Below are 115,343 nucleotides of genomic sequence, written 5' to 3'. Positions count from 1 at the left end.
ATCGTCGAGGCCGACGCGGCGACCACACCGGTACGACCCCGGCGGACCGGCCGGACCGCCCTCGCCGCGCTCGCCGTACTCGCCTCCCTGCTGCTGCCGGCCGAACTGCCACCGTCGGTGTCCTCGACGGTCCTGCCCTGCGCCGACGGACTGACCGCCATCGGCGACGGCCGCATGCGCAGATGTGTCGGACTACTCGCCCCCGCCGCGTCGCCCGCGCTGCTGCGCCGTTCCTCGAGCCGGCTCGTCGCACCGGTGCTGGAGCGGATCGCCGCCGAGAACCGCCGGGTCCAGGCGGCCGCGGCCACACCGGGCGGGCGCCCCCAGGTGGCGATGGTGTATCTAACGCCCATCACCGAGGAGTTCGACGGCAGGGCCGGGATGGAGGCGGTGCGGCGCGATCTGGAAGGCGCCCACTTCGCCCAGCTCAGGATCAACCGGAAGGCGGCCGGCCCGGACGGCGGCGCCGCGGTCCGGCTGCTGTTCGGCCAGACCGGGGGCACCGCCGACCAGCGCAACCACACCGTCGGACAGGTGCTCGGCGCCCGGCGCGCCCAGCGGGTGGTGGCGGCGCTCGGCCTCGGCGGCTCCACCGCCGCCAGCCAGGACATGGTCGAGGAGCTGACGGCCGGCGGCCTGCCCGCGTTCGGTTCCGTCCTGACCGCCGACTCCTGGGCCGCCGTTCCCGGCCTGGCCCGGGTCGCACCCGCCAACGCCGACCAGGCGGCGGCCGCCGTACGCCATCTGTCGACCGGCGCGCAGGCCCGCGCCCGGATCCTCTTCGTGCAGGACATCGCCCCCGGGGACCAGTACACCAGCACCCTCGCCCAGCAGTTCCGCGACCGCATGCCCGCTCGTCGCCTCGTCCACGGCGAACCCACCCTGTTCGACTCCTCACGGCCCGGCCCGATCGACTTCCGCGCCGAACTCGCGGACGTGTGCCGGGTGAAGCCGGACGTCGTCTACTTCGCGGGCCGGGGCACCACGCTGCCGCACCTCCTGACCGCCCTCGCCGCACGCGACTGCCGCGGCCACCGGATCACGGTGATGTCCGGCGACGACACCATGATGGTCCGGCACACGAACGGCTTCGACGCCCGCGAACTGGCCCGCGCCCTCGGCAAGGGCGGGATCGACCTGCTCTACACCGGCCTCGCCCACCCCGGAGCGTGGCAGGTGACACCGGAGGCCTTCGACCCCGACCTCGTCGCGCCCTTCCGGGACGGCACGTTCGACGACACCTTCCCGCACGGCGACCTGGAGGACGGCCGGGCGATCATGATGCACGACGCGCTGCTCACCGCCGCGCAGGCGGTACGCGCCACCCCCGCCGTCCCGAACCCCACCGTCACCGACGTCTACCGCACCCTGTCCCGCCTGCGGAACCTGGGGCCACTGCCGGGCGCGAGCGGCTGGATCGCCCTCGGAAACGACGGCGCCCCCGCGGACAAGGCGATCCCGGTCCTCCGGATCACTCCCGACGGCCGTACCACCGCCGTCACGGTCACGTCGGCCGACGGCTCACCACAGGCGAAGGGCGACGGCGGCGGCGATTAGGCTCCCGCCCATGAGTGAGGCAGACAGAGGCGCCGGACGACGAGTCGTCGACGGGCGCTTCGAGTTGGAGGCCCGCCTCGGCGGCGGGGGGATGGGCACGGTCTGGCGGGCCAGGGACCTGGCGCTGCACAGGCTGGTGGCGGTCAAGGAGGTCCGCCCGCCCGACCGGGACCTCGCCGAATACGATCCGGACGGCGCGCGGATGCTGCGCGAGAGGGTGCTGCGCGAGGCCAGGGCCCTGGCCCGGATCGACCACCCGAACGTCGTGACCGTCCACCACATCGTGGACGGCGGCGAGGGCACCTACCCCTGGATCGTGATGGAACTGGTCACCGGCGGCTCCCTCGCCGACCGGCTGGCCCGGGGCCCGATGCCGCCGCACGAGGCGGCCGGGCTGGGGCGGGGCGTGCTGGCCGCCCTGACCGCCGCGCACGACGCCGGCATCCAGCACCGGGACGTGAAACCCGCCAACGTGCTGCTGCGGCCCGACGGACGTCCCGTCCTCACCGACTTCGGCATCGCCGCGATCCGCGAGGCGACCAGCCTCACCGCCACCGGCTCCATCATCGGCACGGCCGACTTCATGGCGCCGGAACGCGTCTCGGGGCACGAGGGCGGATCCGCCTCCGACCTGTGGTCGCTGGCGATGATGCTGTACGCCGCCGTGGAGGGCCACCACCCGCTGCGCCGCGGCACCACCCTGGCCACCCTCGCCGCGGTCCTCCACGACGACGTGCCGCCACCGGTGCAGGCCGGCCCCCTGGGCGATGTCCTGATGAGCGTGCTCGTGAGGGACGCGTCGGCGCGGCCGTCCGCCGCCGTGCTGGACACGAGGCTGGCGGAAGTCGAGTCAGGGACGGCCGGACCGGCGGTGCGGGAGGAGCCCACCTCCTATCCGCTGCACCCACCGTCCGCCCTCACCGCGTCAGGGTCGGCACCGGTCCCTTCAAGGCCCGGGCAGCACCCCGCCCAGCCGGTGACCGCACCCGCTCGGGCGGAACGCCGACGCATACCCGGCCGGGCCGCCGCACTGAGCCTCTCGGGCACCTCGCTCGCGGGCGCCCTTGTCCTGCTGTGGTGGCTGGTGCCCTTCGGAGGCGGCACCGGCGACAAGGACGCGGGCGGCCCCTCGTCCTCCACCACGTCGGCTCCCGACACCACGTTGGGTCCGAAGCCGACGCTCTCACCGACCGGCGCCGCCCCGGCCGCCCAGAAGTCGAAGGAGCCGGCGAGCGGTTCCCTGCTCACCCCGGACGGCATCCGCACAGCCGTCAAGGCACTCACGGAGGACACCGGCCGGGACATGTTCGGCGACTTCACCGTCTACCCGGACTACGTGTCGGCCCGGCTGATGGTCGACGGCAGCGACTCGGCGTACGACTCCTACACCTACCGCCCCGGCGAAGGCGTGAAGAAGGGCATCATCAACGGCACCCTGATGGGGGGAGACCAGCCCGTCAGCCTTGACCACTTCAACTGGGACCGGGTTCCCGCGCTCTTCGAGGAGGCGGAGAAGAAGCTCAACGTCAAAGACCCGGAACTGCGCTACATGATGGTGCGACAGCCCGACGACATCTTCGACACCCCGGCCGGAATGGCCTTCTACCTGACCGACTCCCACGGGCGGGCGGGCTATCTGGAGGCGGACACCGACGGGAAGGTGACCCGTGTGATGCCCGCGGAGGACTGACGCACACGCTGCACGGCAGGCCGGGACGGGCCTGCTCGGTTGGATCACCGTCTGTTTCAGGTGTAGCGGCGCAGGACGAGGCGGCGTCGGCCGTTCTCCTCGAGTACGTCGGATTCCACCTCGTAGCCGTTGTCCTCGGCGTAGCGCAGGGCGGCGGTGTGGCCGTAGGCGCGGGCGAGGCGGGTCAGCCATGGCTGGTCGTAGCGGGACCTGTCGTACTCGCTGATGATCGCCTCGAAGGTGCCGTCGTCGCGTCGGCGGAAGCCGATGTCGTTGCTGGCGCCGCCGATGTGCGCGCGGCGGATGACGACTTCGGCGCGCTCCGGACGGGCGTCGCCCTGGTAGCCGTAGAGGGTCTGCGGGGTGTCGTGGGTCTCGACGGTGGTGAAGCCGAGGGCGGCAAGGGCCTGGACGAGAAGCTCGGGGTCGCGCAGTGCGGTACGGACGCGGGTGAAGTGGGACACGGGACTCCTCGGATGTCGTGACGGGAGTGGCGGCGCCGTGTGGTCACGCCAGGCGGACGACCGGCTGCCGGTCCAGTACCAGCGTGTGGCGGCGCAGGTCGTAGGCGCTGACGGTGAGGCGTTTGTGGGCGTCGATGCGGAATTCGAGGCGGAAGCGGTCCTCTCCGGCCGTGGCGGGAGGGTCGGCGACCAGGAAGGTGGGACTGTCCTCGTTGAGCCAGAGCATGGACCGCTGCTGGCGCTGTTGCGGAGTGACGGCCACGGTGCGGGCGCCGCCGCCGGCGTCGAAGGCGATCTCCAGTTCGGCGCCGGCGTCCCGGTAGGTGGCGTGCGCGAGTTCGTAGACGGCAAGTCCGAGCCTGCGCTGCATTTCGTGCACCGCCCTGACGGTGAGCGTCCGGACCGGTTCCTCGGTGGGGTAGGGGGTCCCGGCCTCCACCAGGGTCTCGAACTCGTAGGCGCCGGTGTCGTGGTCGACGTGCCGGATGGCGTAGTCGTGCTGGATGTGGTCGAACAGCTCGCTGCCTCCGGCGATTCCGGCCGCGCCCGCCGCGACCGCTTCCAGCGGCCGGTCCAGGTGCACCACGTCGGGATCGAAGTACAGATGCACCAGGGCCTGCACGGCGGGAATCAGGCAGCTGCCGCCGACGAGGAAGACGCCCCGGATGTCCTCGGTGCCGAAGCCGCGGGTGCCGGCCAGGTCCAGACAGGAGCGCAGGGCCTGGTTGATCCGGCGCAGTACGCCCTTGTCGTGCAGCAGCGCGTCGAACTCGCCGCGGGTGACGGTGACCTGGTGGGTACGGTCGGTCCGGGCGTCAGCGGCGCGGATGAGCGCGCGTTCGGCGGTGGCCAGTTCTCTCTTGGCCTGTTCGGCGGAGGCCAGGAGGCGGCGGAAGACCTGGTTGCGGCCGATCTGGTCGCCGTGCGGCAGGCCGATGTGGCCGATGGCGTGTTCGGCGAGGAGCGCGTCGATGGTGTTGCCGCCCAGGTCCAGGCCCCGCTTGGCGATCGTGCGCACCCCGGCGCCGGACCCGGCAGCGTCCGGTTCCTGCACGCGGACGACGGAGACGTCCAGAGTGCCCGCCCCGAAGTCGATCACGGCGAAGGCATCGCCGGGATTCAGCCGGGCGCTGTAGCCGACGGCGGCCGCGGTGGCCTCGTCGACGACGCGCAGGCGGGCGGTGGGCAGTCCTTCGCGGACTTCCCGCACGAGCCAGTCGCGGTAGCCGTCGAAGGACTCCACGGGCGCGGTGGCGACGATCTCCAGGTCGTCGTCCTCGATGGTGAGCACGGCCAGCGCCATGACGTCGCCGAGGAACCGGGTGGCCGCCTCCCGACCCGTGATCTTGCGGTCGCCGACGGGGCGGGCGGCGTCGTAGGCGTGTCCGCAGACGTTGCTCTTCGTGGACGCGAAGACGGTGAAGGCGCGGTCCTCGTGCATCTCGGGGCCGACCTGGGCGCCGAGGCGGCGCGTGGTGCCGTCCTGGGCGTAGGCGATGAGGGAGGGCACCACGCGCTGGGTGGGGCCGGGGCCCGCCTCGCGCAGTACGTCGATGCCCGGCAGCGGAACGGGGACGCCGCGGCCCGCCTCGTGGTCCCAGCCCGCCACGACGGTGTTGGCGGTGCCGAAGTCGATGCCGATACGGGTGGTCATGCGTCTCCTTCACGTTCCTGAAGCTCGCCCAACTCGATCTCGTGGTCGCCCGGAACCGCCGATGCCGCCCTCTCGCCGATCCCGACGTCGTGCCGGAAGCGGTGTTCCAGGCACGTCCGCAGCAGTCCCAACGCCTGCCGGGACAAGTCGTTCAGGATCGGGTTCTCCATCACCGCGATCACCTTCGTCAGGTCCCGGTGGCTCATCACGCCCATGGGGCTGGCGACGAAGGGACGAAGGGCGAGGGCGGTCAGGACGTAGACGTCGACGGTGCCCTCTTCCAGGCCACCCACCGCCAGCAGGTCTCCCCTCGGCGACACCCGTGCGCAACGCGCCCTGGCACGGGGGATGTCGGGGTGCAGGGGGACCTGCTCGGACACGGGGTCTTCGGGCGCGGGCGTGTCAGGCGTCGGCGGCATGTCGAGGATCTTGAGATGCGTTCCGGTGACGGCGAGGAACCGGTCCAGGGCGGGGGACCAGGCAAGGTGGAGCAGGGGTGGCCAGTGCTGCTTCCAGGGGGAGATCGTGACCGGTGCCCGCGAGGTGGTGAGAGGTTCATGCCACAGGTGCAGGGCACCGGAGTCGGTGGCGCAGACAATGGCGGAAGGCGAGATGGCCACCTGCCGCATGCTGTGACGAAGGATCAAAGGGGGAACGAGCTTGTTCACAGCGGAGTTGGCGAGGTCGGCGACGACGACCCTGCTGTCCGCGTCGGCCACTGCGATCAGCCGCCCCCGTGCATCGACCGCCGACGCTCTCGGAGCACCGATGTCCACCATCCCGCGCAGCAGCCCGCTGTCGGTGACAAGCCCACCGGAGCGGCCGACGAACACCCCCCAACGGGGCCGCTCTTCGGGGTCTCTGGCGGTCACCATGAAGGCACGGTCACCGGCGATGCGCTGCACGACGCGCACTTCTCTGGCCCGGGTGGCGAGGGCCACTGTGCCGCTCCGGCCGGCGTAGTGGATCTGCTGGCGCAGCACGACGACCATGGCGTCGGAGCCCAGGTGCGCGATCAGCTCCGCCGGATGCGGCAGGCCGCCCTCCAGCCACACCGGCGCCAAGTCGCGGAGATCCAGGATCCCGAAGCAATGTCCATTGCCTTGCCCACCGCCTTGCCCACCGCCTTGGCCACTGCCGTGGCCAGTGCCTCGTCCGGCGAAAGCGAGCTGTGTGCCGTCAGGGGCGAAGTCGAGAGCGCCGACCGCGATCGGCTCCCCGTCGGGGCCGGCCGGCCGGATCCGGGTGCCGGGAATGGCGCTGAGCGGATCCGCGCCGGCCAGGGTGTCCACGAACCGGGCGACGGCCTGCGGGTCCGCGGCACGCAGCGCTTCGAACACGCGGCGGTCGTCCTCGCCGGACGGCCGCCAGTCACCGAACTCGTCGACCGTCCGAACCGCTTCGGGCAGCGGCATCTGCAGCGTGAGCGACCACAGCTGGTCCCAGTCGCGCCGATCCGCCAACCGCTCGACGAGATACCTACGTTCATGCTCGGTGAGGGAGGTGAAGTCCCCCTGCCGGGTACCCTGCCCCGCCAGCACGTGCAGCACATCGAGGACGCCGAGGCCGCTCATCGCGGCCCGCAGCGCCGAGCGCTCCTCGTCGGACGCTCCCCGGTAGCCGAGCGCCAGGAGCGAGCCGTCGGGATCCAGCGCCCGATACTGGTCCGGCTGCCCGGTACGTACGAAGAACACGGCGCGCTGGACCTGGTCGGCGGGCGCGAGGTGGTGCTCGGCGCAGAAGGCCGCCGTATCGGGCGAGTTCAGCGCTGCCGCGCAGAACAGGTCGATGGTCTCGGGGGCGTCGATCGTCTCGTGGGCACCCGGCGTGAGCAGCCGGGCCCGGGCACGCTCTCCGATCGGGTGGTCGAAGCGGAGGGCGGCGTCGACGAGCACGCCTGCTTCCAGGGGCACGTCGTCGCCGAGTGCCAGGCGGCTGAGGGAGCGAACCCGGGGCTCGGAGATCGTCGGGGCGGGCCCCCAGCGCTCCAGCAGCGACCACAATCCGGAACCGTGCCCTTCGAGCCAGTCCGACCAGGCGGCGTCAAGGAGGAAGGCTGGTACGGGTGTGGGACTCTCCGGGAGCCCCGCCACGAGCCCCGCCACGAGAGGAGAGGTCCACCGCTGCGGGGATGGTCCGGACACCGAGGGCATCAGCCACGACCGGAACACAGCCTCCTGGCCGTGGGTCTTCATCACGCGGGCGACGGTGCGCAGGGCGACGGTGCGCAGGGCCGCCCCGGGCGCACCGCGATCCGCCGCGCGCAACACGACACCGAGGGCCGGGCGGCCCAGCCGGGAGCGCGGGCCGACCCGCAGCCGCAGCACCAGTACGGCGGTCCGCACACGCATCGGGCTCACTGCCTCCCGTCCTCGCCGAGGGCGATGTCGTGCGGCCCGCCGGAGGGGCCGGAGCCCGTGGCGCCGAGGGCGATGTCGCTGCCGAAGCGGTCGGTGAGACAGGTCGAGAGCAGGTCGAGTGCTTGCTGTACGTCGGCGGCGCCGATCCTGTTCCGCAGGTCCCGGAGCCGCCGGACGTCCGCGGGCGTGGCGTGCCGCAGGGGGAGCTCCAGGAGTTCGCGGGCAGAGGGGAGGTGGGGGCTGTGCACTTCGAAGCCCCCGGGACTGGCGTCGAGACTCGTGACGAACATGTCCTGTCCTGGGGACACGGCGAGGAGACGGCGCAGTGTCCGCCCGACGTGGTCTTCGGGGCGGCGTTGCAACCAGGGCACGTCAGGGTCGATCCAGCGCCCCTCGGCCGAGTGGACGCGGGCGGCGAAAGCGTCGTCCAGGACGTGCCCGCGCCACTCCTCCAGCGGCCACCGCTTCCGGATCGGGCCCCGATGGTGGCCGGTGAGGCGCGGCGGGCCGTGCGGAGGGAACTCCCAGATACGGGTCGGCTGTTCGTCGGGCGAGCTCGTTCTGTGATGCACCGCCAGTGAGTTCGGGGACATGAAGGAGAGCGCGGGCCCGAATCGGGGTGATTCCCAGGGAATCGGCATCACGTGCAGCAGATCGCCGTCCTCGTTCGCCACGAAGACCTGATTCCCCGAGCAGAACGCGACGAGCCGGTCCGCCGGAAGGGTGGTGAGACCGCCCGAGAGCTCGCTGTGGTCGGGTGGGCGGTGCGTCGCGCGCGCTCCGAACCGCGGCATCGGCCGCAATCTCAGATCCCGTGCGGCGCGGTCGACGAAGGCGAGCCCCTCGGGACTGATCATCACCGCACCGCCGCTCGCCCTTCGCATGACCGACAAGGGGGTCGGCGGTCCGACGGCCTCGTCATCGGGCGTGACCCGGACAATCCGGTGAAGGTCCTTGCTCGTCTTCAGCCTGACCAGGATCTCGTCGCCGAGGTGCAGGACCGAATCGCCGATGTCCCTGTCGGTCAGGACGTTTCCGGTGAAGGCGCGGGTGACGGATCCGGTGCCGATCCGGAGGGTGTCCACACGGAGCTCCCTGATCCTGATCCGCTTCAACGGCCGGTAGCGCAAGGCCAGTTCGGTGGTGTCCGGCGAGAACGACGCGCCCTCGAAGGACGCGGTGACGTCATGCCTGACCAGTCGAAGCCGTGGCAGCCGTTCTACGAGGGCCCGGAGCTGTGCCGGCGACGGCACGGACGCCGACGCCAGCAGCTTCGCCGCCCCGGTTCCGCGCTCCCCGGCGGGCAGCAGCCGGGCCGCCGCGGCCGCCTTGGCCAGGGGGAGGTCGCGGACGAGGTCGCGTAGTTCGTCCCAGCGGTGGTGCTCGGCCAGTTGGTGGCCGAGGTAGTCGAGTTCGTCGTACGACATCTCGGCGAGCCGGTCTCGCTGCTCACCGGTGACCACCACCCGGATCACCTCGGTGTCGCCGTCGACGGCCAGGAGTGTCCGCAGCCGCTCGCGCGTCTCGGAAGTGGCCGCGCGATAGGCCAGGGCCAGCAAGGCGCCGTCGGGATCGAGAGCCCGGTACTGAGCCTTCTGGCCGATCAGGACCAGGTAGGCGGCGCGGTCGGCGGGCTCCGCCGGTGCCGCAGCCAGAAGGTCCAGCACGTCCGCGTCCGTCAACTCGGCCGTCCGTACGGCCTCCTGGGCCGCCGCGTCCCCGGCCTCGCAGGCGTTCACCAGTCGCCGCCAGGCGCGCCGGGCGCGCCGCCCGCGGGAGCCGTCGTCCCGCCGCACACCGGCGCGCTCGGCCAACCGGGCCGCCTCCTGTGCCTGGACCGCCTTCACGACACCCCTCACCCGCCCAGCTCGATCTCGTGGCTTCCCGCGACCGCCCCGTCGCGGGCGTCGCCGATCCCGATGTCGTCGCCGAGCCGGCGCTCCAGGCATGCCCGCAGCAGCGTCAGCGTCGGCCGGATCCTCTTGTCGAGCGTCGGGTCCTCCAGCACCCTGACCAGCTGCGCCAGGTCCTGAGGGGCCATCAGGGCCATGGGCCTGGCGATGAACGGGCGCAGAGGGAGCGTCGTCAGGCGGTACACGTCCACCGTGCTCCCGTGTGCCACGGCCAGCGTGTCGCCCTTCGGCGACAGCCGTGCGACGGGTGCCGGGTGGGTGGTGCCGGCGAGCGCGATCGACGCGGACACGAGTACGTCCGGAACCGGGGAGGTACGCGTCGCCGGCACTTCCAGGAGTTCCAGGCACGGTCGGTGGACGAGGCGGACCGCGACGAATCGGTTCAGAAACGGCGACCAGGCGACGACGTCCGGGCGGGACGCCGAGTTCCAGGCGGGGATCGTCGTGGTCGGTCTCGTGGCGGTCAGCGGCTCGTGCCACGCTTTGAGGACGCCCTTTTCGGTGCGGCAGACCAGGACGGAAGGCGACAGAGCGGCGGTCGTGGTGGGGACGTCCTCCGGTGTTCCCGACCCGCCGTCGAGCCTGTTCACCACGGAGCCGGTGAGGTCGGCGACCAGGGCATGCCCCCGCTCGTCGACCAAGGCGATCACCCCGCCGCCGGGATCCACCGCGGCGATCAGCGGCTCGAAGCCGTCCAGACCGTCCAGGCCGTCGAGCATCCCGCCACGGACGAGGAACCCGTCAGGAACGCCGACCAGCAGCCTCCGGCTCATGTCGGACGCCACGAGCCCCACCGCGGTCACGACGAAGGCACGCTCCCCGGCCATGCGTTTCAGGCCGAGAATGACGTCGGCTTCCGGATCGAGCGTCCGTACGCCGTCGCGGTCCAGGTAGTGGATCCTCGGCCTGTGGACGTGTCCGTCCACGGTGTCGTACGTCAGCTTCTCCGCGGCGACGACGGTGTCGGAGCCGAGATGCGCGACATGCGCCAGAAGGTGTGTGAAGTCGCAGCGCAGCTCCGACAGCGCTCCGCTGCCGAGATCCATGATCCCGGCCCAGGCGACCGGCTCGTTCAATGGGCCGGAGCTGTCGCGCCTCCTGCCAACGGGGAGCGCTCCGACCAGGGCCAGCCGGGTGCCGTCCGGTGAGAAGTCGAGGTCGGTGACGGGCCCGAGCCGCCGAGAGAGGCCGGCGAGAGAGGTCCGGACGTGCGGGGCGGGCTCCGACGCGGGCGCTGCGGACAGGGCCTTCACACAGTCGGCCACAGCCCGCGGGTCCGCGGCACGCAATGCCTCGAAGACGCCGCGCTCGTCCTCGCCCGACGGCCGCCAGCCGCCGCAGGCGTGGACCGCCTTCACCGCCTCGGCGAGCGGCATCAGCAGGGCGTAGCTCCACAGGCGGTCCCAGTCACCGCGCTCGGTGAACCGCCCCACCAGATAGGCGCGTTCCCGCTTGGTGAGGCGGCCGAAATCGTCCCGCGCGGCACGCTGCCCCGCCAGTATCCGCAGCACGTCGATGTCGCCCAGGTCCGCCATCGCGGGGCGCAGCGCCGCGCGCACCTTGGCCGACGCGCCCCGGTAGCCGAGCGCCAGCAACGCCCCGTCGGGATCGAGCGCCCGGAACTGCTCCCGCTGACCGGTCCGGACGAAGAACATCGCCCGCTCGACGTCACCGGCGGGCGCCAAGCGGTGTCGGAGGCAGAAGGCCGCGGCCTTGCGCGACTTCAACGCCGTACGGCAGAACAGGTCGACGGCCGCGGAGTCGCTCAGCGTCAGGAGGCGGGCACGAGCCCGCTCACCGAGGGGATGACCGAAGCGCGCGGCGGCGTCGGCCAGCACCCGGGAGTCGACAGGCCCGTCGTGGCCGTCGTCGTCGAGCGCCAGATGGCTGAGCGCGCGCACCCGAGGCCTGGCGGCGGCCGTCGCGGGCCGGTTCCACCGTCTCAGCAGCGACCACAGGCCGTCCTGATGGGCGTCGAGCCAGTCGTGCCAGCCGGCGTCCACGAGTACGTCGGGAACCCGCGCCTCGTCCAGCAGTTCGGCCACGAGAGGCGACGTCCACCGGCGCGGGGGCGACTCGGCCCACGTCCGCCACACCGTCTCGGGGCCCAGGGACTCCAGGGCGCGCGCCACCGCCCGCAGCGCCGCCGGGGCACCGGCGTCCGCCGCGCGCAACACGGTCACCAGCGCCGGAAGACACCGACGGGAACGTCGCCCGAGGGGCAGCCGCAGCAGTAGCGCGGCGGTCCGTACCCGCATGAGCCTCACTCCGTCCGGTCCGGGCCGAGGGCGAGGTCGTGCGGGCCGGCCGTCGGCGAGGGGCCGCCGCCGAGAGCGATGTCCGCGCCGAACCGGTCCGTGAGGGCGTGGTCCAGCAGACCGAGCGCCTCGCGTACCGCGGGGTCACCGATCTTCGTGCGCAGCCGTCGTATGTGGTGCCAGTGCCGCGGAGTGGCGTGCAGCAGCGGCTGTTCGAGGGCTTCGCGGGCGGCGGGCAGATACGGGGTGTGCACTTCGAGCCTGCCCCAGCGGCGGGCCCGGCGGTCGCCGTTGTAGTGCCTCAGATGCAGGGGCCTTGCGGACCGCCAGGTGACGAAGGCGTCCCCGAAGGGGGATGCCGCGAGCAGCCTCCTGTCCGCGTTCCTCAGTGACTCCGGCGCGGCAGTGTAGTAGAGGGGCTCGTGGAGCGGCCCCACCAGCCAGCGGGCGAACTCGGCGTCCAGCTCGAACCCCCGCAGCTCGTCAAGCGCGGCCCAGCTCCTGGGAGTTCCCTCCTCGCGCCGTGTCGGGCCGGACTCCGTGAGGGTCCAGATCTCGTAGCGATGGTTCGGCGGGTAGTACGCGGTCTCGGGAATGACCGCCAACCGGTCCGGTGCGAGGAAGGTCGACACGTACACGGCCCGCTGCTCGTCATGGAGCACGGTTCCGTCCTCGTCCAGGACGAGGACATGGCCCTGGTCCGAGAGGCTGACGGCCAGCAGACCGTGCTCCGGCAGCGTCGCGAGGTGGCACCCAAGGCCCTGCTCACGTTCGCCGTATGCGGCGATCACCTCGGCGATCCGGGGGACAGCCACGTGGCGCCGTCGGATGGTCTCCCGGTCGACGAAGACGAGCCCGGCCACGGTCACCGCGACGGCGCCCGTGCTCGCGCGCCCCAATTCCGAGAGGAGCCGCGGCCCTTGGACGGGAATGCTCTCGTGCCGGGGGTGGAGGCGGACCAGGACGTCGCCCGGATACGCGATCGGCGACTCCATGCGGAGGATCTCGTCGCCCAGATGCAGGATCGAGTGGACGTGCACCGGCGTCCGTCCCTGCTGACTGTGACGCAGGACGCTGTCGCCGGTCGCGAGCCGGACCGTCTCCGTCAGGACTCTGGGCATCACTGTCTCGGGCGGCAACTCGGTGACGCTGATGGCGAGTTCGGCCTGGTCGGGCGAGAAGGAGACCTGCGCCGATCCCTTGCGGTGGCGGATCACCTTCTGGTGCGGCAGCCTCGCCTGTACGGCGCGCAGCTCCTGCGGAGAGCCTGCGGCGAGCGCGGCGAGGCAGCCGCCGGAGCCCTCGGCACGCTCGCCGGGCGGCAGGAGCCGGGCGGTGGCGACGGCCTTGGCCAGGGGCAGGTCGAGGGCGAGGCGGCGCAGTTCGCCGTAGCGTCCGTGCTCGGCGAGCCGGCGACCGAGGTGGTCCAGCTCGTCGTACGACATGGTGGCGACGCGGTCGCGCTGTTCGGCGCCCACGACAGCGCGTACGGCCTCCCCGTCCCCCTCGGCCGCCAGGACCGCGCGCAGCCGCCCGCGTGTCTCGCCCGTCGCCGCCCAGTACGCCAGCCCCAGCAGCGTCCCGTCCGGGTCCATGGCCTGCCGTTGCTCCCGCTGCCCGAGCAACGTCAGATAGGCCGCCCGGTCGGCGGGTTGCGCCGGCGCAGCAGCCAGCAGCTCCAGTACGTCCAGGTCCGTCAACTCCGCCTTGCGTACGGTCTCCTGCGCCACCGGGTCCCCGGCGGCGCACGCCCGCACCAGTCGCCGCCACGCCCACCGGGCCCGCGACCCCCGCGAGCCGTCCGCCCTCCGCCGTGCGGCCCGCCGCATCAGCCGGGCCGCACGGTCACCCGTCAGCCGTGGCACCCCGCTACACCTCCAGCACCGGCGCCTGCTGCTCCGGCCCCCGGTCACTCCCGCTGAAGGAGGCCGACTGGGCGCGGCCCTCGCGCAGCCAGGTGCGCAGGTCCTCGATGACCTCGCGCTGGGAGCGGCTCAGCGGCACGGTGCGGGCGGCGGCGCGGGCGATGTCGTCGGTGGCGATGTCGCGTTCCTCGGCGAACGCCTCGTACATCGCGTCGACGACGACCTGTTCCAGTTCGGCACCGACGAACCCGTCGCAGTCACGGGCCAGTTGGTACACGTCGAACATCTCCGGCTTGCGGCCGCGTTTGCGCAGGTGGACGGCGATGATCTCGCGTCGCTCCGCCTCGGTGGGCAGATCGAGGAAGAACACCTCGTCGAACCGGCCGCGGCGCAGTGTCTCCGGGGGCAGCGCGCTGACGTCGTTGGCGGTGGCCACCACGAACACCGGCGCCGTCTTCTCCTGCATCCAGGTCAGGACGGTGCCGAACACGCGCTGCGAGGTGCCCCCGTCGTGCCCGCCCGAGGCCAGCGCCTTTTCCACCTCGTCGATCCACAGCACGCACGGCGAGACGGTCTCCGCCAGCCGCAGCGCCCGCCGTACCCGTTCCTCCGACTCGCCCACCAGCGAGCCGAACAGCGCGCCGACGTCGAGACGCAGCAGCGGCAGCCGCCACAGCCCGCCGATCATCTTGGCCGTGAGACTCTTGCCGGTGCCCGGGATGCCGATGAGCGCGATGCCCTTCGGCGCGGGCAGGCGGAACTCGCGGGCGGCGTCGCCGAAGGCACGCTCGCGCAGCCGCAGCCACTCCTTGAGCGCCTCCAGACCTCCCAGGTCGTCGGGGCTCTCCTCGGCGCCGTAGAACTCCAGGGCCTCGTTCTCCCGGATGACCGCCTTCTTCTCGGACAGCACCGCCTCGATGTCGCGGTCGTCCAGCACCTCGTCACGCACGATGGCCTTGGCGAAGGCCCGCCGGGCCTGGGCGGCGGTCAGCCCCAGCGCCGCTTGCGCAAGACGGCTGCGGCCGGCCGGGGTGAGCGTGGACTTCACGCCCTTGGTGCTGTCGATGAGGTGGTCGAGCTCGCGGCGCAGCGCGTCGGCCTCGGGCAGCGGCATCTCCACCACCACGGCGTCGGCGCCCAGTTCGACCGGGAGGGTGCGCACCGGGGTGGTCACGATCAGCGAGGAACCGGTGAAGACGAGCTTGTGGGCGAGGTTGCGCAGCCGCCGGCGTACGGCCGGATCGCGCTCCCAGAAGGCGTGGAAGTCCTTGAGCACATACAGGTCGCGGCGGCGCGGCTCCTTCTGCGCCAGCTCCTTGATCTTGGTCAGCGCGTCCGGCGGAGTGGCCGCCCTGGGCAGCTGGCGGCCCGACGCGGACTCCAGGCCGTCGGCGACGTCCCAGGTGACCAGGTCGGACGACGGATCCCGATCCCGCCGCACCTGGTCCAGCACCTCTAGCGCCCGCTGCTCTTCGACCGTGACGAGCACGATCAGCGCCACGCGGGCGCGCAGATACAGCCGGATCTCGTCAGCGATGCCCACGGTGCCCTCGGTCCGCACTGAAGAACTCCCCTCCCGGCGCGACCATGCCGGTGAACGTCACCGTCGCGTCGTCCGCGACGGTGATCTCCAACTCCGGTACGGCGTCCAGGTCGTCCGCCGTGTAGCGCCCGGTGCGTGTCCAGTACTCCTTGTTCGACGAGCCACGCAGGCCCCGGGCCAGCCGCAGTCGCGCGTTGTACCGTCCGGCGATCACCAGATCGGCGTCGGCGACGGCCGCCGACCGGGCCGGGTCCGACTCGATCTCGGCGCGCGTGAACCCGGTCAGCACGATCACCGACAGGCCGCTGCGCGCCCGTACTTCGGCGCAGAACGCGGCGACCGCGGCAGGCTGCTCCAACGGCTCGCCGCCGGTCAGGGTGACGCCCTCAAGACGCCCGGCGTCGGCCAGCACCTCCTCGGCCACCTCGCCGACCTCGCGCGCGAGACCGGGGCCGGCCGCGGAGTGAGTCTCGGGATTGAAGCAGCCCGGGCAGCCCAGAGCGCACCCCTGACTCCAGACGACGTACCGGACCCCCGGGCCGTTGGCCGCACTTCGGGGCAGGACTGCATGCAGCCGCCACGGCATGCCCAGGCCGCTCACCCCTGCCACAGCCGGTCCTGCTCCTCGGCCGCCTCCTGCTGGTAGGCCTCCTCGGTCAGCACCTGCTGCTCAACGGCCCCGCCGAGCAGCCGGACCAACTCGTCGGTGTCCTGCAGACACCGCGTGCCCGAGACCCCCTGGACGTGCACCTCCACGGTGCCGTCCGCGGAGATCACGACCTCGACGCTCTCCTCCGCCATCAACTCACCCTTCGCCCGGGGGAAATGACTGCGCCCATTGTGCGGGCGGGGACTCGGGAGGGGTCCCGTACGGAAGGACGGGGCGGCGTTGCGGGGACCCCGACTCGACGGGCGTGGCCACACGCTCACACGTGCTTGTCCGCTAGGCGGTGATGACGGGCTCGGGGTCGGTGGGCAGGAGCTCAAGCACCAGGGCCACAGCCTCTTCGGCGGTCTCGACTTCGCCGATCACGGCGAAAGGACGGTGTCGGCGAACCTTGAACCGTCCGTTGTGCAGGGGTTCGATCGATCCGGCCTGCAGAGTCCAGGGGTAGCTGGTGGAGCTGCTGAAGACAAGGGCGAAGTGGCTGGTGAACGGATACAGTCGCCGGAGTCGTGGTTGAGCGGCAGCAGCCTCCAGCAGCGCAACGATGCCTGGATATGGGCGTCCAGGCGAGCGGATCAAGTGCACTGCATGCCTCCATTTCCAGCTGAGCCGTAGTGACTGCCAATGGGCCTCGACAACGTCAGCCGGCCCCCGACCGCGTGCCGCAGCCATGTCTGGCAGAACCGGTCTTGGAGGCAGGGGCAACTGTTGATCGCAGGCCTCGTCATTCGCGTCCACTGTCATAGTGTCGCGGCCGTTGTCTGAAACCGGTGCACTGACAACGAAGATCACGGCCCGGTGGGATTGCGTATCCGGAGGAGGCGGAACGCGCCTCGGCGGTACATGGCGGAGGAAACCGGCGAAGCTCTTCACGGGCTGCGGCGCGTCCTGCTCGGCCTGTCGGATCCACTCCAGCGACTGGCATCCGCGCTGGTTACGGACCAGGTCTCTTGCGGGCCCGCATCCTCACACCGCCCCCACTCGTGGGTAGCCTCTCGCGGGTGGCGAACGAAGATGCGTTGCAGGACGAAGCTGTGTTGCAGGATCAGGCACATCGGCAGGTCGTGCGGATCGGCGACACGGTCCGCAGGCCCGTTCAGCCCTGGACCGAGACAGTGCACGCTCTTCTGCGCCATCTGGAAGCGGTGGGTTTCCCGTGTGCTCCAAGGGTTTTGGGGTTCGACGAGGAGGGCCGTGAGGTCCTGAGCTACATCGACGGCGATTCAGGAGCGCTGGGCTGGGCCGGGGTCGTGGAGGGCGAGGGCTTGAACGCCTTCGCGCGGTTGCTGCGTGACTATCACGACGCGACCGCGGACTTCTGCCCGCCGGCCGGTGCCGCCTGGGCGGTCGGGCCGCACGTGCCTGCCGCCGGTGACGTGATCTGCCACGGCGACTTCGGTCCATGGAACGTGGTGTGGCAAGGGCGCCGACCTGTGGGAATCATCGACTGGGACTTCGCCCGCCCGGCGGCGCGCCTGCACGATGTGGCTTACGCACTGCAGTACGTCGCGCCCTTCCGTGACGATGCCGAGTGCATGCGCTGGCTGCACTTCCCTGAACCACCCGACCGTCGACACCGCCTGGAACTGTTCTGCTCTGCCTACGGCCTGTCCTCCACCGAGGGCATCGTCGATGCCGTCATCGACGGACAGCAGGAGAACATCGATCAAGTACGCCGACTGGCCGACGCCGGCCACCAGCCTCAGGCCACATGGTTGGCCGAAGGCTATCTGCAGGACCTCGAACGCAAACTGGCATGGAGCCGATCGCACCGGCATCTGTTCCAGTAACGGCTCGCTGCCGTCACGAGATCGCCAACGGGTCCGGGCCGGACGGCATGAGGAGTCTTCGGCAGCACCGGGGCGCCCAGCGAGTCAGGGAGATGAACGCCGGCCTCGCTGATGACCCTGACGTCGACACCGGCCGGGGATGACTCGGTGTACGCGAGCCCGGCCCATGCACCGAGGCAGGGGCCACGTCGAGCGCGCGCACCGTGCGCCTGCGCTCTTTGGGTCGGTCGTGCACGATCCGTATTCCCCGACCGCCAGGCGGCAACGCTTCGAGGGCGAGGCGGGTTACCGGCTGGCGTCGCGGCGTGGGTGGCCAAGCCCAACACTGAGCCGGTCCGTCCCTCCACCTCAATGCGCGCCCGAGGGCGGACTGGCCAGTTCTCCAGGCCCCGGCCCGCCGAAACAGGGCCGCTCCGCCGACCTGATCGGCTGCAACGTCATGCGTTTCCTCGTTACCCCACGGCGCGGCCGATGAGTTTGTGGCTCCCGGCCGGTCCAAGCTCGTGACACCCAAGGAAAGGACACCGCCATGTCGGAGCTTCTCGTCGACTTCATCACCTCCCTCGACGGCTACGCCTCGGGAGAGGGATGGCCCGGGTTCTGGGGCCTCGAGGGCCCGGAGTACCTCGCGTGGCTCGGCAAGCAGCCCGAGGCCACCTACCTGATGGGAGCGAACACCTACCGCCTGATGTCGGGCTTCGCCGCAGGCGAGGTCCCGAGTGGCCAGGACGAGTTCCGGCCAGAAGAAGAGGCGTCCGTCGACGAGCTCACGCAAGCGTCCAAGGTGGTGTTCTCCTCCTCACTCGAGGAGCCACTGACGTGGGCCAACTCCACGCTCGTCCGCGATGACGCCGTCGAGACGGTCCGCGCCATGAAGTCGAGTGGCTCTGGGCTCCTCAGCACGATCGGCAGCCTCAGCCTGAGCCGGTCGCTGCTACGAGCCGGACTCGTCGACCGCTTCCGGGTCGTGATGTTCCCGGTGATCACCGGGGCCACGGGCGAAGAGCGCATCTACGACGGCTATCCGGACGTCGCCCTCGAGATGATCGAGCACCGCACCTTCGACGGCCGCATCCAGCTGGTCGAGTACAAGCCCCGCGTGCTCGAGCACCCGCCGCTCGGCGTCCCTGCGTGACGCCACCCCGTCCGCCAGGCCGGCGACGCCGACGGGCGCGGAGCAAGACCTGACAGGGGCGAACGGCCAACGCCAGGACGCCCGGCCCATGAGCATCGAGCGGAAGGTCGGTGGGGGGCAGCGTCCCCCGCCATCTCAACAAACCCCTTCGCCCGGAGTCCGGAATCGTCGGCTCTCGGACTCGATTGGATAAAGGCCCGGCGCGGAAGCCGTGTCGCGTGAGCGATATTTGCATAGTCTAAAGGTGGGGGAGGGGTGCCTGGGCAAGGCGACCTTCCAGTGTTGCCGGCCGCACCGGGAGTACGCCGTGACCGACAAGAACCCGCCACCGAGCGGGACGACACTGTCCTGGATGCCGGTCGCGATGATGGCCGCGGTCGCGGGCGTGGACGTCGTGGCCGGCCCGGGCGTGGGACTGCTGCCGCTGGTGTCGCTCGGGCCGGCGTTCTCCGGGCTCGTCGGCGGTTGGCGGCGTACCGCGCTGATCGGCCTGGTGGCCCTGGTGTTGTGCATCGGACTCGGCCTGTACAACGGGCTGTTCGAGGAACGCCGGGGCTTCGCGGCCCTGGGATCAGTGGTGGGGGTGACCGGCGCGGGGATCGCGGCGGCTGTGATGCGCTCGCGCCGGGAGGCGGAACTGGCCAGTGTGCGGTCGATCGCGGAGCTGGCCCAGCGGGTCCTGCTGCGGCCGGTGCCGTTGACCGCGGGACCGTTGCAGGCCGCTGTGTCGTACACGTCGGCCGTGGCGGAGGCGCGCATCGGCGGGGATCTGTACGAGGTGGTGGCCTCCCCGCACGGTGTCCGGGTGATCGTGGGCGATGTACAGGGCAAGGGGCTGGCTGCCGTGGAGACGGCCGCGGTGGTGCTCGGCGCCTTTCGGGAGGCCGCCCATGACGAGGCCGACCTGGTCGGACTGGGCGAACGCTTGGAGCGCAGCGTGGCACGGGAGTTGGAAGGGGAGAAGTTCGTCACGGCGATCCTCGTGGAGATCGGCGCGGACCACGAGGCCGTCTTCCTCAATTACGGCCATCCAGCCCCGATGCTGGTGCGCCGCGACGGAACGGCGGACTTTCCGGAGCCCCCGTCTTATGCGCTCCCGCTGGGCCTGGGCGCGCATGGGGCCGACGGGCCCAAGCCGTTCCGGGTCGACTTCGCGCCAGGCGAGCAACTGCTGCTGTACACCGATGGTGTCACCGAAGCGCGCGACGACCGCGGCCGGTTCTACCCGCTGGCCGGGCGTGCGCACCTGCTGAAGGACCCGGACGCCCACCATGCCCTGCAGGCACTGCGCGAGGATCTCGTGCACCATGTCGCCGCACCGGCACACGACGACGCCGCGATGCTCCTGCTGCGCTACCACGGCCATGGTCATGGACCGGGACAGCCTGTTCCCGGCGAGTGAGTGACCTGGGACTCCAGCGCGATAGAAAGGGTGCATGCCGGAGTACGAGACCCGCCCTGAGGCTGTGGAAGACGTCGATGCGGTCACGAGCGCGGTGCTGACCGCCTCGCGCCTGCTGGTCGCCGTCTCCGCCCGCTCCCTGGCCGCGGTCGAGGAACGCGTGACGCTGCCGCAGATGCGGATGCTGGTGGTGCTGTCCACCCGCGGGGCGACGAAACTGGTCGGGCTCGCCGACCTGCTCCAGGTCGCTCCCTCCACGGCGATGCGGATGGTCGACCGATTGATCGCCGCCGGACTCGCCGACCGGCAGACCAACCCCGGCAATCGCCGCGAGACACTGCTGAGACTCACTGGTGAGGGCCGGCGCATCGTCGAGGACGTGACCGCCCGACGACGCGCCGAGATCGCCGCGATCGTCGAACGGCTCACACCGACGCAACGCCTGACCCTGATCGAGGCGCTGACCGCCTTCAACGAGGCGGGCGGTGAACCTCTCGCGCCGGCGCCGGACGATCAGGGGCCGCACCCGCTGGGCTGGGTCGTGGATGCCGAAGGGGCACGCGACACCTGACGGCGTGCCGGTGACGGTCGGGTCGCCGACCGCCTGGCGGAGCTGATTCCGCCACGGCCGTACCCATGCTCGATCTAGGGTTCTTCACGTTCACGGGGGGCCTGGGCGACGCGTGGTTCGGGTGGGCGTCACCGCGCCGGTGCGAGCTCGCCGGTGAGCGGTACGCCCGGATGCGCGCGGTTGCTGACGACGGCGAGCCGGGGGCCCTCTCTGCCGTGGTGCCACTGCCCGCCGACCAGGGGGAGCAGGGCGATGTTGGGCGTCGGCCCTCGGGTCCAGTCGAGGCGGCCGGCGATGGTGTCGAGGCTGGTGCCGGCGAGAGCCTGCGCGACGGAGGCCCGGTCGGTGGGGTCGTCCGCGATGGCGAGAGCGTGGTGGGCCGTCTCCAGGAGGGAGTGGGCCAGGCCGAGGGGCTGGAGCCAGGCCGCGCCGGTGTCCTGCTGGTAGGCGTGGGCGAGCTCGGCGCACGTGGTGCCGTCCAGGCTGGAGCGGTAGGGGTGGTCGGGGCTCCAGTAGACCAGGGTGGCCACGCCCGCGTCGGCGAGTTCGCTGTGGACGTCGGAGGCGGGGGTGGTGTGGGTGTGCGGGTAGGTCAGCCAGCGTGAGCAGGTGATCAGTCGCGGGCGCAGCCCTGTCTCGCGGGCCTGGCGGTGGAAGAGGGCCAGGTCGGTGGCGGTGGCTGCACTGGTGACGAGGTCGGCGCCGTGTTCCCGCATGCGGCTGACCTGTGTGCGGAAGTCGTCGGCGGGTTCCCGGTAGGCGCCCAGGTCGACCAGGGTGTGCCCGCGCGGGGACGTCACCGGAGCGAAACCGTACCGGTCGTGCCGCAGCAGCCCGCCCTGCAGATCGTCGTTCCACAGGCACCCGACGGCACCTCGCCCGTCCACGCGCTCCCACAGGTCGGCGAAGACGGCCGCGATGTCGTCCAGCCCCCACGCGAAGTGGTACGTCCACCGGAAACGGTGGCCGGGCCCGGCGCCGCGGGTATGGACGTACGCCTGCCAGGGGAACGTGGTCGACACGCAGGGGACCCGGGCCTCTTCGCAGGCGTCGGTGACGGCGGGCAGGACCCGGGTGCCGGCCATGGTGAGCACGACGTTCGCTCCGTCGGCGTCGGCCAGGTCGTGCACGGCCTGCCGGGCCGCGTCAGGATCCGAACGGCTGTCTCGTACCGCGATGGTCACGTCGTAGCGGCGGCCGCGGTTACGCACGTGCGCGAGCCGGGGTGCGAGCCTGCGCAGGACGTACGACAACGGTGACCCGAGAGGGGCCAGTCGACCCGTCAAAGGCGCTACTACGCCCACGCACAGGGAAGTTGTCGACATCGTGGCCCCTCTCTTGGCTGAGTCGGTGAGACTGCTCAGTGGCCGGAACGGTCCTCGGTGATGCAGGTGGTGTTGCTGAACACGGCCACCGTCTCGTTGCCGCAGTTGTTGCTGTGTCCCGAGGCGTTACGGGCGAAGAGCAGGTTGGACAGGACGCCGCCGCTGGGGCCCGCCTGGTCGCCGCCCCCCTTGCCGTCGTCCTCGGCCACACAGGTGCGCTCCTTGAAGAGCGCCACCTTGCCGGTCCCGCAGAGGTTGGCGTGACCGGAGGAGTTCCGGCCGGAGAGGTTGGACAGCACACCGCCCGCCCCCGCGTCGCCGTCACCGGCATGGGCCGTCGCCATGCCGGCGGGAACAGCCATGAGCATCCCCACGATCGAGGCCACTACCGCCATGCGCCGCGTGCCGTACATCTGTGTCGGTTTCCTTCCGCTGGATCGGTTGCCGGCCGTCCCGGCCGGCGCACTACGACCAACGACACGTCGGAAGATCGACACGGCCGTGGCGGGGTGAATGATCAGCAAGACCGTTGATCAGGTACTCCGACGGGACGCCGGAGGTACGGGCGTTGACGCGTCAACAGAGCGGTCCGTGCTGTACGCCGACGGGGTGATTCGGGAGGTATGGCCGACGGCACGGTTCTGGTGGCCGGGCCGGGCGCGCGGCTCACAGGTCCGGTGGGCGGTGAGCGCCTGTGACGTCGAGGCCTTGCTCCGGGTACGCACACGCACGCCACCGGGCCCCGGGGTGTCTGTCATGACATCCCGGGGCCCGGCATTCGCGAGTCGTGGCTGGAGGGAGGTGCGTCAGCCGCTGGTGGTCCAGTTGTGCCACTTGCCGTTGTAGTGGCAGTTCTGCCAGTAGTGGTAGCCCCTGTTCACGTAGACGACGACACAACGGCGCGGGTCGCCGGTGCCGTTGGCCCCCAGCATGTCGTCGGCACGGCCGCTGCCCGGCATCTCCTTCCAGCCGCCGGCGTTCTTCCACGTGTGCCAGATCGTGCGGTTCGGAGCGATCACGAAGACTTCGTCGGTGCGGCCGTCCCTGTTCCAGTCGATGTAGCCGGCCTTCAGGTCCGTGCCGCACTTGTAGTGGCCCTGGTGGCCCCAGGCCTTGACCGAGCACCGTGCCGCGGCGGCTGCGGGCTCGACGGCGGCGGCCGACGCGGCCGGCAGCGCCGTGCCCGCCAGTCCCGCCAGAGTTGCCGTCGCGACGAGAAGCGTCCTGGTGACGACGTTCATGAGCCCTCCGGTCCTCCTTCCGTCCCCGCTCAGCACACCACGGTCCGGTCGTATCGGCCGCCGACGGTCTGGAAGAGCCAGCCGGACCCGTTCGGCATGGACTTGCAGCCGCTGTCCGACCAGCTCTTGACGATCACCTTGACGCGCATGGTCCCGCCGCAGAAGTTGCGCAGGTGGACCCGGACTCCACCGTCGGGCTTGTTCGTGACACTCGTACGCTCGATGCACGCCGGCGCGGTGCCGGCGGCGGTGACCTGCCCGGCCCGGACCCCCTGACCGGTGTCGGCCCGATCGGCGGCCGTGGCGCCGCCGGTGAGGCCGACGGTGAGTGCGGCTGCCGCGGCCGTTGTGGCGACGGCCGATGTGATCCTGCGCATGGCTTCCCCTTGTCAGTAGTGGCTGGAGGACGGTGCGAGCAGCGGATCGGCCCGCACCGTCCGGCTCGGCCCTACCGAGATTGCTGGCCAATCCGGCACGGGGCCAGCGGCGTCGGGGCGACTGGGACACCGTGGGATGTCCCACGTGCTGACCTGCAAAGGTGTGAGACGGGACGCCGGATCGGCGGGACGCCGGGCCGCTGTGAGGTGTGGCCGAAGAAGCCTGGGCGCGGGGTGGGGCCGGGAACCAGGAGCCTGCGCCGGGGATGCCAACAGTCGGAACATGAAGAAGGTGAAGGCACTTGGGCCCTGACGCTTACGGAGCGAGCCATGCCGCGTTGGAAGGAACTGCCGGGTTCGCTGGATCAGAGAGTGCGGCAACTGGTCGTACAGCTGAGGAGGTTGAAGGACCGCAGCGGGCTGAGCCTCACCTCGCTCGCGGCCAAGACGGAATACAGCCGGTCGTCGTGGGAGCGTTGCCTGAACGGAAGAGCGCTGCCCCCACGTCACGCGGTGGAGAAACTGGCACGGATCACGGGTACGGAACCGACCCTGCTGTTGGTCCTGCACGAGCTGGCCGAGGAAGCGTGGCAGCAGCGGTCCGCACCGTCGCCGTCCGCTGATGCGGGCGACGCGGCCGATGCGGACGGCGAGTGGCGGCTCGGGGAGGCCGACACGGCCGTAGCGGCGAAGTCGCCCCAGGAGGAGCTCACTTCGGTGGGCGACGAGCGTCGGCCGGGAGTTCCCAGGTTCGTCGTCGCCGGCGCCGTCGCGGCCGCCGCGCTCGTCGGGCTGGGCGCGGGACTGCTGATGGGCGTACCGCTGGGCGGCGACCGCGACAGCGAGAAGGCGGGCACCGTGCTCGACACGCCCACCGCACAGCCGAGTTCCCCTGCCCAAGCCACGCCCGCCGGCCACGGACCGGGAAGGTACGTCTTCAAGCCGGGCAAGTCCTACCCCTGCAAGGTCCACAGGGCCGACGGCCCGGACGGCGGTGTCCTGGTCGCGGGATACAGCGCGACACGCACCGCAGTCCTCGCCGGACCGGGCTGGGACGTGGTGGAGGCCCAGTGCCTGTTGAGACACCGCAAGATGGACCCGGGCCTCGTCGACGGGATCTACGGACAGCAGACGATCGCGGCCGTGATGCGGCTGCAGAAGAAGGCAGGGCTGCCGGCGGACGGCGTCGTGGGCCCCCACACCTGGAGGGTGCTGCGCGGATGACCACCCCCGCACCCGAATGCGCGGCCCTGGCCGAGGAACTCCGAGGGGTGCGGGCCCGCACGGGCCTCAGCCTGGCGGCCCTGGCCGAGCGCACCCCGTACAGCAAGTCGTCCTGGGAGCGCTATCTCAACGGCAAGCTACCGGCCCCCAGGCAGGCCGTCGAGGCGCTCTGCGCGATGGCGGGCGAGCATCCCGGGCGGCTGCTCGCACTCTGGGAGCTGGCCGACGTCGAGTGGAGCGGACGCGCCCGCTCCACCGCTCCGTCGCCGACCACCTCGGGGCCGGAAACACTGGACGCCGGGCAGACGGCCCCCCACTCACGGCACACCCGGCGGCGGTTGCTGCTGACTCTCGGCGCCGGAGCCGCCGTGGCAACCGCCGCGCTCACGGCCGCCTTGTGGCTGCCGAACCACACCTTCGGCCGCCCCACGACGCCGGATACCCCGACGCTGGATCCGGCCCCCGGCTGCCGGAGCGAGGCATGCGACGGAAAGGATCCCGACCGCATGGCCTGCGGACTGCCCGGCCGGGCCGACGCGCTCGGCCCGCCCCACCGCACCGGCACCGGCGCCCGCGTGGAGATCCGGTACAGCACGGTGTGCGCCGCGGCGTGGGGGCGGGTCTGGCACTCGCGGGTCGGGGACACGGTCGAGATCTCGGCTCCCGGCGCACCGCCGCGCCGTGTCGTGATCCGGACCACGGCGGACACGAGCATCTACCGGTTCACTCCGATGCTGGGCGGAGACCACCGGACCGATCTGCGCCTCTGTTTCCTGCCGGCCGACGGCGGGGGCCGTGAGTGCTACGACCCGTGACGCGAAAGGTGGATGCAAACGCGGGCCTGGACCGGCTCGCTGGGGGGATCTCGCAGACTTCCGGGGATTTGCGCCGCGTCGGGCGTGTGCTGTCGAGGTCAGTCGGCCCACTTCCAGCGCGGCGCTACCGCCGCGTCGCGTCCTGCCCGGAAACCTGCCTGCACAGCAACCTGAGTGCCGACGGCGTTCATCTGCACCCACCGGTCCGGCAGGCCCTGCCGGCGGTCTCGGCACGGAGCGGGACGCCGTTGGCGCGCAGTACCGCGCGGACGTCCAGAATGAGGGGGAAGACCTCGTGATTGCGGTCCTCGCCCTGTTCCTCCCAGGCCCGCTGCTCGGCTTCGACGGCCATGCGGTCCTCGGCGAACACGCGCTCGGTGAAGCGCCTGATGAACGGCCAGGCCAGATGAAGGGCGCCGCGAATGGATGGCTTCTCGATCATGAGCAGGCCGTAGGCATGACACGTGCGCTGCTCCGTGTCCTCGGGCACGTAGGCAGCCCAGAGGCACAGGGCTGGACGCTCGGCGTTCTCCGGGACCAGGTCGAGTGTCTGGTACGGGTAGTCGGTGCGGATGGTCATGACATCGCTCGACTTGCGCCCGCCGATGCCCTCGGCGGCCAGCAGGGCGGCGCTGCGGTTCCGCTTCCCGCCAGTGTGCGTGAACAGGTACCTGGCCTCCGTCGACCGTACGCCGGTCCGGTACTCCAAAAGCTCCGGGTGGAGCCTGCCGACCACACCCCGGTGGAGGTACTGGTGGTTCATGTCGAGCAGGTTCTCGTGCATGAACGAGTAGTGGCAGCGCACGGTCCGGGAGAAGGTCATGGTCTTGTACTTCACCGAGTCGAAGTACGGCAGTTCGGGCAGCGTGGTGATTCCCGCCTTCTCCGGGGCGCCCGGGAAGACGAACACCAGACCGTACGCCTCGCGGACGGGGTAGCCGCGCACACCGCGCGGCGGTCGGCCATCGCCCTTGGACAGGTACGGGATCTGGCAGATGCGCCCGTCGCCGCGATAGGCCCAGGCGTGATAGCAGCAGCGGAGTGTCTCGCCCTCCACGACGCCCATGCTGAGCGGCACCTGCCGGTGGGCGCAGCGGTCCTCCAGCGCGTAGACGGCACCGCTCTTGCCGCGGTAGAGCGCGATGCGCTCACCGGCGAACGCGGTCGCGAACACCTGCCCGCTGCGAACGCTCCGGGCGAGCGCGACGGGGTACCAGAAATCCGGGTTCGCTCCCACGCGCCGAAGGTCGGGCGTGCCGGGAGCGGGATGACGGTGCGGCGAGGGCCGGGCACCATTGGCCTCGGCACCGAGAGCCCCGGCCCCGTCAGAGTCGATCTCGGTCATACCTCTCCCGTGTACTCGGAACGCCGGCGGACAGTTCCACTCACTCCGGCTCACCGACCCGCGCCGACCCTCGGGTCCCGCGTCCATCCTGGTGGTCCACTGGCGCCCACGCCCTGTCCCGTGCGTCCGGACAGGTGTCGGACAGGTCAGTGACGCCGTTGACGACCGGAGGGCGATGTTTACGTGCACGAGAGTTTGCGCAGGTCGGTGATGGCCACGAGAAGGGGGCCGTTCGGATATGAATATGCGGTCTAGTGATGCATGTATCCCTCGTATCCGCTCTCTGAGCGGCGCTGAATAGCGCGTGGCCAGCCCAGTATCTTCAGTCTCGACCTCGTGGAATTGAGGTGAGCCTGAGCTGAGAAATACGGGCTATTGCCGCCCGTGCCGTCGATTGATGTTCGAAAACCGTCGTGATACGGGAGGCGCTGTACGTCAGTCAGTCCCGGTCCGATCCCGGAATCTGCGTCGGGCCGTAGCGCTCGAGGGCCTCTTCGAGTTCGACGCGGATCTCGTTCGGCATGGCCCCGTTCCGGGCCCAGATGAGGATCAACTCTGCGACGTTTCGGAGCTTGATGTTCGTGTGCTGGGAAACGTGCTGCAGTACCGCCCATCCTTGGTCGGGCGCCACCCTGCCGAGTGCGACGATCATCCCGATGGCCTGGTCCACGACGGCGTGCGAGGCCACGGCATCTTTGAGCTGGTCGACCTCTTGCTCGAGTTCGACGATCCGGTCGACCTCGTCGCCGGGCTCGTGCGGTACGTGCGCCATGCACATCATCCTCGTCACTTCGCTGGTCTCATGCCAGTTTGTGCGCCGGTGCGTCTGGTTGCTGCGATGCGACGTCGCGATCAAGACGGGCTGGCCACAGGGTGGGCAAGAGTGGCAGGTTCGGTCTGTGAGCAGGCCCAGTACTCCAGTCGTAGATCGTGATCTTCATGTTTGGTTCGCGGCTTGTCGGCGGTAATGGCTGGCGTGAGCTCGGGCCTGATGGCGCCGTCGCCAGGCGGACCAGCCGAGCCGGGGGCCACGTCGCGCATGGGCCGGACGAATGCTGTGAACAGTCGCTGGATGTCGTTGCAGGTGAGCGGGATCAGCCCGTCCGGGGGGGATGGCGGGCGTGTTCGTCGGCGCGGACGACGGCAAGGAAGGCGTGGGCGAGCATGGCCAGGGTGACCCAGCGGGACCAGGAGGTGTGGCGGTGACCTTGGTGCTCGTCCAGTCCGGCCAGGCCCTTGCCGGCTTGGAAGGTCTCTTCCACCCACCACCGTGAGCCGGCGACCCGCACCAGCGTGGCCAGGGACACCGGGGCGGGTGACCAGCAGCGGTAGTAGGGGAGTTCACCGGTGGGGCGGTTGCGGCGGAGCAGCGGCTGGTGGCTGCCTGGTGCCCGGTTCGGTCAGGTCGAGGACGGCCCAGTCGTAGAAGCGGTGTCCCTTGGCGCAGGCCCCGGCCGACAGCTTCTGTCAGGCCCGTTTGGGCACCTTCGCAGCCAGGGTATCCGCGCGGAACTTCCCGGCACTGATGGTGGCTTCGTGGTTGCAGGCGACGGCGAGCACATAGTCCACGCCGCGCGTTCCAGCGTGGTCCGCAGCGTGGGGTTGCCGCCGTAGACCTCGTCGGCCGCGACCCACTTCGCGTGGTGTCCGGTGTCGAGGAACCTGCCGACCATCCGGGCGGCCAGCTCCGGCTTGGTCGCGAAGGCGGTGTCCTCGGCCAGGCCCGCGGCCCGGCAGTGGTCCGGGTCGGTAGTCCACGAGCGCGGGATGTACAGCTCCTGCTCCACCGCCGCGTGCCTGCGGCGGCCGCCGTAGACGAGGTAGACCGCTACCTGGGAACGTTCGATCCGGCCCGCGGTACCGGTGTACTGACGCTGCACGCCGACGGTGCGGGTGCCCTTCTTCACGTCCCCGGTCTAGTCGACCACCAGCACCGCCTGGTCGTCGTGCAGGTGCTCCACCACGTAGTCGCGCAGGTCGTCGCGTACCTGGTCGGCTTCCCACTTGGCCCGGCCGAGCAGGTGCTGCATGCCGTCCGGGGTGGCCTCCCTGGCCGACTCAACGATGGTCCAGCAGTTCTTGTGCGGCAGGTCCGACAGCAGCCCGAGCACCAACTGCCCCGCCCGACGCTGGGGTTCGACCCGCGCAAACCGCCCCGCTGTCCGGCTCATCAGGCCCTCGAACGCCTCCTGCCAGCGGGCAGGGTCTACGCTGTGACCTGCGGCCACCGCATGATCTTCAGTCTGCACACCGGTGATCAACGCCAGCCGCACCCGTCTCCACAGCGCGTCGGGGTCGCGCAGCCTCCGCCTGCCGTCCCGTGTCAGGAGGACATGTGCAACGTGGCGAAGTCTGGTGGGTCGAGTTCGATGAGCGGCGGCCGGTCGTACTGCTGTCGGGAGACGACGCGTCCGGGATCCAGGTGATGCAGGTCGTCGCTCCGGCGGGCGTCGACATCAGCGGTCTGGGCGTCGAAGTGGCAGTAGGCGCCATGGAAGGACTGCCCTTTGAAGGCGTGCTGCGGATCGCGTTCCCGCGTCCAGGCTTTACCCCTTGCACGTGGCTGACCACAGTGTCCCGGGACGACCTGATCGAGCGAGCGGGGGTCCTGCCCTCCGCGAAGCTCAGCGAGATTGAGGATGCCCTCCGTCTCGGTGGACTCGGGTAGGCGGAGGAGGAACGGACGCCCTTGATGGCGTGCTCGATCTCGTCCAGATGATCGACGCTGGCCACCTGTCTCCTCGGCGCCTTCATGATCGAGATCACGATCTACGGCTGGAGTACTGGGCTCGATGGACGCTGGTGATGCACTTCCTGGGTGAAGGACGGGTTCCGGCTGAGCGACGCCGTCGTGCCCCGGTATCGGGATCGTCATTTGATCCCGACACGTCGAGTGGACTCACTCTCACTCGGCGGTCTCGGATTCCTCTCGCGGTGTTGATCTGAGGCCGCAGAATTCTCGCTCTACTTCTAGTCCGCTTCAAGACCGGTCTTGGGCTGTGAAGCCGCCGCCCGATGCCTTTTATCGTGGTCGGAGTTTCCCTCCCGGGTGAACGAGTCGTGGAAGGTGAAGGCGTGCGGCGCGGAGCCGTGGTCGTGGAGGTGTTCCAGCCTGGAAACCCCGTCCCGCCAGGTGGGTATCACGCCGTCGGAGACCCACCAGACGACGTAATTCGGGTGGCGTGTCCTCTCGAACCAGTCGTAACGCCTGCTCAACGCCTCACGGTGCAGACCGGTGTAGACGGCGTCGAAGGCGGAGCGCAGATCGGTCCAGAGTGAGAGGGTCGCGGCCAGGGCGGTGGTTTCCACTGTCCGGCCCTTGCCGTACCACGTCGGCACGGCGAACTCTCCCCATGCACCCCAGTCCGCGTCGAAGAGCATGCCTCGGTCACCGTCTGCCGTTTCGGCACGCGCCAGGTATCCGGGGTGTTGGCTGATCTTCCCGTAGACGGCTTCACCGATGTCGTAGAACTCGCGTGTGAGAGGTGCGGGATCGACGAGAGGTGATTTCAGGACGCCGAATGTGTACAGCGCAAGACGGGACATGCGTCTCTTTCTGGTTGGGGGTGCCTGGTGTGGACCGGTTCGGTGGCTGGCGCACGGGGGTGGGGGTTCGTGAGGCGTGACCACCTGGGTGGCTCAGCCGGAGGGAACTCCTATGCCGCCGTGGGCGATTCGCCGAAGACCAGGTGAAGGTAGCCGCCTCTGCGGGCCATGTCGAAGTTGCGTATTCCCAGTCCACGTGGCCTCTCGCACTGGTCAGAGGTCAAGTCGCTGCCATGTCAGCTATCGCTGAGGCACCAGCACATTCCTTTCATCGAGCACTAGATGGTGAACCGCAACGTCGGCCGCTGCCAGGCGACCTTCGGCGGCGACGGGACCACTGTTGTCATCGGCGATGACCCGGTAGCCGCAGATGATCGGGCGTAGTGCCCCGGTAGGCGCCAGACTCATCCTGGGTGGCAGTCAGGTGTTTCCGAACTGCCGCTGCCGCTGCCGCTTCCGAAATGCCTCCTGGCGGAGCCATCGTGGCGGGGAGGCGGCACTCCTTTAGCGGACTCGGACTACTCCGCCCCGGCCTCGAGGTCCTCCACGAAGTAGCTGTCGTGCCGGATGCGAAACTGCTTGAGTTCCTGGCCACCGCGCCGCGTCATCTCCGCGACCCGCTCGAAGTATTCCTCGCGCGGGGCGCCTGGCGAGAAGAGCATGAGCATGGACATGGGCTCGTCGGTCACGTTCTTGAAGGCGTGCAGGCCGCCGACCGGCACGTACAGGAAGTCGCCCTCGCGGCCCGTGACCCACTTCTCGCCGTTGTAGAGCTCCAGTTCGCCCGAGAGGATGTAGAAGGATTCCGAGATGGCCTTGTGAAAGTGAGTCTTGGCTCCGGCGGACTGTGCACCCAACTCCACCTTGTAGAGGCCGAATTCACCACCGGTCGACTCGTTGGTGGCGAGGTAGTGGGTCGAGCCGCCGGGCGAGGAAATGTCCGGCGGAGTGGTGGCAGGGCGGAAGACGGCATTCACTTCGCCCTTGTTGCCGTGGTGGCGAGGCTCTGGGTACTGGACGGGTTCCAGGTACGACATGATGCGCTCCTTGTTGCAGGTCTCCACCGGCATGGTGGCTTGAGCCCTCGGAAGGCGGCATCGGGCCTCCGGATGATCTCGACGGGTCCGGGAACGAGGGCCGGAGTCCTAAGCCTGCCCCGCGACCGCACGACAGGGCAGAGGCCAGCGGGTGCTGTCATCCCGACAACATGCGGATCCTGACCGGGAGATGAGCGACAGATTGCCCTTGCTATGGTGCCCCGATGTCATCGATCAAGCAGTTCCAGGTCACCTTCGACTGCGCAGAACCTGCGCGCCTCGCCGGCTTTTGGTGCGAGGTGTTGGGGTACGTCGTACCGCCGGTCCCGAAGGAGTTTGCGACTTGGGAGGACTACCATCGCTCGCTGCCGGCTGAGGAGCAGGTCACCTACTTCGCATGCAGTGATCCCTCAGGCGTGGGCCCGCGGCTGCTCTTCCAGCGCGTTCCGGAAGGGAAGGTCGTCAAGAATCGGGTGCATCTCTGCGTGCGGGCCGGCACCGGGCTTGTGGGTGAGGAGCGTCTCGCCACACTCCAGGCCGAGTGCGCACGGCTGGTCGCGCTCGGCGCGGCGCATGTGCGCACGCTGCTTGCCGATGGCACCAACGAGTCGTGCATCGTGATGCAGGACATCGAGGGCAACGAGTTCTGTCTCGACTGAGCATCTTCCGCGACGGCGAGATCAGGTTGTGCAGTCGGGCGATGCCGAGCATCGCGGTGTGAATGCCGGCGCCCTTGAGATGGCAGTCATGGAGGGCTTCCAGGTCTTCTTCCGCGGGCGCCGACGTGGTGGAGCGTGGTGCCGAGGTGCTCGTCGGCGACCGTACCCCGAGGTCCCCGACTCCTCGCCTTCGGCGATGACGATGACGGCGGGGACGGAACCGGGGACGGGGACGAGGACGAGGACGAGGTTGTATGCCGTGCCAACGACACCCCTGGGACTCGTCGGCCACGTCTTCACCGACGGCCTCCACCTGGCCCTGCGCGTCGGCGCACGACGCGAGTAATCCGGCATGGGCGGCGAAGGCGGCCGGGTCGGCATCGAGGCGTTCCTGGAGTACCAGTACCCGGCGAAGCCGGGAGGTGAGTGACTCCCTCCGTCTCTCACCGCACGGGTCGGCGAACCTCCCCCGTGCCCAGCGTGATCACGGCCCGAGGCATCATGGGCTCCTCACCGCGACGGGAGAGCAGCACCACCTCCTCGACAGTGGCCGACAGGGTGCCGAGTCGGGCGGCGCACTCGGCTGCCAGGTGTTTCGGGTCGTGGGTGCGGCCGAGGGACAGATGCGGGGTGAAGCGGGCACCGCGTCCCAGGCAGAGCGGGAAGCGCAGCTGTAGCTCACGCTGGAGACGGGCCCACGGGGCCGGTCCTGCCGCGGCCGGATCGAGCCAGACAGTGGCGTAGTGCCGGTGCCGGAAGTACCGCACCCCGGCCAGCCGCGCCGTGAACGGCGTGGCCGCCGCCGCCCCGGCGCAGAGCAGCGGCACGGCCCGGGCGAACTCCTCCTCCGGTACGAAACCGAACAGCAGGTTCACGTGCGGCGGCCACCGCCGTACCTGCGGATCATGCTCCCAGCGGATGTGCTGGATGGCCGGCCAGAGCTCGCTCGGCGGCAGCCACGCCACTGCCGTCCGGGCCGTCGGCGCCACGTGGAGCGCATCGCCGGGCTCGGCAGCGCCGAAACCCGCATTCCCATCCATATGGCCATGATTCCAAAACGAGGCAAGATCAGCCGATCGAGGACAGGCCGAACGATTCGCCAGGTGAACGTCGCGATGTTCGATCAACGAGGCCGGGCCGCACGGTGATCCTTGTGCCGGTATCCAACTGACCGGCAGGCAGCAGATCTTCCAGGCCAACCGTCGAGGCCAACCGTCGAGGCCGACCTTCGACGCCGACCTTCGGGAACGGCCTTCGAGACCGGCTGCCTCCCTGCCCCAAGGAGTCCCCCTTGAGTCTTCGTCGTATCGTGACCGGTGCCCTCGGTTCCGCCGCCCTCGTGCTCACCTCCCTCGGCGCGGTGACCGCCCAGGCGAGCCCCTCGGCGGCCGACCCGTGCGGCTTCTACGAGACCAGCTCCGACGCCTACTACAACCACTGCACGTCCGACGGCTCGCGTGTGGTCATCCAGGTGCGAGTCGCCCAGGCGCCCGACTACGAGCGGTGTGTCGGGCCGGGCAGGACCTGGCTGGGCTCGGCGGACAAGATCCAGGGCGCTCACTACGTGAACCGCACCTGCTGATCAGTCCAGGAAGTCGGCGACGAGGAGAGCGAACTCGTCGGGCGTGGCGAGGCGGATACCGAGGTCCTCGGCCTTGGTGCGCTTGGATCCAGCCCCGTCGCCGGCGACCACCAGGCTGGTCTTCCTGGAGACGCTGGAGGAGGAGCGGCCGCCGGCCCGTTCGACGAGTTCGTTCACCTGGTTGCGGCTGCGCTTCTCCAGCGGGCCGGTCATGGCGCCGGTGACCACGACGGTCATCCCGGCGAGCGGCCCGGCGGCCGGGGTGCCGTCGGCAACGTCGTCGGCGCCGGTGACCGTGTCGGTGCCGCCCGCGGCGTCCACGGGCGGGAACGTGGCGCCCGGCTCGGTCATGTTCACCCCGGCCGCGGCGAGCCTGTCGATCAGCCGGGCGAGCTCGGCCAGTTCGGCGACGATCGAGGGCGCCTTCTCCGCGCCGATGCCCTCGACCCGCTGCAACTGGTCGGCGTCGGCGGCACGGATGTTGTCCATCGTCGCGAAGTACCGGGCTATACGGCGGGACATGGAGCGGCCCGTGCCGCGCACTCCCAGGGCGCACAGCACGCGCGACAGCGGCCGGGTCCTCGCCGTGGCGAGGGCGGCGATCAGGTTGTCGGTGCTGGTCTCGCCCATCCGGTCCAGGCCGAGGAGCTGGTCGCGGGTGAGGGTGAACAGGTCGGAGAGGTCGGTGACGAGGCAGGCCTCGACCAGCTGCACGACGCGGGTGGCGCCGAGGCCCTCGATGTCGAGCTGGTCGCGGCCCGCGGCGTAGGAGAGCGAGGCGACCAGGTGGCAGTTGCGGCCCTGCTCGCACCGCCAGCGCTCCTGACTGGTGTCGATGCCCGAACCACAGCGCGGGCACTCTTGCGGGAAGACGATCGGCTTCTCGTCGCCGGTGCGCAGATGCGCGACCGGGGCCTCGACGCGCGGGATCACGTCACCGGCGCGGTGCACCATCACCTGGTCGCCCATCCGCAGGTCACGCCGGGTGATGTCGGCCGGGTTGTGGAGTGTGGCGTAGCTGATGGTGGAGCCGTCGATCTCGACCGGCTCCAGAACGGCGCGAGGGGCGATGATGCCGGTGCGGCCCACGTTCCACTCGACGTCCAGCAGCCGGGTGATCTTCTCCACGGCGGGGAGCTTGTAGGCGATGGCCCAGCGCGGGGCCCGCGATCCGGACCCGGCGGCCTTCTGGTCGGCTGAGTGGTCGGCCTTGATGACGATGCCGTCGATCCCGAACGGCAGTCCGGCGCGCAACGCGGCGATCTCCTGCACCCGGGCCAGCACGTCGGCGGTGGCGGTCGCGGTGATGCCGGGCACCGGGGTGGTGGCGGTGGTGTTCACGCCCAGCTCGGCCGCGAAGGCCATGAGCTCACTGTGCGCGAGGTCGTCCAGCCGTGCGGCCAGAGCGTCGTCGGTTCCGGGCAGCGGCAGCAGGCCGTAGCCGAAGAACGTCATCGGGACCGTGTAGGCGCGGTCCTTGGCCCGCAGGGTGCCCGCGGCCGCGTTGCGGGGGTTGGCGAAGGGCTGGCCGCCGTGCGCGGTGCGTACCTCGTTGGCGTGCTCGAACTGCGCGTTCGTCATGAGGACTTCGCCGCGCACCTCGACGTCGACGGGTTCGGCCAGTGTGTCGGGCAGGCCCTCGATGGTTCCCATGGTGTGCGAGACGTCCTCCCCGGCCGTCCCGTCACCCCGGGTGATCAGCCGCGTCAGCCGTCCGCGCGTGTAGCGGGCCGCGATGGCCAGACCGTCGAGTTTCGGCTCGACGCTGAAGCGCTCTGCCTCGTGTCCGATGCGGCGGGCCAGCGAGGCCGTCCAGGCCGTGAACTGCTCGGGCGAGAACACGTTGTCCAGGCTCAGCATCGCGACCGTGTGCGGCACGTCGCCCTCGACGGCGCCACCGGCGACCTTCCCCGTCGGCGAGCCGGGCAGCACCTCGTCGGGATGGTCGGCCTCCCACGCGGAGATCTCTCTCACCAACCGGTCGTAGGCGTCGTCGTCCAGTGGGGAAGTGCCGTCCGTGTAGTAGGCGGCAGCGGCCTGTACGACGTCCTCGACCGCCTGCGCGTAGCCGGCGGCGTCCACGATCTGCGCAACTGGTGTTGTCATGCCGACCATCCTGCCCGCCACCACTGACAACGCCCCTGACCTGCGGCTTCGCTCCTCGCGTTCAGGTCCCTCGGCCGCCCGGCGACAGCAGCGCGCTCAGCGCTGCGGCCCCGTCGAGCAGGGCCAGGGACCGAGCCGTGATGTCGGCGTCCCTGGCGGCCAGCGCGGCGTCGAGATCCTCGGTACGGCGCGCGCGGCGCAGCTCCGGCATGAGGGCCCGCAGAGGCGCGATGCGGTAACCGGCCCTGCGCAGTTGGTGCACGATCCGCGCGTCACGCACCTGGACCGGTGTGTACCGGCGCGTCCCGCGCGCGGGGTCGCGATCCGCGACGACGACACCCTCCGCGTCCCAGTGCCGCAAGGTCGAAGGGCGGACGCCGAGCGCGGCGGCGAGTTCGGAGACGCCCATCGAGTCCGACGCCCGTACGTCGTCGATCGGCTCGTCGGAGATCTCCCGTGCGGCCTCCTTGGCCTCTCTCAGATCCGTGCGCTCCGCGTCGAGCCGGGCGTGCGCCGCGTCGAGCAGGGCGAGGACCTCCGGGAGCGGGGACCGGTGGACGGCCCGAACGATCTTCTTGGCCTCGGTCGGACCCGTGCCCGCCGCCAGCGCGCGGTAGGCCAGTGCGGACCGCAGATGTGTCTCCCCGTAGATCCGGTAGCCCTTGGCCGTGCGCGTCGCCGGCGGCAGCACACCATCGCGTTCGAGATTGCGCACCTGCTGCACGGAGCACCCGACGTGCCGTGCGACGTCACCGGTACGCAGATCACCTGATTTGAGACTTCTCAACCAGAAACCCTTCCCTTGAGTGTTCCAAGTCTCCACAAGCACTGCAATGCAACGCTGGAGCACATGACCATGGACGAGATCATCGGCTATGTCGACGCCCTCGACGGCGTCCTGACCCTCAGGCCCGCACCCGGCGACGGCTCGCCCGAGATCAGCTGGGGCGACACGTTCTTCTACTACGCACCCGATGGCGTCGTCCCGACGACGACCCAACCGTTCGTGACGATCGTGACCAAGAACTACCCCGGCGACGAGGCATCACGTCTGGACCGCGCGGACACCTTCCGTGTGAACATCGCCGCCGGGAAGGAGGAGTTCACCAGGTGGACCGGCCGCGCACCGCGCGAACCCGGCACCGGCGAGGCCGACCTCAGCGCCACCGACACCGTGATGGCGCACCCCGTCTACGGGACCGCCGGCTGGCTGGCAGTGGTCAACCCGGGCCCGGGCACGGACGCCGCCGTCCGTGAACTGCTGTGCGGGGCCTGGCACTTGGCCCGCACACGCCACGAGCGACGGGCCTCCCAGGAGGATCCGGCGTAGGCAGGCGTCAGGCCGCCACCGCCTTCGCCCCGGCCGCGACCGGGTGGAGGGCCGCGTACTCCAGGGGTGCCGACGGGTCGGTCGACACGTCCAGCGGGGCGGGTTCGGCTCCGGCCCGTACGAGGAGGTCGCCCACGGCGGCGATCATCGCGCCGTTGTCCGTGCACAGCCGCAGCGGCGGCACCCGCAGTTCGATCCTGGCCGCCCGGCAGCGCTCCTCGGCCAGTGATCGCACGCGCGAGTTCGCGGCGACTCCGCCGACCACCACCAGCGTCTGCACGCCGTACTCGGCACAGGCCGCGACCGCCTTGCGGGTCAGCACGTCGGCGACCGCCTCCTGCAGAGAGGCCGCGCCGTCGGCCACCGGCAGCCGCCCGTGCGCATGGCCCTCGGCCCAGCGGGCGGCGGCCGTCTTCAGGCCCGAGAAGGAGAAGGCGTACGGCTCGTCGCGCGGGCCGGTGAGCGGGCGCGGGAAGGGGACGGCGCGCGGATCCCCGGCGCGCGCTGCCCGGTCGATGGCGGGGCCGCCGGGATACGGCAGTCCGAAGACCCGCGCCACCTTGTCGAAGCACTCCCCGGCCGCGTCGTCGAGGGTGTCGCCGAGATGGACGATCCGATCGCGGGCCAGATCGCGGACGAGGAGGAGGGAGGTGTGGCCGCCGGAGACGATCAGCACCATGCAGGGGTCGGGCAACGGTCCGTGTTCCAGGGTGTCGGCGGCGACATGGCCGGCCAGGTGGTGGACGCCGTACAGCGGCACGTCCAGCGCGTAGGCGAGGCCCTTCGCCCCGGCCAGGCCCACCTGGAGCGCGCCCGACAGACCCGGGCCGGTGGTGACGGCTACGGCGCCGATGTCGGACAGTGTCAGGCCGGCCTCGGCCAGCGCCTGCCGGACCACCGGGCGCAGGGCGTGCAGATGAGCCCGTGAGGCGATCTCGGGCACCACCCCGCCGAAACGGGCGTATTCCTCCATGCTCGACGCCACCGCATGCCCCAACAGCCGCCCACCCCGGACCAACCCGGCACCGGTCTCGTCGCAGGACGACTCGATGCCGAGCACGATCGGAGAAGCCATATGCACACTCTTTCTGCGGAGAAAAAGTAACTGCAAGTATTCTGCAATAAGATCGCCTTGAATGCGTACCCGACTAAGGACACGCAGGCCACCGCCCCGTAGAGTGCCTCTCCGTTGCCCTTTCCGAACCCCGAGGTACCGCGCAGTGACCCCCGCACGCCCCGCCCCGCCGCCCGCCGCCGTGACCGTCGTCGGGATCGGTGCCGACGGCTGGGAAGGCGTCCCGGACGGCTCCCGCACCGCCTTGCTGGACGCCGAGGTCGTCATCGGCGCCCCGCGTCAACTGGACCTGCTGCCGCCCGAGTGCGCCGCGCAGCGCATCACCTGGCCCTCACCGCTGCGGCCCGCGATCCCCGGCCTCCTCGCCGCCCACGTCGGCCGCCGCGTCGCCGTACTGGCCAGCGGAGACCCCATGTTCTACGGCATCGGACGCGCCCTCACCGAGGTCCTCGGCGCCGGAGCCGTGCACGTCCTGCCGCACCCCTCCTCCGTCTCCCACGCCTGCGCCCGCCTCGGCTGGCCGCTGGAGGCCGTCGAGGTCGTCACGCTGGTCGGCCGGCCCGCCGCCCGCCTCGCAGCGGCTCTGCACGAGGGCCGACGGCTCCTGGTGCTCAGCGCCGACGCCGGCACCCCCGCCGAGGTCGCCGCCCTGCTCCGGGACCGCGGTTACGGACCCAGCCGGATGCGGGTACTGGAACAACTCGGCGGCGAGAAGGAACGTACGACCGCCTCGACCACCGCCGACGACTGGCACGACGAGCCCGGCGACCCGCTCAACATCGTCGCCGTCGAATGCCACCGCGCCCCCGACGCACCCCGTCTCGGCGCCGTACCCGGACTGCCCGACACCGCCTACGAGCACGACGGGCAGCTCACCAAACGCCACATCCGCGCCGCCACGCTGGGCGTGCTCGCGCCCGCGCCCGGTGAGCTGCTGTGGGACGTCGGCGGCGGGTCCGGGTCGATCGCGATCGAGTGGATGCGCACACACCCCTCGTGCCGTGCGGTCACCGTCGAACGCGACCCGGTGCGCGCCGAGCGCATCACCCACAACGCCGACCGGCTCGGCGTGCCCGGGCTGCGCGTCCTCACCGGCGCCGCGCCCGCCGTCCTGGCCGAACTGCCCACGCCGGACGCGGTGTTCATCGGCGGGGGACTCACCGCGCCCGGCCTCCTCGACGCCTGCTGGGAGGCGCTGCCCACGGGCGGACGCCTCGTCGCCAACACCGTGACGCTGGAGTCGGAGGCGCTGCTCGCCGACGCCCACCGGCGCCACGGTGGCGAGCTGGTGCGGCTCGCCGTGGCACACGCCGTTCCCGTGGGCGGCTTCACCGGCTGGCGTCAGGCGATGCCGGTGACCCAGTGGGCCGTGCGCAAAGAGCAGCGAACCCTCGACCCCCTTCCAGGAGCAGACAGATGACCGTGTACTTCATCGGTGCCGGCCCCGGTGCCGCCGACCTGATCACGGTGCGTGGCGCCCGTACGCTCGCCGCCTGCCAGGTCTGCCTGTACGCGGGCAGCCTGGTGCCCCGCGAGCTGCTCGCCGAATGCCCGCCGGACGCACGGCTGGTGGACACCGCGGAGCTCAACCTCGACGAGATCACCGCCGAGTTGGTCCAGGCCCATGAAGCGGGGCACGACGTGGCGCGGCTGCACTCGGGCGACCCGTCCGTGTTCAGCGCGGTCGCCGAGCAGATGCGGCGGCTGGACGCGGCTGGAGTGCCGTACGAGGTCGTCCCCGGCGTGCCCGCCTTCGCAGCCGCGGCGGCCTCTCTGAAGCGGGAACTGACCGTGCCGACGGTCGGTCAGACGGTCATCCTCACCCGTATCGCCCACCGCGCCACCGCCATGCCCGACGGCGAGGACCTCGCCACCCTCGGCCGCAGCGGGGCGCTCATCGTGCTCCACCTCGCCGCCAGGTATGTGGACCGGGTGGTGGAGGAGCTCCTTCCGCACTACGGTGCCGACTGCCCCGCCGCCGTGGTCGCCTACGCCTCGCGTCCCGACGAGGTGATCATCCGAGGCACGCTCGATGAGATCGCCGGGCAGGTGAAGGAGGCCGGTGTGCTGCGCACGGCTGTGATCATGGTTGGGCGGACGCTGGGGGCGGAGCAGTTCCGGGACAGCCACTTGTACTCGCCGGAGCGGGAGCGGCACGTTTGCTAGGTGGCCCGCTGGAAGTGCCGCGATGTGTTGTCTTTCGTGTGCGGGCTCGTGTGGCTGGTCGCGCAGTTCCCCGCGCCCCTTTGAGGGGCGTTGCGGCGGCCGGCGCCGGGATCAGTGAGGTCCGTTCACCGTGCTGCGGCCCACTATCGTGCCCGCGCGGTCGATGCAGATCACGTCTACCGCGACGGGCGCGCCCCGCAGTACGGACAGGGCCTCGTCGCGGGCCCTGAGCGCCACCAGGTCGCCCAGTGGGACGCCGGCCGCCGCGCACGACTGGAGGGCGGCCAGGCCGGTGTTGGCGTTCGCGACCTCGGTCGCCAGGGCCTCGTCGGCGCCGCCGTGTCGGGCCAGGTCGGCCAGGAAGCCCTTGTCGACCTGGGAGCGGGCGGAGTGCAGGTCGAGGTGGCCGGCGGCCAGCTTGGAGAGTTTGGCGAAGCCCCCGCAGATCGTGAGGCGGTCGACGGGGTGGCGGCGGACGTACTTCAGGACCGCGCCCGCGAAGTCGCCCATGTCGAGCAGGGCGTCCTCGGGGAGGCCGTACGCGGCGACGACCGTCTTCTCCGAGGTGGAGCCGGTGCAGCCGGCCACGTGGGTGCGCCCGGCCGCCCGCGCGACGTCCACGCCGCGCCGGATGGAGTCGATCCACGCCGAGCAGGAGTAGGGGACCACGATGCCCGTGGTGCCGAGGATGGAGAGGCCGCCGAGGATGCCCAGACGAGGGTTCCAGGTGGAGCGGGCGATCTCCTCGCCGTGGTCCACGGAGACGGTGATCTCGACGTCACCGCTGCCGCCGTACCGCCGCGCGACCAGGGCGACGTGGTCGCGCATCATCTGCCGGGGCACGGGGTTGACGGCCGGTTCACCGACGGGCAGCGGCAGTCCGGGCCGGGTGATCGTCCCCACGCCGGGGCCCGCCTTGAAGACGACCCCGGCCCCCGCGGGCAGCCGCCGCACGGTCGCCCGGACCAGCGCGCCGTGGGTGACGTCCGGATCGTCGCCCGCGTCCTTCACGATGCCTGCCATGGCGTACGTGTCCGTCAGCTCCTCGGCCGCCAGGGCGAAGGACGGCGTCTGGCCCTTGGGCAGCGCGATCTGCACCGGGTCGGGAAAGTCCCCGGTCAGCAGCGCCGTGTACGCGGCCGTCGTCGCCGCCGTCGCGCAGGCGCCGGTCGTCCAGCCGTGCCGTAGACCGGTGTGCTTGAGTTGGGCGCCGCGGCCGCCCTTGGCCTCGCTCGTCATGCCTCACTCTTCGGAAGGGAACCGAACTTCGTGCACGTACTGATTCTGGGCGGGACCACCGAGGCCCGACGCCTCGCCGAACTGCTGGCGGCCGAGCCCGTGCCCGGGCTGCGGGTGACGAACTCGCTGGCCGGACGGGTGTCCGCGCCCCGGCTGCCGCCCGGCGAGGTACGCGTGGGCGGCTTCGGCGGCGCCGACGGGCTCGCCGCGTGGCTGCGTGAGCACGAGGTGGACGCGCTCATCGACGCCACGCACCCTTTCGCCGGGAGGATCAGTTTCAACGCGGCGCGGGCCGCCGCCACCGCCCATGTTCCCCTGCTCGCACTGCGCCGCCCCGGCTGGGTCCCGGTCGCGGGGGACGACTGGCGCGAGGTCGAGTCGCTGGAGGAGGCGGCACGGTCGCTACCGGGGATCGGCCGGCGCGTGTTCCTGACGACCGGGCGCATGGGTCTCGCGGCCTTCGCGGACCTCACCGACCTGTGGTTCCTCGTACGGTCCGTGGACGCGCCCGAGCCGCCGCACCCGCCCCGTATGGAGGTGCTCCTCGACCGCGGCCCGTTCACCCTCGACGGGGAACGCGAACTGCTGCGCCGGCACCGGATCGACGTGGTCGTCACGAAGGACAGCGGGGGAGCGGCGACCGCGCCGAAGCTGCGGGCCGCACGCGAGGCCGGGGTGCCCGTGGTCGTGGTGCGCAGGCCACCGGTCCCCGATGGTGTACGGGTCGTGGCCGAATCCGAGCAGGCGCTGCGCTGGCTGGCCACCCGTCCCGCTTTCCCGGCCGCTGGCTGAAACCTGACCCGAGCTTTGCCGCGTACTTCTTTTACCTGCAAGCCAGTTGCAGCAGGCTCAAGGGTGTGGCTGAAGAGAACCGAACGACGAGATGGCAGCGCGTCCGCGCCTCGATGACCCGCAAGGAGTGGACGAGCCTCGGCTCGATGGCCGCGTTCATCCTGGCGCTGCACGTCATCGGCTGGTTCACGCTGGTCGTGATCGTGGCCCCGCACCACTACAGCCTCGGTGCGAAGTCGTTCGGGATCGGCATCGGCGTCACCGCGTACACGCTGGGCATGCGGCACGCCTTCGACGCCGACCACATCGCCGCCATCGACAACACCACCCGCAAGCTGATGAGCGAGGGGCAGCGGCCGCTGTCGGTCGGCTTCTGGTTCTCGCTCGGCCACTCCAGCATCGTCTTCGTCCTCGCCCTCCTGCTCTCCCTGGGCGTGAAGGCACTGGCCGGTCCGGTCACGGACGACGGGTCGCGGCTGCACGACCTCACCGGCTGGATCGGCACCACCGTCTCCGGGGCCTTCCTCTACCTCATCGCGATCATCAACTTGGTGATCATGGCCGGTATCTGGAAGGTGTTCCGGCAGATGCGCTCCGGCCACTTCGACGAGGCCGCCCTGGAGGAACAGCTCGACAGGCGCGGCTTCATGAACCGTCTCCTCGGCCGCGTCATGAAGTCGATCACCAGGCCCTGGCAGATGTACCCCCTGGGCATGCTGTTCGGCCTCGGCTTCGACACGGCCACCGAGATCGCCCTGCTGGTCCTCGCCGGCTCGGGTGCCGCCTCCGGTCTGCCCTGGTACGCGATCCTCTGTCTGCCGGTCCTGTTCGCGGCCGGCATGTCGCTGCTGGACACCATCGACGGCTCGTTCATGAACTTCGCCTACGGCTGGGCCTTCTCCAGGCCGGTCCGCAAGGTCTTCTACAACCTCACCGTGACCGGCCTGTCCGTGGCCGTCGCCCTCATCATCGGCACCGTCGAACTGCTGGGCCTGGTCGCCGAGAAGGCACACCTGCACGGCGCCTTCTGGGACCGGGTCGCCGGACTCGACCTCAACGTCATCGGATACGTAGTCGTCGGCCTGTTCTTCGCCACCTGGGCCATCGCCCTGCTGGTGTGGAAGGTCGGCCGGATCGAGGAGAAGTGGACGGCGGGGATGGCCCAGGGACCCACCCCCGCCGAACAGGGAGCCGAGCAGGCGCCCGCGTCTCACGCGTCCGGGTAGCGGCGCGGCGTCCAGACGACGTCCTCGCCGTCCCCGCGCCGTACGACCCGCGTCTGCGAGGAGCCGACCAGCAGGATCGTGCGCATGTCGACCTCGGCCGGATCGAGGTCGGCCAGCGGCACGATCCGCACCCGCTCCCCGGACCCGCCGACATCACGTGCGACCACGACCGGGGTCTCGGGCGCCCGGTGCTCCAGGAGCAGCTCGCGGGCCTTGGCCACCTGCCAGGTACGGCTGCGCGAGCCCGGGTTGTACAGGGCCAGCACCAGATCCGCCGAGGCCGCCGCGTGCAGCCGCTCGGCGATGACCTCCCAGGGCTTGAGCCGGTCGGAGAGGGAGATGGTGGCGTAGTCGTGGCCGAGCGGGGCGCCCGCTCGGGCGGCGGCCGCGTTGGCGGCGGTCACCCCGGGCAGCACCCGCACCGGGATGTCCGCGTACGCCTCCTCCGACGCCACCTCCAGGACGGCCGTGGCCATCGCGAAGATCCCAGGATCGCCCCCGGAGACGACGGCCACCCGCCGCCCCCGCCGGGCCAGTTGCAGCGCGAACTCGGCCCGCTCGGACTCGACCCGGTTGTCCGAGCCGTGCCGGAGCTGACCCGGACGGACCGGCACCCGGTCCAGGTACGTGGTGTAGCCGACCAGGTCGTCGGCGGCGGCCAGCGCGCCCCGTGTCTCGGGAGTCAGCCACAGCGGACCGGCCGGACCGGTCCCGACCACGACGACCTCGCCCAGTTCCCGCACCTCAGGCTCGGCGTCGACCTGGCTCGGCAGCACCGCGACCGAGAAGTACGGCACCGACTCCGCGTCCACGTCGGCCAGTTCGGCCAGCCGCTCACCGCTCATCGTGGCCCGCTCGACATACCGCGCCTCGCCCAGCCGGCCCGAACTCTCCAGCGCTCCGCGCACCTTGGTGAAGGTGCGGCCCAGCTTCATCACCACCGCCGCGTCCGTGGCGGCGAGCCGCGCGGTCAGCTCCTCCTCGGGCAGGGTGCCCGGCAGGATGGTCAGCACCTCCTCGCCCTCCGCGAGCGGGGTGCCCAGACGGGCCGCTGCGGCGGACACGGAGGTGACACCGGGGATGACCTCGGTGTCGTAGCGGTCCGCGAGCCGCTTGTGCATGTGCATGTAGGAGCCGTAGAAGAGCGGGTCGCCCTCCGCGAGGACGGCGACCGTCCGGCCGGCGTCGAGGTGCGCGGCCAGCCGGGCGGCGGCCTCCGCGTAGAAGTCGTCGATGGCGCCCTGGTAGCCGCCGGGGTGGTCGGTGGTCTCGGTGGTGACCGGGTAGACCAGCCGCTCCTCGACGTGCCGTTCCTGGATGTGCTTCGCCGCGATCGAACGGGCGATGGACCGCCCGTGCCGCGCACTGTGGTACGCGATCACGTCCGCCTCGGCGATGACCTCCACCGCGCGCACGGTCATCAACGACGGATCGCCGGGGCCCAGCCCGACGCCGTACAGCTTCCCGCTCACTCTTCCTCACTCGCGATAGCGTTGAGCGCGGCGGCGGCGATGGCGCTGCCCCCGCGTCGGCCACGGACGATCAGGTGCTCAAGGCCCGACGGATGCTCCGCGAGCGCCTCCTTCGACTCGGCGGCCCCCACGAACCCCACCGGCACACCTATGACGGCGGCCGGGCGGGGAGCGCCCTCCTCGATCATCTCCAGGAGCCGGAACAGCGAGGTCGGCGCGTTCCCGACGGCGACCACGGAACCCTCGAGACGGTCCCGCCACAGTTCCATGGCGGCCGCGCTGCGCGTGGTGCCCATCTTCGCGGCCAGTTCGGGCACGGCCGGGTCGGACAGGGTGCACAGCACGTCGTTGTCGGCGGGCAGCCGCTTACGGGTCACGCCGCTGGCCACCATCTGCACATCGGTGAAGATGGGCGCACCGGCCCGCAGGGCCTCCCTGGCACGGGCCACCACCTGGGGCGTGTACGCGAGGTCGCGCACGAGGTCGACCATCCCGCAGGCGTGGATCATCCGCACCGCGACCTGGCTGACGTCGGCGGGCAGGCCCGCGAGGTCCGCCTCCGCGCGGATGGTGGCAAAGGACTGGCGGTAGATCGCCGCGCCGTCCTTCTCGTACTCGAACACCGTGCTCCTACAGGTCATGCGTGCGGGCCGCCGCCAGGTCGGCGGCGAGCTTCGATGGGTTGTCGGTCGTGGTCGTGGCGCGAACCCGGCCGCCTTCCACGACGGAGATCAGGTAGCCGCCGTCCGGGGCCGCGACGACGTCCACGTGATCGCCGCGCGGACGGCCGCAACGGCGCTCGCAGCCGGACCAGTACGCCGGAAGCCCGCCGCCCGCGGTGAGCGACGCGGCCGCGTCCGTACGGATGTCCGCTCGCGACTTGGCGCAACCGGGCCGTCCGATGCAGGCACCGACGCCGAGCCAGGGGGAGGCCGGATCCGTGATCAGACCGACGGAGTCTAGGCCGGGAAGCCGGTCGGAGCGCACTGTGGGAAGGATCACTCCACGCCAAGGTGTCAGGCGCAGTTCCCCGGATGCGGCCGCCGTCAGCGCGGTCCACTGGGCGGCGGTGAGGCGGCCCAGCGGGGCGAGGACGGAGAGGCTGGTCGCGCCTTCGGGGCCGGTGACGACGCCGGGGGAGGGGGACGGCTCGCTCGCGAGCGGCCAGGAGGCTTCGTACGGCGAGGCGAGCCCGGCCCCAAGTCGCCGTACGACCTCGTGCGCCAACTCATCGGCCGGGGCCGGGAGTTCGGACACGCGCCAGACCTGTCCGGCACTCGCCTCCAGGAACACCTCGGCGGCGAGCAACGCGGCCAGAGGCGCGTCCTCGGCGGACAGGACCGCGACGGAATCGGCGGCTCCGAGCCGCAGCCACACACCCCCGTCCGGCGCGGCCCGCAGTGTCACGTCCGCGTCGAGCCCCGCCACGTCCCCGCGCCCGTCGTCGAGCGCGAACAGGAACCGCCCGGACAGCCGGGCCGCCGCCTCGCTCGCGCACAGCAGCTCGTCCAACGCCCGCAGCCACGGCCGTACGTCGGCGAAGCCGCGCCCGTCCAGCCCCGACAGCGGCGAGGCCACGACATTGCGCACCCGCTCGTGCCGCCACGAGGGCAGCAGCCCGGCCGCCTCGAGCCGGCTCGCCAACTCCCCGCCGCAGCCGGTCTGCAGACCGCGCAACTGGAGGTTGCCGCGCGAGGTCAGATGCAGCTCTCCGTCGCCGAGTTCGAGCGCCGCGCGGCCGATCTCCCGGGCCTGACCGACCTGGAGCACACCCCCGGGAATCCGGATCCGGGCGAGTGCGCCGTCGTCCGCCGTGTGGAGCCTCAATGCGCCCGGGCATGCGTCGTCGCGGTCCCGTGTGACCCCTGTGGCCTGGGACGACGGACGGATGGAGGGCGTGGACATGGCGGCGAGCATACCGACCGCCCCGGCGACCGTATGCCGCCGCCTCCGCATGCCCACGGCTGTTCCCGTGGCCCTTACTATGCTTCTCGGTGGATCATCCGGTCCGCCACCGCCACGACGGCGACAGGGGAGGAAGCCGGTGCGAATCCGGCGCGGTCCCGCCACTGTGAGCCCACCCCTCCGGGGTCGGGTGAGTCAGGAACTCCCGCCGTCAGACACCACCCGGGGCGCGGACACCCCGAGGAAGGCCGACGCCGCATGATCCTTCTGCTGTCGACGTCCGACACCGACCTGCTCAGCGCCCGCGCGGCGAACGGCCCGGTCCCGTACCGCTTCGCCAACCCCGCCCGCCTCCCGCTCGACGACCTGCCCGCGCTCCTCGACGGCGTCGACCTGGTCGTCGTACGTCTCCTCGGCGGTCTGCGCGCCTGGCAGGAGGGCCTCGACCTGCTGCTCGCCGACGGCCGCCCGGTCGTCGTCCTCACCGGCGAACAGGCCCCGGACGCCCAGCTGATGGCCGCCTCCACGGTCCCCGTCGGCATCGCCGCCGAGGCCCACGCCTACCTCGCCCACGGCGGCCCGGCCAACCTGGAGCAGCTCGCCCGCTTCCTGTCGGACACGGTCCTGCTGACCGGACACGGCTTCGAGGCACCGGCGGCCGCGCCGAGCTGGGGCCCGTTGGAGCGCGAGTCCCGCGCCGAGGGCCCGACGATCGCCGTGCTCTACTACCGCGCCCACCACATGAGCGGCAACACGGCGTTCGTGGGTGCCCTGTGCGACGCGATCGAGGACGCGGGCGGCCGGCCGCTGCCGCTGTACGTCGCTTCCCTGCGGGCTCCCGAGCCCGAGCTGATCGACGAACTGCGCGCCGCCGACGCCATCGTCACCACCGTCCTCGCCGCGGGCGGCACCAAGCCCGCCGAGGCATCCGCCGGCGGCGACGACGAGTCCTGGGACGCGGGCGCCCTGACCTCCCTCGACGTGCCGATCCTCCAGGCCCTGTGCCTGACCGGATCCCGCTCCGCCTGGGAGGAGAACGACGAGGGCGTCTCCCCGCTCGACGCGGCCAGCCAGATCGCCGTGCCCGAGTTCGACGGCCGGCTCATCACCGTGCCGTTCTCCTTCAAGGAGATCGACGCCGACGGCCTGCCCGCCTACGTCGCCGACCCCGAGCGTGCCGCGCGCGTCGCCGGAATCGCCGTACGCCACGCCCGGCTTCGCCACATCCCGGCCGCCGACAAGCGCCTGGCCCTGGTCCTGTCCGCCTACCCGACCAAGCACTCCCGGATCGGCAACGCGGTCGGACTCGACACCCCCGCCAGCGCGGTCGCACTGCTCAGGCGCCTGAAGGCCGAGGGCTACGACTTCGGCGACACCGACATCCCCGGCCTGGTCTCCGGCGACGGCGACGAGCTGATCCGGGCGCTCATCGAGGCCGGCGGCCACGACCAGAACTGGCTCACCGAGGAGCAGCTGGCCCGCAACCCGGTGCGGATCCCGGCGGCCGACTACCGGCGCTGGTTCGCCACGCTGCCCGAGGAGCTGCGGACGGCCGTCGAGGAGCACTGGGGCCCGGCGCCCGGCGAGATGTTCGTCGACCGCAGCCGCAACGAGGAGGGCGACATCGTCCTCGCGGCCCTGCGCTTCGGCAACCTGCTGATCCTCATCCAGCCCCCGCGCGGCTTCGGCGAGAACCCCATCGCCATCTACCACGACCCGGACCTCCCGCCCTCGCACCACTACCTCGCCGCCTACCGCTGGATCGCGGCCCGCGCCGAGGACGGCGGATTCGGCGCCGACGCGATGATCCACCTCGGCAAGCACGGCAACCTGGAGTGGCTGCCCGGCAAGAACGCCGGCCTGTCCGCCGCCTGCGGCCCCGACGCGGCCCTCGGCGACCTGCCGCTGATCTACCCGTTCCTGGTCAACGACCCCGGCGAGGGCACCCAGGCCAAGCGCCGCGTGCACGCCACCCTCATCGACCACCTCGTGCCGCCGATGGCCCGCGCCGACTCCTACGGCGACATCGCGCGCCTGGAGCAACTCCTCGACGAGTACGCCCAGATCTCCTCCATGGACCCGGCCAAGCTCCCGGCCATCCGCGCCCAGATCTGGACCCTCATCCAGGCCGCCAAGCTCGACCACGACCTCGGCATGGACGACCGCCCCGACGACGACGGCTTCGACGACTTCCTGCTGCACGTCGACGGCTGGCTGTGCGAGGTCAAGGACGCCCAGATCCGCGACGGCCTGCACGTCCTCGGCGCGCCGCCGCAGGGCGCCGACCGGGTCAACCTCGTCCTCGCCGTCCTCCGCGCCCGCCAGATCTGGGGCGGCACCACCGCCCTGCCTGGCCTGCGCGAGGCCCTCGGCCTGGATGAGTCCGCCGCGACCCGTACGACCGCCGACGAGGCCGAGGACAAGGCCCGCGCGCTGGTCCAGGCGATGGACGACGCCGGCTGGGACCCGGCCGCCGTGCCCACCGAGCACGGCGAACAGGTCGCCGCCATCCTGGAGTTCGCCGCCCGCGAGGTCGTCCCCCGCCTCGCCGCGACCACCGCCGAACTCGACCACGCCCTGCACGCCCTGAACGGCGGCTTCGTCCCCGCAGGCCCCTCCGGTTCCCCCCTGCGCGGCCTGGTCAACGTCCTTCCGACCGGCCGCAACTTCTACTCGGTCGACCCCAAGGCCGTCCCGTCCCGCCTCGCCTGGGAGACCGGCCAGGCCCTCGCGGACTCGCTGCTGGAGCGCTACCGCACCGACAACGGCGACTGGCCCACCTCCGTCGGCCTCTCCCTGTGGGGCACGAGCGCCATGCGCACGGCGGGCGACGACGTCGCCGAGGCCCTTGCGCTGCTCGGCGTCCGCCCGGTCTGGGACGACGCCTCGCGCCGCGTGACGGGCCTGGAGGCCATTCCGTACGAGGAGCTGGGCCGCCCGCGCATCGACGTGACCCTGCGCATCTCGGGCTTCTTCCGGGACGCCTTCCCGCACACGATCGGCCTGCTCGACGACGCCGTACGGCTCGCCGCCTCGCTGGAGGAGCCCGCCGAGGCCAACCACGTGCGCGCCCACGTCCAGGCCGACCTCGCGGCCCACGGCGACGAACGCCGCGCCACCACCCGTATCTTCGGCTCCCGCCCCGGCACCTACGGCGCCGGACTCCTCCAGCTCATCGACTCCCGCGACTGGCGCACCGACGCCGACCTCGCCGAGGTCTACACCGTCTGGGGCGGCTACGCCTACGGCCGTGAACTCGACGGCCGTCCGGCGCGCGACGAGATGGAGACGGCGTACAAGCGGATCGCGGTCGCGGCGAAGAACACGGACACCCGTGAGCACGACATCGCCGACTCCGACGACTACTTCCAGTACCACGGCGGCATGGTGGCCACCGTCCGCGCCCTGCGCGGCACCGCCCCCGAGGCGTACATCGGCGACTCCACGCGGCCCGAGACGGTCCGCACCCGCACGCTCGTCGAGGAGACCTCGCGCGTCTTCCGCGCCCGTGTCGTCAACCCGAAGTGGATCGAGGCGATGCGCCGCCACGGCTACAAGGGCGCCTTCGAGCTCGCCGCCACCGTGGACTACCTGTTCGGCTACGACGCCACGACCGGCGTGATCGCCGACTGGATGTACGACAAGCTCACCGAGACCTACGTCCTGGACCCCACCAACCGCGAGTTCCTCCAGGAGGCCAACCCCTGGGCGCTGCACGGCATCGCCGAGCGGCTGCTGGAGGCGGAGTCGCGCGGCATGTGGGAGAAGCCGGACCCGGCGGTGCTGGAGGCGCTGCGGCAGGTGTACCTGGAGACGGAGGGTGACCTGGAGGGCGGCGAGTGAGGCACAGCCGCCGCACGTGACACGGCGAAGGGCTCCCGTAGGCATCTGCTTGCGGGAGCCCTTCGCTGCTGTCCTCGGGGTGAGGTGCCGTCAGGTGACGGCGGGCGCGGCCGGCAGCACGTGGTCGCCGACGTTGTCCGTGCTCAGGCACAGCGAGCAGACGACGGCGTCGTGCGTCTGGCAGGCGGCCACGTCGGGGCGCTCGAACCGCTGCCGGCAGACGTGGCAGTCGTAGGTGACCGCGCTGGGGTTGCCGTCGGCGTCCAGGAGCGGCTCGGCGATGCCGTCCTCGGTGCGGCGCAGGTAGTACCTGCCCTTGGTGACGATCGCCATCAGCGGGGTCAGGACGAAGGCGATGACAGCGGCGGCGACGGGGGAGTACGGCTGGAGGGTGTCGCCGAGTGCGTGGAAGTACATGGCGATGGAGAGGCCGGACGCGGCGACGAAGGCGACGACGCCGACCGGGTTGACGGCGTAGAGCATGCCGCGGCGGAACTCGGGCTGGAGCGGGGAGAGCTTCAGCAGGTACTTGTTGACGCCGATGTCGGTGGCGACCGTGACGACCCAGGCGATGGCGCAGTTCGAGTAGAAGCCGAGGATGCTGTTGAGGAAGCTGAACATGTCGGCCTCCATCAGCGCGAGCGCGAAGGCCAGGTTGACCAGGACGAAGATCATGCGGCCCGGGTAGCGTCCGGTGACCCGGGTGAAGGAGTTCGTCCAGGCCAGGGAGCCGGAGTAGGCGTTCGTCACGTTGATCTTGATCTGGCTGATCACGACCAGGGCGACGGCCAGCGGGACCACGACCCAGGACGGCAGCATCGCGTCGAAGGCGTGCTTGAACTGCTGGATCGGCTCGGGAGCAGCGGCGGGGCCGACCTCGGCCAGGATGTAGACCGCGAGGAACACGCCGATGGCCTGCTTCAGCGCGCCCAGCACCACCCAGCCGGGCCCCGCCATGACCACGGCCGTCCACCAGGCGCGCTTGTTCGCCTCGGTCTTGGGCGGCATGAAGCGCAGATAGTCGATCTGCTCGCCGATCTGCGCGATCAGGGACAGACACACGCCCGCGCCGAGCAGTACGGCCGCGGTGTTGACGCCGCCCTCACCGTCGGTTCCGGCGTAGGCGAGGAAGCGGTCGACGGTGCCGGGGTCGGTGGCGACCAGGTAGACCAGCGGGCCGACCATCAGCAGCAGCCAGATCGGCGTCGTCCACACCTGGAGCTTGCTCAGCGCCTTCATGCCGTAGATCACCAGCGGGATCACCATGAGCGTGGACACCAGATAGCCCAGCCACAGCGGCAGTCCGAGGCCCAGCTTCAGGCCCTGGGCCATGATCGAGCCTTCGAGGGCGAAGAAGATGAAGGTGAAGCTGGCGAAGATGACACTGGTGAGGACCGAACCGAAGTAGCCGAAGCCGGAGCCGCGGGTGATGAGGTCCAGGTCGATGTTGTAGCGGGCCCCGTAGTAGGCCAGCGGGAAGCCGGTCACGAAGATGACGACGGCCGCCACGGCTATCGCGAGCAGCGCGTTGCCGGTGCCGTGGGCCAGGCCGATACCGGCGCCGATGGAGAAGTCGGCCATGTAGGCGATGCCGCCGAGCGCGGTCGTCGCCACCACCATCGGGGTCCAGCGGCGGTAACTGCGCGGCGCGAAACGGAGGGTGTAGTCCTCCAGAGTCTCCTTGACCGCCTGGTCGGCGGATGGTGTGGGGTCTGCCGCAGCCGACCGTGACTCTGTGGTGCTCATGTCACGCCTCCCGGTGGCGCTCGGTTCGGGTGGTGGGGGGGATGCGATGCGTGGGAGCCCCGCTTGGCGTCGTCGGCAGGACGGGGGAGTCGACGGGTCGTCATGAGCCGTCAGAAGGGCCTGTATACGACTCCGATCCGACTCCGATCCCACGGGCCGCCACGTTAGAAAGCGGTTGTTTCCAGGGGGGCCGAGTGCTGTGAACGGGATGTTTCCCTGACCTCACCTCCGTCCCGTCCAGGCCGTCCCACTAAGGTCGTCCGATGACGAGTAGCAGCGTGTCGGGTGCCCGCCTCCTCGACGGCACCCCCGCGACCACGGCAGCCGACAACTGGCGGGACCGGCTACGCCTGTTCGGGTACGCCGCAGGCCCCCGCACCGACACCCGCGAACGTCTGGTTCCGCCCTTCCCCGAGCCCGCGCGGACGCATCGGGCCGCACGGGCGGCGAGTTGGCTCGGCCCCGTACTCGTCGCCGTCCTGGCCGGGGCACTTCGCTTCTGGCACCTCGGCAGCCCTCGGAGCCTCGTCTTCGACGAGACCTACTACGCCAAGGACGCCTGGTCCCTGCTGAAGTTGGGCTACGAGGGCACCTGGCCCGACCGCAAGGTCGCCGACCCGCAGATACTCGCGGACCCCCAGGTGATCCCGCTCTCCGACACCGGTGCCTTCGTCGCGCACCCGCCGATGGGGAAGTGGGTGATGGCACTCGGCGAGTGGGGGTTCGGCCTCACCCCGTTCGGCTGGCGCTTCATGACAGCCGTCCTCGGCACGCTGTCCGTGCTGATGCTCTGCCGGATCGGCCGCCGCCTGTTCCGCTCGACGGCGCTGGGCTGCCTGGCCGGCGCGCTGCTGGCGGTGGACGGACTGCACTACGTGATGAGCCGTACGGCTCTGCTCGACCTCGTCGTGATGTTCTTCGTGCTGGCGGCGTTCGGATCCCTGCTGATCGACCGCGACCACGCGCGAGCCCGCCTCGCGGCGGCGCTGCCCGTCGGCGAGGACGGCCGAGCCCGCCCGGACGCGCACACCGGCGACCGCGCCGGGACAGGCGTACGTCCCTGGCGCCTCGCCGCCGGCCTCTTCCTGGGACTCGCCGCCGCGACCAAGTGGAACGGCCTGTACTTCCTCGCCTTCTTCATGGTCCTGACCCTGCTCTGGGACGTCGGCTCCCGTCGCGTGGCGGGGGCGCGGCGCCCGTATCTCGCCGTTCTCCGCAAGGACCTCGGCTGGTCGGTGCTGTCGGTCGTGCCGGTGGCCGTGGTGACGTATCTGATGACGTGGACCGGCTGGTTCCGGTCCGACAACGGCTACGCGCGGCACTGGGCGGACGGCCGCGGCGGCACCTGGTCGTGGATCCCGGCGCCGCTGCGCAGCCTGTGGCACTACGAGTACGGGGTCTACCAGTTCAACGTCGGGCTGCACTCCTTCCACAAGTACGAGTCGAATCCCTGGAGTTGGCTGGTTCTCGGCCGTCCCGTGCTGTTCGACTACGAGTCGGTGTCGGCCGGGCGGCACGGCTGCGGCACGACCGCCGACTGCTCACAGGCGATCCTCGCGCTGGGCACACCGCTGCTGTGGTGGTCGGCGTGCGGCGCGCTGCTGTATCTGCTCTACCGCTGGGCACTGCGCCGCGACTGGCGGGCCGGCGCCGTCCTGTGCGCGGTGGGCGCCGGCTATCTGCCCTGGTTCCTGTACCAGGACCGTACGGTCTTCTCCTTCTACGCCGTCGTCTTCGTGCCGTACCTGTGCCTCGCCGTGGCGATGACGCTCGGCGCGCTGCTGGGGCCGCGCGGGGCGAGCGAGAAACGCCGCATGTGGGGTGCCGTGCCGGCGGGCGCGCTCGTGCTGCTGATCGCCTGGAACTTCATCTACCTCTTCCCGGTCTACACCGGGCGGACGATCCCGTACGCTGACTGGCACGCCCGGATGTGGTTCGACACCTGGATATGAGCCGGAGCGCGTCCGTGGGCTCGATCATCCGCCGGCTCGGTCAGAGGAAGCTGACCCCCTGGGCGAGGGCGAGTTCGCCGGAGTAGTTGACGGTGTTGGTGGCCGAGCGCATATAGGCCTTCCAGGCGTCCGAGCCGGACTCGCGGCCGCCGCCGGTGTCCTTCTCGCCGCCGAACGCGCCGCCGATCTCGGCGCCCGAGGTGCCGATGTTGACGTTGGCGATGCCGCAGTCGGAGCCGGTGGCGGAGAGGAAGATCTCGGCTTCCTGCTGGTCGCGGGTGAAGATGCTGGAGGACAGGCCCTGGGGGACGTCGTTGTGCAGGGCGATGGCCTCTTCCAGGGTGCCGTAGGTGAGGACGTACAGGATGGGCGCGAAGGTCTCCTCCCGTACGAGGTCGGTCTGTTCGTCGACGCGGACCAGGACAGGCTCGACGTAGGCGGCGCGGGGCGCGGCCTCGGCCAGTCGCCGGTTGCCGCCCGCGAGGACCTTGCCGCCCTCGGCCTGGACGCGGGAGACCGCGGCCCGCATGGTGTCGAGGGCCTTGGCGGAGATGAGCGGGCCGACCAGGGTCGTCTCGTCGAACGGGCTGCCGATGGGGAGTTTGCCGTAGGCGGCGGTCAGGCGCTCGACGAGCGTGTCGGCGATGTCGCGGTGCACGATGAGCCGGCGCAGGGTGGTGCAGCGCTGCCCCGCCGTGCCCGCGGCCGCGAAGACGATGCCCTGGACGGCGAGGTCCAGATCGGCGGACGGGGCGACGATCGCGGCGTTGTTGCCGCCGAGTTCGAGCAGGCTGCGGCCGAAGCGGGCGGCGACCCGGGGGCCGACCTCGCGGCCCATGCGGGTCGAACCGGTGGCGCTGACCAGGGCGACGCGGGGATCGTCGACCAGCTTCTCGCCCACCGCGCGGTCACCGAGCAGGAGGCGGTGCACGTCGCGCGGCGCTCCGACCTCGTCGGCGGCCCGGGCCAGCAGGTGGTCGCAGGCCAGGGAGATCAGCGGGGTGAGCTCGGAGGGCTTCCAGACCACGGTGTCACCGCAGACCAGGGCGACGGCCGTGTTCCACGACCACACGGCGGCGGGGAAGTTGAACGCCGAGATGACGCCGACCACACCGAGGGGGTGCCAGGTCTCGGCGAGACGGTGGCCGGGGCGTTCGGAGGCGATCGTACGGCCGTAGAGCTGACGGGACAGGCCGACCGCGAACTCGCAGATGTCGATCATCTCCTGGATCTCGCCGAGCGCCTCGGAGCGGATCTTGCCCGCCTCGATGGTGACGAGGTCGGCGAGGTCGCCCTTGTGCTCGCGCAGCAACTCGCCGAGGCGGCGCACGAGTTCGCCACGGCGCGGGGCGGGCGTGGTGCGCCAGGCCAGGAAGGCGGCGCGACTGGCCGTGATCGCCTCGTCGGCCTCGGCTCCGGTGGCGGCAGGCAGCCCGAACAGGTCCTCGCCGGTGAGGGGCGTACGGGCCTGGAGGCCGTCGCCCTCGGGGACGACGGCTCCGATGCGGTCCAGGGCCGTGCGGGCGCGGGCGCGCAGTTCGTCGGTCGTGGGCAGGACGGTGCGGGTCATGATGCTCCTTGTCGGGTCACGGGGTGGGGGCGGTGAGGGAGGTGAGGCCGAGCCGCTCGCCCACCGCCGCGAGGGAGGCGTCGCGCTGCGCCGCGTAGAGCGCGAACGGGTCGAGCACCTCGCGGCCGATGGCGCCGGACAGCCGGGCGGCGTCGTAGGCGGTGCCTTCCTGGTCGTTGTCGCGGGTGCCCTCGCCGCTGAGGTTGGACTGGAAGATCCCGGCGGCGGAGCGGGGCAGGAAGTCCTCGTACACGACGGGCTCGGCCCGTACCCAGCCCTGCCGGACCAGTTCGCCGACGGTGGCGGGCGGCCCGCTCCCGTCGCGGGGCCGGTCGTCCACGAGCCGGTAGGTGAAGTACGCCAGTCCCGCCGCGTCGAGTTCCTCCTCGCTGCCCGGAATGTGCCGCTCCCACACCGTGCGCGCGATGTCCCCGCGCGCCTCGGCGGGGCGGCCGGCCGCCTGCTCGTCGACACGGCCGAGAAGTTGGTCGTAGAGGGCACGGCCCTGGCGGGTGAGGGCGATGCCGCGGGCCTCGACCTCGCCGAAGCGCACCCGCAGGGCACCGCGTTCCACGCTGCCGTCCGCGAGACGCATCGAGCGCGGCTCGGCCAGCGCCCGGAAGGAGGTCTGCCGCAGCAGGACGTCGGGGCCCTTCCAGGCCGGCGGGCCCTGGATGGTGTCGATCATCTCGATGCCGCGCTCGGTCATCCGGCGGTACAGCTCGTCGATGTCCAGGACGCGCGGGGTGAGATGGTTGACGTGGGTGCTGCGGACACCGCCGATGTCCGCGGCGACGGCGGAGATCCGCTCCAGGGTGCCGTACCACGCCTTGTCGACCGGCTCGCTCGACAACTCGAAGGCACCGACGGCCAGTTGCAGGAACCGCTCGGCGTCGTTCGCAGGCAGTTCACGGTCGGCCTCGGCCCGGTCGGCCAGGGCCAGCAGCTCCGGCGGGAACAACTCACGGGTGGTTAGGAAGGCCTCCAGACGTGTGCGCAGATCGGCGTCGAAGAAGCGCGGGTCGGCCGGGGTGAGCATGGAGGTGAACACCCGGAAGGGATTGCGGGCCAGTTCCTCGCCGTCGACCGGGCGGAAGGCGGTGGAGACCACGGGCACCGCGCTCGCGGCGGCCTCCCGCAGGTCGTAGAAGCCGACCGGGCGCATGCCGAGGGCGCCGAAGACCCGGGCGACCTGCTCCAGTTCCGTCGGTGTCCCGACCCGGATGGCCCCGTGCCGCTCGGCCGTCACCCGACCGATGGACCCCAGGCGTTCGGCATCGGCGCCCCGCTCCCGCAGGACGTCCTCGTTGACCTCACGCGAGACGTCCACCAGCGTGGTGTACGCGGGCACCTCCTGCCCGTACATCCGCGACAGCCGCTCCGCGAACGCGGCCCGCAGCCGCCACTGACTGATCGTTGACATGCGTCGGCCTTTCCACGGGAGTCACAACCGGTGTCACCACGGGGGTCACACCACGTGGGCTTCGGGGCGGAACTCGGCGCCGTGGCGGAACCGGTCGGCGCTGAGCGGGGTGATGTCGGTGAACGGCTCACGGCCCAGGCAGAGGTCGCGTACGATCTCGCCGACCGCGGGCGCCTGGAGGAAACCGTGGCCGGAGAACCCGGTCGCGTAAAGGAAGTTGGGCAGTGCGGTCGAGCGGCCGATCAGGGCGTTGTGGTCCGGCGTGACCTCGTACAGGCCCGCCCAGCCGCCGGCCGTCCGCATGTCGGCCAGCGCCGGGGCGCGGCGGCGGGCCGCGGCGCGGAACAGCTCCAGCCACTGCGGGGTCCACGTGGTGTCGAAGCCGTCCTCCTGGCCGGGGTCGGCCAGCCCGAACAGCAGCCCGTCGTCGCTGTTGTGGAAGTAGGCGCTCGACGAGAAGTCGATGGTGAACGGGATGCGCGGCGCGGGCGGCGTGAGCGGCTCGGTGAACGCCAGTTGCCGTCGCACCGGCCGCACGGGGAGGTCGACGCCGGCCATGGCACCGATCCGCGCCGACCAGGCGCCCGCCGCACAGATGACGGTGCCGCACGCGATGTGTCCGTGGCTGGTGTGCACGCCGGTGACACGTTCCCCGGCGGTGTCGAGGCCGGTGACGGCGGTGTGGGTGGCGAAGGTGACGCCGGCCCGCGCGGCCGCTCGGGCGTATCCCTGGACAACGAGGGCGGGGCGGGCGTGTCCGTCGGCGGGGGAGTGGACGGCGGCCACCAGGCCTTCGGTGCTGATGTAGGGACACAGGTGCTCGGCCTCGTCGGCGCCGATCACACGGCTCGGCACACCCATGCTGTTCTGGAGGACGACGGCGGCCTCGAAGGCGGTCACCTGCTCTTCGTCGTCGAGCAGAAAGAGGTAGCCGACGGTGTCGAGCCCGATGCCGGCGCCCGGCCGGCGCGGGAAGTCACCGAAGGCACGGAGGCTGCGACTGCCCAACTCGATGTTGAGCGGGTCGGAGAACTGGGCACGCACGCCCCCGATCGGCTTGCCCGAACTGCCGCAGCCGAGGTCACCGCGCTCGACGACGACGATGTCGCACACCCCCGCCTCGGCCAGGTGGAACGCGATGCTCGCACCCATCACACCACCACCGATGATCACGACATCGGCGCGGGACGGCACGGCACGGAAGAGGGAAGAGGACAACGGACCACTCCCTTGCGGGCTGTCGGTACGGAGGTGCGAAGGCGCAGAGATACAGAGACACAGAGATACAGAGATACAGATGGACCCCGATCAGCTATCTGTGCGTCATCGTGCAGCACCCCAAACATTGACGTCCATCAACAGTTACTACGGCAGACCTTTTAGGGTTCCTGCATGGACTGGACGAGCGCGCAGCTGCGTGCCCTGGTGGAACTGACCCGGCGCGGCACCATCACGGCCGTCGCCGAGGCCCTCGGATACACGCCCGGCGGTGTCTCCCAGCAGATCGCGGCGCTGGAGAAGGCCACCGGCATGCAGCTGCTGCGCAGGGTCGGGCGCCGGGTCGAACTCACCGACGCCGGGGCGACGCTGGCCCTGCACGCCGGGCGCATCCTCACCACGGAGGCCGAGGCCGTCGAAGCGCTGGAGCGCACCCGCAACGAGATCTCCGGGACGCTGCGGATCGGGCTCTTCGCGACCGCCGCCGCCGAGATCCTGCCGCCCGCCCTGCGGCGGATCCGCGAAGTGCACCCGGGTGTGACCGTGCGCAGCCGGGACATGGACGTGGACGAGGTGTACGACGCGGTCGTCGGCGGGAGCGTCGACCTGGCGCTCGGCCTCGACTACCCGGACGTGCCCATCCCGCGCGATCCGTCGCTGCGTGTGCGGGAGCTGTTCCGGGAGCGCTTCTCGCTCGCGGTCCCCGCGGGGACGATGCCCGGCCGATGGCGCGTCTCCCTCGCAGCCGCCGGCGAACACGGCTGGATCCTCCCGTCCGTCGGCAGCTACTACGGCCGTGCCGTGCTCACCGCCTGCCGCCGGGCCGGCTTCGAACCACAGGTCCTCCACGAGGTGACCGACACGGCCGCCACCCTCGCCCTGGTCGAGTCCGGCGTCGGCGTCAGTGTCGTGACGGACCTGATGCTGCGACTGCGCCCCTCCCGCCTCGACGTGCTGGAGCTGACGGAGACGATGGAGCGTCACATCGTGGTCGTCTTCCGCTCCTTCGCCGAGGACCGGCCGACGGTGGCCGCCCTGGTCGACGTCCTACGAGCCTGCGCGGACCGGCCGCCGCCGGGAGCCGACGACGCGTGAGTGTCTAGTGGCGAAGGGCGAGGTCGCAGTGCAGGGGACTGAGACGGCCCGCGCGGAGTGCGTCCCGGGTCCGGGAGCGCTGGATCTTGCCGCTCGTGGTCCGGGGCACGCTCATCGGACCGACGACCACGACCTGGACGGCGAGGCGCAGTTCGTGGGCCAGACGCCGTCTGACGAGGTCGGCGAGGGAGGCGGGGGTACGGCCGTCGAGGTGGAGCGGGCGGACCTCCTGGACCAGGACGATGTGTTCCCGACCCGAGGCGTCGGACAGGGTGAAGGCGGCGCAGAGACCCGTGGCGGGGTCGGTCGACTCGCTGACCCTCTCGATGTCCTGGGGATGGATGTTGCGGCCGTTGGCGATGATCAGGTCCTTGGCGCGGCCGGTGACGAAGAGTTCGCCCTCCTGGAGGAAGCCGAGGTCACCGGTGCGCAGGAAGGGGCCCTCGCCGTCGGCCGTGGTCGCGGCGAAGTGCTCGGCGGTCGTCCGCGGGTCACCGAGGTAGCCGTCGGCCACGCTGTCGCCGGACACCCAGATCTCCCCGACGTGCCCCTCCTTGAGGGGCTGCGCGGTGTCGGGGTCGACGATGCGGACGTCGGCGCCGACCGGTCGGCCGCAGCCGACGAGGTCCACGCCGTCGGGTGCGGGCACGGCCCGGCCGGCCTCCAACGCGTCCCGGTCGAAACGGCCCAGGGTCGGGCCCTTGCCGCAGGTCGTGCCGGTGACCATGAGGGTCGCCTCTGCCAGGCCGTAGCTCGGGGCCCAGACGTCCGCGTTGAAGCCGACGGGGGCGAGTCGGCGCGCTACGGCGTTCAGGACGTCGGCGCGGATTGGCTCGGCGCCGTTGAGCGCGAAGCGCAGGCAGGCGAGGTCCAGGTCCGGGTCGAGGTCGGTGAGCCGGGTGTTCCTGAGACTCCTCAGCAGCCAGTCGTATCCGAAATTCGGGGCGAACGTGTAGAAGGCGCGGTAGCGGCTGATCATCTGGAGCCACAGCTGAGGGTGGGCGACGAAGGTCACCGGCGAGCAGAAGACGAGATTGCCGTAGCTCGCGAGCGGACCGAGCAGCATGCCGACCAGGCCCATGTCGTGGTGGTGCGGAAGCCATCCGGCGCCGCACTGCGACGGGTCGTGCCGGAACTCGTCCAGGACCTCTTCGGGGAGGAGCGTCTGTCGGATCGACAGCAGGTTGTGCAGCAGGTTCCGGTGGGTGATGACCACACCGCGCGGCTCGCTGGTCGACCCGGAGGTGTACTGGACGTAGGCGGTCGCCGACGGCTCCAGCGCGGCCGGGGACCAGGTGCCCGGGTCCGGCAGTCCGGCGCTGTCCGTGGCCACGCACTCGGCGGGCGGCGCCGGGTCCGGGCCGGTCAGCCAGGCGGCGAGGGCGGGCCGGTGTGCGGCGTCGCTCAGGACCAGGTCGACCTCCGCGTCCCGGATGATGCCCGCGGCACGCTCCAGCGCCCGCCGGTCGGTGTCCGGCAGCGGAGCCGGGACGGCGACCCGCCCGGCGTACAGACAGCCCAGGAACACCGTGAGGAACTCCAGGCCCGCCGGGTACATCAGCAGGACGCGCGCCCCGGGCGGCGTACGGCCGGCCAGCCACGCTCCCACCGCCCGGGCCCGTGCGTCGAGCTGGGCGTAACCGAGACGCTCCACCTCGACGAGCTCGCCGCCCACACTGTCCACCCGCGCGTACCAACGGGTGTCGCCGAGGAGCCAGACCTTCTCGCGCAGAAACCGGACGAGTTCACTCACCGCCGGCCCCGATCCGCCGGGACAGGGACTCCTCGACGTACGAGACCACGGAACCGACCGTGTCCAGCTCCCAGGCGACCTCGTCGGGGATCCGCACCCCGAACCGCTCCTCGGCGACGACGGTCATCCGCACCAGGACGAGCGAGTCGAGGCCCAGGTCCGCGATGAACGCGGTCTGCTCGTCGACCAGTTGCGGGTCGACGTCGCCGAACTCGGCGAGCATCGCCTTCAGTTCGGCCAGGATCTCGGAGCGGCTCACCGGGTGGTCCCCCTCCGCGGGACGTCCCAGGCGACGGGCAGGACGCTGAGCCCGCGCTCGAACATGCTGGGCCGCCACCGCGGTGGGCCGGACGGTCGCAGGCCGGGCAGTCTGCGCAGCACGGTCGTGACGGCGGCCTCGGCGGTCATACGGCCGATATGGGCGCCCAGGCAGTAGTGGGCGCCGTGGCCGAAGGCGAGATGGCCCGGCGCGGTGCGGTACAGGTCGAGACGGTCGGGGTCGGGGAAGCGCGCGGGGTCCCGGTTGGCCGCGCCGAGGCACAGGAACAGGGAGTCGTCCGCCGGGACGGTCACCTCGCCGAACTCGATGGGTTCGAGCGTGCCCCGCCAGCTCGTGAACGGCAACGGGCTCTCGTAGCGGAGCAGTTCGTTCAGACCCGTCCCGATGAGGGTGGGGTCGTCGCGCAGCGCGGCGAGCTGATCAGGGTGGGCGAGCAGGGCGTGCAGGCTGTTGCCGACGCTGTTGATGCTGGGGTCCTGGCCGGCCACGAGCATCATCATCACCTGGCCGTGCAGTTCGTCCTCGCTGATCAGGCCGTCCTGGTCACGGGCCCGGACCAGCAGCGAGATCAGGTCGTCGCCCGGGGAGCGGCGCTTGTCGGCGACGGCCGCGCGGACGAACCCGTCGACCTCGTGCGCGAGCGCCGCGACATAAGGGACGTCGTTGTTCCACTCGGCGGTACGCCAGATCATCGCCCGCAGATGGCTCATCTGGGGCGGGGTGGCACCGAGGACGGAGAACAGGACGTTGCCGCCCAGCGGGTAGGCCACGGAGGCCATGAGGTCACCGCTGCCCCGGTCCACGATCCGGTCGATCCGAGCCTCGACGACGCGCTGCACCCGGGTACGCCACTGCTCCTGCCGGGCGGGTGTGAAGAACGGCCGCATGATCGCCCGTAGTTCGCCGTGGCGAGGGTCGTCGCTGTCCAGCAGATGCACGAACAACCGCTCCCGCAGCTCGGACGGCCAGTGCCGCAGCCACATCAGCCCGGCCGGGACGCGCTTGCTGTCACAGGTCACGCGCGGGTCGGTGTGCGCGGCGCGGACGTCGTCGTAGCGGGTCAGCAGCCAGCCCGGACCGTCCGGGCTGATCACCCGGCTCACCGGACGGTGCTCACGCAGCCAGTGCAGCGTCGGGTACGGGTCGTGGTGGAACGCCTCGGTGAACGGGGCCGGCAGACCACCGGGCAGCTCCTCGGGCGGCCAGCCCGGCGGGTACTCCCGGACGGCCTCGACCCTCGGCCTCGGCTGCGCCGGGACGTACGGGAGGTCGGCCTCGGCGGGTGGGGCCGACCGGGCGACGGACACGCCCTGGAGGCGGCTGGTGCGCAGCATCGGGTAGTTGAGCTCGCCGAACCGGTCGCCGCTCAGACCCGGCCCGCCGTGGTTGGACAGGAACGGGACGCCCGCGAGGTGCGAGTCGTTCACCCGCAGCTGCCCGCAGGAGCGCACGTCGCGGACGAACCGGTCGATGACCTCATCGGACCGTGTCCACAGGGAGTTGCGCAGACCGTAGGTGCCGGTGGCGACGAACGACACCATCTCGGTGAGGAGTTCGGCGTCGTCACCGACGGGGTGGGGGACGGCCAGGGTGAGCAGTGGGAAGAACGTCTCGTACCGCACCGAGCGCAACTCCCGTGCCCGGCCGAGCCCGTCGACCCGCACCAGCGCCGGCTCCGCGAAGACGGCCACGTCGCTCTCGTGGCCGTTGACGTCCAGATGGCGTCCGCCGGCCAGGACCCGGGCGCCAGCGCGCCGGGCGTCGGCGAGCGTGGCGTCGTACCCCGCGGTGTTGGGCGTGGCGGCCAGCACCACCCCGGGATCGTCCGGGAAGCCCGGCCGCAGTGCCCGGACCCGGTCGGTCAGCCGGTCGGTGAGTTCGTCGGCGATCTCCGGGTGGACCAGCGCGACATTGGGCGCGCAGCAGATCTGGCCGCTGCCGTGGTACGACTCCATCAGTGCCGCCACCGCCTGGTCGAGCGGCGCGTCCCGCCAGACCACGACCATGTCGTTGCCGCCGAGTTCCAGGATCGGCTTCTTGCCCGCGGCGAGACACGCCCTCTCCAACTGTTCGCCGCGGATCGAGTCGCCGAAGTACAGCACGTCGTCCACCAGCGGGCTGGCCAGCCACGCGTCCAACGCCTGGGCGGGGTCGGTGCACAGCGCCGACAGCACACCGGGCGGGGCGCCGACGTCGGCGAGCGCGGGCACGGCGATGCGTTCCAGCAGGTACATGGCGGCGATCGGCGCGTGCCGGGACAGCCGCACCACCAGCGCGTTGCCCGCCAGCACGGACTGGAACGCCGCACCCACACTCAGCGCCGGGGTGTTCTGCGGCGGCTGTACGCACACCACGCCGTCCGGGACCCGGCGCAGCAACACCGACCGGCCGTCGGCGGTGTGCCGGGTCTCCATCTGCCGCAGACACCACCGGGTGGTCTCCGGGCCGAAGAAGGTCAGGAGGTCGGCGACCTCGGTGCGGGCCAGCCGCACCGGATGCCCTTCCTCCACCAGCAGCCCGGTCAGAGTGTCCGCGTGGTCCCGCAGCCTGGAGTGGAACGCCTCGGCGAGGGGCGCGCGCCGGTCCCGCGCACTGCCGCCCCACTCGGCGGCCGCGTCCCGTGCGGCACGCAGCGCCGCGTCGAGGTGGTCGCCTCCGGCCAGGGCACAGCGGCCCAGGATCGTCTCGGGGTGGGCGTCGGGGCTCATACGCCCGGCGTTCAGCGCGTTGCGGTAGCAGGTGGCGCCGACGGGATCGTCGATCAGCGCGCTCGCACGGACCGCGTACACCCAGTCGCCGGCGTCCGGGACGGTGGCGCCGCCGATGAGCGGGCCGAAGCTGAGCAGGCCGTCGGCGTGGTCCGTCGCCGGGCCGTCGGGTTCCTGACAGGTCACCATGGCAGGCCTCTCTTTCAGCCGTTGGCGGTTGCCGTGTCGGTGGTGCGCACGCCGAGCCGCAGCAGCACATGGCGGGCGAGGTCGGTGAGGGTGATGCCGCCCTGGAGGAGTTCCATCGGCGGGATCTCGACGTCGAGGCGCTGCCGCAGTGTGCTGAGCAGTTCGGCGGCCATCAGGGAGTCGACGCCGTGGTCCTGGAGCGGCTGCCGAGGATCGAGGCGTGCGGCGTCGGTCTGGAGGATCCGGGCCAGCAGTTCGGCGAGGGCGGCGCCGACGGCCCGTAGCGCCTCGTCCGCGGAGAGTCCGGCCAGGGCGGCCACCAGGTCCTGCCGCGAGTGACCGGCGAGTTCGCCGTCGGCGGGCAGCAGCGCCGCGAAGCGGGGCGCCGCCAAGGAGGGCAGCAAGGTCCGCAGCCGGGACCAGTCGTAGCGGCCGACACCGGCGACGGCAGTACCGCACGCCGTGAGCGCCTCCACGGCGTCCAGTGCCTCGTGGGTGCGCACCGGCGCGGTCCCGAGGGCCTCCATGGCCGCCACCAGACCCTCGCGGACGACATGCCCGTGGTCCCCGAGGGCGCCCCACGCGACGGCGAGGGCCGGCCGTCCGGCAGCGTGCCGTCGGCGGGCCAGCGCCTCCGTGAACAGGTTCCCGCCGACATAGGCGGACTGCTTGATGTTGCCGACGGACGCGGAGAACGAGGAGTACAGCCAGAACAGCCCCAGGTCGCGGTCCCGCGTCAGGGCGTCGAGGACCGCGGCGCCGGCCACCTTGGGGGCCAGGACCGCCCGGATCCGTTCGTCGGTCAGTTCGGTCAGCGGGGCGTCGTCCAGCGTCATCGCCGCGTGAACGACTCCCGCGAGCCGATGCCCGGTGGCGTCGACACGGCCGATCACCTCGGCCATCGCGTCGGCGTCGGTGACGTCGGCGGCATACGGCGTGGCCGTCACACCCAGCTCGGCCAGGCCGGACAGCACGGCGGCCGCCTCGGGACCGTCGGCGCCGCGCCGGGCGACCAGGGCGAGATGGCGGGCCCCGCGCTCGGCGAGCCGGCGGGCGGTGGCGGCGCCGAATCCGCTCAGCCCGCCCGTGACCAGGTAGCAGCCGTCGGGATCGAGTTCGGGCGGCTCGGGCCGGGTGCGGACGGGAACCGGGCCGTCCTCGGGATCGAGGCTGACGACGACCTTCCCGATGTGCCGCGAGTGCTGAAGGAGCGCGAACGCCTCCTTGACGCGGGCGGCCGGATACACCGTGTGCGGCAGCGGCCGGTAGCGGCCGTCCGCCACCCGAACGGCGATCTCCGCCAACAGCCGCCGCCCCGTGACGAGTCCGGCCTCGTGGCTCAGCAGGGCGGTGACGTCGACGCCGAAGAAGGCGATGTTGCGGCTGAACGGCCGCATCAGCAGCGGCTTGTCGGCGTAGATGTCCCGTTTGCCGAGCTCCACGAACCGGCCGCCGGGCCGCAGGATCTCCAGGCCCCGGTCGACGGCCTGCCCGGCCAGCGAGTTGACGACCACGTCGACCCCGCGCCCGCCGGTGATCCGCAGCGCCTGGCCGGCGAAGTCCAGGGTGCGGGAGTCCAGTACGTGCTCGACGCCCATGGCCCTCAGGAGGTCACGCTTGGCCGGGGTGCCGGCGGTGGCGATCACCGTGGCACCCACCAGGCGGGCGTACTGGATCGCGGCCAGCCCGACCCCGCCGGCGGCGCCGTGCACCAGCACCGTCTCCCCGGCCGCCAACCGGGCCAGATCGCGCAGCGCGTAGTGGACCGTCAGAAAGGCCACCGGCAGGGTCGCGGCCGCCGCGAAACCGAGACCGTCGGGAACCCTGACCACGGCGGACGCGGGTGCCACCGTGTGCGAGGCCAGACAGCCCGGCACGACGGCGCACACCCGGTCGCCGACGGCCAGACCGTGCACGCCTTCGCCCGTGGCCGTGACGATCCCGGCGCATTCGATGCCGGCGCGTTCGAACCCGGGACCCTTCTCGCCGGGGGCCGGCCCGGTTTCGGCGGCTTCCGGGGGCAGCAGCCCGGTCGCCTGCATGATGTCCCGGTAGTTGAGCGCGGCGGCGCGCACCGCGATCACCACTTCGCCCACCCCGGGGGTGACCGGACCGGTCCGCGTCCAGACCGGTTCGTACGACAGCCCGGGTGCGCCGATCTCCAGGGCGAAGGGTGCCTCCCCGCTCGGCACGGTGTGTTCGCCGCAGGGGAGTTCGCGTTCCCGCGGGACGAAACGGCCGCCCGAGGTGAGCACGATCTCGTCCTCGCGGGCCGTCGTGCCGGTGTCGGCGGCGGACGGGGCGAGGGGCTCCAGCAGTTCGAGGGCCAGCCGGTGCGCGTCGGCGGCGGGGTCGCCGAGACGCTCCAGGGACAGCCGGGTCACGCCCAGGCCCGGGTGTTCGTTTGCCAGGGAGCGGGCGACGCCCCAGGCGGCGGCGTCCTGCGGTTGGGCGGCCCGTTCGGGGGCGGGCAGCGCGCCGCTGGGCCGGGTCACCAGCCACAGGGCCGGCCGGCTGCCGTCGGGGAGGTCCTGGCAGGCCTCGGCGAGGGCGCGGAGCATGGCCGCACGGCGCACGGCCTGGTCGAGCATCGGCTCCGGGTCGGCGGGCGCCTCGCCGAGGACGAGCACCACCGCCGGGGCACCGTCCTCGGCGAACATCGCCGTCCAGCCCGCGGGGTCGACGGGAGCGGGCAGCACCGGCACGGAGCGCGTACCGCCGCCGGTCAGCAGCGCCGCGAGACGCTCGGCCAGCGGAGTCTCCGGCTCGCTCTCGGTGGCCACGATCCACCGGGTGCCGTCCTCGGGCCCGGCCACCACGGGCCGGGCGGTCCGGTACACGGGTGCCGAGGCGAGCAGCACGGAGGCGGTCCCGTCGGCCGACTCGATGGCGGTACCGACGCGGACGACGTCCGTGAGCCCGCCAGCGTGCAGCACGTCGCGCCACTGATCCGGGGTCAACAGGGGGGAGTCCGGCCGTACTTCGTCGTCGTGACGCCAGAAGCTGTCCAACATGCCGAAGAACGGCAGCAGATAGTCCGTGTCGTGCGTCTCGAAGGCGAACAGCCGGCCCCCTGGAGCCAACAGCCCGCGCACCCGGCACAGGGCCGTGCGTAGATCGGTCGCGGTGTGCAGGGAGTTGGCCGCGACGACCAGGTCGTAGGCGCCGTCGGCGAAGCCCTGCTCGCCCGGGTCGGCGTTCAGGTCGAACGGGCGGTAGTCGACGAAGGGGTGATCGCCGAAGCGGTGCCGGGCGCGGGCGAAGAAGCCCGTCGAGATGTCGGTGAAGTGATAGACGGTGCGTTCCGGCGGCAACAGCGGGAGCAGGGCGGCGGTCGTGCCGCCCGTGCCCGCGCCGATCTCCAGGATCCGCAGCGGCCGGTCCCCGGGCCAGGCCCGCACGACCTCCGCCATGAGCGCGGCGAGGATCCGGTTACGGCCCCGACAAGTCGGCGACAGGTCGTAGAACTGCTCGAGAGCCTCGCGTGAACCCTGGTCGGTGAGCAGGTGCAGTGCGTCCAGCGCGCCGCGCAGCACCTGCGGAAGATGCGCCAACTGCCGGACCGCCAGCTGTACTTCGGCCGCGGCGGCCGGGAAGTCCAGCGGCAGCCGGGACAGCAGGGGCGCCGGGGCCGCTGTGCCGGTCAGCCGCCAGCCGCCGTCCTGGCCGAGGGCGGCCAGACCGTGCCGGGAGGCCAGCCGGAGCAGGGCCCGCGCCAACCGTTCGTACCCGGGGAGCATGCCCGCCCGGACCAGGTCGGCGGGCGTGAACCCGGCCACGCCGGCGGGGAGCAGGTCCGCGAAGGCCGCCGCGGCCACATGGGCGGTGACCTCTTTGAGCCGGGCCATGAAGTCGGCGGAGCGCACGGCACGCGCGTCGGCCCGCGCCGCGTCGACACCGCCCGCGACGGCGTCGGCGAGATCCTGGTTGCCGGGCAGCGGCGAGGGCGCGGCCGGCAGCCGGGGATGAGGCGCGGCGCGCAGCACGGTCTCGTACCGCTTCGGCGCCCGGTCGGCCGGGCCGGGCAGGCGTCGCATCCGTACACCGTCCAGTTCGACGGTGACGCTGCCGTCCGGGTCGGTGACGGAGATGTCGAAGCAGAGTTCGACGGTGCCGCGCGTGCGGTCGCGGACATGGACCAGCCCCGTCGGGGACGGGCTCCGCCACACGCGTACGGCCGCGATCGAGGCCGGAAGCCAGGCCTCCCCGGCCTTCGCGCGGGCGGCGGCCAGCGGCACGCACGCCTGGAGGGCGCCGTCGAGCAGCGCCGGATGGGCCACGTACTGAGCGGTGTCGGCCGCGTCCGTGGTGTGCCGGTAGGCGGCCAGCACCTCCGCCTCCCCGAGGTGCAGCCGCACGAGCTGCCGGAACGCGGGCCCGTACTCCAGGCCGCTCACGGCCAGTTCGCGGTACAGGGCGTCGACGTCGACCCGGCGGGTGCAGCGGGCGCGCACCCCGGCCGCGTCGACCCGTACGGGCGCGCGGCCGATCAGCTCACGGACCCGGCACCGAGCGTGCGGCCGCGGCTGTGTGCCGTCGGCTTCGGTGCCGTCGACGGCCTCGGTGCTGGTGACGGACACCCTGCCGTCGTCGGACGAGAACGCGAGCTGCACACGGACGTCCCCGGCCCGGCCCCACGGCACCACCAGGGGGCGAGTCACCTCCAGCCAGGCCAGCTCCACCGGCCCGTCCAGCACCCGTCGGCCGGCGGCCAGGGCCATCTCGACGTAACCAGTCGCTGGGAACAGCACCGATCCGGCCACCTTGTGGTCGGCCAGCCAGGCCACCAGCGCCGGTTCGACGGGCCCCTCCCAGGCGGACTCCGCCGTCGGCAGCCGCTCACCCAGCAGGGGGTGGTCCAGCCGCCCCGTTCCGCTGCTGATGATCCACTGGTGCGGGGTGCCGCTCCAGTGCCGTTCCCGCTGCCACGGGTACGCGGGGAGCTCGGCCACCCGGGCGGGGCGCGGGAACCAGCGCGTCCAGTCCATCTCCGCGCCGGCGGCGATCAGCGCTTCCACCGACCGGCGCAGCGCGCCCGGCCCGGCGAGGTCGCGGCGCAGGGTGGCGAGGACGGTCACCTGGTCGTCTCCCGCGGCGATTCGGCGCAGATACGTCCGCAGCACGGGATGCGGGCCGACCTCCAGCAGCACGTCGACGCCGGTGTCCAGGGCGTGCCGGACGGCGGCGGCGAACCGGACCGGCTCGCGGACGTTGCGCCACCAGTAGTCGCCGTCCAGGCCGGAGTCGGGCACCGGGCCACCGGTGACCGTGGAGATCAGAGCGTCCGTGTTCCCATGCGGGGCCAACCCGTCGAGACCGGCGGCCAACGGGGCCCGGACCCGTTCCATGACAGGGCTGTGGAACGCGTAGTCCAGGTCCATCAGCCGGAAGAGCACCTCCCGCGGGGCCAACTCGTCGCCCAGCGCCTTGAGTTGGTCCACCGGTCCGGCGAGCGTCACATCCCGGTCGCTGTTCACCGCGGCCACCACCAGACGCGGGTACGTCGACAGGACCTTCTCCGCCTCGGCCGGCGACAACCCGACTGCGGCCATGCGCCCCTGACCGGCCGTCACCGCCTGGGCCCGGCCGCGCTCCGCGACCACCCGGGCCGCCTCCTGAAGCGTCAGCGCGCCTACGGCGTAGGCCGCCGCGACCTCCCCGACGCTGTGCCCGAGCGCGACCGTCCACCTCACGCCCCGCTCCCGCAGCACCGCGGTGATCCCGGCCTGCACCGCGAACAGCAGCGGCTGCGCCACCTCCGTGGCCTTCAACCCCCATTCGTCGGCGGGCCGCCGCAGCGCCGCGGCGACGGACCAGCCGAGCCGGGGCGCCAACGCGGCGTCGACCGCGTCCACTTCGGCGCGGAACACCGGATCGTCCAGCAGATCGGCGGCCATCCCGGCCCACTGCGAGCCGTTGCCCGCGAACACCAGCGCGACCCGCCCCCGCTCGACCGCCTCCCCTGCCACGCCCTCGGCCGTGCCGCCCTCGCCCGACACCTGTGCGCCGGCCAGGATCCGCGCGGCGTCGTGCGCCGTCGAGGCCAGCGCCACCTTGCGGAAACGGTGCCTGGCCCGGCGCAGGCAGGCGGTGGCCGCGATGTCGTAGAACTCCGACGGCTCATCCGGACGGGCGAGCCGGGCGGCCAGCCGCCGTGCCGCCTCCTCGGCCGCCCGCGGGGTACGACCGGAGGCGATCACCGGGAGTTCGACCGCCCCCTCGGCACGGGGGCGTGGCACGGCAGGCGCCGGTCCGACGACCACATGGGCGTTCGCCCCGCCGAACCCGAAGGAGTTGACGCCCACGAACCGACGCCCCTCCGGCACCGACAGCGGTCGCGCCCGCTCGACCGGCTCCAGCCCCAGCCCGGCGAAGTCGATTCCGGGGTTGAGCGGTTCCAGGTGCAGCGAGGCGGGGATCGTGCCGTACCGCAGCACCGCGAGCGCCTTGAACAGCCCCGCCATGCCCGACGCCGGCTCCAGATGCCCCACGTTGGACTTCACCGAGCCGATGGGCAGCGGCCCCACCGTCCGCGCGACGCCGAGCGCCCGGCCCAGCGCGGTGCACTCGGCCGGATCGCCCGCCGGGGTACCGGTGCCGTGCGCCTCCACGTACACCACCTCGTCGGGCGCGATCCCCGCCCGCTCGTACACCCGCCGCAGCAGCTCCTCCTGCGCCCGCGCACTGGGCAGCGACAGCCCGGCGGTGCGCCCGTCGCAGTTGCTGCCGGACGCGGCGACCACACCGTGGATCCGGTCCCCGTCGGCCACGGCGTCGGTCAGCGGCTTCAGTACGACGACCCCCGCGCCCTCGGCCCTGACGAACCCGTCCGCGTCCGCCGAGAACGCCGCGCAGCGGCCCCGCCTCGACAGCATCGACGCCTGGCTGAACCCGACGAACCCGCTCGGGTTGAGCAGCACGTTGACCCCGCCCGCCAGCGCCACCCGGCTGCCACCGGAGGCCAGTTCCCGGCAGGCGCGTTCCACGGCCACCAGCGACGACGAGCAGGCGGTGTCGATCACCATGCTCGGCCCGCGCAGGTCGAAGAAGTGCGACAGCCGGTTCGCCGCGATGGAGTGGGCGCCGCCCGCCATGGAGTAGGCGTTCATCCGCCGGGGTCTGGTCATCTGCAGTCCGGCGTAGGAGAAGTCCGAGATGCCGACGAACACACAGGTGTCGGAGCCGGCCAGGGCGGCGGGGTCGATCGCCGCGTCGTCGAGTGCCTCCACGGCGGTCTCCAGCAGCAGCCGGTGCTGCGGGTCCATCTGCGCCGCCTCCCGCGGCGAGATCCCGAAGTAGTCCGCGTCGAACCGTGTGAGGTCCGCCAGGAACCCGCCTCTGGCGGTGTACGACTTCCCCGGCCGCGCCATCGCGGTGTCGACGTACCGCGCGGCCTCGAACCGGTCCTCCGGGACCTCACCGACCAGGTCGCGCCCTGCCTCCAGCGCCTCCCACAGCCCGGCCAGATCCACGATCCCGCCGGGCAGCCGGCACCCCAGCCCCACGATCGCGACCTCGTCCGCGGCGGACGGATCCCCCACCATTCCCGCACCCCAATTCCGTAACCCTGAGTGATCGAGCGATCCAGTGGTCACATCGAACGGTGACCGCTGCCGGGTATCGCGGAAGTCAGCCCTGGTGCGGAACGTGGAGCGAGGGGGAAACCGGTGGTCAGCGACCGGTCACGCGCATCGGAAGGCACAATGATCACGGTAGGGCCGTGGTCGTGAACTCGCCTATTTCGCCTGCTTTTTCACCTCAACGACGGAAGAGGCGGTCAAAGGGACGAATGCGGGTGGCGCGGAGGCGGAGGGTGCAGGGCCCGGGAGCGGGCCCCCTCGGTCACTGTCAGTGCTGCTGTGTGCCCTGCGGCTTCGGGTCGTCCGGGTTCAGCGTCTCCCCCTGGATCACCCGGGGAACCGCCGGATCGTCCTCGTCCTTCATCGCCCTCGCCTCGGCCTTGAGGATCCGTGCCGACTTGCCCGCCGAGCGCGTCAGTTCGGGCAGCTTCTTCGCGCAGAGGACGGCTATGACGACGAGGAGGATGATCGCGAGTTCGCTCAGTCCGAACATGTGGTCCCGTCCTTCAGGTGAGTGACACCCCAGCAATCTACAGCACTGTAGATAGACTGGCGGGTGACCTCCGCCTGAACAGGTGCGGGAGGTCGATGGAAGGGAGACATGGCATGACGGATCACCGACAGCGTTCCGGGCGCCGGGGACAGGGCGAGCTGGAGGCGCTGGTCCTGTCGGCGCTGCGGGAGGCGGACGGCCCGGCGACGGCCGGCTGGGTGCAGGAGCGGCTCGGCGGGGACCTCGCCTATACGACGGTGATCACGATCCTGACCCGTCTGCTGGCCAAGGGCGCGGTGACCCGGGAGCGCGCCGGACGGTCCTTCGCATGGACGCCGGACTCGGACCAGGCGGGCCTCGCGGCGCACCGGATGCGCAAGGTGCTGGACGGCGAGAGCGACCGGGAGGCCGTCCTGGCCAGCTTCGTCACCGGCCTCGGGCCGGACGACGAGCGGCTGCTGCGTGAACTGCTGGGTGACTCCGGGAGCGAAGGGGAAGCCTGACACCTCATGGGGGTCTTCGTCTTTCTGCCGCTCGTCCTGCCGCTCACGGCATGGCCGATCGCGCGCCTCGCCGAGCAGCACCTGCATCCCCGCACCGCGACACGGCTGCTCACCGGCGTGGCCGCGGTGATGGCGCTGTGCAGCACGGTGTGCCTGGGCCTGGTGATGGTGGTGGGCACCGCCCAACTGCCCGGGAATCCACTGCCCGACGGCTGGTCGGACCCCGAGGTGCGGGCCGCCGTACCGTTCGACGAGGTCGTCGGCAAGGCCGCGATTCCGGCGCTGTGCGCGGTGGTCGCGGCCTGCGCGCGGACCCTGTGGCGGCACGGCCGGGTGCGCCGCCGGGCCCACCGGGCGCTGGCGGGACTGCCGCCGACGGGAGTTGCCGTACTGCCTGACGACGTGCCGTACGCGTACGCGCTGCCGGGTGGTCGCCGGGACCGCGTGGTCGTGACCACGGCCTTGCTGGACCGCCTCGAACCCGCCGAACGCCGGGCGCTGTTCGCTCACGAGCGCGCCCATCTGACCGCGCGGCACCACCGTTTCCTGCTCGCCGTCCAACTGGCCGCGCGGGCCAACCCGTTCCTGTGCCCGCTGCGCACGGCCGTGTCGTACACCACGGAGCGATGGGCCGACGAAGAGGCCGCCCGGGCCGTCGGCAGCCGACGGGCGGTGGCGTGCGCGATCGGCAAGGCGGCGCTGCTGTCCCGGGGGACTCCGCTCGCGACGCTCGCGGGCTTCGCCGCGCCCGGGCCGGTACCGCGCCGCGTGGCCGCGCTGCTCGGCCCCGCTCCGACGGCGCGCCGCTGGCCGTCGCTGTTCACCTCGGTGGGCCTGGCGGCGTGGTGCGCGGCGGCGGGGACGGCCGTCTCGGCGATGTCGTCCGCGAACTCGGCGGTGACGATGGTCCTGATCCTGAGGGCGGCGACGCCGCTCTGAAACGCCGCGCGGGCGGGAGTACGAGAAAATTCGTGCGGTTCGGGCAACGGATGTTGCCAAGATCGTCGTCTGTTGATGGTGAGGGGGCCGGGGCCTTTCGGCCGTACAGACGACAGACGTACATCCATGACGTACATCGACAGAGGGGGCGCGGGTGAGCGGAACAGGGCGGCGGCGACGTACGTCGAGCGGTGGCGCGGGGAGGACCCGGCTGACGCGGCGAGGGCGGATCCTGGCCTGGGGCGGGGGTGTGACCTCAGTGGTGGTCCTCGGTGTCGCCGGGGTGGGCGCCTGGGTCTACAACGACCTCGACAACAACATCAGGTCCGCCGACGTCGACGACAAGATCGGCGGCGACCGCCCCGAGAACCTCAGCCCGGGCTCGAAGAACATCCTGGTCGTCGGCTCCGACAGCCGCGACGGCGCCAACGCCGAGTACGGCAAGGACCTGGACACCATGCAGTCGGACACGCTGATGGTGCTGCACGTCCCGGCGAACCGGGAGTGGGCCGCGGTCGTGTCGTTCCCGCGTGACTCCTGGGTGGAGATACCGGCCTGCGACAAGGGCGACGGGAGTGATTCCACGCTGCACCGCGCCAAGATCAACGAGGCGTTCGCGCTCGGCGGCAGCAGCGGTGAGGTCGCCGGGGCCGCCGCCTGCTCCATCAAGACGGTCGAGGCCAACACGGGCCTGCGCATAGACCACTTCATGTCCGTCGACTTCCAGGGCTTCAAGGGCATGGTCGATTCCCTGGACGGCATCGAGGTCTGCCCCGAGCAGGCCATCCACTCCAAGAAGGCCCGCCTGGACATGGACGCCGGCTGCCAGACGGTCAAGGGCGAGAAGGCCCTCGGCTATGTCCGGGTCCGCTACGGCGTCGGCGACGGCTCCGACATCGGACGCATCGGACGCCAGCAGGAGTTCATGAACGCCCTGGTCGAGAAGGCGCAGGCCAAGCTGACCAACCCGAAGGCGCTGTACGGCTTCCTGGGGTCCGCCACCAAGTCCTTGACCACGGACCCCGACTTGGCCGGCATCAAGCCGCTGTATGCACTCGCCTCCGAGCTCAAGGGCATCCCGAGCGACCGTCTGGCGTTCCTCACCGTGCCCAACTATCCGCGCGAGGCCGACGTGCCCACCGACACGGCCAACGTCGTCTGGCAGTACCCGCAGGCCGCCGACCTGTTCACCTCCCTGGCCAAGGACAAGGAGATAGACAAGAAGCGGCTGGAGGCCGACGCGAAGAACCCCGTGTACGCCTCCTCCGTGCGTGTCCAGGTCCTCAACGGCACGGGGATCTCGGGGCGGGCCGCCACCGTGGGCGAGAAGCTGGGCAGGGCCGGCGTCACCGTCGCCGGCACGGGCAACGCCCCCGAGGACGCCGACAGGACGACGGTGACGTACCCGGCGGGCCTGGAGAAGCAGGCCGAGTCGCTGGCCGCCCGGCTGCCCGGCGTGCGGGCCACCCAGGCGCCGGATGCCGCGGCGGGTGTGATCACCCTGGTCGTCGGCAAGGACCTCGACCCCGACGACATCCGCTGATCTGCCGCGCCGGGCGGACACGGGTCGTGTCCGCCCGGCGCAGGCTCAGGCGAGTGCCGAAGTCGCCCCGATCAGAGGTCGAACTCGTGCGGCGGCAGGTCGAGCGCGTAGCACGCCTCGCGGACCACCGCCTGCTCGTCCTTGTCGAAGTCGCCGTCCGCGCCGCCGATGACGATGCCGATCTGGATCACGGCACGCGCCTCGGCCGGCTTCTTCTTCGCCTTGGCGATCTCCTGCAGCACGCTCACCTTGCCGAAGTCGAAGTCGGTGGTGAGCCGGTTCAGGTTCTCCTCGAACCGCCGGCGCAGATCGTCGGCGGGGAAGTTCTGCAACACCTCGTTGGTGGCGATCAGTTGGGTCACGCGCTGTCGTTCGGAGGGGTCGACGGTGCCGTCGGCGGCGGCGACGAGCGCGCACATCGCCATGCTCGCGTCGCGGAAGGCGCCGCTCTTGAGGTCGTTCTTCTTCGCCACCAGCTGGGTCTGCATCGTCGATGCGGACTCCTTGATGCGGTCCCACAGGGCCATGAGGGCTCCATACGTCGTTGACTTCTACAGCGGTGTAGAAGTTACCAGGTCCCGGCCCGGCCCTACTCGCCTTCCTCTTCGCTCTCCTCCCCGTCCTCCTCCTCGCCCTCGAAGAAGTCCCCGACCTCGTCGACGACTTCGGCCGCGACCATGCCGCCGACGACACCGACCGCGAGCCCGGCCGCGCCCGCGGCGACCGCCGTGCCCACGCCGGAGCCGGAGTGGTGGCCCTCGTGGTGATGGCCGGCATGGCCGTGCCCGAACGCGTCATGAGAGCCGTACGTCGCCCGGTGCTCCGTCAACCGCCTGATCCAGCCGTCGACTTCCGCGTTCCAGTCGCGGGAGTCGTGGTGGCCGACGGTGAAGCGGGTGAGGGCGTCGTGGCCGGAGGAGAGGAGTCCGCCGCGCTTGTCGGCCTCCAGGACCACCTCCACGCCGGCCGGGTTCGCGAGGAAGGTCACCTCGATCTCGTTCACCTGGTGCGCGTACCGCGGCGACGGGGTGATCTCGATCTCCTGGTAGAAGGGCAGCTGCTGGCCGGTGCCCGCGATGCGCCCGTACTCCAGGTCGGCGGATGTGAACCCGAAGCCCAGCTGCCCGAGAGCCTCCAGGATCGCCTCCTGCGCGGGCAGCGGCCCGACGGCCAGCGGGTCGAGGTCGCCCTTGTCCTTCGCGCCGGCCACCGACAGCTCGGTGCGCACGCCGAGGACCACGCCCAGGGGCTGGCCGTACAGCTCGGTGACCGGGGTCTCCCAGGGCAGCGGCACGCTGAACGGGACGGAACGCTCCTCGCCCGCGGCGAGCCGTAAGCCGCCGCCGACCGTGAACCGTTCGAAGACGACGGCGCCCTCGCTCTCGCCCTCCTCGTGCTCGGCCTCGACCCGTGCCACCAGCTCCAGGCCGATGTGCTCGATGTCGAAGTCGGCGTCGCCGCCCTTGAGATGGACCTGGCCGGTGAGCGTGCCGCCCGGGCGGACGGGGCCGGGGTCGAGGACCGTGTCCACTGTGGGGCCGCCCACGCCGAGCGAGCCGAGCAGTCGTTTGAACACCATCGTGGCGTTCACTCCTTCACGTGCGTACGTGCGTATCGGTGGGAACAACCGGGAGTGCCGGATCGTTCTCTACAAGCGAGTAGAAGCATAGGGTGGTCGGGCCTGCCGGTGGGCCGATGCCCTGCGCAGTCCAGAACCGAGAGGCCCTGCCGACCGAGATGTCCGTCCGAAGAAGAAGGAGACACGAGCCCGCGATGGGTGAGCCTCCCAGTACCAGCCGTGCCACACCCCGCCCGCCCAAGGCGCACGAGGGAACGGGGGTGGCACGGTGACCGAGGTCCTGCTGCTCCTGCTGGCCCTCCTGCTCACTGCGGCCTGCGCCGTGTTCGTCGCGGCCGAGTTCTCGCTGACCACCGTCGAGCGCGGTGAGCTGGAGCGTGCCGCCGAGGCCGGCGAGCGCGGCGCCGACGGCGCGCTGAAGGCCGTACGCCGACTGACGTTCCAGCTCTCCGGGGCGCAACTCGGCATCACGGTCACCTCCCTGGTGATCGGCATGCTCGCCGAACCGTCGCTCGCGGCGCTGCTGCGCGGCCCGCTTCAGGCGCTGGGCCTCGGCGGGGCCGCCTCGTCCGTGGCGACCGTGCTCGGCGTGGTCGTCTCCACCGTCGTGCTGATGGTGATCGGCGAGCTGGTGCCGAAGAACTGGGCGATCTCCCGGCCGCTCGCGGTGGCCAAGGTGGTCGCGGGCCCGCAGCGCGGCTTCACGGCGGCGTTCGGCCCGTTCATCCACCATCTGAACAACACCGCGAACCGTGTCGTACGCCGCTTCGGCCTGGAGCCCGCCGAGGAGCTGGACTCCGCCCGCAGCCCCGAGGAACTCGTCGCGCTCGCCCGGCACTCGGCGGCCCAGGGCGCCCTGGAGCCCGACTCCGCCGAACTGTTCGTCCGCACCCTGCACCTGAGCGAGCTGACCGCTGAGAACGTGATGACCCCGCGGGTCGACGTCAAGGCGCTCGAAGCGCACGCGACGGCCGCCGACGCGGCCAACCTCACGCACGCCACCGGCCTGTCCCGCTTCCCCGTCTACCGCGACAGCCTCGACGAGGTCATCGGCACCGTCCACATCCGTGACGTCCTCGCCCTGGAACCCGAGCGACGGCTCCTCACACCGGTCACCGACCTGGCCACCGAGCCCCTCCTCGTCCCCGACAGCCTCACCGCCGACCGGTTGCTGGAGCGCCTGCGGGCCACCCGCACCATGGCCGTCGTCATCGACGAGTACGGCGGCACGGCGGGCGTGGCCACGATGGAGGACATCGTGGAGGAGGTCGTCGGCGAGGTCCGCGACGAGCACGACCCCGTCGAGGCCCCCGACCTCCAGCCCGCCCCGGCGACCCACGACGGACGCGCCGTGTGGGAGGCGGACGGTGGCGTACGCCTCGACGAGCTCGCCGCGATAGGCCTGACCGCGCCGGACGGCCCGTACGAGACGGTCGCCGGACTGATCGCCACCCGGCTGGCCCGGATCCCCGCCAAGGGGGACCTGCTCGACCTGGACGGCTGGCAGCTGGACGTCCTCGACGTCGACCACCACCGCGCCGACCGGATCCGCATCACCGAACCGGCCCTCGCCCGGTCCGCCGAACTCGCGGAGGACGCCCGATGACCGCCCTGCAACTCGCCATCGGCGCCCTGACCCTGCTGACCAACGCCTTCTTCGTCGGCGCCGAGTTCGCCCTGGTCTCCGTGCGCCGCAGCCAGATCGAACCCCGTGCCCGCGAGGGCGACAAGCGGGCCAGGATGACCCTGTGGGCCCTGGAGCACCTCTCCGCGATGATGGCCACCGCCCAACTCGGCATCACCGTCTCCTCGCTGGTCCTCGGCGCGGTCGCCGAACCGGCCATCGCGCACCTCCTGGAACCGGGATTCGAGGCCGTCCATCTGCCGCACGCCCTGGTGCACCCGGTCGCGTTCGTGATCGCGCTGACCGTCGCGACGTATCTGCACATGCTGATCGGCGAGATGGTGCCGAAGAACATCGCGCTCGCCGCCCCGGTGACCAGCGCGCTGCTGCTCGGCCCGCCCCTGGCGGCCCTCACCCGGGCCCTCAAGCCGTTCGTGTTCGGCATCAACGCCTTCGCCAACGCCCTGCTGAAGCTGCTGCGCGTCGAGCCGAAGGACGAGGTCGAGGCCGTCTTCACCGACGACCAGCTGGCGCGGATGGTCGTCGAGTCCGGCGAGGCCGGGCTGCTCACCCCGGCGGACGGCGAGCGCCTGCGGGACGCGCTGGAGCTGGGCACCCGGCCGGTGGGCGAGATCCTCGTCCCGGCGCAGCGCATGCGCACCGTCGACCGCACCGTCACCCCGGCCGGTCTCGAGCGCGTCGCCGCCGACGCGGGCTACTCCCGTTTCCCGGTCACCGGCGACGAGGGCACCCTCCTCGGCTATCTGCACATCAAGGACACCCTCGGCGTCGCCGACCGCGACCGCCCCTTCCCGGCCGGCGCCCTGCGTCCGGTGACCCGGGTCCGTATCGACACCCCGCTCGACGACACCCTCACCGCCCTGCGCGCCGAGGGCAGCCATCTCGCGGGCGTCCTGGGCGAGGGCGGCAAGGTGATCGGGTTCGTGACGATGGAGGACGTCCTCTCCGAGCTCGTCGGCGGCCCCGCTCCCGCCAGCGCGTGACCCCCTGAGCCACCCCGTGCGAGCCGCGCACGGGGTGGCTCATACGTGTGTGTCGGCCAACAGTGTGGTTGAACCGGCGCGGGGGAGTGTGCTTAGGGTGCTGGCGATGTCCGCTGACGCCACACCCGTACCCACTGTCACACACGCACCGCAGCGACAGCAGCAGCCGCTGCCGTCCGCAGGGGCGGGCGAGAGACGGGCCGAGCAGCGCGACCCGTTCCTCGACAACGCCAAGTACCTGGCGATCCTGCTGGTGGCGGCGGGCCATGCCTGGGAGCCGCTGCGGGACGGCAGCCGGACCGTCACCGCGCTGTACATGCTCGTGTACGCCTTCCACATGCCGCTGTTCGCGGTGGTCTCCGGCTACTTCTCGCGCGGCTTCGAGGCGGAACCGCGCAGGATCGGACGGCTGCTGACGGGTGTGGCGGTTCCCTATGTGGTCTTCGAGGTGGCGTACACCCTCTTCACGCGGTGGACCAGCGAGGATCCCGACCGGCCGGTCAGCCTGCTGGACCCGCTGTACCTCACGTGGTTCCTGGCGGCGCTGTTCATCTGGCGGCTGACGTCCCCGGTCTGGCGGCTCGTGCGGTGGCCGCTGCCGCTCGCGCTGGCCGTCGCCATGCTCGCCACCCTCTCGCCCTCCATCGGCGACGACCTCGGTCTGCAACGCGTCCTTCAGTTCCTGCCGTACTTCGTGCTGGGCCTGCTGCTGAGGCCGGAGCACTTCCGGCTGGTCCGCCGACGGGCGGCGCGCGTCCTCGCCGTACCGGTCGTCCTCTGCGCCCTCGCGGTCGCGTACTGGGCGGTCGCGTGGATGAACTACGCCTGGTTCTTCCACAGCGAGAGCGCCGAGGAGCTCGCCGCGCCGGCCTGGTACGGCCCCGTGATGACCCTGGCCGCCTTCGGCTGCTCCGTCGTCCTGGTCGCCTGCTTCCTCGCCTGGGTGCCCGCGCGCCGGACGTGGTTCACCGCGCTGGGCGCCGGCACGCTGGCCGGCTTCCTGCTGCACGGCTTCGTCGCCCAGGCCGCCAAGTACTGGGACTGGTACGAGCCCGCCTGGATCCGGCGGCCCGTCGGTGAGATCACCGTCACGCTCGTCGCCGCGGCGGTCATGACCGCGCTGTGCGCGCCCTCCGTTCAGCGCGTCTTCCACCGGGTGATGCGCGGGGCGGTACACCCCTTGGTGCAGGGCCGCCGGATGTCGTCGGCAGGGTTCGTGCAGGTCCTTCGTCGAGCGTTTGTGCGGGTGCGCCGCCAGGAAGGATGACTGATGGGCGCAGTGGCGGGAGTGGGCGGGAGCGGCGAGGCGCCCCCGACCGGCAGACGCGTGGTACGCCGACAGCCTGCCTGACCTTGTGCACGACGCCCGGCGTCGGAGAAACCACCCATGGCCCATCAGCCCACCGTCTCTCGACCGCCCCTGGACGGTGACGGTCTCCGGGAAGGAGGAGCCATGTCCCACTCCGACGACGAGCGTCTGGTCGCGCTCGAAGCACGACTCGCGCGTGACGATCCCCGGTTCGCCGAGGCCCTGCGCGCCGGGCGCCCCGCACCGCCCCGTGAGTACCGGCGCACCGGAGCGTGGTGGCTGCTGCTGACCGCCATGGCCGTACTGATCACCGGCGTGGTGCTCCCCGACGGCCTGCTCATCGCCACCGGCCTCGTCCTCGCCGGTATCGCCGTGCAGTTGCTCGACCCGCATCGCGCGCGACCGGAGCGCCGCCTTCCGCCGTACTTCTGACGCCCTCGACGGAACGGAGAACCAACGTCCGTACGATTATCGGCTGTTGGGGTGCGCTAGAATCTTTTACCAAGCCCTTACGCTCCGTTGAGCGAGGGCTCGCTCAGTCGTTGGGGTGGTCGTCGCCGAATTCCGGCCGACGTGATGGGGGGCGTGGGATGAGACGAGTCGTCTCCGTACGCGTCGACATCCCCGTGCGCGTCGACGTCCCGGTCCGCGTCGAGAACGCCGCCCGCGACGGCGTCCCTGATACCGACGGCGCCACCGACCCGGCCAGACGCGCCACCCGCTGACCGGCGCCCCGCCCCGGCCCGCCGCCGGGGCACCACCACGTCATCGCGCCGCCCGCTGAGCCCGTCACGCTCAGTGCCGGGACACGATTCCCCGCCACGGTCCCGCCGAGCGGCGCCACCCCGTTCGACCGGTTCCAGCGACGGCGCGCGAACCGGCAACAGCACCCAACGGCCCGTCCGGAGCTCAGGCCCGGCCGCCTGCACCCGCAACAGGCACAGACGCCGCCGAACCGATCACGGAGGTCCGACGCCCGTGCACAACACCGCTGCCATGCTCATCGAACTCGGGGCGATCATCCTTGTCCTGGGCCTGTTGGGCCGCTTCGCCGGCCGGGTGGGCTTCTCGCCCATACCCCTGTACCTGCTCGCCGGACTCGCCTTCGGCCACGGCGGCATCCTCCCGCTGCAGGCCAGTGAGGAGTTCGTCGCCACCGGCGCCGAGATCGGCGTCATCCTGCTGCTGCTCCTGCTCGGCCTGGAGTACAGCGCCTCGGAACTGGTCGACACCCTCAAGACCCAATACCCCTCCGGCGCCGTCGACTTCGTCCTCAACGCCGCACCCGGCGCCGCCATGGCCCTGCTGCTGGGCTGGGGCCCGATCGCCGCCGTGGCCCTCGCCGGTGTCACCTGGATCTCCTCGTCCGGCGTCATCGCCAAAGTCCTCGGCGACCTGCGCCGGCTCGGCAACCGCGAGACCCCCGTCGTGCTCGGCGTGCTGGTCCTGGAAGACCTCTCCATGGCCGTCTACCTGCCGATCCTCACCGCGCTGCTGGCCGGGGTGAGCCTCGCGGGCGGCGCCGTGACCCTGCTGATCGCCCTCGGCACGGTCGGCGCCGTGCTGTACGTCGCGCTGCGGCACGGCCGCCTCATCAACCGTGCCGTCTCCTCGGACAGCGCGGAGATGCTCCTGCTGGTCGTCTTCGGCCTCACCCTGCTCGTCGCGGGCATCGCCCAGCAGCTCCAAGTGTCGGCGGCGGTGGGCGCGTTCCTGGTCGGCATCGCCCTGTCCGGGGAGGTCGCCGAAGGGGCCGGCAACCTCCTCATGCCGCTGCGGGACCTGTTCGCCGCGGTGTTCTTCGTCTTCTTCGGGCTGCACACCGACCCCGCGGACATCCCGCCCGTCCTGCTGCCCGCCCTCGCCCTGGCCACCGTCACCACCCTCACGAAGATCGCCACCGGCTATTGGGCGGCCCGCCGCGCCGGGATCTCCTCGAAGGGACGCTGGCGGGCAGGTGGAACCCTGGTGGCGCGGGGCGAGTTCTCCATCGTCATCGCCGGGCTCGCCGTCGGCGCCGAACCGCGCATCGGCCCGCTGGCCACGGCCTACGTCCTGATCCTGGTCGTCCTCGGGCCGCTCGCCGCCCGCTGGACCGAGCCCCTGGCCCGCCGCCTCACCCGCCCCGCACGCCGGCGGCAACCGGAGTTCGGCGGCGGCCGGTCACTCCCGGCCGAGGATGCCGGCGGCCGCGTCCACGCCCTCGCAGGTACCGATCACGATCAGGATGTCGCCGCCGGCCAGCCGGAAGTCCGGCCCGGGGGAGGGGATCGCCTCGGCGCGTCGTAGCACGGCCACGATGGACACGCCGGTCTCGGTACGCATCCGGGTCTCGCCCAGGACCCGCCCGTTCCAGTGCGAGAGCGACGACAACTCGATCCGTTCGGCCACCAGGCCCAGTTCGGTGGTGGACAGCAGGTTCGGGCTGTGGTGCGCCGGCATCAGGGCGTCGATGAGGGCCTCGGCCTCGCCCGAGGTCATCCGCACCGACAGCGCGCACGCGTCCGGATCGTCCTGCTGGTACGCGTTCAGCGTCCGCGCCCCGTCCCGGTGCGCGACCACCGACAGGCGACGCTGCTCGCGGGTGGTGAGGTCGTATCGGACCCCGATGCCCGGCAACGGCGTACGGCTCAGCCGCGTGACCCCCACGAGTGTCCCCCTGTCTGGTTCGGTGTTTCCTCGGTCGACGTTCGGTGACACCCTAACGAGCGCCGGGAGTTGACCGCGGCGGAGGCGGCCGTGGGAAGCCTGGGACAATGGGCGGCCAGGATCCACGGCACCGATGCCGGGGGACCGGAGTCCCGCCTCCGTCCGCATCGGGGAGATGGGGAGGGAACGTCAGCATGATCGAGTGGGTGTCCGTCAGCAGCGGTGCCAGGCCTGTCCCACGGCCCGTCGCCACCCCGGTGGTGTGGGCCGCGGCGTTCGGCGGGGCGCTGGTGCTGGTGGCGCTGCTCAACTCCGTCGTGGGCACCGACCGCCCCGGCTTCGCCCTGGCCGCGCTGTCCCTGCTCGCCGCCCTGCTCGGCCTCTGCGCCCGTTTCACCGCGGCGCCCGGCACCGCCCTGCTGTGCTGGCTCTTCCTCAACGGCTTCGCCATCCCGCCCGCCGGAATCCTCACCTGGGTGGGGCACCGTGACACCTTCTGGCTGACCTGCCTGCTCGTGGCCGCCCTCGTCGGCACCGCCCTGGCCCGCCTGCTCCACGCCCGCGCGGCCTACCGCCGCCTCACCGCCGACCCCGGCTCGGCCGCCGCACTGGAGCCCGGCGACACGCCGTACGACACCTGACGGACGCGCTGAAACGCGCTTGCGAAGCCGTCCGGACAGGCGATACCCAGCAGGGGACGACAAGGAGATCATCATGCCGCCCCGTCTGGGTTCACTGAACGAATTCTGCTGGATGGACCTCAAGACCCGGGACCTACCCGGCACCGCGGCCTTCTTCGCAGAGGCGCTCGGCTGGCGCTTCGCGGTGGACGAGGAGGACTGGCGCAAGGCCACGAAGGTGGCCACCGGAGGTCACTTCATCGGCGGGGTGAGCGACCTGGCCAACCCGGTCTACCCTTCGGGAACGCCCGCCCACGTCGCCTACTACCTGGCGGTCGACGACGTGGACCGACGCACCGAGGCGGCGACGAAGCTGGGCGCGCGCGTCGTGGTGGCGCCCTTCGACGCGGGGGATCAGGGCCGTATGGCGACATTGGTCGACCCCATGGGTGCTGCCGTCTCGCTGTGGCAGCCCTGCCGATTCACCGGATGGACGTTCCCGCCCCACCTGGCCGGTGCCCCGCACCGCATGGTGCTGACCTGCGATCAGCCCGACGAAGCCCGGCACTTCTACCGGCAGGCCATGGGAACGCCGCCGGAGTGTGCCGACTTCGTCGCCGCCGACGGATCCGGCCCGGCGGTCCCGCGCTGGGAACTCGCGGTCGGGGTCGAGGAACCGCACCATGTCGCGGGGCGTGCGCGGGATCAAGGCCGGGACGCTTCCACCTGGTTCGACGAGGCGGGCCATCCCGTGGCCCGGATCAGCAGCCCGGAGGGACTCACTTTCCAGGTCCGGCGCGTGCGCACCTGAAGGTCATGAACCTGTGCGCTGGTCGGGGCGGCTCGCCGGTGTCGGTGTCTCTTCCGGATCCTCGGATGTGACGGCCCGGCCGCCCGGGTGGCGAAGGGCACACAGGAAGGCGATGCCCAGGGCGATGGCCATGCCGTAGAACACCCACTGGTTGGCCTCGGCGAAGTCCATGCGGATCGCGCTCATCGCCTCGCGCATCGTGGTTGCCGCGGGGCCCGTGCCGGTGGGTGGGGCGGCGTCGCCGTTGCCGGTGATGGAGTCGGTGATGTCGCGGGCGACGTCGTCGGCCACGTTCGGGGGCAGGCCGCGGGATTCCAGGGTGTTGACCACGTTGGTGTTGGTGACGTGGGTCAACACGGTGCCGAGGACGGCGAGACCGACGCTCGCGGCGAAGTTGCGCACGGTCTGGGTGATGCCCGTGACCTCGCCGTACGAGGCGCCGATGGAGCGGTTGACGGCGTCCGTGGAGGCCGGGGCGAGGATGAAGCCGATGCCGGCGCCCGCGAGGGCGCGTAGGGCCACTGGTCGTGCATGCTCAGATCGGTGAGCTCGCCCGCCCACAGGGCGAACCCGACGCAGCCGACGACGGTGCCGATCTTCAGCGCCGGACGCGCGCCCTGCTTGTCGAGGATCCGGCCGCCCCACTGCGAGGCGATGGCGAACCCCGCGAAGAAGTACAGCAGGAACAGCGCCGCCTGGTTGGGGGAGGCGCTCAGACACACCTGGGCGTAGACGGAGGCGAAGAAGAACAGCGGTACGAAGGCCAGCATGGAGAAGAACAGCACCGCCGCGTCCACGCTGAACGCCCTGTCCTTGAAGACCCGCAGATCGACCAGCGGATGGCGTACCCGGCCCTCGTACGCGACGAACGCGCCGAGCACCACGAGGCCGCCCACGATGCACAGCCAGGTCGCCGCGCTGTCCCAGCCCCAGGACCAGGCCTGCTGGAAGCCGAGGACGCTCAGGCCCATGCCGACGGCGACGAGGGCGGCGCCGCGGATGTCGAGGGTGCCGGCGCGTCGCCGGTCGGAGATGTGGGCGAGCGCGGTGAGGACCAGTGCCACGACGGCCACGGGCACGTTGACCCAGAACACGGCGCGCCAGGTCCAGCCGGTGAGCCAGCCGCCCAGGAGCGGCCCGATGGCGGTCAGTGCGCCGGAGAGCCCGAAGAACAACGCCAGCGCCCGGCCCCGTCGGTCGGGCGGGAACACCGCGACCACCACGGCCAGTGCCGCGGGGAACAGGAGCGCCGCGCCGAAGCCCTGGGTGGCCCGGAAGGCGATCAGCCAGCCCTGGGCCACGTCGCCCTCGGGGACACAGCCGCACAGCACCGACGAGACGACGAACACCAGCGTGCCGATCACGACCACCCGGCGCGGCCCGTAGAGGTCCGCGAGTCGGCCGCCGAGGGCGAAGAACGCGGCCAGCGCGAGCAGATAGGCGTTGACGACCCATTGCATACCGGACGCCGACAGTCCCAGTTCGCGGACGATGTCCGGGGCGGCGATGGCGACGATGGTCTGGTCGATGAACGTCATCGCGACCGCGAACATCATCGCCGTGAGCGCCACCGTCTGTCGTGGTGCCGAGCGGGGTGAGGACGCGGTCTCGCCACGCCGCAAGTGCGTGCCACTCACCCGACCAGTCTGCGCCCGGCCTGGCGAGGCCGCATCAGCAGCGGGCCGGTCAGCCGCGTGCCTCGACCTGGCGCCAGAAGGCGTCGACCCGGGCGTTGAACAGGTCCGGGGACTCCTGGAAGGGTTGATGGGCCTCGCCCGGCAGCACCTCGAACTCGGCGCCCGGGATGCGCTCCGCGACCTCGCGGCCGAAGCGCGGCGGCGTCGCGATGTCGAGTTCACCGGCCAGGACGAGCGTAGGGACGGCGATCCCCGGCAGCCGGTCGAGGGTGTCGTGGCCGATGAACGAGGCGAGTTGGCCCTGGAAGGCCTCCGCCGACTGGGGATGGGGAAAGGCCAGGGTCTCCTCGACGAACCGGTCGACGGTGCCGTCGGCGTGGGCGCGCGGTGTGTAGATCCACAGGTAGAACGCTTCGAGCATGGCGCGTTCGCTCGGCGCGCTCTCGACCATCCAGCGCCAGAAGCCCGTCATGGCACGGAAGTAGGCGTCCGCACGGGCCACCGTGCTCGTCAGCACCAGGCTGCGGACGAGACCGGGGTGACGCAGCGCCAGCTCCTGGGCGATGAAGCTGCCTCCGGAGAACCCGGCGATATGGGCGGCCGGGACGTCGAGCGCACGCAGCAGCGCGGCGGCGTCGTCGGCCATCCGGGCGACGGTGACGGACTCCTCCGGTGAACGCGTACGTCCGGCGCCGCGGTTGTCGAAGGCGGTCAGCCGGTAGCGGTCCGACAGACCGTCGAGTTGCGCCTGCCAGGCCTCGGCGGGATCACCGAGCCCCGCGATGAGCAGCACGTCGGGTCCCTCGCCCCGGCGCTCGACCCAGATCTCGACACCATCGGCGGTGATCATCTCGCCCATCTCGCAGCCTCCTGGACGGCCGTAGCGGTACTTCCACCGTGGCACGGACCGAGCGGGTCCGCCCGGAGTGCGCGGCGGGACCTCGCGGACACGGCCTAGGGCTCGATGAGGCCCACACGGATGGCGTAGCGGGTGAGTTCCAGGCGGTCGCGCAGGCCCAGTTTCTGGAGCAGGTTGGCGCGGTGCCGTTCGACCGTCTTGACGCTGATCACGAGGAGACGGGCGATCTCCTTGGAGGAGTGCCCCTCGGCGACGAGTTTGAGGATCTCCTCCTCACGTTCGGTGATGGGGCGTGCGGGCAGCCGCGCGCCCGCGCGGGCGCGGTCGAGGTAGGTGCGGATCAGGGCGGACTCGGCGCCGGGGTAGATGAAGGGCTCGTCGCGCAGCGCGGCACGGCAGGCCTCGACCAGGTCGCGGTCGGCGACCGACTTCGGGACGTAGCCGGAGGCACCGGCCTTGAGCGCCTCGAAGAAGAACTGCTCGTTGTCGTACATCGTCAGCATCAGCGTGCGCAGTCCGGGACGGACTCGGGCGAGCTCACGGGCGGCCTGCAAGCCGGTCAGGCGGGGCATGGCGATGTCGAGGATGGCCAGGTCGACGTCGTTGTCCCGGACCTTGGCCAGCGCTTCCGCGCCGTCGGCCGCCTCGGCCACGACCTTCAGGTCCGGTTCGGCGTCGAGGATGAGGCGCACGCCACGGCGGACCAGCGCGTGATCGTCGGCGAGGAGGATGCGGGCCGGTGCGGTCATCGCACGTTCTCCAGGGGACGGTGGTCTGCCGGGCTGCCGGTCACGTTCAGCCGTATCTCGGTGCCGCCCCGCGGGACCTGACCGATGGTGAGATCGGCTCCGATGAGCAGAGCGCGTTCCCGCATGCCGCTGATGCCGGCCCCCTCGGGCGCGGTGCCGATGCCCTGGCCGTCGTCGCGGACCAGCAGCCCCACCCGGGAGTCCGGCAGCGGACGCAGATGGACTTCGACGCGGGTGGCGCCGGCGTGGCGTGCGGTGTTGGTGAGCCCCTCCTGGGCGATGCGGTACAGGACGAGTTCGGTGGCCGGGTCGAGGGGCGGCAGGCCTGGTGCGATATGGGCCGTCGCACTGAGCCGGGAGTTCGTGAACTCGGTCGTCAGCGCGCGCAGAGCACTGTGCAGACCGAGCTCCTCCAGGACACCGGGGCGCAGCCGGCGGGCGATACGCCGGATCTCCTCCAGGCCCGCGCGGGTGGTCTCCTGCGCCTGACGGAGGTCGGCGCGCACCGCCTCGGGGGCGTGGTCGGCCGTGTGCTTCAGCTGGAGCAGCACCGCGGTCAGGGTCTGCCCGACCTCGTCGTGGAGCTCCTGGGCCAGACGCTGCCGCTCGGCCTCCTGCGCGGACAGGGCCCGGCCGGAGCTGGTGGCCCGCTCCGCCTCCAGCCGGGCGAGCATGGCGTTGAAGGTCGTGGTGAGCCCGGCGATCTCGCCGGGGCCGGTGACGGTCGTACGACTGCCCGGTCTGAGGAGATCGGCGGTCGCCATGGCCCGGGTCAGCCGGGCCAGCGGCGCGAGACCGATCCTCAGCAGCAGGGCGTTCGCGATCAGCATCACCACCAGCCCGGCGAGCAGGACCAGCGCCTCGCCGAGGAGGACCGGGGTGGAGACGGTGACCGGACCGAGGAGCAGCAGGACCGCGGCGACGAACACCGCCGCGTTGAGAAGGAAGATCCGCCAGTACAACGTCATGATCGCGTTCCCTTCCCGGTGACCCTCACCTCCACTGTCTCCTGCCGCCGCCGACCGGCCCGCACCGGGGCCCGACCTGGGACGGAGCCCACTGCCCCGCACCACTCTGACCGCCCGGAGCACGCCGCGTCCATCCGTGCTGACACCCATGTTCCCGGCCCGTTCGCACCTGGCACGATGACCTTCGCGCGGCGGACCGGCAGGCTCTGTTCCGCCGCGCGCAGCACGACCGTCGCAACGAGGAGAACAGGGAGGGAGGGGTTGTGCCCGCTCCGCGGATGAGCACCACGCCCTTGCCGGGTATCGGTGTCCAGTACGACCTCACCACGCGCGAACACCGCCATCTGTCGGTGATCGCGCACCGGGACGGCACCCGGACGGTGAACGTGTACCGGCCCGACGACCCGGACGCCTGCGCCCAGTCGCTGCGACTGACCGAGCCGGAGGCCGCCTCCCTGATCGACGCGCTGACCCCCTCCCACCACAGCCCGAACCTGCTGTCCACGACCGACCTGGGACTGGTGGCGGAGCGCATAGAGCTGTCCGCGGCCTCCTACTGGAACGGGCGGGTCCTGGGCGACACCCGGATGCGCACCGAGACCGGCGCCTCGCTCGTCGCGGTGCTCCGGCGCGCTCAGGCGATCCCCTCGCCGACGCCGGACTTCCGGCTGGCCGGCGGTGACATCCTGATCGTGATCGGCACCCGCGAGGGTGTGGAGGCGGCCGCCGAGATACTCGGGCGGGACTGAGCGATGCACTCCTCCGCGATCTTCCTGATCGAGTTCGGCGCGATCATCCTCGGCCTCGGCCTCCTCGGCCGACTGGCCGGGCGACTGAAGTTCTCCCCCATACCCCTCTACCTGCTGGCCGGGCTCGCCTTCGGCGAGGGCGGGCTGCTGCCGCTCGGCACCAGCGAGGAGTTCGTCGCGATCGGCGCCGAGATCGGCGTCATCCTGCTGCTCCTCATGCTCGGCCTCGAATACACGGCCAGCGACCTCGTCTCCAACCTCAAGACCCAGTACCCGGCAGGTCTCGTCGACGCCGCGCTCAACGCCCTGCCCGGCGCCGCGATGGCCCTGCTGCTCGGCTGGGGCCCGGTCGCCGCCGTCGTACTGGCCGGCGTCACCTGGATCTCCTCCTCCGGCGTCATCGCCAAGGTCCTCGGCGACCTGGGCCGGCTCGGCAACCGCGAAACCCCGGTCATCCTGAGCATCCTGGTCCTCGAAGACCTCTCCATGGCCGTCTACCTGCCGATCCTCACCGCCCTGCTCGCCGGCGCCGGGCTCGCGGCGGGCAGCCTCACCCTCGCCATCGCCCTCGGCGTGGCCGGCCTCGTCCTGCTGCTGGCCGTGCGCTACGGACGCCACATCTCCCGCTTCGTCTCCAGCGACGACCCCGAGAAGCTGCTGCTCGTCGTCCTCGGCCTGACCCTGCTGGTCGCGGGGATCGCCCAGCAGCTCCAGGTCTCGGCGGCGGTGGGCGCGTTCCTCGTCGGCATCGCCCTGTCCGGCGAGGTCGCGGAGGGAGCGCACAACCTGCTCGCCCCGCTGCGGGATCTGTTCGCCGCGGTGTTCTTCGTCTTCTTCGGCCTGCACACCGACCCCGCGAGCATTCCGCCCGTGCTGCTGCCCGCCCTCGCGCTGGCCGTCGTCACCGCCGCCACGAAGATCGCCACCGGCTACTGGGCCGCCAAGCGCGCCGGAGTGGGCATCAAGGGCCGCTGGCGCGCCGGCGGCACACTGGTCGCCCGCGGCGAGTTCTCCATCGTCATCGCCGGCCTCGCCGTCACCGCCGGTATCGAACCCTCCCTCGGCCCGCTGGCCACCGCCTACGTCCTGATCCTCGTCGTCCTCGGCCCGCTCACCGCCCGCTTCACCGAACCGGCCGCCGCGTGGATCACCCGGCGCCGCACCCTGTCGGTACCGCGCCAGGCCGAGGCACCCGCCCAGGAGGAGGCCACGAAGGCGATCCAGGGCAACGGTCCGGTCGGCCCGGCATGACCGAGCACACCTGAGACGGAGGGGGCGGAGCACGGCCCCGGCACCCGGACCGGCACGGTTCAGGCGCCGGGCAGCCGCGCCCCCTCGCTTCGGGCTTCGAGTGCGCGCAGTACGGCGACCATGTCCTCACCGCCGTGCCCCTGGGCGACCGTCTCGCCGTACAGGGCATGGCAGATGTCGAGCAGGGGCGAGGCCACGTCGGCCTTGCGGGCGGCCTCGGCGATGAGCCGGTTGTTCTTCAGGACGTCGGCGGCGGCCGCCTGGACCGCGAAGTCCCGGTCCAGCAGCTTGGGCCCCTTCATCCGCGAGACGGCGCTGGCCATCGGACCGGCGTCCAGGACGTCCCGGAGCAGGCGCTGGTCGAGCCCGTGCCGGTCGGCGAAGTGGAACGCCTCGGTCAGACCGGTGACGAGGGTGATCAGGAACAGGTTGACCGAGAACTTCATCAGCAGGGCACCCGGTACGCCGCCGCAGTCGAACGTCTCGCGGCACATGGGCGCGAGGAGCGGGCGTACGGCCGCGACGGCGTCGTCGTCTCCCGCCAGCATCGCCACCAGTTCGCCCTGCTCGGCCGGGACCCGTGAGCCGGAGACCGGGGCCTCGACGTAGCGTCCGCCCACGGCCCGGACGGCTCTCTCCAGGGCGGCCGAGTGCTCCGGCGCGGTCGTGCCCATGTGGACGACGGTCCGCCCGGCGACGCGGGCGGCGAAGTCCGGGGTGCCGGGCCCGAGGACGGTGTCCAGGGCGGTCTCGTCGGCGAGCATGAGGATCACCGTCTCCGCCCGCTCGAACACCTCGGCCGGGCTCTGTGCGACCTCGGCGCCTGCGGCGCGCAGGGGGTCGCAGCGGTCGCGGGTGCGGTTCCAGACGACGAGCGGCGTCCCCGCGCGAGCCAGGTTGAGGGCCATGGGCTGTCCCATGACCCCGAGTCCGACGAAACCCACGTACACGATGCACCGCCGCTTCTCTGCCGCGCGAAGGCCGAAGTGCCCCTGCCGCCTACTATGACAGCGGTCATAGCGATCGGCACTATGACGACGGTCATAGGATGGAATCCGGTTCCTCCGGGAACCTTTCGGGAACTCCCGGGAACGTCTGGGACCGGCGGACGGAGATCAGGGATGGCGGTGTCCGAACGGGGGCCACGCGAGCGGATGGTGTTCAGCGCGGCCCAGCTGATCCGGCGTGACGGCGTCGCCTCCACGGGGATGCGTGAGGTCGCCGCACACGCCGGGGCGCCGCGCGGCTCGCTCCAGCACTACTTCCCCGGCGGGAAGGAGCAGTTGGTCAACGAGGCGGTGGGCTGGGCCGGCCGGTACGCCGGCAACCGTGTCGCCCGCTTCCTGGCCGCGCTGCCGGAGCCGACGCCCAGTGGGCTGTTCGCACAGATGGTGCGCCAGTGGACCGACGAGTACGAGACGTCGGGCTTCGCGGGCGGCTGCCCGGTCGCCGCCGCCACGGTGGACTGCGCGGAGGCCACGGTGTCCACGCGCGAGGCCGCGGCCGCCGCGTTCGCCACCTGGACCGGGCCCGTGGCCGGGGCGCTCGCGGACATGGGCGTGCCCGAGGAGCGGGCCGGCGCCCTCGCCACGCTCATGATCAGCACCTTGGAGGGGGCGATCCTCATCGCCCGCGCCGAACGCGACGTGCGTGCCCTGACGACCGTGACCCGGGAGCTGGGCCCCCTCCTCGACGCAGCGGTACGGGCCGACTGAGCGAATGTCGGTCACCGGGATCGTGGACGCGGTGGCCTTCCTGGGGCTCGGGCAGGTCTTCACCGCCTTCATGACGGGGAACATCCTCTTCCTCGGTTTCGCCGTCTCCGGCGGTGCAGGGCTGACCCCGCTGGGTTCGCTCACGGCGCTCGCCGCGTTCGCGGTCGGCGCGGTGGCCGGCAGCCGGCTCGGCGTCGCCACGGCCGCCCGTCCGCGCCGGTGGCTGCGCAGCGCGACGATCTGGCGGCTCGGGGCGGGCCTGAACACCACCCTGGTCACCGGCACCCTCGTCACCCTGTTGCTGCGCGCGGGCTTGACCGCGGCGCTGGCGGTCGCCGCGGCGGGGTGCTGGCCGGCATCGGGGGGCTATGTGGCCCATCCGGCCTCCAGACGGACGCCGAGCGCCTGAGCCGTCGATTCCGTCTCCCGGTCGTTCCGTCTGCCCGCCGTTCCGTCTGCCTGCCGGGCGGCACGTCGTCGCGGGACGAGTCCGTACGGAGTGAGGCATGCGCATGCTGACCCTGGGAACTCCGGAGGACATGCGTCCCGACCACGACGAGGCGCCCGTACTGGACGCCCTCACCCGCTACCACGAGGCCGACGAGCTGGGCTTCAGCCCGCCCGGTCACAAGCAGGCGCGCGGCGCGGACCCCAGGGCGCGGGCCGTCCTCGGTGACGCCGTCTACTTCGGTGATGTGCTGGCCGACGGGGGCCTGGACGACCGTCTCCTGCGGGGCCGGGTGCTGGAGCGGGCCGAGGAGCTGATGGCGGACGCGGTGCACGCCGAGCACACGTTCTTCTCCACCTGCGGCAGCTCCTTGTCCGTGAAGGCCGCCATGCTCACGGTGACCTGCCCGGGCCACAGCCTTCTCGTCGGGCGGGACGCCCACAAGTCCGTGGTCGCCGGACTCGTCCTGTCCGGTGTCCGGCCCGCATGGGTCGAACCGGAGTGGGACGCGGAACGCCACCTCGCCCATCCTCCGTCGGCCGCCGCCTACGACAAGGCGTTCACCGAGCACCCCGATGCCGACGGCGCCCTCGTCACCAGCCCCACCCCGTACGGCTCGGCGGCCGACCTGCGCGCCATCGCCGAGGTCTGCCACCGCCACGGCAAGCCCCTCATCGTCGACGAGGCCTGGGGAGCGCACCTGCCCTTCCACGACGCGCTGCCGTCATGGGCCATGGACGCCGGCGCCGACGTCTGTGTCACCAGCATCCACAAGATGGGCAGCGGTCTGGAACAGGGGTCGGTCTTCCACCTCCAGGGCGACCTCCTCGACCCCGCCGAACTCGCCGCCCGCGCCGACCTGCTCGGCACCACCAGCCCCAACGTCCTGCTCTACGCCGGGATCGACGCATGGCGGCGGCAGATGGTCCAGCACGGCCGTGAACTCATGGACCGGGCGCTCGGCCTGGCCATGCGGACCCGTGCCGCGATCGAGGGGATCGACGGATTCCACGTCAACGACGAGGCGGACTTCTGCGGCCTTGGACGGGCCGCCGAATTCGACCCGCTCCCGGTCGTGATGGACATCGAGACCCTGGACACCACCGGCTACCGGGCTGCCGACTGGCTGCGCGAGCACCACCACATCGACATGCACCTCTTCGACCACCGGCGCGTCAGCGCCCAGCTCACCCACGCCGACGACGACCGGACCACCGCCCGGCTGCTCACCGCCCTGCGTGACCTGGCCGACCACGCCGACGAACTGCGTGACGCACCCCGCGTCGACGTTCCGGCCCCGGTCGGCCTGCGCATGGAACAGGTACGGCTGCCCCGCGACGCCTACTTCGCCGACCACACGGACGTACCCCTGGACAAGGCCGAGGGCCGGGTCGCCGGCGAGATGATCACGCCGTATCCGCCCGGCATCCCCGCCGTCCTCCCCGGTGAACTCCTCACCGAGCCCGTGCTGCGCTACCTGGCGACCGGCGTCCGGGCCGGTATGAACCTGCCCGACGCGGCGGACAAGCGGCTGAGCACCATCCGGGTCGTCGCCGAGGACCGACCGGACCGCTGATCCAGGCCGCCCTACGTGCTGTCGCGCCTGCCCGGCACGCACAGCCACGCGAGCACGGCGGCGGCCAGATAGGCGAGCGCGCCGATGGCCATGCCGGTGCGCAGCCCGGTGTCGAAGTCGGCGGCCGACGCGAGCAGGCTGCCGCCGAGGGCCACTCCGGTGGCGCTGCCGACCTGCCGGGTGGTGTTGAACAGGGCCGAGGCGGCCCCCGAGTACGCCGGGGGCGCGGCACCCATCACGGTGGCGGTCGAGCCGGTGAGGGCGAAGGAGGTACCGAAACCCGCGGCCATCATCGGGGCCACCAGCAGCGCGTAGGCGGCGTCGGCCCCCGCCGCGGCCCAGCCGGCCAGCCCCAGGGCGGCCAGGAGCATGCCGGAGACCACCAGCGGCCGGTCGCCGGTGCGGCCGCTCAGCCGTCCGGACAGCACGGACGCGAACATGGTCATCGCCACCGCCGGGAACAGCGCGAGGCCGGTACCGAGGGCGCTGAAGCCGCGGTGGTGCTGGAAGGCCAGGCTGGCCGTGAACACCATGCCGTAGAAGCCGAAGTTGAACAGCAGGCCGATGACGGCGCCGCCGCTCATCGCGCGTGAGCGCAGCAGGCTCAGCGGAAGCACGGGGGACCGGGCCAGCCGCTCGCGCACCGCGAACGCCCCCGCGGACAGCACGGCCAGGCCCACCCCGGCGAGCACCACCGGATCGGACCAGCCGCGCCGTCCGGCCTCGTTGAGCGCCGCGGTCAGCAGCGCCACCGCCGCCACGACCGCGCACTGCGCCGGCCAGTCCAGGGCCCGGTCGGCGCGCCGGGGCGAGCGGGCCACGTGCCGCAGCGTCAGCACCAGGCAGGCGGCGCCCACGGGCAGGTTGACGAGGAACACCCAGCGCCAGCCCACCGTCGAAACGAGCAGCCCGCCCAGCAGCGGCCCGGCACAGGCCGCGATGCCCGCCATCGAACCCCACAGCCCGAAGGCCCGCGACCGTGCGGCGGCCCCCGGGTACGCCTGTTGGAGCAGCGCCAGCGAACCGGGCACGATCAGCGCCGCGCCGAGTCCCTCCACCAGCCGGGCCGCCACGAGGAACGGCGTGTTCGGAGCGAGCGCGCACGCGGCCGAGGCCACGGTGAACACGGCCACTCCCGAGCAGAAGACCCGACGGTTGCCGAGCCGGTCGCCGAGCGCGCCACCGGTCAGCAGGAACCCGGCGAGGACCAGGGTGTAGCCGTCGGTGATCCACTGGATCCCGGTGAGCGACGCCGACAGTTCGCGGCCGATCACCGGTACGGCGACATTGATGACGGTCACATCCAGGATCACCATGAAGTACCCGGCGCACACCGCGAGCAGCGGTGCCCAGGACCGACGCTCGGACTCCGGGTCCGACTCAGGAAGGCCGTACATCCCGAAGCCACGGTAGGGGACATGTGCCGCCCCCACATGCGGGGGCGCGTCCCGCCCCGCACCCTGGTGCCATGGCAAGCGCGCAGCCCGTCGTCGTCTACCCGCCCGCCGTGGACGGCGGTCGGCGGGTACGGGTGGACGACCAGTTCCTGGGGATGGCGTACGGACTGCTGGACGTGGCCGAGTTCCTGCGCCGGGCCGGGATCGAGGGCGCGGACCCCGACTACGTGCGGCAGACCGGGCTGATCGAGTGGCGCGGCGGCGGCCCCGACGTGTGGGACTCCGACGCCTAGCCGAGGTCGAGCCTGCTGTGCACCAGCCGGGCCACATGGTTCAGGGTGCGGTCGCCGGCCATCAGTTCGGCGGCGGTGAGACGGACGTCGAAATGCTCGCCGGCACGCACCAGGAACTCGGTGCTCAGCAGCGAGTCGAGACCGAAGTCGGTCACCGGGCGCGCGGCGTCCAGCTCCTCGGGGTCGCTGCGCAGGACGGCGGCGAGCAGCCGGGCCAGGGTGTGGGTGATCGCCGCCCGGGCGTCGTCGGGTGCCAGGGCGGCCAGTTCGCGCAGCAGGTCCGCGCGGCCCTCCGAGTCGGGGGCGGCGTCGGCGGGCACCAGTCCGCTGAACCGTGCCGTGCCCAGGGCGGGCAGCAGACGGCGGGCGCGGTCCCAGCGGTAGCGGCCGATGCCCGCGACGTCCGTGGCCGGCCGGGGTCGGCCGTCGCGGAGCAAGTCGACGTGAAGCGAGCCGTCGTGGAGCAGGCCCTCGGCGGTGGCGAGGGCATCGGCGACGGTGAGGGGCACGAAGCCCCGCTCGGCCATGGCGCCGCCGATGCCGTGCCGGGCGACGTACCCGGTCTCGCCGATCGGCCCCCAGGCGAGGGCGGTGCCCGGACGACCCTGGGCGCGCCGGGCGCGGGCCTGGGCCTCCAGGTAGGCGTTCGCGGCCGCGTACGGGGCCTGGCCGATGTTGCCGACGGCGGCGGCGATCGAGGAGTAGGTGAGGAAGAAGTCGAGATCGTGGCCCGCGGTGAGACGGTCCAGTTGGGCCGCGCCGTGCGCCTTGGGCGCCAGGACGTCCGCGAACCTGTCGTCGGTGAGCTCGGACAGGGGCGCGTCGTCGAGGTGCATCGCGGCGTGGACGACGCCCCGCAGCCGGTGCCCGCCCGCGTCGACCGTCTCGATGACCCGGCGCAGCGCCGACTCGTCGGTGACGTCGGCCGCGTACGCGGTGGCGTGGACGCCGCGTCGGGCCAGGTCGTCCAGGAGGGCGGGTGCCTCGGGGGCGGCCCCGCCGCGACGGGAGACCAGCGCCAGATGCCGGGCGCCGTGGTCGGCAAGCCGGCGGGCGGTCGCGGCACCGAACCCGCTCAGTCCGCCCGTCACCAGGTAGGTGCCGTCGGCGTCCAGGGTCGGCACAGGGGACGCGGGCTGGACGAGGACGGGTTCGTCCAGCGGGCTCTCGTCCGGGCGCTCGTCCGGGCTCGCGTCGGCCTGATCGACGCCGTCGAGGGCGATGATCACCTTGCCGATGTGCCGGGAGTGCTGAAGGACCTGGAAGGCCTCCTCCACCCGGGCGGCCGGATAGACCGTGTGCGGCAGCGGCCGGTACTCGCCGCGCTCGATGTGGGGCACGACGTCGGCCACGAGGCGGGTGCCGCGGTCGCGGTCCAGCAGGACGTGGTCGAGGTTGAAGCCGATGAAGGTCAGGCTGCGGTCGAACGGACGCATCGGCAGCGTGTTGTTGAGGAAGATGTCACGCTTGCCGAGTTCGACGAAGCGGCCGTTGGGCCGCAGCAGGTCGAGGCCGTGGGCGATGGCCTCTCCACTGAGCGAGTTGACCACGATGTCGACGCCCCGACCCTCGGTGAGTTCGAGGACACGTGGAACGAAGTCCAGGCTGCGTGAGTCGAGCACATGCCGGGCGCCCAGGCTGCGCAGCAGGTTCCGTTTGGCCTCGGTCCCGGCGGTGGCGATGACCTCGGCCCCGCGGGCACGGGAGCACTGCAGTGCGGCCAGGCCCACCGCTCCGGCGCCGCCGTGCACCAGCACCGTCTCGCCGGCCGCCATGCGCGCCTGGTCGACCAGGGCGTGGTGGATGGTCAGGAAGACGACGGGGAAGGTCGCCGCCTCGGCGTAACTCATCCCGTCGGGGATCTTGAGCAGCCCGTAGTCGTGGGTGACGGCGTGGGAGGCGAGAGCCGCGGACATGACACCGCAGACCCGGTCGCCGACCGCGAAGTCGCTCACGTCGGGGCCTACGGCGCTGACGATGCCGGCACCGTCGGTGCCCAGCCCACGGCTGAGCGGGCTGTCCTCCACGGCCTCGGGCGGCAACAGGCCGTTGGCGCGCATCGGGTCGCGATAGTTCAGCGCCACGGCACGCAACCGGACGACGACCTCCCTCGGCCCGGGCCGCGGCACCGTCGTCTCCCGCCAGACCAGGCGCCGGGCGGGACCGGGGGCGCGGGCCTCCAGCAGGAAGGGCACGTCGAGGGGGACGGCGGGAGCCTCGTCGGCCGGATGCTCGATGTGCAGGGGCGTGAAGCGACCGGCCGTGGTGAGAACGACCTCGTCCTCGACCATCACCGTGCCGCCCCCTGCGCCCGAGCCCGTGCCGCCGCCTTCGCCCGCTCCTTCGCTCTCCTCCCGTGGGCGACATGCCGTGAGCAACTCCACGGCCAGGCGCCGGGCGTCGGCGGCCGGGTCCGCCGTGCGCTCCAGGGAGACGCGTCGCAGTCCGAGGTCGGGCTGTTCGTTGGCCAGGGTGCGGGCGGCACCCCAGACGGCGGCGTCCTCGGGGTGCGCGGGACGTTCCGGGGCGGGGAACAGACCGGTGGGGCGGGTGACCAGCCAGACCTGGGCGGTGCGGTCGGCGGGCAGGTTCCGGCAGGCGGCGGCCAGGGCGCGCAGGACGGTCGCGCGACGGCCGGTCCTTGCCACGAGGTGCCGCGGGTCGGGCTCGGCCAGCAGCAGCACGACGCGCGGCGCGGCATCGGTGGACAGGGTCGCCGTCCAGGCGTCGGCGTCGGTGGGGCAGGGCAGGACCGTGGCCGGCCCCAGCAGGGCGGCGAGTTCCCGGGCGGTCGGGGTCTCGGCGTCGCTCTCCGTGGCGACGAGCCAGGCCGCGCCCGACGCCGGGACGGGCAGGGCGGGTTCGGTCACCGGGACGCGGGGCGCGGCGGCCATCAGGACCGAGTGGTCCGTGGGCCCCGTCCGCCAGGGGTCGGTGAACCCGCAGCGCTCCAGCAGGGGCACCCACGCGTCGTGGGGGAGCAGCCGGGTGGTGGGGCGCAGAGTACGGTCACCGCGCCGCCACAACGACTCCAGTCCGCCCGACAGCAACGCGTCGAACCGGTCGTGGTGCCGCTCGGTCGCCAACAGGTGGCCGCCCGGGGCGAGGAGCGACCGGACGTGCCCCAGAGCGGTGGCCAGGTCGGCCGTCGCGTGCAGGGAGTCCCCGGCGAGGACCAGATCGAAGCCGCCCGGCGGGAAGCCCTGCACGGCCGGATCGGCGTCCAGGTCGAGGGTGCGGTACTCGATGAACCGGCAGGCGGCGAAACGGTGCCGGGCGCGGGCGAAGGACGAGTTGGCGGGGGCCGTGCACATGTAGTGGGTGCGGTCGGCCGGCAGCATCGGCAGCGCGGCGGCGGTCAGGGCCGTGCCGCCCGCGCCGACCTCCAGCACACGCAGCGGACGGCCGGCGGGCCAGTCCCGGACGATGCCGTCGAGCAGCGCCTGCACCACCCGGTGGGTGAAGCGGTGGGCGGGAGCGGTCTCCTGGTGCTGTTCGAGGAAGCTCTCGCCGACGGGCAGCAGGTCACGCGGGTCGAGCCGGCCGCGCAGCACGCCGGGCAGGTGCCGCAGCTGACTGTTGATCAGCAGCGCGGCCGGGCCGAAACGCGGGTGCTCCTCCAGCAGTGAACGCAGGGACGCTTCGGGGCAGGCCGTGACGTCGGTCAGCCGCCATCCCTCCCCGTCCGCCTCGGCCAGCCCCTGCTCGGCCAGCAGCGGCAGCATCAGCCGCACCAGCCTGCGGTGCCGGGGCGCGAGGCCGTGGCCGACCAGATCGGGCATGGTGAACGCCCCGTCCGGTCGGGGCAGCAGGTCGCGCAGGGCCGCCGCCCAGCAGTGCGCGCCGGCCCGTTCCGCCGCGGCCGTGAACCGTTCGTGGCCGCTGTCGTCCAGTTCGGCACGGGCGGCGACGATCCGCGCGCGGGCGCCGCGAGCCGACTCGGCCGGAGCGGGCAGCGGGGACGGCGGGGCGGGCAACGACGGGTGCGGGGCAGCGCGCAGGACGGTGCGCTGGACGGTCAGCGGGGCGTGGTCGGTGAACCGGACACGCCGGGTACGGCACTTGTCGATCTCGGCGGTGACGGTGCCGTCGAGGTCCGCGTACGTGATGTCCCAGCAGACCTCGTTGGCGCTGCGCCCACGCCGCCGCAGATGGACGACGCCCTCCGGCGCCGGGGTGCGCCACACCCGTACCGCCCCGAACGCCGACGGCAGATAGCCGGCGTCCTCCCGCGTCGGCCGCTCGGCCAGCGCGACGGTGGCCTGCAACGGGCCGTCCAGCAGCACGGGGTGGACCGTGTACGCGTCGGCCGGATGGTCGAGCCGGTACCACGCCAGCAGCTCGCCGTCGCCGACGTGCAGACCGTGCAGGAGCTGGAAGGCCGGACCGCACTCCAGTCCCATGCGGTGACAGTGCGCGTAGTAGTCGGGTCCGGTCAGGGTGCGGGAGCAGCGGGCCTTGACTCCAGCGATGTCCAGCGGACCGGGGGCGCCGCCCAGCAGGGTGCGGACCTGGGCGCGGACGACAGGCTGGACCTCGCCGCCGCGGCTGTCCCGGCTGCTGATGGTCAGCGCTCCGTCCGACGGGGTGACGGCGGTCTGGAGCGCGGCGCCGGCCGGGTCCGGCCACCCGACCGCGAACGGGCGGGCGATGTCCAGATGCCGCACCTCCACCGGCCGGTCCAGCGCCCGCGCCCCTGCGGTGACCGCCATCTCCACATACGCGGCGGCCGGCATCAGCACGTCGCCGTCGATCCGATGATCGCCCAGCCAGGGCACGAGCTGAGGCTCCAGGGTGCCGTGCCACAGGGGGTGGGGCGCGGGCAGCCGCTCGCCGAGCAGCGGGTGGTCCCGTGCTCCGCTGCCGCTGGTGTGCAGGACGAGATCCTGTGGAGTGCCGTGCCAGTGCCGCTCACGCTGCCACGGGTACGCGGGCAGGTCGACGACGCGGCCGGGGTGCGGGAAGTGCGCCCGCCAGTCCACCTCGGCACCGGCCGCGAGCAGCGCGGCGACCGTGGCCGTCGCCTCACGCGGCCCGTCCCCGTCCCGGGACAGCGTCGGCACGTACGCCAGAGCGGTGCGGCGCAGATAGGCACGGAGAACCGGATGCGGGCCGATCTCCACGACCACGCCGATGCCGTCGGCGGCTAGGTGCTCCATGGCCGCCCCGAAGCGGACCGGCTCGCGCACGTTGCGCCACCAGTACGCCGCGTCCAACTCCCGTCCGGTCAACGGGCCGGCCGTCACGGTGGAGACGAACGGCACCCGGGCCCGGGCGGGGACCAGACCGGCGAGGGCGGCGCGCAGCGGTCCCTCGATGGAGTCCATGGCACGGCTGTGGAAGGCGTAGTCCAGATCCAGCTCGCGGAAGAACACGTCACGGGCCGTCAGCTCGGCACCGAGGGCGGCCAGCGCGTCGGCGTCGCCCGCCACCGTCACGTCCCGGTCGCTGTTGACACCCGCGATCTCCAACTCCCCGCCGAAGCGGGCCAGTTCGGCACGGGCCGCGTCCTCGGGGAGGCCGACGGCGGCCATCCGGCCCCGGCCCGCCGTGCGTGCCTGGGTGCGGCTGCGCTGGGCGAGCACCAGAGCGGCCTGCTCCAGCGTCAGTGCCCCGGCCGCGTACGCGGCGGCCACCTCGCCGACGCTGTGCCCGGCGACCGCGCGCGGGCGTACACCGTGGGACTCCAACAGCGCGGTGAGTCCCACCTGGACGGCGAACAACACCGGCTGCGCGATCTCCGTACGCGCCCAGCGGGCCGCGGCGGGACGCTCCAGCTCCTTGGCCACGGACCAGCCGAGATGCGGGGACAGCGCGGCGTCGGCCGCTTCGACGGCGGTACGGAAGACGGCCTCGCCCGCCATCAGGTCGGCGGCCATCCCGGGCCACTGGGAGGCGTTGCCGGAGTACACGAAGGCCACCGCGCCCCGCTCGGCCCTGCGGACCACGGCCCCGTGGGACGGCGAGTCGGCGAACAGACCCTCCAGCCGGTCGGCCGCCTGCCCCGCGTCGGCGGCCAGCACGGCGGCCCGGTGCGGATGCGCAGTGCGCCGCAGCGTGCTGGTGCGGGCCAGGTCGTAGAACTCCTCCGGCGCCGCCTCCCGCAGCCGCTGCGCCATCCGCACGCTCAACTGCCGCAGCGCCTTGGGCGACCGCGCGGACACCACCACCGGCACCGGCCTGCCGGCCGGCTCCGCTTCCGGGCGTACGGGCCGGGGCGCGGGAGGCGGTGGTACGACGACGGCGTGGGCGTTGGTGCCGCCGAAACCGAAGGAGTTCACCCCTACCGCGGCCCGTTCCGACCGGGGCAGCTCCACGGGTGTCACCGTGGGCGCCAGGCCGAGCGCGTCGAAGTCGATCGCCGGGTTGAGCGGCCGGGCGTGCAGGGAGGCGGGCGCGATCCGGTGCCGGAGCACCAGGATCGCCTTGAGCAGACCGGCCATGCCCGCCGCGGGCTCCAGATGCCCCAGGTTGGACTTCACCGACCCCACGGGCAGCGGCCCCGCCCCGCGCCGCACGCCGAGGGCCTGTCCGATGGCACGGGCCTCGGCGGGGTCACCGACCGGCGTGCCGGTGCCGTGCGCCTCGAAGTACACCAGGTCGTCCGGGCCGATCCCGGCCTCCCGGCACACCGCGCGCAGCAGCGCCTCCTGCGCCTCGGAACTGGGCAGCGTCATACCGGTCGTACGCCCGTCGGAGTTGCTGCCGGTGCCGGCGAGGACCGCGTGGATTCGGTCGCCGTCGGCCACGGCGTCCGCCAGCCGCTTCAACACCAGCACCGCACCGCCCTCGGCCCGCACGAACCCGTCGGCGTCGGCCGAGAAGGCCGCGCACCGGCCGCGCCGCGACAGCATCCCCGCGTAGCAGAAACCGGCGTACGAGAACGGGTTCACGAGCACGTTCACCCCGCCCGCGAGCGCCACCCGGCTGGTGCCCTCCCACAGGGTGCGGCAGGCGCGGTCCACCGCCACCAGCGACGAGGAGCACGCCGTGTCCACCGCCATGCTGGGGCCGCGCAGATCGAAGGCGTACGAGAGGCGGTTCGCCGTGATGGACAGGGTGGTGCCGGGCATGGTGTGCGGGCTGGTGTGGTCCTCCAGAATCGACAGGATGGTGCCGTAGGCCGGATCGGAGACCCCCACGTACACGCAGGTGTCGGAGCCGGCGAGCGCCTCGGCCGGGATGGCCGCGTCGTCCAGTGCCTCGGCCGCCATCTCCAGCAGCAGCCGCTGCTGCGGATCGATGTGCGCCGCTTCCTTGGGCGAGATGCCGAAGTACCCGGCGTCGAAGGAGGCGATGTCGTCGAGGAAGCCGCCGGCCGCGGTGTAGCTGCGGCCCGGCCGCACCGCACCCGGATCGACGAGCAGGGCCCGGGGGAACCGGTCGGCCGGCATCTCTCCCACGAGGTCCCGCTCGTCCCGCAGCGCCGCCCACAGCCCGTCCAGGTCGGTGATGCCGCCGGGCAGCCGGCAGCCGACGCCCACCACCGCCACCGACCGGTCGTCCCGTCCCACACCCATGCCCCGCCCCCTGTCGCCCGCTTGCCGGTTCGAGCGGGAGGACACTGCCCTCATGGCACCACGGCCAAGGGCGATTTCACCCGTTGGTGGTGTCTTGGGTGGCAAACGAGTGAATTCAGGGTCACGGTGCGTGACCGGCCGTTACGGTGGCGCGGTGCTCGAAGCCCCGCGTGCCCGCTTGACAGCCACCGCCGTCCATCTGCCGCCCCGCTACCGGACCATGGAGGACATCCGGGCCGGCATCGCCGCCGCCGGAAGTCCCTACGTACCGCCGCCCGGCCTGCTCGAGGACGTCACCGGCGTACGCGGCGTCCACGCGTGCGAAGAGGGCGTGTGCGCCTCGGACCTCGCGGCCGCGGCCGCCCGCAAGGCGCTCGACGACGCCGGCCTGACCATCGACCAGGTGGACCTGCTGCTGTTCGCCGCCACCTGTCTGGACATGATCGAACCGTCGACCTCGCACATCGTGGCGGCCAAACTGGGGGCCACCTGCCCGGTGTTCGACGTGAAGAACGCCTGCAACAGCGTCCTGAACGCCATCGAGGTGGCCAACGCGTTCATCGCGACGCGCCGCTACCGGACCGTGCTGATCGCCTGCGGCGAGGTCGGCTCCCTCGTCACCCGCTGGCACGTCCCCGACCACGAGGCCCTGATGCGGGCCATGCCCGGCTACACGGTCTCCGACGCCGGCGCCGCCCTGCTGCTCACCGCCGGGCCCTCCGGCGACAGCGACCCCGGCGTGCTCACCCTTCGCTTCGCGGCGGACTCGACGGCCTGGAACGCCTGCACCGTGAGCGGCGGCGGATCCATGCACCCGCGTTCGATCGACGACGAGCACGTGACCCTGCGACTCAACGGCGATCTGCTGCGCACCACCGCGGTCGAGGGCCTGACGTTCCTCCATCAGGCCGCGGAGCGGGAGTTGGAGGCGCTTCGCGCCAGCGCCTTCATCGCCTTCCATCAGATCGGCATGCCGCAGTACCAGGAGATGGTCGACAAGCTGTCCCTGCCCGCTGACCGCTGCATGCCCGCCGTGGCCGACCACGGCAACTGCGCCGCGGCCTCCCTGCCCCTGCAACTGGTCAAGGCGCGAGAGGCCGACCGTGTCGAACCGGGCGACACCGTGGCGATGCTCGGCCTGGCCAGCGGCATGAGCTTCGGTCTGGCGCTGATCCGCCTGTGACCGCCGAGAGCCGCCGCCCGGCCGGCGCCCCGCGCTCGTCCGTCCTCGGGCAGTTGCTGCCCGGCTACCCCGCCCGCGAGCACTGGCGACTCGTCCCCTCGACCGGCCAGCACTATCTGGACCTCGGTGCGGGCGAACCGCTGTTGTTCCTGCACGGCAATCCGACCTGGAGCTACGCCTGGCGCGGACTGCTTCCCGCGCTCGCCCCGCACGGGCGCTGTCTGGCCCCCGATCTGCCGGGCCTCGGCCTGTCCCAGCACCTCGCCCTGCCGGCGGACCCGGCCGCCCGCTACCAGGCCCAACTGGACCATCTGGACGCCCTCTACCGGCACTTGGTCGACCTAGAGGGCGTCCCGGCGCGAGGCTGGACGTTCGTCATGCACGACTGGGGCGGCCCGCTCGGCTTCGCCTGGCTGCTGCGCAACCCGGGCGTCGTCTCCCGCCTGGTGGTCCTCAACACCATCGCGTTCCCCTGGCCGGACGGCTACCGCCTGCCGTTCTACCTGCGCTGGATCAGGGACCACCGGCCCGTGGCCGCCGCCACGCACGCCACCAACGCCTTCGCCCGGGCCACCTTCCGCGTCGGCGTCACCCACCCGCTGTCGCCCGCTGAACGGCGCGCCTATCTGCTGCCTCACCGGCGCCGCGGCAACCGCCGGGCGATCACGGAGTTCGTCCGCGCCATCCCCCGCGACGCCACCGACGCGGCGTGGCGGCTGCTCGAACCGTCGCCCGAGTCGGACGACCTGCGCCGGATCCCGATGTTCATCGGCTGGGGCATGCGCGACCCGGTCTTCACCCCTGACGTCCTCACCGAGTGGACCCGCCGCCATCCGCACGCCGTCGTCCGCCGCTACCCGAACGCCGGCCACCTCGCGATGGAGGACGCCGGGGACGAGCTCGGCGCCGACATCCGCGCCTTCCTGGAAGGACAGCGATGACAGCCGCACAGGACAGCATCCTCGCCCGTCTGACCCGGCTGGGCGAACACCCCGAGGCGACCGCACTCGTCCGCTGCGCCGGCGCCCGCGCGTCACAGACCATCACGGCCGCGCAACTCCTGGACGGCTGCCGCCGAAGTGCCGACAACCTCCGGGCGGCCGGAGTCGAGCGCGGCGACAAGGCCGTGATCATGACCCGTGACGCCTACGAACTCTTCGTCGCCGTCCACGGATCGGCCTTGCTCGGTGCCGTCCCCGCCCTGATCGAGCCCCGCGCCGAGGTGCGACGCTGCCTGGACGAGATCGGCCCCGGCGTCTTCATCGGCGAACCCCTGGCCCACGTCGGGCGCAGAGCCCTGGGCTGGGGCCGCGGCCACCTGCACACCGCCCTGGTCACCGGCGGCAGATTCCCCGGCCAGGACCGGCTCCTGGGGCGGAGCCTGCCGCTGCCGGTCGCAGACGGGAGCGGCCCGCCGCCCCGCGCCCCGGTGCCGCACGACGACGACCTCGCGATGATCGCGTTCACGTCAGGCTCCACCGGCCGCCCCAAGGGAGTGGAGTACCGGCACGCCACCCACGCCGGACAACTCACCGCCCTGGCCGACGTCCTGCGGCCCCGAGCCGACGACGTCCTGCTCTCCTGCTTCCTCCCGATGGCCCTGCTCGGCCCGCTGCTCGGCCTGCCCACCGTCGCCCCGCAGATCAACCATCTCGCCCCGGCCCGCACACCCCCCGGCCACATCGTCGGCCCGCTCCTCCGGCACGGAGCCACCGCCGTGGTCGCCTCACCGGCCGTCCTGCGCCTCATCGTCGGCCACTGCGACCGCAACGGCCTGACCCTGCCGTCCGTACGTCGCGTGCTGTCCTTCGGCGCGTCCCTGCGCCCACGTCTCGCCCGCGCCCTCGCCAAGGTACTGCCCGCCGACGCGGAGATCCTCAGTGTCTACGGCGCCACCGAGTGCCTGCCCGTCGCCGCCATCGCGGCCGGCGACCTGCGCGAGCTCGGCACCGAGCCGCCCCCGGGCCACGCCGGAACCTGCCTGGGTCGCCCCCTGCCCGGTGTCGAGGCGCGCATCCTGAACGCCGACGCCACCGCCCTGGGGGAGATCGCCGTCGCAGGGCCCGTGGTCAGTCCCGCCTACCATGCGCGCCCCGACGCCACCGTCATCGCCAAGACGGTGGCCGACGGCAGACTGTGGCACCGCACCGGCGACCTGGGACGCCTCGACGACCGAGGCCGGCTGTGGTACCTCGGCCGCAAGGCGCACCTCGTGACCGGCGAGGACCGCACCCTGACCACCGAGGACGTCGAGGCCGCCGCCGACACCGCCCCCGGCGTCCGCCGCACCGCCCTGGTGGGCATCGGTCCCGCAGGACATCAGCGGGCGGTGCTCTGCGTGGAGCCCGTGCCCGGTACCGACAGGGAAGCGATCCTGCACGCGCTGCGCGCCGCCCTCGGCGACCATCCGCAGGGCCGGCGTATCGCCACCGTGCTGTTCCACCCGCGCTTTCCCACCGACATCCGCCACAACTCCAAGATCGACCGCACCCGGCTCGCCGCCTCCGCCGCCAGGCGTCTGCCGAGGTCCACCCGATGAGAGTCCTGGTCACCGGCGGGAGCGGCTTCCTCGGGCAGGAGATCTGCCGGCAACTCCTCGCCCGGGGCACCACGGTGTCGTCCCTCAGCCGTCGCCCCAGCCCCGCCCTGGACATGCTCGGCGTCCGTCAGCACCAGGGAGACCTCGCCGATCCGGCCGCCGTCTCCCACGCGCTCGCCGGCTGCGACGCCGTCATCCACAACGCCGCCCTCGCCGGCGTCAGCGGCCCCCTGCCGCCGTACTGGAACACCAATGTGCGGGGCACCCGCAACGTCATCGCCCAGTGCCGCGCCCACGGGATCGGCACCCTGGTCCACACGTCCACCGCCAGCGTCGTCTTCCGGCCCGGCGGCCTGCGCAACGCCGACGAGAGCTGCCCCTATCCCGACCGGCACCTGGCCGCCTACCCCCGTACGAAGGCCCGCGCAGAAGCCCTCGTCCTGGCCGCCAACGGCCCCCGGCTGGCCACCGTCTCCCTGCGCCCGCACATCATCTGGGGCCCTGGCGACCCGCACTTCGTACCGGCCCTGGCACGGGCCGTGCGCGCGGGCCGGCTGGTGATGCCCGGCGACGGCACCAACCTCGTCGACACCACCCACCTGCACACCGCCGCCCACGCGCACCTGCTCGCCCTGGACCGGCTCCGGCAGTGCGGCCCCTCGGTCGGAGGCCGCGCCTACTTCATCACCCAGGACGACCCCCGCCCGCTGCGCGAGCTCACCGCCCACTTCCTGCGCGCGGCGGGCCTGCGGGCCGCCTGGTGCACCGTGCCGACCCCGCTGGCCCGGGCCGCCGCGGCGACGTGCGAGAACGTCCTACGGCTGACCGGACGCACCCGCACCCACGCGCTCAGCCGTTTCCTCGTCGCCGAACTGGTGCACCCGCACTGGTTCAGCATCGAAGCCGCGCGCCGCGACCTGCGGTTCGAGCCGCCGATCACCTTCGAAGCCGGAATCGAGGAGCTCCGCCGGGCCACTTGAGCCCGACGAGCCACGAGCCGCCTCACGGGTAGCTCACCAGGTTGGCCACGTTGGTGGAGGAGTTGGAGGGGCCGCCGCGGTCGTTGATGACGTGCCGGATGGTTCCGGTGCCGCCGAGCGAGACCGTCACCATGTTCCGGAAGCGGACGTCGGGCCTGTTCGGGACCTCGAAGGCGTGCTCGGCGGTGACCGACGGGTTGGAGTTGAAGAAGCAGTAACTGCCCAGCCCGTACGCCTGATGGCTGGTGACGGAGTCCGCGACCTTGTAGGCGGGGTACCCCTGGGTGGAGCCGTTCATCCAGGCGGCCTGGTTCGGCGGGTCGTAGGGCATCTCGTTCTGGTAGAAGTACGTCCGCCCGCCGTTGCCGTTCCAGATGGTCTGGTGCTTCTGGTAGTGCTCGACGAACAGGCCGTACATGGTGACGTCGTCGCCGTTGACGACAAGGCCGGTGTCGGCCGTGTTGGTGCTCCAGCCGATGCCGTTGCCGTGGTCGCCGCGCCAGATCCACATGTGGTCGCCGATGACATGGTCGCTGTTGACGACGAGGCTGGTGGTCGCCTTGCCCACGGCGGCGCCGCCGACGCGGAAGTACACGTCGTGCAGTGAGGTCGGGTTCGCCGCGTGGGAGGCCGAGGCGCCCGCCGGGCCGATCTCCACGAGGGTCCGGGAGTTGGTGGTGCCGGCGTCGAAGAGGACGCCCGCGATCTTCACCCCGTCGACGTCGGCGACCGTCATGGCGGTGACGCCGTTGTCCGGGACGAACGTCGCGAGGCCGAGACCGAGGACCACGGTGTCGGGACGCGTCACCCGCAGGGTCTGGTCGAGGTGGTAGACGCCGGGTGTGACCAGGAGGTTCTTGCCGTCGGCCAGGGCGGCGTTGAGCTGCGCGGCGGTGGCACCCGGCTTGACGACATGGAACTGGTCGATGCCGAGCGAGGTGCCGGGCGCGTTCCCGTTCGCCCAGCTGGTGGCCGTGGAGTCGGTGCGCAGGGCGGGCACGAACACCCGGTAGGCGCCCGCGTCGTCGACGTACAGGAAGGGCTTCTCCCGTACGGTCGGGGTCCGGTCGACCGTCGTGTAGGGCGGGTTGGGGAAGGTGTTGCCGGGCACGCCCTGGCTGCCGACGAAGACCATGTTCCAGTTGGAGCCGGTCCAGCTGCCGAGCTGCGAATTGCGGGTCAGCCACTGCTGCTGGGTGCCCGAGCGGACCTGGCCGTCGATCTTCGTGTCGGCCATGAAACCGCCGCTGGACCAGCCGCCGTCGCTGAGTTCGAGGTTGCCGCGCACGTGCATCCGCCGATACCCGGAGGCCTGCGAGACCGCCCACCGGTCGGTGCCGCCCGTCGGGTTCACCGACAGGTTCTCCGCGCCGCGCCAGAAGTTGTGGGTGGCGTTCTGCGGCGGGAACCAGTCCGCCTCCACGTGCACGGCGCCGTTGACGGTCACCGAGTCGGGGGACTGGCCGAGGCCCAGGACCTGGGTGTAGAAGCCGACGTTGACGTCGTTGCTGTACGTGCCCGGCTTGAACATCACCGCGTAGCGCTGAGAGCCGAACTGGTTCGTCTCCTGCTGCCGGAAGATCGAGTCCAGCCGGCTCTGGATCGTGGACGAGGGCATCGACGGATCGAACACGGCCACGTTCGGACCGAGATCGACGTCCCCCGGGGCGGTGCTCACCGGTGCCACCTGGAAGCGCTGGGCGGCCGTACCGTTGCAGGTGTACTGCACCAGTTGGACGCTGTCGGCGGTCGAGGCGGACGGGACGTCGAGGCACTTGCGGCTGTGCCGGTTGACGAAGTGGTACGCGCCCCCGCCCTCGTCGACGGCCTGCCACTGCTGGTTGTTCCCGCCGCCGTACGTCCACAGATGTACGACCGCGTTGTCGGCCGCGGACACCTCGCTCACGTCCACCACCTGCTGGGCGTCGTTGCGATTGTCGATCCGTACGAAGCCGTCACTGGTCGGAGTGAAACTCCACTGCTGGGCAGTGCTGTTGTTGCAGGTGTACTGCTGCACCGCCGTGCCGTTGACGGTGCCGGCCGCCCGCGCGTCCAGGCACTTGCCGCTGCCGCTGTTCACCACCGTGGACCAGCCGGTGGGCAGGGCGGCTGCGGACGGTGCGGCCTGCTCGGCGGCGGCCTGTGTGGGCTGGAGGGCGCTGAGGAGCGAGGCGGCCGTCGCGGCGGCCGCGAGGGCTGCGGTCAAGGAGCCGAGGGCGCGGGCCCGAGGTGGTCTGCGGCGTCCGCCCGTGGATGGTCGCGGGGTGGGGAGCATGGGTTCTCCTGCGCCGACGAAGCGGCATGAGTGGGGGGTGGGGAGCGGGATGTGGGATTGGCCCGTGCTGGGATTGGCCTGTGCATGACAGATGAAGGGCCCCAGGGCGGTCGACCTTCAGGGGGCACTTATTTCACTGCATGAATTTAAGGAGTGGCCGAAACGCCCTGTCAAGACGTTGGTATAGGCCAACTCCCGCCTTCTAACGGCCTCTCATGTCCGGCCGCAGCAGATGCCCGAACCCCGCGCTCTCCAGCCGATGACACAACTGGGCCTTCTCCATGCCGAGTGCGACGGCGGTGTCGGCCAGGTGCCAGTCGTGGGCGGCGAGATGGCTGAGCAGATAGCCGCGGCGGACCTGGCTCTCGGACAGCCGGAAGGTCTTGAGGTAGACGGTCCGCCCCTGCTCGTCGCGGATCGCCTCACCGATGTGGTTGTCCTGCTTGGGACGGAACCTCGGCAGGAAGCGGGAGAGCGTGAAGCGCCCCATCCGCCGCACCTCCTGCCAGGTGCAGTCCTGTTCGAGCAGCCCGGCCGCCATGGTGGTGTCATGGAACTCGGCCCACTGGGCGGTCTGCCGTACGACGGCGGTCCGCAGGTCGGCGAGCGAACGCACGCCCGCGTCGGTGACGCGGGCCCGGAAATCCGGCACCGGCGGCATCAGGGTCGCGTAGTGGTACACCAGGTCGCCGTACAGGTCCCGCACCAAGGTGGGGTGCAGCGTGCGGTAGTCCTCCGGATGCGGCACGACGAACGCCGCGGCGAGCGCGTCGGCCAGATACACCAGCACACCGCACTGACCCGGGTGGATCTCGAAGACGCGCAACGCGTCGGCGAGCCCGGGCACCTCGGTGCCCAGGAAGGCCGCCTCGACCCGTGGGGACAGCCCTTGGCGCACGGCCTGCCGCGACCACTCCTCCCACGCGATGGAGGGTCCGCCGAAGTGCAGGGCGAGATAGCCCTCCAACGCCAGGTGCAGCGGCAGGAAGCGCAGCCGGCGCTTGGCCTCCTGACGGGCCATACGGCGATGGAGGTGCAGCCGTACGGCCTCCACCGCCTCCTGCTCCGGCCGGGTACCGGTCAGCTGGGTGCCGTACGCGGCGGCGGGGGAGCCGTCGTTGGTCCACTCGGCGACGAAGCTGTGCGGGATGTACGAGAAGTAGGTGCCCTCGCGACGACCCAGGTCGACCACGCCCGCCCCCTCATGGATGCGCGGATGCAGCCGCAGATCCCGGACCGGCTCGGGACGGACGAGCGGCACCAGCCGCACGGCACCCCACACCTGGGAAGGACGTGTTTCCAGCCCGGCGAGCAGCCCGGAAGGCCGGTCGGAGGGGACCGTGTCCGGTTCGTACGACGTCATCGAGCACTCCCCTCGGTGAGCCGGGCCGCGCGGGCGTCGAGGTAGGCCTTCAGCTCGGCCAGACCGGTGCGGCCCTCGGCGAACTGCGCGATCTCGACGAGCGCCGGGAGGTCCTCCGCGTCGCGGATGCCCGCGGTCGGCACACTCGCGGCCAGCCGGCGGACGTCGAAGTCCGCCGCGTCGTAGACCGGGTTGAGGTGGACGACGCTGGTACGGCGCGCGGTGTCCAGGCGGGTGCGCCAGACGCGCAGGACCTCGGCGGCGAGGCCGGGCGGCGCGTTGTCCCAGCCGTCGGAGACGATGACCAGCCGGTCAGGGCCGGTCTCCAGCGCGTCGAGGACCCGCTCACCCAGCGGAGTCGGACCCACCGGGTGCGCCAACAGCGCGTCGCCGCGCCCGGAGGTCCACAGCCCGCGGTAGTCCCCGGCGAGCGCACCGAGCAGATAGTGGCAGGCCAAGGCCACCGTCAGCGGCCGACGCCGCTTCACGCCCGAACCGTACGACGAGAAGCTGTCGTCCAGTACGGCGGTCACCCGGCCCCAGGTCCCGCGGTGCACACCGGCGACCCGCCGGGCGGCGGTCCGCAGCGCGCCGTTCAGTTCCTCGCGCCGCTCGACGCGTTCCTCGGCCGGCAGCGAGAGCACATAGCCGGCCAGCCGTGTGAGCGGCATCCGGGACAGGTCCGTCCGCAACGCCCGCGCCGCCGCAGGACCCTGCGCCCGCGCGGCCTCCTGCAACCGCAGCGCCTCCCCACGCGTCAGACGCGGCGCGATGCGCTCCAGGAACACCTTGCGGGGGACGCCGTGCCTGGCGGCGAAGCCCTCGGCCACGGTGTACGGAAGCTCGTAGAGGGCCGCCTGCTCGAAGTGCGCGCGACGCCAGGTCTCCAGGACCGGGGTGTCGTAGTGGGCGCGGCTGAGCGGCGCGAACAGGAACGTGCCGATCTCGCCGTCGCCGGGCGCCAGATGCGCGTGGCGCAGCGCCGCCTTCAGGCCGCTTCGGTACTTGACCGCGTCGAAGGCCAGATCGGGCCGGGCGGACAGCCAGTCGCGCAGCAGCGCGCGGGTGCGGCGGTTGTTCACCCCGGCACGGCGCAGCGCTCCGAAGAGGCCGTAGACGCGCTGCGGCGGCAGCAGCGCCAGCCGCCCGGCGATCAGACGGCCCTCGCTCCGGCGCTGCTCCACGCCGGCCACGGCGGCCGACTCCAGCAGGCGGCGGATGATCAGCGCGGCGTTGTGGTCGTTGATGTCGAGCGCGAGCACGCCCGCGTAGAGGTCGCGGTAGTTGCCCAGCATGTACGCGTGCAGGAAGTCGAGGGAGAGCCGCTGGGCACCGGCGTCCGAGTGGAACTCGCGCTGTCCGGTCGCGGTGATCGCGGCATTGACGAACAGCAGCACGTCATCGGCCGCGATCAGATCCCCGAACGTCTCCATGCCCCCGCCCGCTCCCCTGTCCCCGTTGCTGAAGCCGGCCGGGGAATGGAGGCACGAGCTGCGAATCATTGCTTCAGAGGCAGGTTCCGGAAGTCGCACCGGAGTCCCGCGGCCGGCGTGCGGACGCTAGCACGGCGACGATCAGCCACTCCACAGGGTTTCCGCTGCGTGAGGGCACTTCCGTCGGTCCCGGTCGACCCTGTCAGTCGGAGGTGGCGAGCCGTTCCACCTCGTCGGCCGCCTCTGCCGCTGCCCGCTCGGCCCGGGCCACGGCGTCGGCGGCGGTCTGAAGCCGGTCCTCGGCTTCCCGCTGTCCCCGGTCGGCACGCTCCAGCTCCTCGCGCGCCTGCCGCAGTTGCCGCTCGGCGGCCGAGGCCTCCTGACGGGCCTGGTCATGCCGGTCGCGTGCCTGCCGCAACGCGTCGTCGGCGTCCGCCTGCTCCGCACGCCGGTCGCGCAGACCTCGTTCGGCCTCCTTGGCCGCCTTGCGGGCCCGGGCGAGTTCCTCCTGCCGCTTGCGGCGCCGCCGGTCGGCCAGGTCGTCCTTCACCCGCCTCGCCGATGCCGTGGGCGCCGCTGTGCGCTTCGGCGCCTTGCGCGCGGTGTCGGCCGCCGTGGTGCCGGTGGGGGAGGGGAAGTCGGAGGG

General features: G+C 71.9%; 85 protein-coding genes, 7 pseudogenes and 1 riboswitch (1 of these 93 running past the window's edge). Of the genes and pseudogenes, 41 read left to right on the top strand and 51 right to left on the bottom strand.

Annotated elements, in window-relative coordinates:
• Together L0P92_RS01605 and L0P92_RS01600 are read left to right on the top strand one after the other, a co-directional pair.
• Positions 1 to 1,557, top strand: the 3' portion of a protein-coding gene (locus L0P92_RS01605; protein ID WP_308289593.1) for a bifunctional serine/threonine-protein kinase/ABC transporter substrate-binding protein. The gene continues 804 nt to the left of window position 1, outside the view; the window shows 1,557 of its 2,361 coding nt (coding positions 805-2,361); its start codon lies off the left edge, out of view; its stop codon occupies positions 1,555 to 1,557.
• Between the two features lie 10 nt (positions 1,558 to 1,567).
• Positions 1,568 to 3,247: a serine/threonine-protein kinase gene (locus L0P92_RS01600; RefSeq protein WP_234760552.1), complete on the top strand. Its 1,680-nt coding sequence runs from the start codon at positions 1,568 to 1,570 to the stop codon at positions 3,245 to 3,247.
• Between the two features lie 56 nt (positions 3,248 to 3,303).
• On the opposite strand, the gene L0P92_RS01595 is transcribed toward L0P92_RS01600, so the two are convergent.
• From L0P92_RS01595 to L0P92_RS01550, 10 genes are all read right to left on the bottom strand, one after another.
• Positions 3,304 to 3,711 carry a DUF1257 domain-containing protein gene (locus L0P92_RS01595; protein WP_234760551.1) on the bottom strand — a complete coding sequence of 136 codons (408 nt, stop codon included), beginning with the start codon at positions 3,709 to 3,711 and terminating at the stop codon, positions 3,304 to 3,306.
• A 43-nt stretch (positions 3,712 to 3,754) separates the two neighbouring features.
• Positions 3,755 to 5,365, bottom strand: coding sequence for an Hsp70 family protein (locus L0P92_RS01590; RefSeq protein ID WP_234760550.1), 1,611 nt, complete (start codon positions 5,363 to 5,365; stop codon positions 3,755 to 3,757).
• A complete protein-coding gene (locus L0P92_RS01585) occupies positions 5,362 to 7,725 on the bottom strand; it encodes a WD40 repeat domain-containing protein (protein ID WP_234760549.1) in 2,364 nt (787 codons plus the stop codon). The genes L0P92_RS01590 and L0P92_RS01585 overlap by 4 nt, the downstream gene beginning before the upstream one ends.
• The gene (locus L0P92_RS01580) at positions 7,722 to 9,572 is read right to left on the bottom strand and encodes a hypothetical protein (protein WP_234760548.1); all 1,851 of its coding nucleotides are present in this window, start codon (positions 9,570 to 9,572) and stop codon (positions 7,722 to 7,724) included. The genes L0P92_RS01585 and L0P92_RS01580 overlap by 4 nt, the downstream gene beginning before the upstream one ends.
• Before the next feature lie 8 nt (positions 9,573 to 9,580).
• On the bottom strand, positions 9,581 to 11,896 hold the full coding sequence (locus tag L0P92_RS01575; RefSeq protein ID WP_234760547.1) for a hypothetical protein: 2,316 nt from the start codon (positions 11,894 to 11,896) through the stop codon (positions 9,581 to 9,583).
• A gap of 5 nt (positions 11,897 to 11,901) precedes the next feature.
• Positions 11,902 to 13,761, bottom strand: a complete 1,860-nt coding sequence (locus tag L0P92_RS01570; protein WP_234760546.1) for an amino acid adenylation domain-containing protein — start codon at positions 13,759 to 13,761, stop codon at positions 11,902 to 11,904.
• 4 nt (positions 13,762 to 13,765) lie between these two features.
• Positions 13,766 to 15,304 carry a Ycf46 family AAA ATPase gene (locus L0P92_RS45135; protein ID WP_234760545.1) on the bottom strand — a complete coding sequence of 513 codons (1,539 nt, stop codon included), beginning with the start codon at positions 15,302 to 15,304 and terminating at the stop codon, positions 13,766 to 13,768.
• Positions 15,291 to 15,914, bottom strand: coding sequence for a 4Fe-4S cluster-binding domain-containing protein (locus L0P92_RS01560; RefSeq protein ID WP_234760544.1), 624 nt, complete (start codon positions 15,912 to 15,914; stop codon positions 15,291 to 15,293). The genes L0P92_RS45135 and L0P92_RS01560 overlap by 14 nt, the downstream gene beginning before the upstream one ends.
• Complete coding sequence (locus L0P92_RS01555; RefSeq protein ID WP_234760543.1) at positions 15,902 to 16,105, bottom strand: DUF2997 domain-containing protein; 204 nt, start codon at positions 16,103 to 16,105, stop codon at positions 15,902 to 15,904. The genes L0P92_RS01560 and L0P92_RS01555 overlap by 13 nt, the downstream gene beginning before the upstream one ends.
• Before the next feature lie 142 nt (positions 16,106 to 16,247).
• Positions 16,248 to 16,643 (bottom strand): DUF6193 family natural product biosynthesis protein, encoded by a 396-nt coding sequence (locus tag L0P92_RS01550; RefSeq protein ID WP_237695134.1) that lies wholly within the window; start codon positions 16,641 to 16,643, stop codon positions 16,248 to 16,250.
• Between the two features lie 329 nt (positions 16,644 to 16,972).
• Here L0P92_RS01550 and L0P92_RS01545 point away from each other — a divergent pair, with 329 nt between their 5' ends.
• The 4 genes from L0P92_RS01545 (at position 16,973) to L0P92_RS01530 (ending at position 20,869) form a co-directional block, all read left to right on the top strand.
• Positions 16,973 to 17,761, top strand: coding sequence for a phosphotransferase (locus L0P92_RS01545; RefSeq protein ID WP_234760540.1), 789 nt, complete (start codon positions 16,973 to 16,975; stop codon positions 17,759 to 17,761).
• A 529-nt stretch (positions 17,762 to 18,290) separates the two neighbouring features.
• A complete protein-coding gene (locus L0P92_RS01540) occupies positions 18,291 to 18,896 on the top strand; it encodes a dihydrofolate reductase family protein (RefSeq protein WP_234760539.1) in 606 nt (201 codons plus the stop codon).
• A 352-nt stretch (positions 18,897 to 19,248) separates the two neighbouring features.
• Positions 19,249 to 20,298: a PP2C family protein-serine/threonine phosphatase gene (locus L0P92_RS01535; protein WP_234760562.1), complete on the top strand. Its 1,050-nt coding sequence runs from the start codon at positions 19,249 to 19,251 to the stop codon at positions 20,296 to 20,298.
• 34 nt (positions 20,299 to 20,332) lie between these two features.
• A complete protein-coding gene (locus L0P92_RS01530) occupies positions 20,333 to 20,869 on the top strand; it encodes a MarR family winged helix-turn-helix transcriptional regulator (RefSeq protein ID WP_234760538.1) in 537 nt (178 codons plus the stop codon).
• A gap of 128 nt (positions 20,870 to 20,997) precedes the next feature.
• Here the strand turns inward: L0P92_RS01530 and L0P92_RS01525 are convergent, their stop codons facing one another.
• The 4 genes from L0P92_RS01525 to L0P92_RS01510 all read right to left on the bottom strand — a co-directional run bounded on the left by L0P92_RS01525 (position 20,998) and on the right by L0P92_RS01510 (position 23,812).
• Positions 20,998 to 22,194: an ABC transporter substrate-binding protein gene (locus tag L0P92_RS01525; protein ID WP_234760536.1), complete on the bottom strand. Its 1,197-nt coding sequence runs from the start codon at positions 22,192 to 22,194 to the stop codon at positions 20,998 to 21,000.
• A gap of 35 nt (positions 22,195 to 22,229) precedes the next feature.
• Entirely contained in the window at positions 22,230 to 22,607 is a 378-nt protein-coding gene (locus L0P92_RS01520; RefSeq protein WP_234760535.1) for a hypothetical protein, read from the bottom strand.
• Positions 22,608 to 23,000: 393 nt separating this feature from the next.
• Positions 23,001 to 23,435, bottom strand: a complete 435-nt coding sequence (locus L0P92_RS01515; protein ID WP_234760534.1) for a PLL family lectin — start codon at positions 23,433 to 23,435, stop codon at positions 23,001 to 23,003.
• Between the two features lie 29 nt (positions 23,436 to 23,464).
• Positions 23,465 to 23,812 (bottom strand): alpha-amylase inhibitor, encoded by a 348-nt coding sequence (locus L0P92_RS01510; RefSeq protein WP_234760533.1) that lies wholly within the window; start codon positions 23,810 to 23,812, stop codon positions 23,465 to 23,467.
• Positions 23,813 to 24,142: 330 nt separating this feature from the next.
• Between L0P92_RS01510 and L0P92_RS01505 the strand changes: the two genes are divergently transcribed.
• Together L0P92_RS01505 and L0P92_RS01500 are read left to right on the top strand one after the other, a co-directional pair.
• Positions 24,143 to 25,036, top strand: coding sequence for a helix-turn-helix domain-containing protein (locus L0P92_RS01505; protein WP_234760532.1), 894 nt, complete (start codon positions 24,143 to 24,145; stop codon positions 25,034 to 25,036).
• Entirely contained in the window at positions 25,033 to 25,851 is an 819-nt protein-coding gene (locus tag L0P92_RS01500) for a helix-turn-helix domain-containing protein (protein WP_234760531.1), read from the top strand. Before L0P92_RS01505 ends, L0P92_RS01500 begins: the two co-directional genes overlap by 4 nt.
• Before the next feature lie 187 nt (positions 25,852 to 26,038).
• On the opposite strand, the gene L0P92_RS01495 is transcribed toward L0P92_RS01500, so the two are convergent.
• The 3 genes and pseudogenes from L0P92_RS01495 to L0P92_RS01485 form a co-directional block, all read right to left on the bottom strand.
• The gene (locus tag L0P92_RS01495; protein WP_234760530.1) at positions 26,039 to 27,196 is read right to left on the bottom strand and encodes a Rieske 2Fe-2S domain-containing protein; all 1,158 of its coding nucleotides are present in this window, start codon (positions 27,194 to 27,196) and stop codon (positions 26,039 to 26,041) included.
• 439 nt (positions 27,197 to 27,635) lie between these two features.
• Entirely contained in the window at positions 27,636 to 27,968 is a 333-nt protein-coding gene (locus tag L0P92_RS01490) for an ANTAR domain-containing protein (RefSeq protein ID WP_234760529.1), read from the bottom strand.
• A 165-nt stretch (positions 27,969 to 28,133) separates the two neighbouring features.
• Positions 28,134 to 29,367: pseudogene (locus tag L0P92_RS01485) on the bottom strand (IS701 family transposase).
• A 164-nt stretch (positions 29,368 to 29,531) separates the two neighbouring features.
• Between L0P92_RS01485 and L0P92_RS01480 the strand changes: the two are divergent.
• Positions 29,532 to 29,864, top strand: coding sequence for a type II toxin-antitoxin system PemK/MazF family toxin (locus L0P92_RS01480; RefSeq protein WP_234760528.1), 333 nt, complete (start codon positions 29,532 to 29,534; stop codon positions 29,862 to 29,864).
• A gap of 343 nt (positions 29,865 to 30,207) precedes the next feature.
• Here L0P92_RS01480 and L0P92_RS01475 read toward each other — a convergent pair.
• A pseudogene (locus L0P92_RS01475) lies at positions 30,208 to 30,742 on the bottom strand (DUF3291 domain-containing protein); the annotation flags it as partial.
• Positions 30,743 to 31,260: 518 nt separating this feature from the next.
• Positions 31,261 to 31,779 carry a cupin domain-containing protein gene (locus L0P92_RS01470; RefSeq protein ID WP_234760526.1) on the bottom strand — a complete coding sequence of 173 codons (519 nt, stop codon included), beginning with the start codon at positions 31,777 to 31,779 and terminating at the stop codon, positions 31,261 to 31,263.
• Between the two features lie 224 nt (positions 31,780 to 32,003).
• Between L0P92_RS01470 and L0P92_RS01465 the strand changes: the two genes are divergently transcribed.
• Positions 32,004 to 32,438 carry a VOC family protein gene (locus L0P92_RS01465; protein WP_234760525.1) on the top strand — a complete coding sequence of 145 codons (435 nt, stop codon included), beginning with the start codon at positions 32,004 to 32,006 and terminating at the stop codon, positions 32,436 to 32,438.
• A gap of 22 nt (positions 32,439 to 32,460) precedes the next feature.
• Here L0P92_RS01465 and L0P92_RS01460 read toward each other — a convergent pair.
• Positions 32,461 to 32,552, bottom strand: a pseudogene (locus L0P92_RS01460) (IS5/IS1182 family transposase); the annotation flags it as partial.
• A 120-nt stretch (positions 32,553 to 32,672) separates the two neighbouring features.
• Here L0P92_RS01460 and L0P92_RS45610 point away from each other — a divergent pair.
• Positions 32,673 to 32,868 (top strand): annotated as a pseudogene (locus L0P92_RS45610) (NAD-dependent succinate-semialdehyde dehydrogenase); the annotation flags it as partial.
• Between the two features lie 13 nt (positions 32,869 to 32,881).
• Here the strand turns inward: L0P92_RS45610 and L0P92_RS01455 are convergent.
• Positions 32,882 to 33,478: a 2'-5' RNA ligase family protein gene (locus L0P92_RS01455; protein ID WP_234760524.1), complete on the bottom strand. Its 597-nt coding sequence runs from the start codon at positions 33,476 to 33,478 to the stop codon at positions 32,882 to 32,884.
• A 269-nt stretch (positions 33,479 to 33,747) separates the two neighbouring features.
• Between L0P92_RS01455 and L0P92_RS01450 the strand changes: the two genes are divergently transcribed.
• On the top strand, positions 33,748 to 34,020 hold the full coding sequence (locus tag L0P92_RS01450) for a DUF6355 family natural product biosynthesis protein (RefSeq protein WP_372497190.1): 273 nt from the start codon (positions 33,748 to 33,750) through the stop codon (positions 34,018 to 34,020).
• On the opposite strand, the gene ligA is transcribed toward L0P92_RS01450, so the two are convergent.
• Positions 34,021 to 36,126: an NAD-dependent DNA ligase LigA gene (gene ligA, locus L0P92_RS01445; protein WP_234760522.1), complete on the bottom strand. Its 2,106-nt coding sequence runs from the start codon at positions 36,124 to 36,126 to the stop codon at positions 34,021 to 34,023.
• 61 nt (positions 36,127 to 36,187) lie between these two features.
• Positions 36,188 to 36,949, bottom strand: coding sequence for a MerR family transcriptional regulator (locus L0P92_RS01440; protein ID WP_308289594.1), 762 nt, complete (start codon positions 36,947 to 36,949; stop codon positions 36,188 to 36,190).
• A gap of 27 nt (positions 36,950 to 36,976) precedes the next feature.
• Here L0P92_RS01440 and L0P92_RS01435 point away from each other — a divergent pair, with 27 nt between their 5' ends.
• Complete coding sequence (locus tag L0P92_RS01435) at positions 36,977 to 37,456, top strand: DUF6194 family protein (RefSeq protein WP_234760520.1); 480 nt, start codon at positions 36,977 to 36,979, stop codon at positions 37,454 to 37,456.
• Positions 37,457 to 37,463: 7 nt separating this feature from the next.
• Here L0P92_RS01435 and tsaD read toward each other — a convergent pair whose 3' ends face one another.
• Complete coding sequence (gene tsaD, locus L0P92_RS01430; RefSeq protein ID WP_234760519.1) at positions 37,464 to 38,531, bottom strand: tRNA (adenosine(37)-N6)-threonylcarbamoyltransferase complex transferase subunit TsaD; 1,068 nt, start codon at positions 38,529 to 38,531, stop codon at positions 37,464 to 37,466.
• A gap of 145 nt (positions 38,532 to 38,676) precedes the next feature.
• Here tsaD and cbiE point away from each other — a divergent pair, with 145 nt between their 5' ends.
• Together cbiE and cobM are read left to right on the top strand one after the other, a co-directional pair.
• Positions 38,677 to 39,951: a precorrin-6y C5,15-methyltransferase (decarboxylating) subunit CbiE gene (gene cbiE, locus L0P92_RS01425; RefSeq protein WP_234760518.1), complete on the top strand. Its 1,275-nt coding sequence runs from the start codon at positions 38,677 to 38,679 to the stop codon at positions 39,949 to 39,951.
• Complete coding sequence (gene cobM, locus L0P92_RS01420) at positions 39,948 to 40,697, top strand: precorrin-4 C(11)-methyltransferase (protein ID WP_234760517.1); 750 nt, start codon at positions 39,948 to 39,950, stop codon at positions 40,695 to 40,697. The genes cbiE and cobM overlap by 4 nt, the downstream gene beginning before the upstream one ends.
• A 111-nt stretch (positions 40,698 to 40,808) precedes the next feature.
• On the opposite strand, the gene L0P92_RS01415 is transcribed toward cobM, so the two are convergent.
• The gene (locus L0P92_RS01415; RefSeq protein WP_234760516.1) at positions 40,809 to 41,936 is read right to left on the bottom strand and encodes a cobalt-precorrin-5B (C(1))-methyltransferase; all 1,128 of its coding nucleotides are present in this window, start codon (positions 41,934 to 41,936) and stop codon (positions 40,809 to 40,811) included.
• A gap of 30 nt (positions 41,937 to 41,966) precedes the next feature.
• Between L0P92_RS01415 and L0P92_RS01410 the strand changes: the two genes are divergently transcribed.
• Both L0P92_RS01410 and nicT read left to right on the top strand, forming a co-directional pair.
• Positions 41,967 to 42,728, top strand: coding sequence for a cobalt-precorrin-6A reductase (locus L0P92_RS01410; RefSeq protein ID WP_234760515.1), 762 nt, complete (start codon positions 41,967 to 41,969; stop codon positions 42,726 to 42,728).
• Between the two features lie 113 nt (positions 42,729 to 42,841).
• Positions 42,842 to 43,954 carry a Nickel transporter NicT gene (gene nicT / locus L0P92_RS01405; protein WP_234760560.1) on the top strand — a complete coding sequence of 371 codons (1,113 nt, stop codon included), beginning with the start codon at positions 42,842 to 42,844 and terminating at the stop codon, positions 43,952 to 43,954.
• Here the strand turns inward: nicT and L0P92_RS01400 are convergent.
• Genes L0P92_RS01400 through L0P92_RS01390 form a run of 3 tightly spaced genes read right to left on the bottom strand, consistent with a single transcriptional unit; the run spans position 43,939 to position 47,331 of the window.
• On the bottom strand, positions 43,939 to 45,426 hold the full coding sequence (locus L0P92_RS01400; RefSeq protein WP_234760514.1) for a precorrin-2 C(20)-methyltransferase: 1,488 nt from the start codon (positions 45,424 to 45,426) through the stop codon (positions 43,939 to 43,941). The two genes, nicT and L0P92_RS01400, sit on opposite strands and share 16 nt — an antisense overlap.
• Positions 45,423 to 46,067, bottom strand: coding sequence for a precorrin-8X methylmutase (locus L0P92_RS01395; protein WP_234760513.1), 645 nt, complete (start codon positions 46,065 to 46,067; stop codon positions 45,423 to 45,425). Before L0P92_RS01395 ends, L0P92_RS01400 begins: the two co-directional genes overlap by 4 nt.
• Positions 46,057 to 47,331, bottom strand: a complete 1,275-nt coding sequence (locus tag L0P92_RS01390; protein WP_234760512.1) for a ferredoxin-like domain-containing protein — start codon at positions 47,329 to 47,331, stop codon at positions 46,057 to 46,059. The genes L0P92_RS01395 and L0P92_RS01390 overlap by 11 nt, the downstream gene beginning before the upstream one ends.
• A 73-nt stretch (positions 47,332 to 47,404) precedes the next feature.
• A riboswitch (cobalamin riboswitch) is annotated at positions 47,405 to 47,555 on the top strand.
• Between the two features lie 34 nt (positions 47,556 to 47,589).
• Between L0P92_RS01390 and cobN the strand changes: the two genes are divergently transcribed.
• Positions 47,590 to 51,174 carry a cobaltochelatase subunit CobN gene (cobN, locus tag L0P92_RS01385; RefSeq protein ID WP_234760511.1) on the top strand — a complete coding sequence of 1,195 codons (3,585 nt, stop codon included), beginning with the start codon at positions 47,590 to 47,592 and terminating at the stop codon, positions 51,172 to 51,174.
• A gap of 90 nt (positions 51,175 to 51,264) precedes the next feature.
• Here the strand turns inward: cobN and L0P92_RS01380 are convergent, their stop codons facing one another.
• A complete protein-coding gene (locus L0P92_RS01380) occupies positions 51,265 to 52,920 on the bottom strand; it encodes a purine-cytosine permease family protein (protein WP_234760510.1) in 1,656 nt (551 codons plus the stop codon).
• 263 nt (positions 52,921 to 53,183) lie between these two features.
• On the opposite strand from L0P92_RS01380, the gene L0P92_RS01375 reads away from it, so the two are divergent.
• Positions 53,184 to 54,872: a dolichyl-phosphate-mannose--protein mannosyltransferase gene (locus L0P92_RS01375; protein ID WP_234760509.1), complete on the top strand. Its 1,689-nt coding sequence runs from the start codon at positions 53,184 to 53,186 to the stop codon at positions 54,870 to 54,872.
• A 40-nt stretch (positions 54,873 to 54,912) separates the two neighbouring features.
• Here L0P92_RS01375 and amaB read toward each other — a convergent pair whose 3' ends face one another.
• Genes amaB through L0P92_RS01360 form a run of 3 tightly spaced genes read right to left on the bottom strand, consistent with a single transcriptional unit; the run spans position 54,913 to position 59,083 of the window.
• A complete protein-coding gene (gene amaB, locus L0P92_RS01370) occupies positions 54,913 to 56,442 on the bottom strand; it encodes an L-piperidine-6-carboxylate dehydrogenase (RefSeq protein WP_234760508.1) in 1,530 nt (509 codons plus the stop codon).
• A 16-nt stretch (positions 56,443 to 56,458) separates the two neighbouring features.
• Positions 56,459 to 57,865, bottom strand: coding sequence for a 2-oxoadipate dioxygenase/decarboxylase (gene hglS, locus L0P92_RS01365; protein WP_234760507.1), 1,407 nt, complete (start codon positions 57,863 to 57,865; stop codon positions 56,459 to 56,461).
• 45 nt (positions 57,866 to 57,910) lie between these two features.
• The gene (locus tag L0P92_RS01360; protein WP_234760506.1) at positions 57,911 to 59,083 is read right to left on the bottom strand and encodes an NAD(P)/FAD-dependent oxidoreductase; all 1,173 of its coding nucleotides are present in this window, start codon (positions 59,081 to 59,083) and stop codon (positions 57,911 to 57,913) included.
• A gap of 174 nt (positions 59,084 to 59,257) precedes the next feature.
• On the opposite strand from L0P92_RS01360, the gene L0P92_RS01355 reads away from it, so the two are divergent.
• On the top strand, positions 59,258 to 60,178 hold the full coding sequence (locus L0P92_RS01355; protein WP_234760505.1) for a LysR family transcriptional regulator: 921 nt from the start codon (positions 59,258 to 59,260) through the stop codon (positions 60,176 to 60,178).
• Between the two features lie 4 nt (positions 60,179 to 60,182).
• Here the strand turns inward: L0P92_RS01355 and L0P92_RS01350 are convergent, their stop codons facing one another.
• The 5 genes from L0P92_RS01350 to L0P92_RS01330 form a co-directional block, all read right to left on the bottom strand.
• Positions 60,183 to 61,931 (bottom strand): fatty acyl-AMP ligase, encoded by a 1,749-nt coding sequence (locus L0P92_RS01350; protein WP_234760504.1) that lies wholly within the window; start codon positions 61,929 to 61,931, stop codon positions 60,183 to 60,185.
• A complete protein-coding gene (locus L0P92_RS01345; RefSeq protein ID WP_234760503.1) occupies positions 61,924 to 62,190 on the bottom strand; it encodes an acyl carrier protein in 267 nt (88 codons plus the stop codon). The genes L0P92_RS01350 and L0P92_RS01345 overlap by 8 nt, the downstream gene beginning before the upstream one ends.
• Complete coding sequence (locus L0P92_RS01340) at positions 62,187 to 65,108, bottom strand: aldehyde dehydrogenase family protein (protein WP_234760502.1); 2,922 nt, start codon at positions 65,106 to 65,108, stop codon at positions 62,187 to 62,189. Before L0P92_RS01340 ends, L0P92_RS01345 begins: the two co-directional genes overlap by 4 nt.
• A 14-nt stretch (positions 65,109 to 65,122) precedes the next feature.
• Positions 65,123 to 72,652 carry a type I polyketide synthase gene (locus L0P92_RS01335; protein ID WP_234760501.1) on the bottom strand — a complete coding sequence of 2,510 codons (7,530 nt, stop codon included), beginning with the start codon at positions 72,650 to 72,652 and terminating at the stop codon, positions 65,123 to 65,125.
• A 304-nt stretch (positions 72,653 to 72,956) separates the two neighbouring features.
• Positions 72,957 to 73,181 carry a twin-arginine translocase TatA/TatE family subunit gene (locus L0P92_RS01330; RefSeq protein ID WP_234760500.1) on the bottom strand — a complete coding sequence of 75 codons (225 nt, stop codon included), beginning with the start codon at positions 73,179 to 73,181 and terminating at the stop codon, positions 72,957 to 72,959.
• Positions 73,182 to 73,294: 113 nt separating this feature from the next.
• Between L0P92_RS01330 and L0P92_RS01325 the strand changes: the two genes are divergently transcribed.
• From L0P92_RS01325 to L0P92_RS01315, 3 genes are all read left to right on the top strand, one after another.
• Positions 73,295 to 73,684, top strand: a complete 390-nt coding sequence (locus tag L0P92_RS01325) for a BlaI/MecI/CopY family transcriptional regulator (RefSeq protein WP_234760499.1) — start codon at positions 73,295 to 73,297, stop codon at positions 73,682 to 73,684.
• Positions 73,685 to 73,690: 6 nt separating this feature from the next.
• The gene (locus tag L0P92_RS01320; protein ID WP_234760498.1) at positions 73,691 to 74,623 is read left to right on the top strand and encodes a M56 family metallopeptidase; all 933 of its coding nucleotides are present in this window, start codon (positions 73,691 to 73,693) and stop codon (positions 74,621 to 74,623) included.
• A gap of 154 nt (positions 74,624 to 74,777) precedes the next feature.
• Entirely contained in the window at positions 74,778 to 76,166 is a 1,389-nt protein-coding gene (locus tag L0P92_RS01315) for an LCP family protein (RefSeq protein WP_443732571.1), read from the top strand.
• A 71-nt stretch (positions 76,167 to 76,237) separates the two neighbouring features.
• Here L0P92_RS01315 and L0P92_RS01310 read toward each other — a convergent pair whose 3' ends face one another.
• Positions 76,238 to 76,693, bottom strand: a complete 456-nt coding sequence (locus L0P92_RS01310) for a tellurite resistance TerB family protein (RefSeq protein ID WP_234760496.1) — start codon at positions 76,691 to 76,693, stop codon at positions 76,238 to 76,240.
• A gap of 62 nt (positions 76,694 to 76,755) precedes the next feature.
• Positions 76,756 to 77,745, bottom strand: coding sequence for a sporulation protein (locus L0P92_RS01305; RefSeq protein ID WP_234760495.1), 990 nt, complete (start codon positions 77,743 to 77,745; stop codon positions 76,756 to 76,758).
• Between the two features lie 268 nt (positions 77,746 to 78,013).
• On the opposite strand from L0P92_RS01305, the gene L0P92_RS01300 reads away from it, so the two are divergent.
• The 6 genes from L0P92_RS01300 (at position 78,014) to L0P92_RS01280 (ending at position 83,971) form a co-directional block, all read left to right on the top strand.
• Positions 78,014 to 79,351 carry a hemolysin family protein gene (locus tag L0P92_RS01300; RefSeq protein WP_234760494.1) on the top strand — a complete coding sequence of 446 codons (1,338 nt, stop codon included), beginning with the start codon at positions 78,014 to 78,016 and terminating at the stop codon, positions 79,349 to 79,351.
• Positions 79,348 to 80,373 (top strand): hemolysin family protein, encoded by a 1,026-nt coding sequence (locus tag L0P92_RS01295; RefSeq protein ID WP_234760493.1) that lies wholly within the window; start codon positions 79,348 to 79,350, stop codon positions 80,371 to 80,373. Before L0P92_RS01300 ends, L0P92_RS01295 begins: the two co-directional genes overlap by 4 nt.
• Positions 80,374 to 80,479: 106 nt before the next feature.
• Positions 80,480 to 81,640, top strand: a complete 1,161-nt coding sequence (locus L0P92_RS01290; protein WP_234760492.1) for an acyltransferase family protein — start codon at positions 80,480 to 80,482, stop codon at positions 81,638 to 81,640.
• Positions 81,641 to 81,826: 186 nt separating this feature from the next.
• Positions 81,827 to 82,114, top strand: a complete 288-nt coding sequence (locus L0P92_RS01285; protein ID WP_234760491.1) for a DUF3040 domain-containing protein — start codon at positions 81,827 to 81,829, stop codon at positions 82,112 to 82,114.
• A 158-nt stretch (positions 82,115 to 82,272) separates the two neighbouring features.
• Positions 82,273 to 82,407, top strand: a complete 135-nt coding sequence (locus tag L0P92_RS45130; protein WP_273633973.1) for a hypothetical protein — start codon at positions 82,273 to 82,275, stop codon at positions 82,405 to 82,407.
• Positions 82,408 to 82,660: 253 nt separating this feature from the next.
• Positions 82,661 to 83,971, top strand: coding sequence for a cation:proton antiporter (locus tag L0P92_RS01280; protein WP_308289588.1), 1,311 nt, complete (start codon positions 82,661 to 82,663; stop codon positions 83,969 to 83,971).
• Here L0P92_RS01280 and L0P92_RS45920 read toward each other — a convergent pair.
• Positions 83,918 to 84,499: pseudogene (locus L0P92_RS45920) on the bottom strand (cation:proton antiporter regulatory subunit); the annotation flags it as partial. The gene L0P92_RS01280 and the pseudogene L0P92_RS45920 sit on opposite strands and share 54 nt — an antisense overlap.
• 26 nt (positions 84,500 to 84,525) lie before the next feature.
• On the opposite strand from L0P92_RS45920, the gene L0P92_RS01270 reads away from it, so the two are divergent.
• Both L0P92_RS01270 and L0P92_RS01265 read left to right on the top strand, forming a co-directional pair.
• Positions 84,526 to 84,972, top strand: a complete 447-nt coding sequence (locus L0P92_RS01270; protein ID WP_234760489.1) for a hypothetical protein — start codon at positions 84,526 to 84,528, stop codon at positions 84,970 to 84,972.
• A gap of 73 nt (positions 84,973 to 85,045) precedes the next feature.
• Positions 85,046 to 85,762, top strand: coding sequence for a VOC family protein (locus L0P92_RS01265; protein WP_234760488.1), 717 nt, complete (start codon positions 85,046 to 85,048; stop codon positions 85,760 to 85,762).
• A gap of 3 nt (positions 85,763 to 85,765) precedes the next feature.
• On the opposite strand, the pseudogene L0P92_RS01260 reads toward L0P92_RS01265, so the two are convergent.
• The 4 genes and pseudogenes from L0P92_RS01260 to L0P92_RS01245 form a co-directional block, all read right to left on the bottom strand.
• A pseudogene (locus tag L0P92_RS01260) lies at positions 85,766 to 87,318 on the bottom strand (MFS transporter).
• A 130-nt stretch (positions 87,319 to 87,448) separates the two neighbouring features.
• Complete coding sequence (locus L0P92_RS01255) at positions 87,449 to 88,258, bottom strand: alpha/beta fold hydrolase (RefSeq protein WP_234760487.1); 810 nt, start codon at positions 88,256 to 88,258, stop codon at positions 87,449 to 87,451.
• A 95-nt stretch (positions 88,259 to 88,353) separates the two neighbouring features.
• The gene (locus L0P92_RS01250; RefSeq protein WP_234760486.1) at positions 88,354 to 89,007 is read right to left on the bottom strand and encodes a response regulator; all 654 of its coding nucleotides are present in this window, start codon (positions 89,005 to 89,007) and stop codon (positions 88,354 to 88,356) included.
• Positions 89,004 to 89,975 carry a sensor histidine kinase gene (locus L0P92_RS01245; protein ID WP_234760485.1) on the bottom strand — a complete coding sequence of 324 codons (972 nt, stop codon included), beginning with the start codon at positions 89,973 to 89,975 and terminating at the stop codon, positions 89,004 to 89,006. Before L0P92_RS01245 ends, L0P92_RS01250 begins: the two co-directional genes overlap by 4 nt.
• A 278-nt stretch (positions 89,976 to 90,253) precedes the next feature.
• On the opposite strand from L0P92_RS01245, the gene L0P92_RS01240 reads away from it, so the two are divergent.
• On the top strand, positions 90,254 to 90,724 hold the full coding sequence (locus L0P92_RS01240) for a cation:proton antiporter regulatory subunit (RefSeq protein ID WP_217206942.1): 471 nt from the start codon (positions 90,254 to 90,256) through the stop codon (positions 90,722 to 90,724).
• 3 nt (positions 90,725 to 90,727) lie between these two features.
• Positions 90,728 to 91,975: a cation:proton antiporter gene (locus tag L0P92_RS01235; protein ID WP_234760484.1), complete on the top strand. Its 1,248-nt coding sequence runs from the start codon at positions 90,728 to 90,730 to the stop codon at positions 91,973 to 91,975.
• Between the two features lie 59 nt (positions 91,976 to 92,034).
• On the opposite strand, the gene L0P92_RS01230 is transcribed toward L0P92_RS01235, so the two are convergent.
• On the bottom strand, positions 92,035 to 92,925 hold the full coding sequence (locus tag L0P92_RS01230) for an NAD(P)-dependent oxidoreductase (RefSeq protein WP_234760483.1): 891 nt from the start codon (positions 92,923 to 92,925) through the stop codon (positions 92,035 to 92,037).
• 171 nt (positions 92,926 to 93,096) lie between these two features.
• On the opposite strand from L0P92_RS01230, the gene L0P92_RS01225 reads away from it, so the two are divergent.
• The 3 genes from L0P92_RS01225 (at position 93,097) to L0P92_RS01215 (ending at position 95,714) form a co-directional block, all read left to right on the top strand.
• Complete coding sequence (locus L0P92_RS01225; RefSeq protein WP_234760482.1) at positions 93,097 to 93,690, top strand: TetR/AcrR family transcriptional regulator; 594 nt, start codon at positions 93,097 to 93,099, stop codon at positions 93,688 to 93,690.
• Between the two features lie 4 nt (positions 93,691 to 93,694).
• Entirely contained in the window at positions 93,695 to 94,099 is a 405-nt protein-coding gene (locus L0P92_RS01220; RefSeq protein WP_234760481.1) for a DUF1275 family protein, read from the top strand.
• 130 nt (positions 94,100 to 94,229) lie between these two features.
• On the top strand, positions 94,230 to 95,714 hold the full coding sequence (locus L0P92_RS01215; protein WP_234760559.1) for an aminotransferase class I/II-fold pyridoxal phosphate-dependent enzyme: 1,485 nt from the start codon (positions 94,230 to 94,232) through the stop codon (positions 95,712 to 95,714).
• Between the two features lie 11 nt (positions 95,715 to 95,725).
• On the opposite strand, the gene L0P92_RS01210 is transcribed toward L0P92_RS01215, so the two are convergent.
• The gene (locus L0P92_RS01210; RefSeq protein WP_234760480.1) at positions 95,726 to 97,111 is read right to left on the bottom strand and encodes an MFS transporter; all 1,386 of its coding nucleotides are present in this window, start codon (positions 97,109 to 97,111) and stop codon (positions 95,726 to 95,728) included.
• Between the two features lie 71 nt (positions 97,112 to 97,182).
• Between L0P92_RS01210 and L0P92_RS01205 the strand changes: the two genes are divergently transcribed.
• Positions 97,183 to 97,404, top strand: coding sequence for a hypothetical protein (locus tag L0P92_RS01205; protein WP_234760479.1), 222 nt, complete (start codon positions 97,183 to 97,185; stop codon positions 97,402 to 97,404).
• Here the strand turns inward: L0P92_RS01205 and L0P92_RS01200 are convergent.
• Positions 97,401 to 104,924 carry a type I polyketide synthase gene (locus L0P92_RS01200; protein WP_234760478.1) on the bottom strand — a complete coding sequence of 2,508 codons (7,524 nt, stop codon included), beginning with the start codon at positions 104,922 to 104,924 and terminating at the stop codon, positions 97,401 to 97,403. The genes L0P92_RS01205 and L0P92_RS01200 overlap by 4 nt on opposite strands.
• A 154-nt stretch (positions 104,925 to 105,078) precedes the next feature.
• Here L0P92_RS01200 and L0P92_RS01195 point away from each other — a divergent pair, with 154 nt between their 5' ends.
• The 4 genes from L0P92_RS01195 to L0P92_RS01180 are packed head-to-tail and all read left to right on the top strand — an operon-like array spanning position 105,079 to position 109,626.
• Positions 105,079 to 106,107, top strand: coding sequence for a 3-oxoacyl-ACP synthase III family protein (locus tag L0P92_RS01195; RefSeq protein ID WP_234760477.1), 1,029 nt, complete (start codon positions 105,079 to 105,081; stop codon positions 106,105 to 106,107).
• Complete coding sequence (locus tag L0P92_RS01190) at positions 106,104 to 107,048, top strand: alpha/beta fold hydrolase (protein ID WP_234760476.1); 945 nt, start codon at positions 106,104 to 106,106, stop codon at positions 107,046 to 107,048. The genes L0P92_RS01195 and L0P92_RS01190 overlap by 4 nt, the downstream gene beginning before the upstream one ends.
• Complete coding sequence (locus L0P92_RS01185) at positions 107,045 to 108,646, top strand: AMP-binding protein (protein ID WP_234760475.1); 1,602 nt, start codon at positions 107,045 to 107,047, stop codon at positions 108,644 to 108,646. Before L0P92_RS01190 ends, L0P92_RS01185 begins: the two co-directional genes overlap by 4 nt.
• Positions 108,643 to 109,626 carry an NAD-dependent epimerase/dehydratase family protein gene (locus L0P92_RS01180; protein ID WP_234760474.1) on the top strand — a complete coding sequence of 328 codons (984 nt, stop codon included), beginning with the start codon at positions 108,643 to 108,645 and terminating at the stop codon, positions 109,624 to 109,626. Before L0P92_RS01185 ends, L0P92_RS01180 begins: the two co-directional genes overlap by 4 nt.
• Before the next feature lie 22 nt (positions 109,627 to 109,648).
• Here the strand turns inward: L0P92_RS01180 and L0P92_RS01175 are convergent, their stop codons facing one another.
• The 4 genes and pseudogenes from L0P92_RS01175 to L0P92_RS01160 form a co-directional block, all read right to left on the bottom strand.
• Positions 109,649 to 111,901 (bottom strand): pectate lyase-like domain-containing protein, encoded by a 2,253-nt coding sequence (locus L0P92_RS01175; RefSeq protein WP_372497189.1) that lies wholly within the window; start codon positions 111,899 to 111,901, stop codon positions 109,649 to 109,651.
• Between the two features lie 202 nt (positions 111,902 to 112,103).
• Positions 112,104 to 113,264, bottom strand: a complete 1,161-nt coding sequence (locus tag L0P92_RS01170; protein WP_234760472.1) for an ARPP-2 domain-containing protein — start codon at positions 113,262 to 113,264, stop codon at positions 112,104 to 112,106.
• Positions 113,261 to 114,697: a hypothetical protein gene (locus L0P92_RS01165; RefSeq protein ID WP_234760471.1), complete on the bottom strand. Its 1,437-nt coding sequence runs from the start codon at positions 114,695 to 114,697 to the stop codon at positions 113,261 to 113,263. The genes L0P92_RS01170 and L0P92_RS01165 overlap by 4 nt, the downstream gene beginning before the upstream one ends.
• 202 nt (positions 114,698 to 114,899) lie before the next feature.
• Positions 114,900 to 115,343, bottom strand: a pseudogene (locus L0P92_RS01160) (hypothetical protein); the annotation flags it as partial.

Origin of the sequence: Streptomyces muensis (genome assembly GCF_021474425.1) — a bacterium.
GTDB lineage: Bacteria > Actinomycetota > Actinomycetes > Streptomycetales > Streptomycetaceae > Streptomyces > Streptomyces muensis.
The sequence above is the reverse complement of the archived record's forward strand: the minus strand, read 5'-3'. Positions and strand labels throughout refer to the sequence as shown.

What these genes read in the sequence shown, in the direction of transcription:
- L0P92_RS01600 (WP_234760552.1), top strand. Translation starts at nt 1,568, where the DNA reads ATGAGTGAGGCAGACAGAGGCGCCGGACGACGAGTCGTCGACGGGCGC.
- L0P92_RS01590 (WP_234760550.1), bottom strand. Translation starts at nt 5,365, where the DNA reads ATGACCACCCGTATCGGCATCGACTTCGGCACCGCCAACACCGTCGTG.
- L0P92_RS01575 (WP_234760547.1), bottom strand. Translation starts at nt 11,896, where the DNA reads ATGCGGGTACGGACCGCCGCGCTACTGCTGCGGCTGCCCCTCGGGCGA.
- L0P92_RS01555 (WP_234760543.1), bottom strand. Translation starts at nt 16,105, where the DNA reads ATGGCGGAGGAGAGCGTCGAGGTCGTGATCTCCGCGGACGGCACCGTG.
- L0P92_RS01550 (WP_237695134.1), bottom strand. Translation starts at nt 16,643, where the DNA reads ATGGCTGCGGCACGCGGTCGGGGGCCGGCTGACGTTGTCGAGGCCCAT.
- L0P92_RS01540 (WP_234760539.1), top strand. Translation starts at nt 18,291, where the DNA reads ATGTCGGAGCTTCTCGTCGACTTCATCACCTCCCTCGACGGCTACGCC.
- L0P92_RS01535 (WP_234760562.1), top strand. Translation starts at nt 19,249, where the DNA reads ATGCCGGTCGCGATGATGGCCGCGGTCGCGGGCGTGGACGTCGTGGCC.
- L0P92_RS01530 (WP_234760538.1), top strand. Translation starts at nt 20,333, where the DNA reads ATGCCGGAGTACGAGACCCGCCCTGAGGCTGTGGAAGACGTCGATGCG.
- L0P92_RS01525 (WP_234760536.1), bottom strand. Translation starts at nt 22,194, where the DNA reads ATGTCGACAACTTCCCTGTGCGTGGGCGTAGTAGCGCCTTTGACGGGT.
- L0P92_RS01520 (WP_234760535.1), bottom strand. Translation starts at nt 22,607, where the DNA reads ATGTACGGCACGCGGCGCATGGCGGTAGTGGCCTCGATCGTGGGGATG.
- L0P92_RS01515 (WP_234760534.1), bottom strand. Translation starts at nt 23,435, where the DNA reads ATGAACGTCGTCACCAGGACGCTTCTCGTCGCGACGGCAACTCTGGCG.
- L0P92_RS01510 (WP_234760533.1), bottom strand. Translation starts at nt 23,812, where the DNA reads ATGCGCAGGATCACATCGGCCGTCGCCACAACGGCCGCGGCAGCCGCA.
- L0P92_RS01505 (WP_234760532.1), top strand. Translation starts at nt 24,143, where the DNA reads ATGCCGCGTTGGAAGGAACTGCCGGGTTCGCTGGATCAGAGAGTGCGG.
- L0P92_RS01500 (WP_234760531.1), top strand. Translation starts at nt 25,033, where the DNA reads ATGACCACCCCCGCACCCGAATGCGCGGCCCTGGCCGAGGAACTCCGA.
- L0P92_RS01495 (WP_234760530.1), bottom strand. Translation starts at nt 27,196, where the DNA reads ATGACCGAGATCGACTCTGACGGGGCCGGGGCTCTCGGTGCCGAGGCC.
- L0P92_RS01490 (WP_234760529.1), bottom strand. Translation starts at nt 27,968, where the DNA reads ATGGCGCACGTACCGCACGAGCCCGGCGACGAGGTCGACCGGATCGTC.
- L0P92_RS01470 (WP_234760526.1), bottom strand. Translation starts at nt 31,779, where the DNA reads ATGTCGTACCTGGAACCCGTCCAGTACCCAGAGCCTCGCCACCACGGC.
- L0P92_RS01465 (WP_234760525.1), top strand. Translation starts at nt 32,004, where the DNA reads ATGTCATCGATCAAGCAGTTCCAGGTCACCTTCGACTGCGCAGAACCT.
- L0P92_RS01455 (WP_234760524.1), bottom strand. Translation starts at nt 33,478, where the DNA reads ATGGATGGGAATGCGGGTTTCGGCGCTGCCGAGCCCGGCGATGCGCTC.
- ligA (WP_234760522.1), bottom strand. Translation starts at nt 36,126, where the DNA reads ATGACAACACCAGTTGCGCAGATCGTGGACGCCGCCGGCTACGCGCAG.
- L0P92_RS01435 (WP_234760520.1), top strand. Translation starts at nt 36,977, where the DNA reads ATGACCATGGACGAGATCATCGGCTATGTCGACGCCCTCGACGGCGTC.
- tsaD (WP_234760519.1), bottom strand. Translation starts at nt 38,531, where the DNA reads ATGGCTTCTCCGATCGTGCTCGGCATCGAGTCGTCCTGCGACGAGACC.
- cobM (WP_234760517.1), top strand. Translation starts at nt 39,948, where the DNA reads ATGACCGTGTACTTCATCGGTGCCGGCCCCGGTGCCGCCGACCTGATC.
- L0P92_RS01415 (WP_234760516.1), bottom strand. Translation starts at nt 41,936, where the DNA reads ATGACGAGCGAGGCCAAGGGCGGCCGCGGCGCCCAACTCAAGCACACC.
- nicT (WP_234760560.1), top strand. Translation starts at nt 42,842, where the DNA reads ATGACCCGCAAGGAGTGGACGAGCCTCGGCTCGATGGCCGCGTTCATC.
- L0P92_RS01395 (WP_234760513.1), bottom strand. Translation starts at nt 46,067, where the DNA reads ATGACCTGTAGGAGCACGGTGTTCGAGTACGAGAAGGACGGCGCGGCG.
- L0P92_RS01390 (WP_234760512.1), bottom strand. Translation starts at nt 47,331, where the DNA reads ATGTCCACGCCCTCCATCCGTCCGTCGTCCCAGGCCACAGGGGTCACA.
- cobN (WP_234760511.1), top strand. Translation starts at nt 47,590, where the DNA reads ATGATCCTTCTGCTGTCGACGTCCGACACCGACCTGCTCAGCGCCCGC.
- L0P92_RS01380 (WP_234760510.1), bottom strand. Translation starts at nt 52,920, where the DNA reads ATGAGCACCACAGAGTCACGGTCGGCTGCGGCAGACCCCACACCATCC.
- L0P92_RS01375 (WP_234760509.1), top strand. Translation starts at nt 53,184, where the DNA reads ATGACGAGTAGCAGCGTGTCGGGTGCCCGCCTCCTCGACGGCACCCCC.
- amaB (WP_234760508.1), bottom strand. Translation starts at nt 56,442, where the DNA reads ATGACCCGCACCGTCCTGCCCACGACCGACGAACTGCGCGCCCGCGCC.
- hglS (WP_234760507.1), bottom strand. Translation starts at nt 57,865, where the DNA reads ATGTCAACGATCAGTCAGTGGCGGCTGCGGGCCGCGTTCGCGGAGCGG.
- L0P92_RS01355 (WP_234760505.1), top strand. Translation starts at nt 59,258, where the DNA reads ATGGACTGGACGAGCGCGCAGCTGCGTGCCCTGGTGGAACTGACCCGG.
- L0P92_RS01340 (WP_234760502.1), bottom strand. Translation starts at nt 65,108, where the DNA reads ATGGTGACCTGTCAGGAACCCGACGGCCCGGCGACGGACCACGCCGAC.
- L0P92_RS01335 (WP_234760501.1), bottom strand. Translation starts at nt 72,652, where the DNA reads ATGGTGGGGGATCCGTCCGCCGCGGACGAGGTCGCGATCGTGGGGCTG.
- L0P92_RS01330 (WP_234760500.1), bottom strand. Translation starts at nt 73,181, where the DNA reads ATGTTCGGACTGAGCGAACTCGCGATCATCCTCCTCGTCGTCATAGCC.
- L0P92_RS01325 (WP_234760499.1), top strand. Translation starts at nt 73,295, where the DNA reads ATGACGGATCACCGACAGCGTTCCGGGCGCCGGGGACAGGGCGAGCTG.
- L0P92_RS01320 (WP_234760498.1), top strand. Translation starts at nt 73,691, where the DNA reads ATGGGGGTCTTCGTCTTTCTGCCGCTCGTCCTGCCGCTCACGGCATGG.
- L0P92_RS01310 (WP_234760496.1), bottom strand. Translation starts at nt 76,693, where the DNA reads ATGGCCCTGTGGGACCGCATCAAGGAGTCCGCATCGACGATGCAGACC.
- L0P92_RS01305 (WP_234760495.1), bottom strand. Translation starts at nt 77,745, where the DNA reads ATGGTGTTCAAACGACTGCTCGGCTCGCTCGGCGTGGGCGGCCCCACA.
- L0P92_RS01295 (WP_234760493.1), top strand. Translation starts at nt 79,348, where the DNA reads ATGACCGCCCTGCAACTCGCCATCGGCGCCCTGACCCTGCTGACCAAC.
- L0P92_RS01290 (WP_234760492.1), top strand. Translation starts at nt 80,480, where the DNA reads ATGTCCGCTGACGCCACACCCGTACCCACTGTCACACACGCACCGCAG.
- L0P92_RS01285 (WP_234760491.1), top strand. Translation starts at nt 81,827, where the DNA reads ATGTCCCACTCCGACGACGAGCGTCTGGTCGCGCTCGAAGCACGACTC.
- L0P92_RS45130 (WP_273633973.1), top strand. Translation starts at nt 82,273, where the DNA reads ATGAGACGAGTCGTCTCCGTACGCGTCGACATCCCCGTGCGCGTCGAC.
- L0P92_RS01270 (WP_234760489.1), top strand. Translation starts at nt 84,526, where the DNA reads ATGATCGAGTGGGTGTCCGTCAGCAGCGGTGCCAGGCCTGTCCCACGG.
- L0P92_RS01265 (WP_234760488.1), top strand. Translation starts at nt 85,046, where the DNA reads ATGCCGCCCCGTCTGGGTTCACTGAACGAATTCTGCTGGATGGACCTC.
- L0P92_RS01255 (WP_234760487.1), bottom strand. Translation starts at nt 88,258, where the DNA reads ATGGGCGAGATGATCACCGCCGATGGTGTCGAGATCTGGGTCGAGCGC.
- L0P92_RS01250 (WP_234760486.1), bottom strand. Translation starts at nt 89,007, where the DNA reads ATGACCGCACCGGCCCGCATCCTCCTCGCCGACGATCACGCGCTGGTC.
- L0P92_RS01245 (WP_234760485.1), bottom strand. Translation starts at nt 89,975, where the DNA reads ATGACGTTGTACTGGCGGATCTTCCTTCTCAACGCGGCGGTGTTCGTC.
- L0P92_RS01240 (WP_217206942.1), top strand. Translation starts at nt 90,254, where the DNA reads ATGAGCACCACGCCCTTGCCGGGTATCGGTGTCCAGTACGACCTCACC.
- L0P92_RS01235 (WP_234760484.1), top strand. Translation starts at nt 90,728, where the DNA reads ATGCACTCCTCCGCGATCTTCCTGATCGAGTTCGGCGCGATCATCCTC.
- L0P92_RS01225 (WP_234760482.1), top strand. Translation starts at nt 93,097, where the DNA reads ATGGCGGTGTCCGAACGGGGGCCACGCGAGCGGATGGTGTTCAGCGCG.
- L0P92_RS01220 (WP_234760481.1), top strand. Translation starts at nt 93,695, where the DNA reads ATGTCGGTCACCGGGATCGTGGACGCGGTGGCCTTCCTGGGGCTCGGG.
- L0P92_RS01215 (WP_234760559.1), top strand. Translation starts at nt 94,230, where the DNA reads ATGCGTCCCGACCACGACGAGGCGCCCGTACTGGACGCCCTCACCCGC.
- L0P92_RS01210 (WP_234760480.1), bottom strand. Translation starts at nt 97,111, where the DNA reads ATGTACGGCCTTCCTGAGTCGGACCCGGAGTCCGAGCGTCGGTCCTGG.
- L0P92_RS01205 (WP_234760479.1), top strand. Translation starts at nt 97,183, where the DNA reads ATGGCAAGCGCGCAGCCCGTCGTCGTCTACCCGCCCGCCGTGGACGGC.
- L0P92_RS01200 (WP_234760478.1), bottom strand. Translation starts at nt 104,924, where the DNA reads ATGGGTGTGGGACGGGACGACCGGTCGGTGGCGGTGGTGGGCGTCGGC.
- L0P92_RS01185 (WP_234760475.1), top strand. Translation starts at nt 107,045, where the DNA reads ATGACAGCCGCACAGGACAGCATCCTCGCCCGTCTGACCCGGCTGGGC.
- L0P92_RS01180 (WP_234760474.1), top strand. Translation starts at nt 108,643, where the DNA reads ATGAGAGTCCTGGTCACCGGCGGGAGCGGCTTCCTCGGGCAGGAGATC.
- L0P92_RS01175 (WP_372497189.1), bottom strand. Translation starts at nt 111,901, where the DNA reads ATGCTCCCCACCCCGCGACCATCCACGGGCGGACGCCGCAGACCACCT.
- L0P92_RS01170 (WP_234760472.1), bottom strand. Translation starts at nt 113,264, where the DNA reads ATGACGTCGTACGAACCGGACACGGTCCCCTCCGACCGGCCTTCCGGG.
- L0P92_RS01165 (WP_234760471.1), bottom strand. Translation starts at nt 114,697, where the DNA reads ATGGAGACGTTCGGGGATCTGATCGCGGCCGATGACGTGCTGCTGTTC.